The sequence below is a fragment of the Actinopolymorpha rutila genome (genome assembly GCF_013407855.1).
Classification (GTDB): Bacteria; Actinomycetota; Actinomycetes; order Propionibacteriales; family Actinopolymorphaceae; genus Actinopolymorpha; species Actinopolymorpha rutila.
Window position 1 is genome coordinate 1890884 of record NZ_JACBZH010000001.1, and the last position, 115343, is coordinate 2006226.

Consider the following 115343-nt stretch of genomic DNA (forward strand, 5'->3'; position numbering starts at 1 on the left):
TGGTGTCCGCGTTCATTCGGCTCACACGTCTCCCTCCTGGTGGTCGTACGCCGCGACTTTCGCGACGATGCGACTCACCATGTTGGTCGCCGTCTTCTCGTAAGGTGCCTGCATGACGGAACTCATTAGTCGCACGGTGGCTGTCGTCGGTTCCGGATTGATGGGATCCGGGATTGCGCAAGTGGCGGCCAAGGCCGGTTGGCAGGTCATCCTGCGCGACGTCACCGACGACGCGCTCGAACGTGGGACGGCCGGCATCCGGCGGTCGCTGGAGACGTTCGCGCGCAAGGGCAAGCTCCCCGAGGACGCTGTCGAGGCGACCCTGGAGCGGATCACCACGACCACCGACCTGGACGCGGTCGCCAAGGCCGGCATCGTGGTGGAGGCGGTGTTCGAACGCCTCGACGTCAAGCGCGAGGTGTTCGCCGAGCTGGACCGGATCTGCCCCGACGGCACGGTCCTGGCCACCAACACCTCCGCGATCCCGATCACCCGCATCGCCTCCGCCACCAACCGCCCGGAGTCGGTGGTGGGCACGCACTTCTTCTCGCCGGTGCCGATGATGCGGCTGTGTGAGCTGGTACGCGGCCACCGCACCTCCGACGCGACCCTGGAGCGCGCGCGGGAGTTCGCCGAGTCGGTCGGCAAGACCTGCGTCGTGGTCAACCGCGACATCGCGGGCTTCGTGACCACCCGGCTGATCTCCGCCCTGGTGATGGAGGCGGTCCGCCTGGTGGAGGACGGCGTCGCGACCGCCGAGGACATCGACACCGCCTGCAAGCTGGGGTTCGGGCACGCGATGGGTCCGCTGGCCACCACCGACCTGACCGGCGTCGACGTCCTGCGGCACGCGACCCAGAACATCTGGGACGAGACGGCCGACCCGAAGTTCTTCCCCCCGGAGCTGCTGAGCCGGATGGTCGAGGCCGGCGAGCTGGGCCGCAAGTCCGGGCGCGGGTTCTACGACTACGACCAGCCCTGACGCACCGTCGGACTGCGCGTTCGGGGAGGTGGGAAGACCTACGGGTGTCACAGGCCCCGTAGGTCTTCCCACCTCCCCTTGTCCGGAGCCCGTCCGGATTCTTCCGCGGAAGAATCCGCGGAGTGGATGTGGCGAAGGGGCGCGGAAGTGCAGGTCACGGCGGTCCGGGCGGGTTTTGTTCCCCCGGCTAGTCTCGTGACGTGCGCGAGGGCCTGCTCGACGTTGTTCTGTTGCTGGCGGTGGTCGGGCTGGTCTCCGGGCTGGCACGGCGGACCGGCCTGCTCGCCCCCATCCTGCTGGTGGTCGCGGGCGTCGCGTTCTCGTTCATCCCGGTCGGTCCCGAAATCCACCTCGAGCCCGAACTCGTCCTCGAGGGCATCCTGCCGCTGCTGCTCTACATCGCCGCGATCCGCACCTCGCTGCCGGCGTTCCGGAGCAATCTGAGCCCGATCGTGCTGCTGGCGTTCGGGCACGTGTTGTTCATCGCCGCGATCGTCGGGCTGGTCCTGCACGCGGTCGTCCCGTCGATCCCGCTGGCGGCGACGTTCGCGCTGGGGGCGGTGGTGGCGCCGCCGGACGCGGTGGCCGCCACCGCGATCGCCCGCCGGCTGCACCTACCCCGCCAGGTGGTGACGATCCTGGAGGGGGAGAGCCTGGTCAACGACGCCACCGCACTGGTGGCGCTGCGGGTGGCGGTGTCGGCTGCCCTTGGTACGACGGTGACGTGGGCGGGCGCTGTCGGCCAGCTCAGCCTGTCCGTGTTCGGCGGGCTGGCGATCGGTGGCGTGGTCGCCGTACTCGCCCGGTGGCTGCACCAGCGCACCCGGGACGCGCTGCTGGACAACACGATCTCCCTGCTCACGCCGTTCCTGGCGTTCGTACCCGCAAACTTCATCGGCGCCTCCGGCATCGTCGCGGTGGTGACCTGTGGCCTGTACCTCGGGCACCGGCGCGACCGCATGTTCGACCCGGCGGCCAGGGTGCAGATCGACGCGGTGTGGAAGGTGACGCAGTTCCTGCTCGAAGGAACGCTGTTCCTCCTGGTGGGGCTGCAGATGCGGTCGGTGGTGGACGCGCTGTCGTCGGGCTGGCAACTGGTGACCGCGGCGACGGTGGCGGTGGTCGCCACCGTCGTGGTCGGGAGGTTCGTGTGGGTGTTCCCCGGCGCGTACCTGCCACCGATGCTGCGCCTGGACCGGGCACACCACGCCTATCCGCCGCTGCCGAACGTCGTGGTGGTCGCCTGGGCCGGGATGCGCGGCGTGGTGACGCTGGCGGCGGCGCTCAGCCTCCCGCTGGAGTTCCCCGGCCGCGCCCTGCTGGTGTTCATCGCGTTCGTGGTCATCCTGGTGACGCTGGTCGCGCAGGGGCTGACGCTGCCCGCGGTGGTCCGACTGGTGGGTGTCGGCCGGGACGACCCGCGTGAGGACCTGCTGGCCGAGGCGGAAGTACGCCAGGACGCCATGCGCGCGGCCCTGGCCCGGCTGGACGACGACCGCGGCGACGCCCCCGACTACGTGGTCGACCGGCTGCGCGACTCGGCCGAGATCCGCGCCAACCAGGTCTGGGAACGCCTCGGCGACCCCGACCGCGAACCCCCCACCGAGACCATGCGCCGGCTGCGCCTGGGAATGCTGGACGCCGAGCGCGGCGTCTTCGTCCAGGCCCGGGACGAGAAGCGGATCCCGGAGGAGGTGCTGCGCCAGGTGGAGCGGGAGCTGGACCTGGAACAGTTGATGATGGCTCGCGGCCGACAGGAGGACGACGACTCATGACCAGCCCGACCTGTACGCACCTTGCACAGGCGAGCGACGACGTGACCGCGAGGACGCCGCAGGGCTGCGAGGAGTGCCTGGCGCAGGGCACCGACGACTGGGTGCATCTGCGGTTGTGCCTGACCTGCGGCCACGTCGGCTGCTGCGACTCCTCCCAGTGGAAGCACGCGACCGCGCACCACCACGAGACCGGGCACCCGGTGATCCGGTCGTTCGAACGCGGGGAGGCCTGGCGCTGGTGCTACGTGGACCAGCGGATCGGCTGACCTCCACCGGAAAACGGGGAGGACCTCGGCGGTCGTGATCGTTAGGGTGACGGCGTGGCACCCGTACGATCACCCCGGCTCCGGCAGGTCCGGCGATGACCGACCTCGCCGATCTGCTGGCCCGCGCCGAGGCGGCACTGGCAGACGTACCCGCCGACAGCGGCGCCAGCGCCGTGGTGGCCGGCATCGCCTGCGTGAGCTACCCGATCGACCAGCCGTGGGCGACCCAGGCCAAGGCGATGGGGCCGCCGTCGGCGTCCGCGCTGGACCAGGCGATCGAGTGGCTGGACGCGCACGCGGCGGTGCGCGGGCAGTGGGCGGTGACCACCCGGGCGAGGTACGCCGGCCAGCCGGAGTTCACCCGGCGCGGGTTCCGGCCGTGGCTGGAGCTTCCCGTCCTGGTCCTGGGCAGCGTCGCCCGGCTCGCGGCGGCGGCCCCGGTCGCCGGGCTCACCGTCGGTGCGCCGGACAGTGCGGAGGAGTTCCTCGGTGTCTACGGCGCGGAGCTCGCCCCGCTGGTGACGCCCGGGGTGCTCGCCTCGCCCAGCTACCACCTGCTGGTCGGCCGGGTCGACGGTGTGGCCGTCGCCTGTGCGCAGATCCGGGAGGTGGCGGGTACGGCGTACGTCTCGGCGGTCGGTGTGCTGCCCGAGTGGCGTGACCGCGGCATCGGTTCGGCGATCTCGGCGGCCGCGGCGAGGTACGCCCTCGGCCTGCAGCCGCGCGCGGTGTGGCTCAGCGCGCAGTCGCACCGGCACCGGTTGTACGGCCGGATCGGGTTCCGTCCGGTGGACACCCACGTCCTGTTGCGCCCGGAGCAGTAGGCCGGAGCAGTAGGCCGGAGTGGCCGGGCCGGTCAGCCGACGTGCGCGCGGACCAGTCCGACGACCTCGGCCGCGCAGCCCCAGGACACGGTGACGCCGGAGCCGCCGTGGCCGTAGCAGTGCACCACCATCCGGCCGGGCTCACTCGCCTGGGCTTCCACTCGCACGCTCGGCCGGGCCGGCCGCAGCCCGACGCGTTCGCGGAGCACCCGCGCGTGGGCCAGCGCGGGCTCCAGCCGGGCGGCGGCCGCGAGCAGGTCCCGGGTGGTCTCCGGCCGGGGCCGGGTGTCCCAGTCGTCGGGCTCGGCGGTGCCGCCGACGACCACCGAACGGCGCCGGGGTACGACGTACAGCGGGCGCTCGGGCTCGGTGTCGTCGGCCCACCAGCGGGTGACACCCACCTGGTCCAGGACGACGAGCTGGCCGCGGACCGGTGTCACCGAGCGGTCCCGGGCGAGCGCTCGGGCGGCCAGCCCGGTGCAGTTGACCAGGATCGGGGCGTTGTCGGGGAGGGCGGGCAGCGCCTGCCGGGTGAGCGTCCCGCCGAGCGCGCCCAGCCGGGCGACCAGCCAGGGCAGGTAGCTGCCGGTGTCCACCACGGGCGCCTGGAACTCCCAGCCGCCGGCGTACCCGTCGGGCGGGTCGGTCAGCGTTCGCAGGCCGGGCACCGCGGCGGCCCACCAGGGTTCGCCGCCCGGAGTACGGACCAGTTCGGCGCCGGGAACCAGGTCGACGCCGGCCGACTCGTCCTCGCGCGCCAGCCGGGCGAACCTGTCGTAGGACGTGGCAGCCCAGGCCGTCACCCGGTCCTGGGGGAGCGCGCGGTAGGGGAACCACAGCGCGGCGGCCACCGAGGACGTCGTCTCCGGCGGCAGGTCGCGCGCCACGACGTTGACCTCGAACCCGTCCTCGGCCAGCGCCACCGCACAGGTCAGCCCGACCACTCCGGCGCCGACCACCAGCACCCGCCGCCCCTGGGGGCTCGGGGTGGTGGTGGTCGACACCGGCTCGGGCACACGCTCTGTCACCGGCTCGGTCGCCATGTCACCGATGATGCCCGAGCCGAGGCGGGTTGCGAAGTGCCTTGGGTTCTGCCTAGTGCGGACCGGCGGCGTCGGTCTCGGTGCCGCAGGGGCCGCCGCCGAGGTTCTCCGGCAGCTCCACCGGGTCGCCGTCCATGGTGAGCGTGGCGTACCACGGCGAGATCCGCTCGCAGGAGTCCCGCCCGACGTAGTGGCAGATGAACGAACGCCGGAACCGGTCGGTGGTGGTGTTCGGTCCCGAGCCGTGCACCAGGCTGCCGTTGAAGAACAGCACGTCGCCCGGCTGCAGGTCGACCGGCACGGCGGCGAGGCCGGGCGGCGGTGGGACGTACTCCTTGGTGAACGACACCTCGGGGTCGGCGTCCTCGGGGCAGAACACGTCCATCCGGTGCGTGCCGGGTACGACCTCCAGCCCGCCGTTGTCCCGGTCGATCACGTCGCAGGCGACCCACGCCGCCACGCAGGTGCCCGGCTCGACGCGCAGGTAGAAGTTGTCCTGGTGGAGCGCCTGCCCGCGCGCGCCCGGCGGCTTGAAGTAGAACATGCTCTGCGCGGCCAGCGGCTCCTCGTCGAGGAGGTAGCTGAGAATCACCCGGAGCCGGGCGTCGAGGAGGTACTGCCGGGCGACGGCGCTGATCTTGTGGGGGTGCATCACCCGGGGGTACTCGCGCAGCACGTCCACCGGCTCGCCGGGCGAGTTGGGCCGCGGCTCGAAGTGGCCGGGCACCGGGCCCCGCGCGTGCAGCGCCGTGAACTCGTCCTGGAGCTCGGCGATCTCCTCGGGCGAGAACAGCGACCGGATGATGGTGAAGCCGTCCTCGGCGAACTGCCGGGCCGCGGCGGCGACGGGTTCGCCTCCTCGCTCGCGCACGGGCGCGGTGGGAGCGCTGGTGCGGACGTCCGTCATGGTGGAGGGCCTCCTCGGCTCGGTGTCGGCTCGGTGCCGGCTCAGGTCGCACGTGAGTACGGTCGTACCTGATGGAACTGCCTGTGACTCCTGACGGTACGGCGCGACCCGGCGGCTGGGGATGCCCGTGACCGCTGCCGACCTGCCCGATCCTGCTGTCGGTCCTATGGGGGCCGACGACGGCGAGGGGACTCCGGCGCCTCCGGCGGAGCTGGTGGTGGCCGCACGCTTCGACGTCGGCGGCGGGTACGCCGTGCACCGGGCGCGGGGTGCGCCGAGCTGGTTGTTCGCCTGGACCCTGGCCGGCGGCGGGCGGTTCCGGCAGGGCGGGGTGACCGTCCGTGCCGAGCCCGGCGACCTGGTGGCACTCGGTCCGGAACTCGCGCACGACTACGCCGTGGCGCCGGGCGCGCCGGGCTGGTCGTTCTGGTGGGTCCACTGTCCGGCGCGGGCCGGCTGGCACGGCTGGCTGGCGCCGTACCAGGTGGGCGAGCGGCTCTACCGCGTGGCGGAGGTGCCGGAGTTCGTCCGCGGCCGGGTGGAGTCGGCGTTCCGCCGGTTGCACGCCGATGCCCGGTGGTCGGGCGAGGGCCCGCCGCCGGACCCGGTGAGCCCGCGTCGCCGCGACGTCGTACCGGCCGCGGCGACCGGCGTGGCGGCCCGCGAGCTCGCCCTCGGCGGGGTGGAGGAGGTGCTGGTGCTCACCACCGCGGCGGTGGCCGCGACCGGCTCCGGACCTGCGGCCGGACCGAGAGCCGGGGAGAACGTCGACCCGCGGGTACGCCGGGTCGAGGTGCTGCTCGTCGCCGACCCGGCCGCGCCGCACACCGTCGCGTCGCTGGCCGCACGGGTCGCGCTGTCACCGTCCCGGCTGGCGCACCTGTTCTCGGCACAGACCGGGCGTACGCCGATGCGGGCACTGCGGGACGCGCGGATGCGGCACGCGGCCCGGCTGCTGGAGGCGACGGACCTTCCGGTCGGCAGCGTGGCCGCCGCCTCGGGGTTCGTCAGCGCGTTCCACTTCAGCCGGGTGTTCCGGGAGCGGTTCGGGGTGCCGCCGGGTGGTTACCGTCAGAACAGCCGTGCGGTCGGGTCGTCCAGCCCGCGGAGTACGTCGTAGTCGACCGTCACGCACTCGATGCCCCGGTCACCGGCCAGCACCCGCGCCTGCGGCTTGATCTCCTGCGCGGCGAACACTCCGCGGACGGGCGCGAGCAACGGGTCGCGGTTGAGGAGCTCGAGGTAGCGGGTGAGCTGCTCGACGCCGTCGATCTCACCGCGCCGTTTGACCTCGACCGCGATCGCCGCACCGCCCGCGTCACGGCAGAGCAGGTCGACCGGACCGATCGCGGTGGGGTACTCCCGCCGCACCAACGTGAGACCCTCCCCGAGCGTGGCGGGGTGGTCGGCGAGGAGCTCCTGCAGGTGCGCCTCCACGCCGTCCTTGCGCAGCCCGGGATCGGCGCCGAGCTCGTGGTTGGAGTCGTGCAGCACCTCGTCCAGCGTGATCACCAGCTGGCCGCCGTCCTTGCCGGTGACCGTCCACCGGGCCGGGTCGGAGTCGGTCGCCGGCTGCTCGACGAGCTTGCACGGCGGGCTCATCCAGTTGAGCGGTTTGTACGCCCGGTCGTCGTTGTGGATCGACACCGAACCATCGGCCTTCACCAGGATGAGGCGGTTCGCACGGGGCAGGTGGGCGGTGAGCCGGCCGACATAGTCGACCTGGCACGAGGCGATGACGAGGCGCACGACGCCTCACCCTAGGGCATGCCCGGTAGCAGGAATCGGGTCGTGGTCGGGTCGCCGATTGCGGGATGCGTAATGCGAAAGTGCATCTTCGCCCGCCTTGGGTGGAATGCTTCCGGCATCGTCGCACGGTTTGCCGGGTGCGGCGCTGACACGGGGGTGTATCGAATGCGTCGGCAGCGAACGGTTCTGCTTGCCCTGATCACGGTCTTTCTGACAACGCTGGGAACCGCCGGTGCGTGGGGGGCAGCACCGTCAGGGCCTGCCGCGCTCACCGGATCGGACCATCAAGGACGCGCGGAGCGACCCGAGGCCGGGCGAGGCGCCCAGCAGGCGAAGCCCGCCACGGTGAGGCAGGTGACACTGGTCACCGGCGACCGGGTGCGCGTCACCACCAGAAGTGATGGCGTTTCCACCGCCACCCCGATCCCGGGGCCGGGCCGCAGCCGAATGACGTTCGGCATCCGCCGGCACGGGCGCGACCTGAACGTCGTACCGGCCGACGCGGCCCCTCTGGTGGCGAGCGGCCGGCTCGATCCGCGGTTGTTCGAGGTCGCCGGGCTGGTGCGTGCGGGCTACGGCGACGAGCAGACCGACCACCTCCCGCTCGTCGTCGCCCGCCCGACGGGCGCCGCGGCCTCCACTGCCTCCGCAACCACGGCAACCTCCTCGGCACGCTCCTCGGCACGCTCCTGGATCCCGCGTGCCCTGCGACCCGGCAGAGCGGTGCCGAGTCCGCGGGGGCAGGCCGTCACCGAACCCAAGGCCGCTGCCGGGGAGACCTGGCGCTGGCTCGCCGGTACGCCGAGCCACGTCTGGCTGGACACGCCGGCGCGGGCCGGCGTCACCGAGAGAGCCGTGAAGCGCGGCGCCGCGCAGGCGGACCCGGCCACGTACACCCTCACTCTCCGCGTGATCGACCGCGCGGGCAGGCTCGTCACCGACCCGAGCCGCCTGCAGCCCTCGCCGACCGTGGTCGCCGACCTGAACACCGGCGACCTGATCGACCTGACCGGAGCCTCGACCGGCCTGGTGGCGCACCTGGCGCCCGGCACCTACGCGTTCAGCGGGATCGTCTCCACCACCCCGGCCTCCTCGCCGACCAGCTACACGCTGCTGTCGGCCCCGCGGATCAGCGTCGCCGCCAACACCACGGTGACGCTGGACGCCCGGCAGGCACACCGGGTCACCACCAAGGTCGACGCGGCCTCCCCGAGGGCGGTCGTGACGACGTTCGGCCTGGTGGAGACCGTCGCCGGCACCCCGTTCACCACCCTGTTGACCCTGCGGGGCAACGTGCCCAACCACCTCTACGCCCGGGCCACCGGGACCGTCACCGGCCGGACGTACGAGTTCACCGTGTTCCGTTCCCTGGCTGCCGGCGCGGTCACCTACGACCTGCTCCTCGGACAGGAGGGCAGTGTGCCGGCGAACCCGGCGTACGTCGTCCATGACGCGGCCCTGACCCGCTACGACGCGGTGTTCGCGGTCCCGGGGGGCGGGCTGAACCTTGACGGTGTGTGGTCCCGCGAGGCGGAGCTGCCCGGCGACTCCACCATCGGGCTGGGGTGGTTCTACGACGTGCCACTGCCCGCCCGGCGGACACACCTGTTCACCCCGCGGTACGCCGGCCGGTCGCTGGCGTGGTCGGACAAGCTCGACGTACGGAGTACTCCCACCCAGGTCCGGTACAGCGAGGTCCGCGACCCGCTCCGCTACGCACCCGGCCAGCAGGTCCGGCACACGTTCAGCCCCGCGGCGTTCCGGCCACAGGCGGGGGGCTACCGGCAGGGCGACGGCGTGATGAACTTCTCGATGGAGCCGATGTCACCGTCCCTGCGCGACGGGACCCTCATGGTCAACGACTCGACCGGCATCACCGCCACCAGCACGCTGCGCCGCGCGGGCGTCGTGGTGGCCACCTCGACCGACCCGTTCGTCCTGAACGCGGGCGTCCAGCCCAAGCCGCGCGCGTCGTACACCCTGGACCTGCGTGTCGGCCAGCACGTGCCGTGGTCGAGATACGCCACGACGGTGACCGGCCACTGGCAGTTCACCTCCGCCGCGCCGGCGGGCTACATCGCGCCGATCTCGCTGCTGAACACGGTGGCGGTCGGGGCGTTCGACCTGCTCGGGCGGGCGCGCGCGGGCCGGCCGTTCACGCTGGACCTGGTGACGACGAGCCCGGACGTGACCAGCACGGTGACCCGGACGCTGCTGTGGGTGTCGTACGACGACGGGCACACCTGGACGCGCGTGACGACGACGCCCGGCGCACCCGGACACTGGTCGGCGCGGGTCCACCACCCGAACCTGCCCGGCCGCTTCGTCTCGCTCCGGACGCTGGCCGAGGACGACCAGCGCAGTGAGCTGACGATGACTTCGATCCGGGCGTACAGGCTGTACTAGGACCGTCCCCTGAGCGCGGCCCGAACCCGGGTCAGCGGCAACCGCAGGCGCCGCCGCAGCAACCGCCCCCGCTCGGCGGCGCGGCCGCCGGGCCGGTGCCGGCGCGGCCGGCGAGCGCGACGGTGGACAGCAACTTCACCGTGTCCCCGTGTCCCTGGGGGCAGGGGGCGGGCGAGCCCGACTCGCTCATCGGCAGGGCTCGCTCGAACGTGTCGCCGCAGGTGCGGCAGCGGTACTCGTATCGCGGCACGCGACCAGGGTAGGCGACCGGGCGGATCGGCGGCACAGGTGAGCAGGGACAATTGGGCCGTGCCCCGCCGCCGCCCGCGACCCCGCCGCCCCGAGTCCCCGCAGCGGCCGCTGTACGGCGGTCACCAGCAGGTGGAGGAGTGGCCCGACGGCGACTGGGTGGTCCGCAAGCTCACCGGCTCGACGAGCACGAAGCCGTACCGCTGTCCCGGTTGTGACCAGTTGATCCCGCCCGCCACGCCGCACGTGGTGGCGTGGCCGGTGGATCCCGCGTCGTTCGTCGGCACCGGTCTGGACGAACGCCGGCACTGGCACAACGGCTGCTGGCGCGCCCGCGACCGGCGGCGACGCCGCTAGGGGTGTCCCAGCCCCCGGCGGACGGGCGGCACGAGCCCGGAGGCGACAATCGGTGGGTGACCAGCTCCGCCGAAACCCCCGCCGAACGCACCGCCCAGCCGGAGGGCTCCGCCCGGCCGATCCGGGCCAACAGCGTCCTCCCGGCCAGGCGTACCCCCCTCGCCCTGGAGACCGCCGACGGGCTGACCCTGGTCGGTGAGGTCGCGCAGCCGCTGGACCGCGCGCCGGTCGCGACCCTGGTCTGCGTCCACCCACTGCCGACCCACGGCGGAATGATGGACAGTCACATCTACCGCAAGGCCGCCTACCGGCTGCCCGCGCTGGCCGGGATCGCCGTCGTGCGCTTCAACACCCGCGGCACTCGCAGTGTCCAGGGGGTGAGCGAGGGGGAGTTCGACGGAGGGGACGCCGAGCGGTTCGACGTGGCGGCCGCGCTGGAGTACGCCGAGTTCGCCGAGCTGCCCCGGATCTGGCTGGTGGGATGGTCGTTCGGCTCGGACCTGGTGCTGATGCACGGCTGCGACCCGGTGGTGGAGGGCGCGATCCTGCTGTCGCCGTCGCTGCGGTTCTCCCGGCCCGAGCACCTGGCGGTGTGGGCGGAGTCCGGCAAGCCGCTGACCGCGCTCGTACCGGAGTTCGACGACTACCTGCGACCGGCGGGGGCCCGCGAGCGGTTCGCGGCGATCCCGCAGGCGCAAGTGGTCGGCATCGACGGCGGCAAGCACCTGTGGGTCGGGGACGCCGAGCGGATCCTGGACGAGATCGTCGCCCGGGTGGCGCCCGGGGTGGGGCCGTTGCCGACGACCTGGGCAGGGCCGATGGAGTACGCCGACGCCAGCGCCTATGCGGACCGAACCGTGGCTGCCTTCGCCGACGTTCCCGTACCCGGTGACTCCGCGTCGGAGGGCTGAGCAAGGGGTGGACCGCCGAGCGGCGCGTAACTCGAAAATTCGGCGCGGCGGCTCCGCCGTGTCGCCGTACTGACACAGTCGGACCCGATCATGGAGCACAACTCTCGACCCTGCCTGCAGGCTGGCCGGGTTTGGCCAACCTGTCCCCGACTTCGAGCCTTCGGGGCATACAGGTCCACTCCATAAACTGGGCGGCGATGAGCACCAATTCGAATCCGGCGCAGCCTCCGGCCGCCGGGCAGCCCGATCCTTCCCGTCCCCTTCGCGTCGGCGTCGTCGGCCTCGGCTTCGCCGGGCAGGCCGCCCTCAAGGGCTACCTCGCTCTGCCAGACGTCGAGGTCGTCGCCCTCGCCGGGCTCGAGGCCGACCGCCTCGCCGAGCTCGGCAAGGAACACTCCATTCCCTACCTGTACGAGCGCTGGCAGGACCTGATCGCGCGCGACGACATCGACGCGGTGAGCGTGGCCACCCCCACGCACCTGCACGCGCCGATCTCGATCGCCGCCCTCGAGGCCGGCAAGCACGTCCTGTGCGAGAAGCCGCTGGCCCGCTCCGGCGAGGAGGCGCAGACCATCGTCGACGCGGCCACCAAGGCCAACCGCGTCCTCAAGGTGTGCTTCAACCACCGCGAGCGCGGCGACGTCGCGATCCTCAAGCAGCAGCTCGACGCCGGACAGCTCGGCCGCGTCTACTACGCCAAGGCCCACTGGATGCGGCGCAACGGCATCCCCGGCATGGGCAGCTGGTTCACCAACCGGGAGATGGCCGGCGGTGGGCCGCTCATCGACCTCGGTGTGCACATGCTGGACATGGCGCTGTACCTCCTCGGCGAGCCGCGGGTGCTGTCCGCGAGCGCGTCGACGTTCTCCGAGCTGGGCCCGCGCGGGCTGGGCGGTTCGCAGTACGCCGCCAAGCAGACGGTGGGTTCGGCGTACGAGGTGGAGGACCTCGCCACCGCGTTCCTGCGGCTGGAGGGCGGCGGCGTCCTGCAGCTGGAGACCAGCTGGGCGACGTTCCGCAAGCCCGGCGACGACTTCGGTGTGTCGCTGTACGGCACCGACGGCGGCGCCGAGATCGGCGTGGAGAACTACGCCTCCGAGGACACGCTCCGGATCTACACCGACGTGGCCGGGGCGCCCGCCGAGGTCCGTCCGCGGGTCGTCCGCGGCGAGGGCCACCGGGCGGTCGTACGCGACTTCGTCGGTGTCGTCCGCAACGGCGACTGGTCGGCGCACGCCGGCCGCGACGGCCTGGCGCGGGCGCGCATCATCGACGCCTGCTACCTGTCGTCGCTGGAGGGCCGCGAGGTCCCGGTGGTGGAGTCCTGAGCGACGGGTCCGTCCCGTTCGCCGGCGTCACACCAGGGCCGCCGCCACCTCAGCGCCTGGCCCGTACAGAGCTTTCCGAACCGACTCAACCAGGGAGTTACACATGAGCTTGTCCCCGATCCGGGTGACAGTCTGGGGCGAGAACGTCCACGAGCAGCGGGACGCCTCGGTCAAGGAGATCTACCCCGACGGCATGCACGGCGCGATCGCCGACGGTATCGCCAAGCACCTCGGTGAGGACGTCGTCGTTCGCACCGCCACCCTGCAGGAGCCCGAGCACGGGCTGAGCGCAGAGGTGCTCGCGCAGACCGACGTGCTGACCTGGTGGGGCCACGCCGCCCACGGCGAGGTCTCCGACGAGGTCGTCGACCGGGTGCACGAGGCGGTGCTCGGCGGTATGGGCATCCTGGTCCTGCACTCGGGCCACTTCTCCAAGATCTTCCGCAAGCTGATGGGCACCACCTGCTCGCTGGACTGGCGCAGCGAGAACGACCGGGAGATGGTCTGGACGGTCGCGCCCGACCACCCGATCGCGGCAGGCGTGCCGAACCCCATCCTGATCCTGGCGCAGGAGATGTACGGCGAGTACTTCGACATCCCGCAGCCGGACGAGCTGGTGTTCATCAGCTCGTTCTCCGGCGGCGAGGTGTTCCGCAGCGGCTGTGCGTACCGCCGCGGCCGTGGCCGGGTGTTCTACTTCAGCCCCGGCGATCAGGAGTACCCCGTCTATCACCACCCGGACATCCAGCGGGTGCTGGCCAACGCGGTCGGCTGGGCGGCCCCGACCGGTACCGAGCGGATCACTCCGTTCGTGTCCCGTCGCCCTACCGGCTGGTTCGAGTCCGGCGAGACCCTGCCGACGGCGGACCCGCGCCTCGCGCAGTCCTGACCGGGCTGGGGGATCCTGGCGCAGGGATTCTGACTGCGTAGGGACGTTCCCCGCGTAGGGATGTTTTCGGGAGTAGGAAGGTCCCGACGTCGGAAGCTTGCCGGCGTCGGGACCTTTCCTGTCGGTGGAAGGTCCTCGGCGTAGGAAGGTTCCCGGCGCTGGGACGTTACGGGCGTACGTCCCTCCTTCGCCGTCGGGAAGGTCCCGGCGTCGAAAGGTTCTCGGCGTCGGGAGGTTCTTGGCGTCGGGAGGTTCTTGGCGTGGAAGCACCGAACGGCGAAGCTCCCCGGCTCGAACGAGATGCCGGGGAGCTTCGCCGTCTCGGGTCTTAGGGCAGGCCCTAGGCCTCCTCGAGGCGGGGGTGGAGCACCTCGCGGATGAGCAACAGGATCGCGGCCGCGGTGGGCACGGCGAGCAGGGCGCCGACGATGCCCAGCAGCGACCCGCCGGCCAGGGCCGCGACCACGATCACCGTGCCGGGCACCTTCACCGAGCGCTGCATGATCCGGGGGTAGATCAGGTAGTTCTCGATCTGCTGGTAGATGACGTAGTAGATGATGCAGGCGATCCCGATCTTCACGTCGGTGAGCAGCCCGACCGAGGTGGCGACCACCGCCGAGACGGCGCCGCCGATCAGCGGGATCAGGCCGAGGATGGCCACCACGATCGCCAGCGCGAGGGCGTACTCGCTCAGCCCCACGATCAGGAAGAAGACGAACGACGCGGACGCCGCGATCGCCGCGACCGCCAACTGCCCGCCGACGTAGCTGCCGACCCGGGCGAGGATCTCGTCGCCCAGCATGGTCACGCGGTCCCGGCGCGAGCGGGGGACCAGCTTGTAGAGAGCGGTCTTCGTGGTCGGCAGTGAGCCGAGGAAGTACAACGTGAGCACCAGGATCGTGAACGCGCCGAACAACGTGCTGGCCACGATCCGGCTGGCACCCACCACGCCGCCGAACAACCGCTCGGCCAGTCCGCCGCTGGTGATGTAGTCCTGGACCTTCTTGGTGACCTGGTACTGGTCGTCCAGCGACTGGAGGTTGGGGTTGTTGCGCAACGTGGTGAACCAGTCGGGCACCTGGTTGATCAACAGTGTGACCTGCTTGGTCACCACCGGCACGATCGCCAGGCCGATCAGGGCGAAGACCACCACCAGGCAGAGGAAGACCAGGGCGACCGCGACGCCCCGGCTGATCCGCCGGCGGACGAACCACTCGACCGCGGGATTGAGCCCGACGGCGAGATACAGGGACACCACCAGCAGCACGAGCACACTGCTGGCCGAGGCCAGCAGGTTGAACAGCTGCCAGGCCAGCAGGGCGCCGAGGGCGCCGAAGAAGCCGAGGTAGAACGGTGAACGCCGGCTGATCCGTGGCCCCGGGCGTCCGAACCTCGGACCGTCGTCGCCGTCGCCGTCGCCGTCGCTGTCCACGGCCGAGGCGTCCGGCCCGAGCCCGCCCTGGCGTCGTTCGGAGGCGCCGCTGCCGGACCGCGCCCCTAGGTCGGACCTCTCCGCCGAGCCTGCTTCGGCACCCGGACCAGCGGACAGGGTGGCGGTCGACGCGGAGCTACCGGGGTCTCGGCCCGCCTCCGAGGTCGAGCCGGGCGCCGAGGTCGAGCCGCCGTTCGGTGCCGACCCGCCGTTCGTCGCCGAGCCGCCGTTCGGTGCGGGGCGGTCGCGCCCCGCCGAGCCCGGCGACCCGGACGCCTGGCCTCCGTCGCCGGCTCCGGGCCGGGACCCGCCCGGCGCGTTCTGCTCACCCATGTCGCCTCCGACCGTGCCGGGGGCTCTACGTGTGTCCTTCCCGGCGTACGCCAGTGCAGGTTCTCACGACCGTCCCGGCTTTGCACCTGCCGCGCCGCGCCCGGTCGGCGCGGGCTCCCCGGCGTCCGGCCGCCGAGCCGGGGCGAACCGCCGAAACGTCAGGACCGGAACCTCAGGACTCGGTCGACGCCCCGCTGTTGCCGGGCCGGTTGCTGTCAGGCGTGCTTGCCCCTGCCTGCGAGGCCGTCCCGCTGGCGGCGCCGACCGGAGGCTGCCGCTGCTGGTCGGGGACGTTGGCGCCGGAGATCACGTGGACGTTGTCCTTGAGCCGGGTGAGGCTCTCGATCAGCTCGTCGCGCTGGCGGTGGAGGTTGGCGATCTGGCGCTCGGCCGCCGTGGTCTCCTCCTGCACCCGGGCCTGCGCGTCCCGCACGGTGCGTTCGGACTCGCCGCGCGCCTCCCTGCGGATCTGCTCGGCCTCGCGGCGGGAGCGGGCCAGCACCTGGGCCACCCGGTCGTTCGCGGCGCGCAGGCGTTCCTCGGTGCGCTGGTCGCTGTCCTGCGCGCGCTTCTCGGCGTCCCGCAGCACCTGCTCGGCGTGGCTGGTGTTGCGCTGGGCCTCCGCGGTGGCGGCGGTGTGCACCGCCGCTGCCTCGCGCTGGGCCTGCTCCAGGACCCCGGCGACGGCGTTGCGGCGTTCGGCGACCTCGCGTTCGGCGGTCGCACGCTTCTCGGCCACCTCCCGGTCGGCGGTCGAGCGGAGCTCGGCGACCTCCTGCTCCGCGGTGGTGCGCAGCTCGGTCGTCTCCCGCTCGGCGGTGGCCCGCAGCTCGGTCGTCTCCCGCTCGGCGGTGGCCCGCAGCTCCGCCACTTCCTGCTCCGCGGTGGTGCGCAGCTCGGTGACCTCCCGCTCGGCGGTCGTGCGCAGCTCGGTGACCTCCCGCTCGGCAGTGGCCCGCAGCGCGGCGACCTCCCGCCTGGCGGTGGTGCGGAGTTCCTTCGTCTCCCGCTCTGCGGTCGACCGGAGCTCGGTCACCTCCTGGTCGGCGCGGCCACGCAGCTCGGTGACCTCCCGCTCGGCGGTGGCGAGCATGGCGGCCACCTCGTGCTCGGTGCCCTGCCGACGGGTCTTGAGCTGGTGGTCGAGGTCACGCAACTGGCGGTTGGCGTTGTCGGTGGCGTGCCGGAGGATCTCCTCGCGCCGCTTCTGTGCGGCCTTGATGATGCGCTCGGCCTCTTCGTCGGAGGCGTTGCGGATCTTCTCCGTCTCCTCCGCCACCCGCCGGCGCAGCTCCGAGGCCGCCCGCTCGGCGTCGTCGGTGAGCCGCCGCGCCTCCGCCTGCGCATCGGCCCGGATGTCTTCTGCGGCGTCGTCGGCGCGGTTCTCCACGTCGAGGGCCTGCTCCTCGGACAGCCGCAGAATCTCCTGCGCCCGCCGCCCGAGCTTGGCCCAGGTGGGCTCACCGGCGTCCTCGAGGGCACGTCTGGTCAGCGCGAGATCTCGTTGGAGGTCACCGACGGTCCGGTCGCGTTCGTCCAGGGCGGAGTCGAGCTGCTCGACCACCTGGTCGACTTCCTGCCGGTCGTAACCGAGGAGGACGGTGGTGAACGTGCCGACCTTGCGACCATTCTCCAGCAGGGAAAGGCCTTCGTCCGGCTCAGACATCTGCGCTCCTCACAGCGTCGGTGGAACTCCCCCTATGGTGCCCGGCCCGGCAGACACCCGCTACGACGTGACCACCGACCGGTGCCGGTCGGTGCGGCGACGAACCTTAGCCGGGTGACCCAGGGTGCCAGCCACCGGGGACAGGCCATCACAACGCACGACACGATCCGCGCCACGACCTCCGTTCGGCCCCGTCCAGCCCTGTCCGGTCCAGCCCCGATCAGCAGCTCCGCCCGGTGAACCCCTCGACCGCGCCATGGGCGCCGCGAGCAGGGCACCTCCACAACCTTGGCACGCGACCGTGCCCCCGTGGATGCCTGTCCCCAGGATTCTCAGATTTCTCCGGAACTGTTAAGGATTCGGTCGCGCCACCACGCCGCGGAGCCCGGGATCCCTTATGGACCGACCCCTGCCCGGCTCCGGGTTGCCTACCGGTCCGGTTGCCGGCCGGACTCCTGGTCCCGCTCCCGGGCCGGCTCCTGGGCCCGCTCATGGGCCGACTCGGAATCGCCGTAGGCACTGTCCGGTGCCGCCTGGACGAGCTCGACGAGGAAGCCGCCGGCCGCCTTCGGATGGATGAAGTTGACCCGCGTCCCCGCGGTGCCCCGCCGCGGCTCGTCGTACAGAAGCTCCACTCCGCGTGACCGCAGTGTCGCTGCGGCCTCCGCCACGTCGTCCACGGCGTAGGCCACCTGGTGGAGGCCCTCGCCGCGGGAGGCGAGGAAGCGGCCCACGGGGGAGTCGTCGCTCAGGGGAGCGATCAGCTGGAGCTGGGGGCCGGAAGTGCCCACGTCGAGCATCGCCTCGCGTACGCCTTGTTCCTCGTTGGTCTCGATGTGCACCAGCCGCATTCCGAACGTCTGTTCGTACCACGAGATCGCCGCGTCCAGGTCGCGGACGGCGACGCCCACGTGGTCGATCGAGCCGAACAGCGGGGGGACCGGCGGGGAAGCCGGCCGCGGAGCGGAGGTCTCGTCGGGCATGTGTCCCATCCTCCGCCATCGAGGGTCCGGCCGGTCCCAGGCCCGCCGACGAACCGGGACGAGCAGACCTCGCCCGCGTAGGGTGGGGTCGTGGAAACCGTCATCGTCAGCGGCGCGCGCACCCCGATGGGGCGCCTGCTCGGCTCGCTCAGGGACTTCTCCGCCGTCGACCTCGGCGGGATCGCGATCAAGGCGGCTCTCGACCGGTCCGGCGTGTCACCGGACCAGGTGCAGTACGTCGTGATGGGCCACGTGCTGCAGGCCGGCGGCGGTCAGCTGACCGCCCGCCAGGCCGCAGTGAAGGCCGGCGTCCCGATGACCGTCCCGGCGATCACGGTCAACAAGGTGTGCCTGTCCGGGCTGGACGCGATCGCGCTCGCCGACCAGCTCATCCGGCTCGGCGAGTTCGACATCGTGGTGGCCGGCGGCATGGAGTCGATGACGAACGCTCCCCACGTGCTGCCGCGCTCACGTACCGGAGTGAAGTACGGCAACGCCCAGCTCCTCGACTCGATGGAGCACGACGGGTTGTGGGACGTCTACACCGAGGCACCCATGGGCGTCCTGACCGACCGGCGCAACGCCGAGCTGGGGCTGACGCGGGAGGAGCAGGACGCGTTCGCTGCGCGCTCCCACCAGCGGGCCGCGGCCGCCGCGAAGGACGGCATCTTCGAAGCGGAGATCGCCCCGATCGAGGTGCCCCAGCGCAGGGGCGAGCCGCTGGTGGTCACCGCCGACGAGGGCATCCGCCCGGACACCACGGCCGACCGGCTGGCCGGGCTCTCCCCGGCGTTCACCCCCGAGGGGTCGATCACGGCCGGTTCCTCCTCCCCGATCTCCGACGGTGCCTGCGCGGTCGTCGTGGCCAGCAAGGCGGTGGCCGAGCGCCTGGGACTCAGCTGGATCGCCGAGATCGGTGCGCACGGCACCGTGGCCGGGCCGGACTCCTCGCTGCACTCCCAGCCCGCCGCGGCGATCCGGTCCGCGTGCGCCAAGGAGGGAATCACTCCCGCCGACCTGGACCTGATCGAGATCAACGAGGCGTTCGCGGCGGTCGCGGTGCACTCGGTGCGCGAGCTCGGGGTCGACGAGGAACGCGTCAACGTGCACGGCGGGGCGATCGCGCTCGGCCACCCGCTCGGCATGTCGGGCGCCCGGCTCGTCCTGCACCTCGCGCTGGAGCTCGACCGCCGTGGCGGCGGTGTCGGCGCGGCCGCCCTGTGCGGCGGCGGTGGTCAGGGTGACGCGCTGGTCGTCCGGGCCGGCGGCGGACCCCGGTGAGCGAGCCCGCCCCGAAGGCCGAGGCCGGCGGGGCAGCCGGGCACCGTGCGACCGGCCGGCGCCGGCGTTCGGTCCCAGATCTGGTCGAGGGCGCACGGGCAGGTGACCCGCGGGCGGTCGGCCGGCTGATCTCCCTGGTGGAGGACGCCTCGCCCGCACTGCGCGAGGTGGCGGCCACGCTCGCGCCGTACGCCGGGCAGGCCCGGGTCGTCGGCATCACCGGCGCGCCGGGGGTCGGCAAGTCGACCTGCACCTCCGCCCTCGTGGCCGCCTACCGCCGGCAGGGTCTGCGCGTGGGTGTCCTGGCAGTCGATCCGACGTCGCCGTTCTCCGGGGGAGCGCTGCTGGGCGACCGGGTCCGGATGCAGGACCACGCTACCGACCCCGAGGTCTTCATCCGTTCGATGGCCACCCGAGGACACCTCGGCGGACTGGCCTGGGCCACACCGCAGGCGGTTCGCGTCCTCGACGCGGCCGGTTGCGCGGTGATCCTGGTGGAGACGGTGGGGGTGGGCCAGTCCGAGGTCGAGGTCGCCGGGCTCGCCGACACCACGCTCGTCCTCCTCTCGCCCGGCATGGGCGACGCCGTGCAGGTGGCCAAGGCAGGACTGCTGGAGGTCGGTGACGTCTACGTCGTCAACAAGGCAGACCGGGAGGGCGCCGACCGCGTTCGCCGCGACCTGCGCAACATGCTCGCGCTGGGATCCTGGCCCGACGGTGCTTGGAGGCCGCCGATCGTGTTGAGCGTCGCGACGACCGGCGAGGGGGTGGACGCCGTGGTGGAGGCGGTCGACCGGCACCACGCGTACGGCGTGGACACCGGCGAACTCGCCCGCCGCCGGGTCCGGCGGGCCCGCGCGGAGGTCGAGGCGCTGGCGCTGGTCGACCTGCGTACCCGCCTTGACCGGCTGCCCCGCGACCACCGCCTGGACGCCGTGGCCGCCCGCGTCGCCGAAGGCGATCTCGATCCGTACCGAGCGGCCGACGAGCTGGTCGGCCAGATGCTCGGTGACCAGCCGTCCAAGATCGGTGACCCCAACGGGGGTGCCACGGCGGCAAGATCTCGCTAGCATCGTCCGCGATGCCCGTTTGGTCAGACCTTTTGGCCGTCTGAGCCCGCGGTGTGGACGAGTGTGCCGTGCCCCATTTGCCTTCCGGTCGAAACCACTTAGAGTTCATGCTGGGCTACAACACGCGAAGGCCGCAGGGGAGCCCCCACGAGGGAGGAGTACGGTCGTGACAGCCGGTACTAAGAAAGTGGTCACCTGGCTTGTGATCGCCTTTGCCGCGTTCTATCTGGTCACCAGGCCGGAGAACGCCGCCGGCGCCGTCCGCGGGGCGGGCGCCTTGATTGGACAGGGCTTCCAGGCCCTCATCCAGTTCCTCAGTTCCGTGTTCGCGTGACCGGACCCGTTCGATGGGTCAGGCGCAGCTTTGCTGACCCGAAGATCGTGCGGCACCTTCTCGCCGACGAGGGCGAGGTGGTCGTCGATGAGGTACGCCACCACTGGGTGGTCTTCATCATTCCGGTACTCGAGTGTGTCGGCGCGTTGCTGTTGCTGGGGGCCATGATCAACCTCCCCGTCAACCTGGCATGGGTGCCGTTCATCGCTGCGCTCGTCCTGCTCGCTCACGCGGGCGCTCGGGCGTTGATCGAACACATGGACAGATTCGTCATCACCAACATGCGGGTGTTCCGGGTGAGCGGGGTCATGACCAAGAAGATCGCCACGACTCCCATCATGCGGATCCTCGACATCACCGTGGACAAGCCGTTCGTCGGCCGAATCCTCGGTTACGGGCACTTCATCTTCGAGAACGCCGCGCAGGAGCAGGGCCTGCGCATCATCAAGTTCGTCGGCAAACCCGACCAGCGAGACCTCACGATCCAGCGGCTGCTGCAGCGTTCCGGTCTGCGAGCCACGGCCAAGGACGACGAGGGCGACGGATCGAGCTCGACGATCGTGAAGGCACCGGCTGGCGCCCGGCCCCGCGCCAACCATCCGCGCCGTCCCGGCCCGCCCACCGCGCGCCGGTTCCCGCGCTGAGGGCCGCGCCGGCGTTCCGCCGACCGAACGCCGCGCCGGCTCCCGTCGGCCCTCCGACCCTCCTCGGGCGCCGTCTCTGGCCCCGCTCCGGCTTCGTTCCGGATCTCGTTTCGGACTTCGTTCGTCTTCGTTCCGGACTTCGTTCCGGCTGCTGAAATCCTCCGGTGTGGCCGCTCATGCGCCCTCCGTTCCCGAGCTCACCAGTCCGGCCACTCCCAGCTGTTGTGGGTATGCTCGCGAGGTCATCGCGACGGGTGGATGAATGATGAGATAACGCTCAGTGGTCAACACTCGCGGCGGAACCACCATCCGTCACCACTCGTCTATCGTCAGGGTTGACTGACTGGGTGCCACATGGCACTTGGGTATCGGCACGTCACCACCAGTTCCCGCCGATATCCACCCGCACCGAGAGGAGCCGGCTGGTCAATGCATGGCCGAGTCTCCGAGCCGCACCGAGACGAGACCCGCCGCGACGTGCAGAGTCGCGAGGAGTCTCCGGACGCCGAGCTCACCACCACCCCGTCCCACACCGACGAGACCGCCCGCCCGGTTCTGCGTTTTCCGGTGCTGGCGGCACTGCTGCTCGTCGGCGTCGTGGCCATCCTGCTCGACCTTGCGAGCGGCGGGCCCCTGCTCCGGCTGGACGAGGTCATCGCCCACATCTGGAAGTTCAAGGGACCGTACGAGTACGGCTACGCCGATGCGGTCGACCGGATCGGCCAGCGGCTCATCTGTCTGCCGCTGTTGTTCGGCGTCGCGTACTACCTCAGTCGCCGCATCCGCAGCATCCGCCCGCTGGTCATCGCTGTGGGTGCCACCCTCGGGCTGAACTTCACGATCGGCGTCATCAAGCTCGCCAGCGGCCGGGAGAGTCCGCGTACCGGCGGGCCGGCGTTGTTCACCGGTGACAACGTGCTCTTTCCGTCCGGCCACACCGCCAACGTGATCTTCGTCTACGGGCTGGTCGTGGCGCTGCTCGTGCGGTACGGCAACGTCAGTACGCGCCGGCGATGGCTGCTGATCGGCCTGGTCGCGGCGGCAGAGGTGCTGATGACGGTGATCTCGGTCTACCGGCACACGCACTGGTTCAGCGACCTGATCGCCGGCACGATGGTCGGCGGCGCGGTGCTGCAGGTGTCGTTGCTGGCCGACCTGCACTGGAACGAAGTGCGTCGATGGCTACGCCGGCTGGCAGGCCCGACCTGGGTGGCCGTCGAGTGGGCGGTCGGGCTGATCCGGCCGCGGGTCGTCCCTCCCGCGAAGGCGGTCGCACAGCGGGTGCATGCCGGCAGCACCGATCCGCGCCTGTCCGATGGCCGGCCTGCTGCGCGGCCGGATGCCCGCCGTGACCCCCGAGCTGGTGCGCGACCCGATGCCCGCGCCGGTGTGCGAACGGACGCCCGGCCGGATGTTCGACCCGGCGAGCGCACCGACCCCGCAGAAGCCGGGACCTCCAGTACGGCCCGGCCCGACTAGGGCGTGGATCCGAGCAACTGGGCTGGCCCGCCCCCGGAGCGTGCCCGATCGGTGGCTCAGGTCCGGACCGGTTCCTGGGCACCTCCGCCTCGCCTGTTACGTTCCTTTTCATGGCGAAGAGGCGGCCCCTACCGTTCGACCCCGTCCAGGAGGCGGCACGCCAGTGGGCACACCACTTCGGAGCGGACGCGGCTGTCGAGCCGATGCGGGCGGTCACCTCCCTGATGCGGGTGCAGCAGATCGTGCTCTCCCGGCTGGACGAGATCCTGAGGCGCTACGACCTGACCTTCGCGAGGTATGAGGCGTTGGTGCTGCTGACCTTCACCCGTACCGGCGCCCTGCCGCTGGGGAAGATGGGCGAACGACTCCAGGTGCACCCCACCTCGGTGACCTCGATCGTGCGGCGGCTCGAACGTGACGGACTGGTCCGGCGTACGCCTCACCCGGAGGACGGCCGCGGCGTGCTGGCCGAGGTGACCGACGAGGGGCGCGACGTGGTCAAGGCGACCACCAAGGACCTGGTGGGGATGAGGTTCGGGTTCGACGCGCTCGACGACGACAGCCTCGCCACCGTGCACGAACTGCTCACGCGGGTGCGCCGCGAGGCCGGCGACTTCCTCACCTGACCCCTCGAACGGGTCCTGGGAAAGGCCCCGCCTGAGGGGACGAAACCTTCCGAACCCCCTACCGGCTGCGGATAGTTGGACATCCTACTATCGTGGCAGTGGCGCCTCACGAGGGCGGCCACGTCAGTCGGGAGGACCTATGCGGGCCGAAGACATCGAGGCGGGCCGGCGCCGCTGGCAGCAGCGTTACGACGCAGCGGCCGGGCAGGCCAAACCGGGCGAGGGCAAGCCGGGCGAGGGCGGCGAAACGCGCGACCGGCAGGACCGGGCACGCCGTACGACAGTGTCCGGGATGGAGGTGGACCCGGTCTACGGCCCGCCGCCGGACACGGACGAGCCGCGGTTCGAGCGGATCGGCTGGCCTGGTGAGTACCCCTTCACCCGCGGCCTGTATGCCACCGGCTACCGCGGGCGCACCTGGACCATCCGGCAGTTCGCCGGCTTCGGCAACGCCAGGCAGACCAACGAGCGCTACCGCATGATCCTCGCCGCCGGAGGTGGGGGACTGTCCGTGGCGTTCGACATGCCGACGCTGATGGGCCGCGACTCCGACGAACCGCGCTCGCTCGGCGAGGTAGGGCACTGCGGCGTGGCGATCGACTCCGCCGCCGACATGGACGTGCTGTTCGAGGGCATTCCGCTGGGCGAGGTCACCACGTCGATGACCATCTCCGGCCCGGCCATCCCGATCTTCTGCATGTACCTCGTCGCCGCCGAGCGACAGGGCGTGGACATCTCCACCCTCAACGGCACGCTGCAGACCGACATCTTCAAGGAGTACATCGCGCAGAAGGAGTGGCTGTTCGCGCCGCAGCCACACCTGCGGCTGATCGGCGACCTGATGGAGTTCTGCTCCAAGGAGATTCCGGCGTACAAGCCCCTGTCGGTGTCCGGCTACCACATCCGTGAGGCCGGTTCGACCGCCGCGCAGGAGCTGGCGTACACCCTGGCGGACGGGTTCGCCTACGTCGAGCTGGGCCTGTCGCGGGGGCTGGACGTCGACGTGTTCGCGCCCGGTCTGTCGTTCTTCTTCGACAGCCACGTGGACTTCTTCGAGGAGATCGCGAAGTTCCGCGCGGCCCGGCGGATCTGGGCGCGGTGGATGCGGGAGGTGTACGGCGCGAAGACCGACCGGGCGGCGTGGTTGCGGTTCCACACCCAGACCGCCGGTGTCTCGCTCACCGCCCAGCAGCCGTACAACAACGTCGTCCGGACCGCGGTGGAGGCACTCGCGGCCGTGCTCGGCGGGACGAACTCCCTGCACACGAACGCGTTCGACGAGACGCTCGCGCTGCCGTCGGAGCAGTCCGCGGAGGTGGCGCTGCGCACTCAGCAGGTGCTGCTGGAGGAGACCGGCGTGGCCAACGTCGCCGACCCGTTGGGCGGTTCGTGGTACGTCGAGGCGCTGACGGACCGGATGGAGGCCGAGGCGGAGGAGGTGTTCGCCCGGATCAGGGAGCTGAGCGACGACGGCACCATCACGGCGGGGCTGCTGCGCGGCATCGACGACGGGTACTTCACCGGGGAGATCGCCGAGGCGGCGTTCGACTACCAACAGGCGCTGGAGCGCGGTGAGAAGAAGATCGTCGGGGTCAACGCGCACACCAGCACGGTCAGCGGACCTGTGGAGATTCTCCGGGTGAGCCACGAGGTCGAGGCCGAACAGTGTCGCGTGCTCGGCGAACGCAGGCGCTCCCGTTCGCAAGCCGAGGTTGACGCCGCGCTGCGGAAGCTGGCCGAGGTTGCCCGTACCGAACAGAACATGGTGCCGGTGATCCTGGCCGCCGCCCGGGCGGAGGCGACGCTGGGCGAGATCTGCGGCGTACTCAAGGACGAGTGGGGCGACTACCGCGAGCCGGCGCGGTTCTGACCGACCGGGCCGGCCGCGGACGGTCGTGTCGATGACCGGCCGCGACGAGCCTGGTCGGGTTTGACGGGGCACCCGCGCGTCGGTGTGATGGAGCCATGACCGATCTCGGTGGTAGCCCGCGCGAGCCGGTGTGGCTCGGCGTCGACCTCGGTACCCAGGGCGTTCGGGTGGTGGCCACGACGGCCACCGGGTCGGTGGTGGCGAAGGCGACCGCGCCGCTGCGCAGCACCCGCGACGGCGTGCGTCACGAACAGGACCCGCAGGAGTGGTGGTCGGCGTTCGTGCGTGCCGCGGGCGAGGTGACCGGGCAGCTCGCCGGCAGGCCGGTGGAGGGCCTGGCGGTGTGCAGTACGTCCGGGACGGTGCTGTTCGTCGAGGACGTGCCCGGCGAGCCCGCCCGCCCGGTGACTCCCGCGCTGATGTACGACGACGGGCGAGCCGCTGAGCAGGCCGCCCGGCTCGCCGCCGACCCGGCCCCGGGATGGGCAGCGGCGGGTGCGCGTCCGCAGGCGTCGTGGGGGCTGGCGAAGGCGCTGTGGTTGCTGGCGGAGTACGACGTGCCGGAGTCCGCACGACTGGCCCACCAGGCCGACGTGGTGACCGCCCGGCTGGCCGGTACGGCCGCTGCCACCGACTGGAGCCACGCACTGAAGAGCGGCGTCGACCTGGTGCGTACCGACTGGCCGCACGACGTGCTCGACCGGCACGGGCTGCCCGCCAAGCGGCTTCCCGCTGTGGTGGCGCCCGGAGCGCCGATCGGCGAGGTGGGCGCGCGGGCGGCCGAACTCACCGGCATCCCCGCGGGAACGCTGATCCTCGCCGGCCTCACCGACGGGTGCGCGGCCCAGGTCGCGTCGGGTGCGCTGTACCCGGGTGCGTGGAACTTCGTGCTGGGTACGACGCTGGTCCTCAAGGGTACGACCACCGAGCCGGTGCACGACCCGAGCGGCGCGGTCTACTCCCATCGCAGCCCGGACGGCGGCTGGTGGCCGGGTGGTGCGTCCAGTGCCGGCGCGGGAGTGCTGGCGCGGGAGTTTCCCGACGCCGACCTCGAGGCGCTGGACGCCGCCGCGGAGGCGTTCGAGCCGGCGAGCGCGCTGGCGTATCCCCTGGTGGGCAAGGGAGAACGCTTCCCGATCACCCGGCCGGACGCGATCGGTTTCCTGACCGGCGATCCGTCGGGTCCGGCGGAACGCCACGCGGCCTACCTGCAGGGCGTGGCGTTCGTGGAGCGGCTGTGCCTGGAACACGTGCAGCGGCTGGGTGCGTCGGTCGGCCCGGTGGTGACGCTGACCGGCGGCGGCGCGCGGAGTTCGTACTGGCCGAGATTGCACGCGGACGTTCTCGACCGGGAGATCGTGGTGCCGGAGGTGACCGACGGCGCGTTCGGGATGGCAGTCGTCGCGGCCTCGCCGGCGCACGGCTCGCTTGCCGACGCGGCCGCGGCGATGGTGCGCGAACGCGTGCGCCATGCACCCCGGCCGCAGGCGGTCGGACGGTTCGACGAGGCGTACGGCCGCTGGCTGGACGAACTCAGGTCCCGCCGCTGGAGATAGGGCGGGTTGGTCAGCGAAGGCCCTGGTGCGCGGCCCACATCGCACCGGCGCGGTGGGCGGCCTCAGCGACCAGCTTCGCCAGCTCCGGCCGGTCAGGGACGGAGAACGACACGTAGTTGCCCCGGCCACCGGCGGTGGGGCGACCGTAGGCCTTCGCGGCGAGGTGCCCGCTGGGGAGGAGCCGCACGTTGAGAGTGGTCAGCGTGAACTCCTCACCGCGTCGGGTGTCCGTCCAGCGCAGTGCTTCCGGGACGGTGACGTTGATCGCCAGAGCACTCACCTCGATGTCGAGGTCCCTGTCGAGGTCCATGTCGAGGTCCCTGTCGGCGACCCTGTCCATGTCCTTGTTGACGTCACCGCTCATGGAGGCATGTTCGCACGGGTGCGACGCCTCGCGTGGGGCCTGACCGGGGGTTCAGCTCACGCAGAGGCAGAACGGGTGCCCGGCCGGGTCGAGGAACACCCGGAAGGTCGTGCCGGGCTGGTGGTCGTGCTTGGTGGCGCCGAGACCGAGGACGGCTGTCTCGGCGGAGTCGAGGTCGTCGACGATCACGTCGAGGTGCATCTGCTGGGGCACCTCCTGCGCGGGCCACACCGGCGGGGTGTATGCCTCGACCTGCTGGAACGAGATGCACTGGCCGTAGTCGGCGCGGATCTCGGCCCAGTCGGCCGAGATGTCGACCTTCCAGTCCAGCAGCTTGCCGTAGAAGGTGGCGAGGGCGCTCGGGTCGGGGCAGTCGATGACGAAGCTTGGGAAACGTGCGATAGCCATGGCCTGGATGGTACGGACCGTTCCGGACGATTCGCGTCCTGATTCTGGTGATTACGGAGTGGCGATTCTTCACCGCCGGCTTGGTTTTCACCGTGGGCTCGCGGCGCGCGGGTCCGGCTTCTCCAGGTCGGCCATCGTGACGGTGGCGGCGTCGAACATGCTTCGCAGCCTAGTGTGGTCGGACGGGCCGCCTGCTGGCCGTTGGTGCGCAGGCTCTCGCGGATGAGGTTGACGTCACCACAACGACGGCGGGGGCGTGCCTCCTCCCATGGGGCCGGGGGGAAACGGCGGCTGTCCCTGGTCGTCCCGGTCGCGGTAATCCCCGGGCTCTGTTCCGTATCGCCGGCGCTTGTATCGCATGTAGAAGACGATGGCCGCCACGGCGAGAACGACCGCGACGAACAGCACCAAACTGATGATCGTGTCGGTGTCGAACTCGCCCATAGCCCACAAGGTGACAGCGGCCGACCCTGCCGTCAATGAGGCATGCAGTCGCGGTGGGGCCGGTCCTTCCACTGGAGCAGGTTCAGCACGATGACGGCCAGGCCCATCCCGAAGAACGTGACGCCCTCATACGGCTGTCACGCTTTTGGTCCAGGGGCCGTTCGTCGGGGTCGGGGCGGGTGTCGGAGGCGATCAGCGCCTCGATCATCTTCCGCAGGGTCTCCATCTCCACCACCGGCAGTTTGATCACCACGGTTTCGGAGCCGGGGATCCCGTTGGCCAGGTAGCGCAGGGACCGTTTGCGTTCGGCGGCGCGTTCGGCGTCGCCGAGCTCCTTGCCGAGGCGCCGTTCCCACTCTTCGGGTGCGAGGTACTGCAGCAACGCCCGCCCCAGCAGGCGTACGTCGTCGGGGTTACGCCGCTTGGACCAGGTGATCAGGTATTCCTCGGCCTTCACCCGTTGTTCGGGGCCGATCCAGGTGGGCAGGTCCTTGACCGCGAATGCGATCACCTGCGCGTGCTTGAACGACAGTTCACCCCGCGCCAGGGCGGCGGCGGTCAAGGTGACCGTACGGTCCAGGTCCCGGGCCAGGCCGACGGTGGCGGAGGCCTCGGTCTTCGACATCCGCTGCGCGCTGCGCAACCACCCGCCGCGGTCGCCGCACCCGTGGTCTTGCCGATGTCGCCGGCTTCGGCCTGACGGACCCAGGCCAGGGTGAGCGCGTCGGTCCGTGCCTTCTCCGCCTCCAGTTCACCGATCAGCGCCCCGAGCTCACCCACCTCCACCCACGTGGTCGGCGTCGCCAAAGCCTCCTCCACCCCGGCGCGGATCGTGGCCAGCGCAGCCCTCAACCGGCCGACGGCGCCACTGCCACCTGCGCCGGGAAGGTCCTGCGTCGTCGAATGCATGTTCGAAGTCTAGAGGCCACCGCCGACCCGAAGATCGTTGTCCACAAGGAGACCCGAGGCCCAACCGATCCGCCACCTGTGGACAAAAACCTGGCATCGGGATCGCAGGTCGGGGGTGCCTCGCAAGGCGTCGACTCGCCATGATCCGCCGGCCCGGACCCCGGTGCGCGCACCGGATCCGTCCTCATACCGCCTCAGCGGGCTCCATCCCAGCTCCCCGGCCGTCGCACCCTCGTCTATCGTCGAGCCCGTGACCCAAGATCGCCTCACGGTTCTCGGCACCGGCCCGATCACGGTGTTCTTCGTACGGCATGGTGAAACGCCCATGCATGCGGAGAACCGCTACGTCGGCCGGACCGACGCGCCGCTGACCGAGCGCGGCCAAGCGCAGGCGGCCGATCTGGGGGAGTGGGCGGCAACGGCGCGGCTCACGGCAGTGGCATCCTCGACACTTCGCCGGGCAAGGGAAACCGCCGAGCCGGCTGCGCGCAAGGCTGGGTTGACACAGCTCCTGGACGAGCGGTTGGTCGAGCTCGACTTCGGCGCCGCCGAGGGAATGTCCGCTGCCGAGATGCGGCAGCGGTTTCCGCGTGAGCGCGCAGCGTTCGAGGCCGATCCGTACGAGAATCCCCTGCCGGGCGGGGAGTCTCCGGCGGCGGCGCTCGCCCGTGGCCGGGCCGCGCTGGACGATCTCGCCGACGGCTCCCACGGCGACCGCGTGCTCGTGGTCGCACACGGCACGTTTCTGCGCATCGTGGTGTGTGACCTGCTCGGCATCCATCCGCGCACGTACCGCACCGCGCTGCCGGTCATCCGTAACGCCAGCGGCGCCGTACTCCGCCGGGACCAGGCGGGGCACTGGGGTTTGGTCGCCTGGAACCCGCCCCTGGCTGCCGGCACCGACTCCTGGTGAGGCGGGGACCAGGCCGAACCGGACCAGGCCCGACCAGCCCGGACCAGGTCCGGCCGGACCCGGCCGGGCCTGGTCTGGCACCGCCGCAGGCGGCCGAAGATGGTCGCACCCGGTAACTGGCCGAAGGCGGTCGGTGTGGCTTGGCTGCTTGACCCGCCTGACACCGAGGTCACAAGGTGAAGCGACCTGATCACGCCGCGAGGTGATCTCGGCGTGCGCCGAACCTGCACTGGGGGCTGCCATGACCGAGCCGACCGGCCCGACCCGTCGGGGGCACGGCACCAGAGGACCGCACGCCACGCAGGCGCCGTTCGCGGCGCGGGCGGCGCGTCCCAGTCGCCGTGACGTACTCCGGCTCGCGGGAGCGGGCGTCGGCGCCGGCGTGCTCGGCTCGGCCGGCCTGGCCGGATGCGGCTTCGGCTCACCGGCGAACAACGGCGGCGACGACTCGGCGGCGAAGAAGGTCTCCGGCGGCTTCGACTGGAAGAAGCACAAGGGGACCACCCTGCGGCTGCTGATGAACAAGCATCCCTACACCGACGCGCTGAAGGCGCACCGCGGGGAGTTCCAGGACAAGACCGGCATCAAGCTCGCCATCGACGAGTTCCCCGAGTCCAACTACTTCGACAAGGTGACCCTGGAACTCAAGTCCAGGCAGGGAAACTACGACGCGTTCATGCTGGGTGCCTACATGGTCTGGCAGTACGGTCCGCCCGGTTACCTCGAGGACCTCGGCCCCTGGATGCACAACTCCTCCGCCACCCACGCGGAGTTCGAGCCCGGCGACTTCTTCCCCAACCTGATCAAGGCCGGGCAGTGGAACTTCGTCAACGGCGCGCCGCTCGGTGGCAAGCAGCAGTGGATGCTGCCCTGGGGCTTCGAGACCAACACGATCTGCTACCGCAGCGACGTCTTCGCCAAGCTCGGGCTCAAGCCCGCCGAGAGTTTCGACGACCTCATCGAACTCGCCAGGACGCTGAAGGCCAAGGCCCCCGGGGCGGGGTTCGACGGGATGTACGGCATCGCCGTGCGGGGCTCGCGGGAGTGGGCGACGATCCACCCCGGCTTCATGACGATGTACTCCCGCGAAGGCCTGAAGGACTTCAGGGTCGAGGGCAAGAAGCTCGTCCCCACCATGAACACTCCCGACGCGGCGGACTTCACCAGCAGGTGGGCGAAGATGGTGCGGGACGCCGGGCCGTCAGGGTGGACGTCGTACACGTGGTACCAGGCGTCCAGCGATCTCGGCGCCGGCAAGGCCGCGATGCTGTTCGACGCCGACACCGCGTCGTACTTCCAGAACACCGACACCCCGGCCGCGGGCAAGCTGGCCTGGCATCCTGGCCCGAAGGGCAAGGACGGTTCGCTGGCCACCAACATGTGGATCTGGTCGCTGGCGATGAACTCCTCCTCGAAGAAGAAGCCGGCCGCGTGGTGGTTCCTGCAGTGGGCCACCTCCAAGGAACACCTGTTGTGGGCGGCCACGAAGCAACAACACATTGACGCGGTACGCCAGTCGGTGGCCGACGACCCGGCGTACAAGGATCGGCTGAAGGCGGTGCCGGGCTTCCTGGACACGTTCCAGGCGGTCATCGACCAGACGAAGATCCAGTTCACCCCGCAGCGGAACTTCTTCGACGCCACCACCTCGTGGGCCGCCGCCCTGCAGGAGATCTACGGCGGAGCCGACGCGAAGGTGACTCTGGACAAGCTGGCCAAGGATCTCGAACCCCGGGTCAACGGCTGATGGACACGACCGGGGCGGAGGCCGTCCCCACCGCGACGGTGACCCCGAGGTGGCGGCGCCGGCTGCGGCCCTACCTGCTCGCCACCCCTGCGGTTCTGTTGTGCGTGGGGATTCTGTATCCGTTCTTCGTCGGCGTCGCGTACACCGTGTACAACTTCTCCGACGCCAACCGCGAACCCAGCTTCGTGGGACTGACCAACTTCGCCGACATCCTCGGCAGCGACACGTTGTGGCACTCGGCTCGGGTGACGGTGGCGTTCGCGGTTGCGGCAACGACCGTTGAGACGGTGCTCGGCGTGGGAGTGGCGCTGCTGCTGCACCGATCCAGCCTGCTGGGCCGGTTGCTGGAACGCCTGCTCATCGTGCCGCTGATGGTGGCCCCGATCATCGCCGCCATCATGTGGAAGCTGATCCTGCTGCCGGAGGTGGGCTGGGTCCGGCCGATCCTGGCGGCGGTGGGGGTGCACGGCTACCGCGGCACCGACGGCGCGGGGGCGGCGTTCTTCTGGTCGGTGGTCGTGGACGCCTGGCTGTACACGCCGTTCGTCGCGATCCTGGCGCTGGCCGGGCTGCGCTCGCTGCCGAACTCGCCGTTCGAGGCGGCGGCGGTGGACGGTGCCAACTGGTGGTTGACATTTCGCCGGCTCACCCTGCCGATGCTGTGGCCGTACGTCCTGGTCGCGGTCATCTTCCGCTTCATGGACTGCCTGAAGGTCTTCGACATCATCTACGGGCTCACCGCCGGCGGCCCCGGTGACGCGACCACGACGCTGCAGATCAACGCGTACCTGGAGGCGATCACCTACGCCCGCTACAGCCGGGGCATGACGTTCATGCTGATCCTGTGGGTGGTCGTGTACGCGATCTCGTTCGTCCTCGTGCGCTACCTCGGCCGGGTGCAGAACCGCGCGGCCGGGGTGTCGATCGGAACGCCGGCGGCCGCACCGGCAGGAGCGACGGCGAGCACCGCGACCGGGGTGGAGGCAGGGTGACGATGGCGACGTCGGGCAACTCCACCAGGACGGCCGGCGGGCTCCTCGCCGACGCCGCACTCCTGCTCTACTTCGCGTTCTCGCTCGCCCCGGTCGTCTTCATCGTGGCCCTGAGCCTGAAGTCGAACGCCGACCAGACGTCGACCTACCTGCGGTTCGCACCCACTTTCGCCAACTACCGCACGGTCCTCGGCATCGGTGCCGGGGACTCGCCGTACCTGCGGTTCTTCGTCGCCAGCCTGATCTGCGCGGTCGGTGCCGTGCTGGTCTCCCTGGTGATCGGGATCCCGGCGGCGTACGCGGCGGCGCGCTACCGCTTCCGGGGCAGCGAGAGCCTGTTGTTCACCCTGCTGTCGTTCAGGTTCGCCCCGGAGCTGGTGGTGATCATCCCGCTGGGTGTGCTCTACCAGCAGCTCGGGCTGTACGACAGCTACGTCGGGATGATCTGGGTGCTGCAGTTGGTGACGATGCCACTCGTGGTGTGGATCCTGCGGTCGTTCTTCACCGACCTGCCGCCGGAGCTGGAACAGGCCGCGCTGCTGGACGGCTACTCCCGCCGGCAGGCGTTCGTACGGATCGTCCTGCCGCTGGTGCGCCCCGGTGTCGCGGCGGTCTGCCTGCTGGCGTTCATCTTCGCCTGGAACAACTTCATCTTCCCGTTCACGTTGACGTCCAGCCACGCCCAGACAGTGACGGTGAGCTCGCTGGCCTTCCTCGGCGGGAACCAGGTGCGGTTCAACCTGGTCGCCGCCGGCGCGGTGATGGCAGTGCTTCCGCCGCTGGTGCTGGCGTTGTTCATCCAGCGCTATCTCGTGCGTGGCCTGTCGTTCGGTGCGGTGAAGAGCTGATGGGTGGGCAGGGCTGATGGCGGGGCTGGCGCTCGCGGGGATCCGCAAGGACTACGGTCGGCTGCGCGCGCTCGACGAGGTGTCGCTGGAGGTCGCCGACGGGGAGTTCTGCTGCCTGCTCGGCCCGTCCGGTGCCGGGAAGACCACCACGCTGAAAGTCGTGGCCGGCCTGGAGGAGCCGACGGCGGGCACGGTCCGGATCGGCGGTGCCGACGTGACCGACGTGGAGCCGACGCACCGCAACCTCGCGATGTGCTTCGAGAGTTATGCGCTCTACCCACAGCAGGACGTCTTCACCAACCTGGTCTCGCCGTTGCGCTCACCGCGTCACCGCCTGCCCGAGGCGGCTGCCCGGCGCCGGGTCGAGGAGGTCGCCGAACTGCTGGGCATCGACGCGCTGCTGGAGCGTTCGGTGACGCAGCTGTCGAACGGCCAGCGCCAGCGGGTCGCGCTCGGCCGGGTGCTGGTCCGGCCGGCCGCGGCGTACCTCCTGGACGAACCCCTGTCCCACCTGGACGCCAAGCTGCGCGCCACCATGCGGGCGGAGCTGAAGGCGATCAGTCGCGAGCGCGGCACGACCACCCTGTACGTCACCCACGACTACGTGGAGGCGCTGTCGCTGGCCGAGCGCGTGGGCGTGCTCGACGCCGGCCGGATCCGCCAGGTGGGCACACCCCGTCAGGTGTGGGAGGAGCCGGCCGACATCGTGGTGGCCCGGTCGTTCGGGCGCCCGGCGATCAACGTCGTGTCCGGGGTGGTCGCCGACGTGTCCGGGCCGCGGTTCCTCGCCGACGACGGCGCGCTGGACCTGCCGCTGCCGGGGCGGCGGGTACGACCGGGCACGCACGTACAGCTCGGGATCCGTCCCCGCGACCTGGCCCTGCACCGCGGCGCCGGTGACGTGCCCGCGTCGGCGGTGCGGGTCGAGGGCACCGTCTACGTACTCGAACACCTCGGCCGGCAGGCGGAACTCACCGTCCGCGTGGGCTCGTGCCTGCTGGCACTGGTGGTTCCCCGCACCCAGGTGGCCGGGCTCGGGACCGACGACCGGGTGGTGGTGACGGTGAACCCACAGCGGGTGCACGTCTTCCTCGCCGACGACAGCGGCCGGCGGGTGGAGACGCCCCAGGTCACCGAGGCGGCCGGATGAGCGACCTGGTGCTGGACGGAGTACGCAAGGTCTTCACCACCCGGGGCCGCCCGCCGGTGGAGGCGGTGGCCCACTTCGACCTGGACGTACGCAGCGGCGAGCTCGTCGGCCTGCTCGGCCCGTCCGGATGCGGCAAGTCGACCACGCTGCGGATGATCGCCGGTCTGGAGGACGTCACCGGCGGCGACATCCGGGTGGGCGGCAGGTCCGTGCTCGGCCTGCGGCCGCAGCGGCGCAACATCGGGGTGGCGTTCGAGAACTACGCGCTCTATCCGCCGCTGTCGGTGGCCGACAACATCTCCTTCGGCCTGCGCGCGCGAGGCGGCCTGTCCGCGCGGGCGTGCCGGGAACGCGTGCAGGACCTCGCCGAGCGCATCGGGCTGCGCGACATCCTCGACGCGAGGCCGGTGAACCTCTCGTCCGGCCAGAAGCAGCGGGTCGCGCTGGCCCGCGCGATCGCCCGCGAGCCTGACGTCCTGCTGCTGGACGAGCCGCTGTCCCACCTGGACGCAGCGCAACGCGACCTGACCCGGCGCGAGCTGCGGCGGCTGCAACGCGACCTCGGCTACACCACCGTCCTGGTCACCCACGACCAGGAGGAGGCGCTCAGCCTCGCCGACCGGGTGGTGGTGATGGAGGGCGGCCGGGTCCGCCAGGTCGGTACGCCGGACGAGGTGTACGACGACCCGGCCGACCTGTTCGTGGCGGAGTTCGTGGGGGAGCCGGCGATGAACCTCCTCACCGGGCCGGCCGGCCCGGACCGGATCGTGGGGGTGCGCCCCGAGGACGTGGCGGTGGTCGACTTCGAGGCCGGCGGCGGGGGCGGCGGCAAGCGCGGCGGCGAGGGCGACGTCGCGGGTGAGGTGGTCGTCGTGGAGGATTTCTGCGAGTACGGCCTGCTGACGGTCGAACTCGCCGCGACGCGGCAACGGCTCGTCGTCCAGACTGGACCGGGTCCGGCGCAGGTGCCCGGGCAGGCCGTGGGCCTGGCCTTCCAGCGGGACCGGACGTACATGTTCGACACGACCACAGGAGGCCGGGTCAGATGAGCAGAGCGCGGATCCTCGCCGCGGGAGACGAGTTCGTACGCACCGACCTGCTGACGCGGGCGCTGGACGCCGAGCTCGAGCGGGCCGGGCGGTCCCGCCACCGGGTGTCCGTGCGTACCCTCGACCTCGGCTGGCCGACGAAGCCGTGGGGCAAGGTCGGCGAGGTCGTCGAGGCGGCCGGCAACGAGGACACGATGATCGCCGCCCTCGACGGTGTGGACGCCGCGGTCACCCATCTCGCGCCGTTCACCCGCCGGGTCTTCGAGCACGCGCCCGACCTGCGCCTGGTCGTGGTCTCCCGCGGCGGCCCTGTCAACGTCAACTTGACAGCGGCCACCCGCGCCGGCGTGGTCGTCTGTTACGCACCCGGCCGTAACGCCAACGCGGCCGCGGAGTTCACCCTCGGCCTGATGCTGGCCACCTGCCGCAACATCGCCGCCGGGCACGCCGAACTCGCCTCCCGCACCTGGCCGGGGCACTACTTCCGCTACGAGTCGGCCGGTTTCGAACTCCGGGACGCCACCGTGGGCCTGGTCGGCTACGGCGCGATCGGGCAACTCGTCGCGAGGTTGCTGGCCGCTTTCGGCGCGCGGGTGCTGGCGTACGACCCGATGGCCCCGGCGGAGGCGTTCGGCGCGGAGGTGGAACGCGTCGAGGAGCTGAACGACCTGCTCGCCGCCTCGCAGGTGGTGAGCCTGCACGCGCGGCAGACCGAGGAGAACCGCCACCTGATCGGGGCGGCGGAGCTCGCCCGGATGCCGGCCGGCTCGGTCCTGGTCAACACCGCACGCGGCGGGCTCGTCGACTACGACGCCATGTGCGACGCCCTCGACCGCGGTCACCTCGCGGCCGCCGGGATCGACGTCTTCCCGGCCGAGCCGCTGCCGGCCGACTCGCGGTTGTTCACCACGCCACGGCTGGTGATGGCCCCCCACATCGCCGGGTGCAGCCGCGAGGTGGCCGAACGCGCGGCGGCGATCTGCGCCGGTGAGGTACGCCGCTGGCTGGACGGCGAACCACCCGCACACTGCGCCAACCCGGAGGTACTGTCCGGATCTGCGGGTTCAGGCAGGTCGGCACGGTCGGCCGGGTCGGCGCGGCCGAACCGGCGCTGAGGAGGCTGCTCGATGAACGCTGGCAGGGCGGTCGGGCCCACGTACGTCGGGGTGGACATCGGTACGTCGGTCATCAAGGCCGCGCTGTTCGACCAGAACGGCGAACAGCGGGCGCTGCGGTCCGCTCCGGCCCGGGTGGTCAACCCCCGCGAGGGCTGGTTCGAGCAGGACATGGACGAGGTCGTCGTCGCGGTCGGTGAGGTCGTACGAGCGCTGGTGGACGACGAAGGCGCGGGTGACCCGCCGGCCCTGCTCGCGCTGACCGGCCAGGGCGACGGCGTGTGGCTGCTCGACGGTGAGGGGCGCGCGGTCCGCCCGGCGGTGTCGTGGCTGGACGCCCGGGCGGCCGGTATGGCCGACAGCTGGCGCGCGGACGGGACCACCGAGGCGGTCTTCCGGCGGACCGGCGGGGCGATGTTCCCCGGCTGCCCGGCGCCGGTGCTGGCGTGGTTCGACCGGCACGAGCCGGAGGTGCTCGACCGGTCGGTCACCGCGGCGTACTGCAAGGACATGGTGATGCAGCGGCTCACCGGCGTACGCGCCACCGACACCTCCGACGCCTCGCTGCCGTTTCTCGACCCGGTGACCCGCGACTACGCACCCGACGTCCTGGAACGGTGTGGTCTCGGGCACCGTGCCGACCTGCTCGCCCCCGTCGCCGAGCCGCTGCCGACCGGCACGCTGACCGCCGAGGGTGCCGCCCTGGTGGGGCTTCCCGCGGGTACGCCGGTGTCGGCCGGTCCGTTCGACCTGCCGGCGTGCGCGCTGGGTTCGGGCCTGGCTGCCACACCGGGGGACGGCCACCTGATCGTCGGTACGACCCTCGCCTGCCAGGTCGCGGTCGCCGAGCTGCAGCCCGGTGGCGAGCCAGCCGGTCTGACGATCCCGCTGGGCCCGGACCGCTGGCTGCGGTCGATGCCGGCCATGGTGGGCACCGCCGCGCTGGACTGGACGCTGAAACTGGTCGGCCGTACGCACGACGACGTCGACCCGCTGCTGGCCACCGGCGAGCCGGGCGCACACGGCGTGCGGTGCCTGCCCTACTTCTCGCCGGCCGGTGAACGCGCGCCGTTCGTGGAGTCCGGCGCCCGGGCACGCCTGGACGGGCTCACCGTGCAGACCAGCACCGCCGACGTGGTGCGTGCGGTCTGCGAGGGCATCGCGTTCGCGGCGCGGCACTGCTTCGAGGCGACCGGCCTGGAAGGAGAGGTCGCGGTGTGCGGCGGCGGGATCCGCAGTCGGGAGTGGCTGCGGCTGTTCGCCGACGCCCTCGGCCGGCCGGTCCGGGTCTCGGCCTGCCCGGAGGTCGGTGCGTACGGCGCGGTGCTGGCCGGGATCGCCGCCACGGACCTGCCGGTGGACACCGCGGCCTGGGCACGTGACCGGGCCGCCGACACCACGGTGGTCAACCCCGGTGAGGGGCCCGCCAAGCGGTACGCGGAAGAGTACGAGCGTTACCGCGCGGCGGTGGACCGCGCGCGCACCGAGTGGAAGGAGCGTCAGGTATGAGGTTGGCGAACGAACGCGCCGAGCTGGTCCGCTTCGCCCAGCGGCTCCGCCCGGAAGGACTCGTGGTGGGTACGTCGGGAAATCTGAGCGTGCGCGTCGGGGACCTGGTGGCCGCCACGCCGAGTGGCCTGGACTACGACGTGCTCACCCCCGAGCTCATCTGCGTCACCGACCTCGACGGCAGGCAGCTGGAGGGCGAGCTGGACCCGACCAGCGAGATGCCGCTGCACCTGTCCGTCTACAACACCACCGACCACACCTCGGTCGTGCACACCCACGCCACCGCCGCCGCGGTCGCCTCCACGCTGGTGGACGAGCTCCCGGTGGTGCACTACCTCACGGCGTTGTTCGGCGGCCCGGTCCGGGTGGCGCCGTACGCGACGTACGGCACACCCGAGCTGGCCGCGTCGGTCACCGGGGCGCTGAAGGGGCGTTCGGGCTGCCTGATGTCCAACCACGGCACGGTCACCGTCGGCGACTCGCTGGCGAAGGCGTACCAGCTCAACCAGTACCTCGAGTGGCTGTGCGAGGTGTGGCTGCGCGCCGTCGGCGCCGGTGCCGCGCTCGGCGTCTCCCCGCGCGAGCTGCCGGCCGACGAGCTGGACCGGGTGATCGAGAAGTTCGGCAGCTACGGCCAGGTGCCGCCGCCGGGCGCGGACGCCCCGAATGCCGACGGAAACGACGGCGGAAACGACGGCGGAAGCGAGGGTTCGGGCGGGGCCGGGCGGTGAAGGTGAACGCGAACGGCCACGACCGCACCGCGCTGTCGGCCGACCGCCGGCGCGGCGACCTGGCCGGTGCCGCCGGCCGCGACTTCGACGTGGTGGTGGTCGGCGGCGGCGTCACCGGCGCCGGTGTGGCGCTGGACGCGACGGCCCGGGGCCTGTCGGTGCTGCTGCTGGAGGCCGACGACCTGGCCAGCGGTACGTCCTCCCGGTCGGGCAAGGTCTTCCACGGCGGGCTGCGCTACCTCGAGCAACTCAACTTCGCGCTGGTCCGCGAGGCGCTGCTGGAACGCGACCTCATGGTGGAGCGGCTGTGCCCGCACCTGGTCGAGTCCGAGCCGTTCCTCTTCCCGTTCACCAAACGCTGGCAGCGGCCCTACATCGGTGCCGGCGTGGCGATGTACGACCTGTTCCGGCTCACCGGCCCGCGCAGCGTCCCCGGCCACCGGCATCTGACCCGGCGGGCGGCACTGGCCGAGATGCCCGGCCTGCGACCGGACGACATCACCGGCGCGGTGCAGTACCACGACGTACGCGTGGACGACGCCCGGCACACGATGACGCTGGCGCGTACCGCCGCGGGTCTCGGCGCCACCGTCCTCACCCGGACCCGGGTCGTCGGCATGCTGCGCGACGGTCAGCGCGTGACCGGCGTACGCGTGCACGACCTCGAGGACGGCGGCCACGTCGACGTACTCGCCGGCGTGGTGGTCAACGCGGCCGGGGTGTGGGCGGACGAGGTGCAGTCCCTGGGCGGGTCGCCGAGCATCGCGGTCCGCCCGGCGAAGGGCGTCCACCTCGTCGTCCCGGCCGACCGGATCGACTCGCGCACCGGTCTGATCGCGCGTACAAGCGACAGCGTCTTCATCATCCGCAAATGGTTCGACCACTGGCTGATGGGCACCACCGACACCCCGTGGGACCACGACCGCGGCCACCCGGTGGCCTCCCGCGAGGACGTCGACTACCTGCTCGGCCAGGCCAACCGCTGGCTGAAGCACCCTCTCGGCGACGCCGACGTGGTGGGCGTGTACGCCGGGCTGCGTCCGCTGCTGGCCGGTGTGCCCGTACGCACCCGCGGCGGGTCGGACGGATCGGCCGACAGTGCGACGACCGCGGCGCTGCGCCGCGACCACACCGTCGTCGAACAGCCCGCCGGCCTGGTGACCGTGGTCGGCGGGAAGTACACGACGTACCGGCTGATGGCCCGCGACGCGGTGGACGCGACGGGACGTTCGCTGGGCCGGACGATCCCGGCGTCGAGCACCGACAAGCTGCCGCTGCTCGGCGCCACCGGCTACGTCGCGGTACGCCACCAGCGGGACCGGCTGGCCCGTGAGGCCGGGCTGGAACCCGAACAGGTCGAGCACCTGCTCGGCCGCTACGGCGCGCTCACCCCGGAAGTGCTCGACCTGCTGGCCGACCGGCCCGAGCTCGCCCGGCCGCTGCCCGGCGCGTCGCACTACCTCGCCGCCGAGGTCGCCTACGCCGCCCGCAGCGAGGGCGCCCTGCACCTGATGGACGCGCTCGCCCGCCGGACCCGGGTCTTCATGGAGACCGCGGACCGCGGCGTGGCGGCCGCTCCCGAGGCGGCCAGGGTGATGGCGTCGGTCCTCGGCTGGGACGAGGAACGCCGTGCCGCCGAGGTCGCGGCGTACACCACGGCCGTGGAGGCCGAGCGGCACGCCGCGACCATGCCGACGGACGACCAGGCGGTGCAGGCCTGGCAGACCGTCGCCGGCGCCGCGGCTCGGTAGGTCCGACGCTGGTGGCAGCCGCCGGCCCCTCAGTGGCAATGGTGGTGGCTGCCGGCGTGTCCGGTGGCGCCCAGGTCGTCGTCGCGTCCAGCAGCGAGGCGTGACCACTGCGAGGTGGGCCGTCCGTCGAGCCGGAACTGGTCGCCGTCGGTCCGGAACCGCTGAGGCCAGCCGTGCGGCGAGTCCTCCCACTGCTCCTGCCGACCATGAACGGTCATGTCGAGCAGGCCGTACGACGGCGCCATCGGCTCGACGCCCCGGCCGGTGGTCCAGTAGGTCTCGAACACCCGGTTGCCCTGGCGCAGGTAGCAGGCCTTCATCCCGAACGCGCGCCCGGCGACGAGTGCGTCGAGCGAGTCCCCCGGCACCGAGTACCAGGGCGCCGGCCAGCCCATGAAGTCGCGGTAACGCGACGACTCCTCGTACGGCCCTTGGCAGAAGACCGCGAACGTGACGTCGCGCGAGTGCAGGTAGGACAGCTCGAGCACCTGGCCGGTGAAGAACGTGCAGCCTTCGCACTGCTCGGCGGCCGGCCCGCCCGTGTGCCACATGTGGTACGACGCGAACAGTTGTGTCCTCCCCTCGAACACGTCGAGCAGGGGCACCGGGCCGCCGGCACCGACCAGATGGGTGGACGGGTCGACCTCGACCATCGGCAGCCGCCGGCGCGCCGCGGCGATGGCGTCGCCCTCACGCGTGTGCGCCTTCTCGCGGATCCGGAGCTCGTCGAGCTGTTTCTGCCAGGTCGGGCGGTCGGTGAGCGGGGGCGCCGGTGGCGTGCTCATGGGTCCTCCTCATGTCGAAGCTATGAGGCTAATAGTGGCTGCTATGGTTTAGCAAGTACGAAAGAGAGGGGTGCTCGGTGCCGACTCAGCGGGGTTATCGGCAGGCATGCGGCGTCGCGCGCGGTCTCGACATCGTGGGGGAGCGTTGGGCGCTGCTCGTGGTTCGCGAGCTGCTGCTCGGACCGAAACGGTTCACCGACCTCCAGGCGGCGCTCCCGACCGCCAGCCCGAACGCACTGTCCGACCGGCTGCGCGAGCTGGCCAACGCAGGCGTCCTACGCCGACAGCAGCTGCCTCGGCCAGGTAATGCGTGGGTCTACGAGCTGACGGCGTGGGGTCGCGGCCTGGAACCGATCGTGATCGCGCTCGGCACCTGGGCGCTGGCCGCCCCGCCGACCACGGAACAGCTCTTCGTGAGCGCGGACAGCGCCATGCTGAGCATCCGCACCTACTTCGAGCCGACGCCGGAGCAGCCCGAGGAGACGCTCAGGATCGAACTACGCGACCACGGCCCGGCCGGCGTGTTCGGTGTCCGCATCACGCCGGCCGGTGCCGAAGTCGCCCACAAGCCGCCCGAAGAGCCGGACGCCACCTTGAGCACCACGACGGATGCCCTCGTCGCCGCCTTCGGCAGCGACGACCTGGCCGGGCTCGCGGCGGCCGGCGCCGTCATCGTCGGTGATCTCGAGGTCGTACGCCGTCTCGTCACGGGCACGCGCCCCGGGTACGACGAAAGTCGTGCCGCCCCGACCTGGCCCACCCACCATCGTCTGGTCCCGCCCCGAAGATCTGGCCCCCGGTGACGGCGGTCGCCTACCGTTGCGGGGTGAGTGAACGCGCGACCGCCGGCCCGGACTGTGGCCGGACGCTCCTTCCGGCCTGGTTGGTGCCGTGGATGGGGCGGTGGCTGCCGCCGGTGCGCCGGGACGTCCTCCTCGCGCTCGTGTTCGTGGTGGGCGACACCCTGCTCACGCTCTCGCATGGTTCGTGGTGGCCGCAGCGGCCGGGCACGGTGGCGTGGTTCCTGCTCGGCCTGCAGGTGCTCGTGGACGCTGGTCTGGTCCTGCGACGGAGGGCGCCGCTGGCCGTACTGGGCGCGGTGACCGCGTACACCGTCCTCGTCACCGTGCTCGTGTCCACCGGCTCCACCGGCGGGCAGCCCGGCCCGTGGACGGTCTGGGCCCCGATGGCGGCAGTGCTGGTCGCCTACCTGCCGGTGGCCTACCCCGCGGTGCGCCGCCCCGGCTGGGTGCTGGTCGGCCTGCTCACCCTCGTCTCCGCCCGGGTCTGGGAGCCCTCGGCCGCGGTCGTCACCATCGCCGTCCTGCGCACCACACTCGGCCCACTGCTCGCGCTGTACTTCGGCGCCCGGCACCGGCTGGTGTCCGTGCTGCGCGAACGCGCCGAGCGCGCCGAACGCGAGAAGTACCTCCTGGCCGCGCAGGCCCGCGCCGACGAACGTGCCCGGATCGCCGCGGAGATGCACGACGTGGTGACCCACCGGCTGTCGCTGATGGTGCTGTCCGCCGGCGCGCTGCGGGTCCGCGCCCGGGACGAGGAGACCCGGCGGTCGGCCGAGGAGCTGCGGGCGGCCGGCTGCCAGGCCCTGGACGAGTTACGGGACCTGGTGGGGATCCTGCGGATGACCGAGGACGCAGAACGCCCGGCCGTCGGCGACCTCGCCACGCTGGTGGCCGAGTCGGAGTCGGTGGGCATCCGTACCGAACTCGCCCAGGTCGGCGACCCGGGCCGGGCCTCGCCGGTGGTCGGGCGGACGGCGTACCGCGTCGTGCAGGAGGCGCTGACGAACGTCCGCAAGCACGCTCCCGGCGCCTCGGTCCGGGTGGAAGTGCGGTACGACACCGACCGGGTGCGGGTGCGCGTCGCCAACACGGCACCGGCCGGGCCGCCCGACCCCGCGCTGGCCGGTTCGGGTTCGGGGACCGGCCTTGCCGGGCTGCGGCAGCGCATCGAGCTGGTCCGGGGAACGCTGACCGCGCGGCCCGGTGCCGACGGCGGGTTCGAGGTGGTGGCCGACCTGCCGGCGTACGTACCCACGGCCGAGCCAGGCGCCGAGCCGACAGGGAAGACCGGCTCCAAGCTGGGGACCACGCCGGAGACCACGGAGGCGCTGCGATGATCTCGGTCCTGCTGGTCGACGACGAGCCGATGGTGTGCGCCCACCTGCGGACGATCCTGGGCGCGGCCGACGACATCGAGGTGGTGGCCGAGGCACACGACGGCGCGGCCGCGGTGGAGGCGGTGATCCGGCACCGTCCGGACGTCGTACTCATGGACCTGCGGATGCCCGGCGTCGACGGGCTGGCCGCGATCGAACGCATCAACACCTTCGCCGAGCGGCCCGCGGTGGTCGCGCTGACCACGTTCGACGCCGACCACTACGTGATGCGGGCGCTGCGCGCGGGCGCCTCGGGCTTCCTGGTGAAGTCCACGCCGCCGGAGGACCTGGTGGGCCTGGTCCGGGTCGCCGCGGACGGGCACACCGTCCTCTCACCGGACGCCGCCCGCCGCCTGGTCGGCGCGTCCGCCGGCGCGCACGCCGCCCGCGACCGGGCCAAGGACCTGATCTCCCGGCTGACCGAGCGCGAGGTCGAGGTGCTGACCTGCCTCGGTGAAGGTATGTCCAACGCGGGCATCGGGCGCCGGCTGCACCTGTCGGAGGCGACCGTGAAGGGGTACGTCTCGCGGATGCTGGACAAGCTGGACTGCGAGAACCGCACCCAGGTCGGGCTGCTCGCGCACGAGGCCGGCCTCACCGGCAGGAGCTCGTCGAACAGCTGACCGCCCGTCCCGCCTCTCGTCCGGCGGCCGGTGCCGGGCACGATCTCCCGTACGACCTCCTCACTCGGCATGCTGACCCGGGGAACGTCGGGGGAAGCCGAGGAGGCGGGCGGATGGCCGGTGTCACCGGGGCCAGCGGTGCCAGTAGTGCCACTGGTGTCAGCGGTGCCAGTGGTGTCGTGGTCGGGGTCGACGTGGGCACCACCGGGGTCAAGGCGGTCGTCGCCGACGCCGGGGGACGCGTGCTGGCCGAGGCCGGCGAGGAGTACCCCACCCGATACGTCCCGCCGCACGGCGCCGAACAGGACCCGGACGACTGGTGGTCGGCGACCGCGCGGTGTGTCGCCGGGGCCCTGCGGTCCGCCGCCGAGGCGACCGGGCTGGGCCCGGCGGACGTGGAGTGCGTCGGGGTGAGCAGCCAGGCGCCCAGCGTCGTCGTACTCGACCGCTCCGGCGCGCCCGTCGGCCCGGCGCTGCTGTGGCTGGACCGGCGCGGTCAGGGCGAGTGCCGGGCCAGGGCGGAGGTCGCCGCGGACGTCGTGGCCGCCACCGGCAACCGGACGGACGCCTACTTCGCTGCGCCGAAGCTCGCCTGGCTGCTGGCCGAGCGGCCGGAGGTACGCCGCGCCGGTGCGGCGGTGGTGATGGCCAACGGGTACGTCGTACACCGGCTCACCGGCGTACCCACCTGCGACACCGGACACCAGGGCCTCACCCTGCTCGCCGACCTGGACACCGGCCGGTGGTCCGACGCGCTGGTCGACCTGTGGGGGATCCCGCGCGGATGGCTGCCCGAGGCGGTGCACCCGAGCACGGTGGTCGGCCGGGTCGGCGCGGAGGCGAGCCGGGTGACCGGGCTGCTCGCCGGTACGCCGGTGGTGGCCGGCGCGGTCGACGGCGCCGCCGCGGCGCTGGAGGCAGGCCTCGCCCGGCACGGCGACGTGTGCGAGATGACCGGCCAGTCGACCGTGGTGAACGCCGCGGTCGAGGCGGGCCGGCTGCGCCGGGACGCGCTGGGGACGATGAGCGTGCTGCCGTACCCGCTGCCGGGCCACCACCTCGTCTACGGGTCGATGGTGGCCACCGGGGGGATCCTGCGGTGGTTCCGGGACGAGTTCGGTGACCGGGAGGTGCGCGCGGCGGCGGGCTCGGCCGAGTCGGCCGGCTCGATGGGCGAGTCCGGCTCGGTGTTCGCGGCCCTGGACGCGCTGGCTGCCACGGCACCGGTGGGCAGCGGTGGGCTGGTGTTGTTGCCGTACTTCCTCGGTGAGCGGTCACCGGTGTGGAACGCCGACGCGCGCGGCGCGCTGGTGGGGTTGTCGATGGCCAGCCGGCGGGCCGAGGTGGTCCGGGCGATCTTCGAAGGTACGGCGTACGGCCTGGCACACAACCTGGACGAGCTGGCCCGGCTCGGCCTGCGCCCCGCGGTGCTGCGCAGCGTGGGCGGCGGATCGCGCGGTCGTACCTGGACCCAGATCAAGGCCGACGTCACGGGGCTTCCGGTCGAGGTGCCCCCGAACACCCGGGGCGCTCCGGTCGGGGTCGCGCTGGTCGCCGCCGCCGGGGTGGGCCTGGTCGCCGACCTGGCCCAGGCTGTCGCCGTGCGGTCGCGTCCGGTGGACGGCGACCCCCAGGAGGGCCGGCCCGCCCAGGAGGTACCGCCCGCCGACCGGGTGACGCGTTACTGTCCGGACCCCGCCCGGCACGAGGCGTACCAGCGCTACTACGCGGTCTACCGCGAGCTGTACCCCGCGCTGCGGCGCAGCTACGACCTGCTCGCGGAAGCCCGCGCCGCCGGCACGTAGCCCTGATCCGCGGGTTCCCGCGGCCACAACTGGCCGGACACCCCGAGGGCCTGTGTGGCGGCGCGGCCCCGGTCGGGGACAATCGGAGCCATGACCGGAAACTTCTCCCGCTACGGCGCTGTCGACCTGTCCGGACTCGCGAACCGGGCCAACCAGCCGGCCGGCGCACCGGGCGGCCGCCCCGGTCCGGCAGGCGCCGCGGGCGCTCCCGGCACGGCCGGGGCCGCGGGCGCTGCCGGAGCCCCGGGCGGCGCCGGCGGCGGATTCGTCATCGACGTCACCGAGGCCACGTTCCAGGCCGAGGTCGTCAACCGGTCCGCGAGCGTGCCGGTCGTGATCGACTTCTGGGCCACCTGGTGCCAGCCGTGCAAGCAGCTCAGCCCGGTGCTGGAGAAGCTGGCGGCGGAGTACGCCGGGAAGTTCGTCCTCGCCAAGATCGACGTCGACGCCAACCCCCGGCTCGCCCAGGCAGCCGGCATCCAGAGCATCCCGCTGGTGGTGGCCGTGGTCGGCGGCCAGCTGGTGCCGCTGTTCCAGGGCGCGGTGCCCGAGTCGCAGGCACGCCAGTTCCTCGACGAACTGCTCCGGCTCGCGGCCGGGCAGGGCGTCACCGGCACCGCACAGCCTGCCGGAGGCGGCGAGGCGCCCTCATCGGAGGAGGCCCCCGAGGAGGACGCCGGCGACCCGAGGTTCGCCGAGGTCGACGAGGCCCTGGCCCGGGACGACCTCGACGGCGCGGCCGCGGCGTACGAGAAGATCCTGGCCCAGACGCCGGCCGACGAGGAGGCCAAGAGCGGGCTCGCCCAGGTCCAGCTCGTTCGCCGGGTGCGCACCCTCGACCCCACCGCCGTGCGGTCCGACGCGGCCGCCCGCCCCGACGACGCCCAGGCGCAGTGTCTCGCCGCCGACGTCGACGTGGCCGACGGTGACCCGCGCGCCGCGTTCGACCGGCTGATCGACGCCGTCCGGCGGTCCGCCGGAGCCGAGCGCGACACTCTGCGGGTGCACCTGCTGGAGCTGTTCGAGGTGGTCGGCGGCGACGACGAGCTCGTACGCACGGCTCGCCGGCAGCTCAGCGCCGCGCTCTTCTAGGGGCCACAGCTCCTCGGCTCGACTCGTCCACAAGCAGGCGGCCGGGGGCGCCGACAAACGGCGGGGCTTCGTTACGCTAGCGGGCCTGGGGGCGCATCGAAGCCGTACGCCGGTCCGGTCAGCGGCTGGTCCGCGTGACCGGCGGGAGCGCCACTTCGAGATCCGCCCCCATGGGTGGTGCCAACGGTTCGCGGGGGTCGACGGGTGAGCATGCGCGTCTTTCGGGTGGTGACAGGTGTCCTTGCCGGACTCCTGGGACTTCTCGCTGCCGTCGCGGGCGGTGTCGCGGCGTTCGGTCTGATCGGCCCCGACGACGTGCTGACCGCCGGCACTCACCGCCTCACCACCAAAGGCGTGGCCATCGCCACGACGCCGGACCTCATCGGCTACTACGACGCCCGGCTGGTGGTCACCGCCGAGCCGGCGCGGCGAGGGCAGCAGGTGTTCGTCGGCGTCGGGAACGACGTCGACGTCCGCAGCTACCTCGCGGGGTCGGCGGGTGCCCGGGTGGTGGATTTCGGCTTCCCGTCGACCATGCGCACCCGCCCGGTAGCCGGTTCCGCCGACCGCCGCGTACCCCCTGACCGGTTGGGCTGGTGGGTCGCCGAGGAGTCCGGGTCCGGTGCCCGCACGTTGTCGTGGCGTCTGGCCGACGGACCGTACGACGTCGTGGTGATGAACGCCGACGGCCGGCCCGGTGTGGACGTCCGCGTCACCGCCGGAGTGGAGTTCCCCGGCGCGTTCCGGTTCGCGGTCGTGGTGTTCGCCGTGGGGTTGGTCCTGCTCGCCGTGGCGGCGGTCGTGCTGGTGTGGGGCCGGCGGCCCCGCGCGCGAGGCCGTGACCGTTACCGGGACCGTGACCGTAAGCGGGGCCGTGACCGTGAGCGGGCCAGGCCGCGCCGCCGGCGGCGGAGTGAGGACGACGACGAACTGCTCTGGGAGGGCCGGGGGGCCTGGGAGGAGAACGAGTACTGGGCCTCCGGGACGTCGGCCGAACGCTGGACCGAGGAACGGCCGGGCTGGCTCGACTCGCCCGCGACCCAGCCGGACGACGGCGCCGAGCCGCCTCCCGGTGAGGTGCCGGCCGGCGAGCCGGGACCGGACCGGGTGCGGACCGGCCAGGCTCCGGCCGGAGAACGCGGAGGCGAGGACCCCGGAGGTGAGGACCCCGGAGGCCGCGTACCGGCGGGACCGTCGCAGGGTCCGGCCGCCCCGCGCCGTACCCGACCCGGATGGGAGTCATCCGGCAACGGCGGCGCGGCCGGCCCCGCCTCGCCCGCACTTCCCTGGCGGCCAGGCAGCACCCGCCGGCCCACCCCGCCGAACTCACCGAACTCTGCGGGCACCGCGAGCCGGCCGGACCGCCTGCACGACGGCCGGCCCGGCCGACCGGACACCGCGGGTCCGGATCCCCAGAACGAGAACAGCCGTGACATCAGGGACACCCGCCACTGGCGTGACACCGGTGACAGCCATGACAGCACCGACAGCCGCGACATCGGAGACGGCGATGACCAGCGCCCGTAGTGGCCGGCCGCGCCGGCGGCGCCGGACGGTGCTCGCGCTCGCGGCACTGGTGACCGTGGTCGCCGCCACCGCGTCCGGCTGCGTGACGATGCCGAAGCAGAAGACCGGAGCCGCACCCGCGTGGGCCCCGATCAGCGCGGAGGACACCGTGGCGGTCGTACGCCAGTACGACCGGCTCCAGTCGAAGGCCGTCCGCACCCGCGACGCCGACCTGCTCAGGTCGGTGGAGTCCGGGCCGCTGCTGCGGGCCGGTCAGGGCGCTATGCGGGTCGCTCTCGGGCTCGACCCCGAAGGCAGGTCGGCGCTCATGTCGCCCAAGAGGTCCGGGACGTTGGCCCACCTGCCGAGGTTCTCCGGCTATCCGGTGTGGTTCCTCGCCGTCTCCGCCACCGAGCAACCTCCGGGGCAGGCGACCGGTCAGGGGTCGGGCAAGGGAACCGGCAAGGGTGACCGGAAGGTGGTCGACCTGATGACCCGGCCGAGGGCCGGGTCGACGTGGAAGGCCGCACAGTCGGTGGTCCTGGACGAGGGCGCGCGGCTGCCCGCCCTCGCCGAGCGCGGAGGTGCGCCGGTGGCGCTTCCCGCGGCAGACGCCGGCACCCTGATCCGGCCGGCGGACAAGACGGCGAGCGCCTACGCCCTGCTGCTGACCGGTGGGCCGAAGTCGCCGCAGGCCTGGGCGTTCGCTCCCCATCCGCAGACCGACCGGGCACAGCAGTCGGCCGCGCAGAAGGTCAGGTCCACGGCGTTCGTCTACCGCCACAGGTACGAGGTGACGTCGGTCCGCGCGCTGGCCACCGCCGACGGCGGCGCGCTGGTGCTGTTCACCCTGAACGAGATCGAGAACTTCCAGGCAAAGGGGTCGGCCCCCCTGGAGTTCGACAGGACTGACCCGGTGGCCGCCTACACCGGGTACCGGACCGGGCAGACCCTCGTCCGGGCGACGTGGGTGTGGCAGGTCGTCGCGCGCGTCCCCGCCAAGGGCAAGGGCGACGGGAAGGTGCATCTGCTCGGTGTCGACCGCGGACTGGCATCGGTGCAGGCGAAGTAGCCCGCGGTTTCCTCAGACCAGGGGTTCGGGGGAGCCGGGGGTGGCGCCGCGTTCGAGGTAGAGCACCGCGCCCTCCGGCGCACCCAGCACGGCCGCCAGCCGGCGGTAAGCCCCGGGCAGACACCGCTCGCGCACCTGGTCGAGGGTGCAGAACTCCACCTGCCTGATCTCGTGCGGCGCCAGCTTGAACGTCGAGAGCAGCGAATCCGGCTCGTGCACCCCGCCGTCGAAGAGCAGCTCCACCGCGTCGTCCCACCCCCGCCACGGCGGCAGCCAGTCGACGCTGAGGAGCTTCCCGATCGGCAGCTCGATGCCGAGTTCCTCCCACGTCTCCCGGGCGGCACCCTCGCGTGGGGACTCGAACGGCTCGACCACGCCGCCGGGCAGCTCCCAGTCCGGCTTGTACGTCACCTGGGCGAGCAGGACCCGCTGCTGTGGGTCGCGGATCACCACGTGCGCGATCAGCCGGGTTCGCGGCAAGCTGGAGTTGACGAGGCCGATGAACCCTTCCTGGGTCTCGGGTTCTGGGTCGCCGGTCAGCCGGGCCAGCACCACGACGTCGTGGCGTTCGCCCTCCGCCGTGCGGTGCGCGCGCAGCAGCCCCTCCCGGCGCAGGCCGGCCCGGGCGGCGATCCGCAGCGACGCGCGGTCGTGTGCCGGGACCTCGGCCTGGACCCGGTGCAGGCCGAGGGTCCGCAGGGCGTGGACGGTGGCCAGCCGGACCGCCCGGGTGGCGTACCCCTGCCGTCGGTGAGTCTCCTCGATGCCCCAGGTGAGTTCGCCCACCCCGCCGCCGAGGTCCTCGATCTCGACGTGGCCGACCTGCCGGTCCTGGGTGAGGACGACGAAGTGGTACGGATCGCCCGCCGTGGCGGACCGCAGGGTCACCAGGCCGTCGGTGAGCGAGCCGGCGGGCTCGTCGGGGTCGGGCGTGGGTGCTGAGGAGGTCACTCTGGGCAGGCTACCGCGCGCTCGCCTTGTCGCTCGTCGCCAGCGCGCTGCCGTAGTCGGCCAGGTCCCGGGTCGGCCAGGTCCCGGGTGGGCCAGGCATGGCGTTCGCCGTGCGACCGGTGCAAGGCGCGGTTGACAGTAACGCGCAGAAAACCCTTCGACGCGGTCCGGATGCTGTGGAAGCCTTGTCGGGCAACACCAAGGGTGGCCACGAGCCGGCCGACGCACACCTACTAAGCTTGGGTCGCAAGACCGGGCCGCGGGTGTGGCGACGACCACATCTAGGCCGCTCGGGAATGCCCCGCCGGACCCCGGCGTTGGAGCACATGTGAGTCGAGAGGTGCATTCGGCAAGAGAGTGCACCCAGTCGAAGCATCGGGGAAACCTCTGCGCCACATTGCCCTGTCACCATCGAGGTGGTGACCAGGTGAGCGTGCGCTGAGCAACGTCGGTGGTCGCCATCGGGGGAGTCAACGAGGACGCCTGCGAGCCCGACACGACTGGTCGTGGGGGGACACCTCATCTCGGCCAACCGCAAGCAAACTGCTTTGGAGACAAGAACAAGATGTGGCCTGCCATTGGTAATTACGCCGATGACTACAACGAGCAGCTCGCTCGGCGGACCCGGGTTTCGGCCTCGGTCGCTGCGCCGAAGAACCGCTGGGTAGTCCGGTCGCTTCGCGGCACCGGCGTTCGGCTCGGTCGGCTTGCCGACCGGCTCGACGCGCCGCGTCCCGGCGCCGAGATCTGCTGACCGGCAAGCGCCCCTCCGGCTCAGCGTCGGCGACAGCATCGAAGCCCGCCGGAGCTGAACTGAGCGTCCTGTAGTCCCAAGACCTACGTCGCGCGGATCCCGCGGCACAACGAAAACCGGCCCCCGGCGGCAACTTCCGCCGGGGGCCGGTTCGCGTGCTGTCCGGGGCTTGTTCGTCCCGCGTCAGGCGTTCACCAACTGTTCGCCGGACGTTCCTCCGACGGCTGCACTGCCTCCGGGTCGAACCGAAGCCACAGTGTGCCCAGCGGCGGCAGGGTCAGCGTCGCCGACGCGGGCTGTCCGTGCCAGGTGACCGGGAGTGCCTCCACCGCACCGAGGTTGCCGACGCCGGATCCGGTGTAGCTGTGCGCGTCGGTGTTGACGATCTCCCGCCACCTGCCGGCGGCCGGCAGACCGAGGCGGTAGTTGTGGTGGGGTACGCCGGCGAAGTTGGCGACGCAGGCCAGCACACTGCCCTTCGGGCCGTACCGCAGGAAGCTGAACACGTTGTTGCCCGCGTCGTTGGCGTCGATCCAGGCGAACGCCTCGGGCAGGTGGTCGGTGGCCCACAGCTCCGGCGCGTCGGCGTACACCGCGTTCAGGTCGCGGACCAGCGACCGCACCCCCTTGTGCTCGGGGAAGTCCAGCAGCCACCAGTCCAGCTCACGTGACTCCGCCCATTCCTGCGGCTGCGCGAGCTCCCCGCCCATGAACAGCAGCTGCTTGCCCGGGTGCGCCCACATAAACGCCAGGTAGGCCCGCAGGTTTGCCAGCTGCTGCCAGCGGTCGCCCGGCATCTTGGTGAGCAGGGAGCCCTTGCCGTGCACCACCTCGTCGTGCGAGAGCGGCAGGACGAAGTTCTCCGAGTGGGAGTAGACGAGGGAGAACGTCATCTGGTGGTGGTGGAAGGAGCGGTAGATCGGCTCGCGGGAGAGGTAGTCCAGCGAGTCGTGCATCCAGCCCATGTTCCACTTGAAGCCGAAGCCCAGGCCGCCGAGGTGGACCGGGCGGGTGACCCCGGGCCACGACGTCGACTCCTCCGCGATCGTGGTGATCCCCGGAACCCGGCGGTAGCAGGCCGAGTTGACCTCCTGCAGGAAGCTCACCGCCTCGAGGTTCTCCCGGCCGCCGTACTCGTTGGGAGTCCACTGGCCCTCGGCGCGGGAGTAGTCGAGATAGAGCATCGAGGCGACCGCGTCCACGCGCAGGCCGTCGACGTGGAACTCCTCCAGCCAGTACAGCGCGTTCGCCACCAGGAAGTTGCGGACCTCCCGCCGGCCGAAGTCGAAGATCAGCGTTCCCCAGTCGGGGTGCTCGCCCCGGCGGGGGTCGGCGTGCTCGTAGAGCGGGGTGCCGTCGAAGCGGGCCAGCGCCCAGTCGTCCTTCGGGAAGTGCGCCGGAACCCAGTCCAGGATGACGCCGATGCCGGCCTGGTGCAGCGCGTCGACCAGGGCGCGGAAGCCGTCGGGGTCGCCGAGCCGGGCGGTCGGCGCGAAGTACGAGGAGACCTGGTAGCCCCACGACCCGCCGAAGGGGTGCTCCATCACCGGCAGCAGCTCGACGTGGGTGAAGCCCATCTCCACGACGTAGGCGACCAGCTCGTCGGCCAGCTCGTGGTAGCTGCGGCCACGCCGCCACGACCCCAGGTGCACCTCGTAGGTGCTCATCGGCGCGGCGTACTGCTCGGTGGCCGCCCGCCGGGCCAGCCACTCCTCGTCACCCCAGGTGTACTGCGAGGTGTGCACCACCGAGGCGTTCGCCGGCGGCACCTCGGTACGGAAGGCCATCGGGTCGGACTTCTGCCGGCGCACGCCGTCGCGGCCGAGGATCTCGTAACGGTAGATGGTGCCGTCGCCGACGTCGGGGACGAACAGCTCCCACACGCCGCTGCTGCCGAGCGAGCGCATCGGGTGCGGCCGGCCGTCCCAGCCGTTGAAGTCGCCGACGACGCGCACGCCGCGGGCGTTGGGCGCCCACACCGCGAACGACGTGCCGGTGACCGTCCCGCTCGGGGTCTCGTAGCTGCGCACGTGCGCGCCGAGCACCTGCCAGAGGTTCTCGTGCCGGCCCTCGCCGATGAGGTGGAGGTCGACCTCGCCCAACGTGGGCAGGAAGCGGTACGGGTCGTCGGCGGGAACCGTCACCCCGTGTGGATAACCGACCTCCAGCCGGTAGTCGGTCACCTCCGAGCCGGGCAGGGTGCCCACCCACACGCCGTTGTGCTCGTGCTCCAGCTCGATCCGCTGGTCACCGACGCGGGCGACCACCTGCTCGGCCATCGGGCGCAGCACGCGCAGGGTCACCTCGCCCTGGTGCACGTGCGGCCCGAGGATCGTGTGCGGTGCGTGGTGGTCGCCGTCGACCAGCCGGTCGATCTCGGCCGGGTCGACCTTCGGGCGGCCGCCGCCGTTCGGCGTGTCCCGGCCGAGCGTCCTGCCGGTGCTCGGCTGACCGGTGCTCGGCTGGCTCGGCTGACCGGAACTCGGCTGGCTCGGCCGACCGGCGCTCGGCTGAGCCGCGCCGGTCTGCTGGGTCTGTTCCGCGTCTCCGGACCGGTGGCGGGTGCTCACGCCCTTCGACCGCTTCGGCGCGGAACCGTTCGACGGTTCGGGAGTGGTGCGGTGGTCGGACATCCGGGGACACCTTCTTCGTCTGGCTTCGTGGTGGGTGTTCCGCTCGCGTGCGGGTCGTACCCGGGACCTGCGCCTCGAACCGGCCGGTCAGCCGGCGAGACGCTGGATCGCGGTCAGCGGAATCCCCACCCAGTCGGGGCGGCTCCGCGTCTCGTAGACGACCTCGTACACCGCCTTGTCGGTTTCGTACGCACGCAACAGCACGGCCTGTTCCCGCGGGTTGGTGCCGGCAACCTCGCCGTACCCCTCGCAGAACGCGGACCGGTTGCGCTCGGCCCACTCCGCCGCGCGGTAGGTCAGCTGGTGCTCGGAGGGCCGGCTGTGGTCGGCGAGCAGGTGCTGCGCGGCGTAGTCGAACGAGCGCAACATGCCGGCGACGTCGCGGACGGCGGAGTCCAGCAGGTTGCGTTCCTCCCACGGCCGGTTGGGCTCGCCCTCGAAGTCGATGACCCGCCAGCCGGCTACGGTCCGCATCACCTGGCCGAGGTGCAGGTCGCCGTGGACCTGCTGGACGGACACCGGCGCCTCGGTGCGGGCCAGGTCGTCGTAGGCGCCGCGCAGCCGGTCGGCGTACTCGGCCAGTGCGGGCACGATCTCCACCGCGTCGTCCAGCCGGGCCCGCATCGCCGCCGCCAGGTACGCCAGCTCCTCCCGGCCCCACTCGCCGGTGGGGAGGTAGCGGGCCAGGTCGGCGTGGACCTGCGCGACGGTGGCGCCCAGTCTGTGCGACTCGCCGGCGAAGTCGCCGCCCACCTCGTCGGCGTGCAGGTCGGCCTCGGCGTAGAGGTCGCGCACGCTGGCGATGGCGAGCTCCCAGCCGTCGGTGGCAGTACGGAAGAACGCACTGAACATGCCCAGGTCGCCGCGGCCTGTCTTGCCGTCGGCGTCGGGCCACTCCGCGTCCAGCCACCCGAACAGCCGGGCGACGTTGTCGCAGTTGTTGCGGGCGAACGCCTCGTGCACCTCGATGTCGGCGTTGCGGCCGTGGTGCACGCGGCGGAAGAGCTTGAGGAGGACGTCCTCGCCGTACACCAGCGACGTGTTGCTCTGCTCACCGGTCAGCACCAGCGAGGGTTCGTCGGCGGACACCTCGAGCTCGCCGATGCGGTGGAACGCGAGGTCGGTACGCGCCACCTCGCCCAGCAGCCCACCCAGGAGCAGCGACATAGCCGCCTTGTCGTGCGGCGCGTCATACACCCAGACCGGGTCGGGCGACAGCTCGTCCTCGGTCCACTCCGACACCGCCGCGTGGCCGAGGTGGTCGGCGGGCTCGGGGTAGTAGCTGAGCGGGACCTGGTAGACGTCGGGAGCGGCACTGTCGGCGTCGGCGTACCGCACGGACACCAGCACCACCCGAACCGCGGGCCAGGCGCCGCGCTCGGACAGCCAACTCAGCGGGTGGACGGACTCGACCGTGAACTCTCTGCCCTTGCCCGCGAACCACCGCTGCCGTTCCAGGAAGTCGTGCAGGCCGGTGGTCTGAGTGGCTTTCACCATCATCGCCTTTCGTTCGCTATGTGGCCGGGCTCGCGTGGAACGCACACCCCCGCGAGCCCGTGCCGCGCTGACCGCACTGACGGACCGGCTTTCCCGGACGACTGGTTCACCCCGTGATCTCCTCCCCACCCGGGTGCGGGGGAAGGAGGAACCAGTAGAACCCGTGGCCGCCGAGAGTGAGGAGGTACGGCAGCTCGCCGATCTTCGGGAACCGCACCCCGCCCAGCAGCTCGATCGGCTCGGCACCCTCCCACCGGCGCAGGTCGAGCTCGACCGGCTGGGGGAACCTGGACAGGTTGTTGACGCAGAGTACGACGTCGTCGCCGAACTCGCGGACGAACGACAGCACGCTGGGGTTGCTGCCGCCGAGGTCGGTGAAGGTGCCCGAGCCGAACGCGGGGTTCTGCTTGCGGACGTGGATCATCCTGCGCACCCAGTGCAGCAGGGACGAGGCGTTGGACAGCTGGGACTCGACGTTGACCGCCTGGAACCCGTAGATCGAGTCCATGATCACCGGCAGCGCCAGCCGGCCCGGATCGCAGTTGGAGAAGCCGGCGTTGCGGTCCGGCGTCCACTGCATCGGGGTGCGTACGCCGTCGCGGTCACCGAGCCAGATGTTGTCGCCCATGCCGATCTCGTCGCCGTAGTAGATGATCGGCGAGCCGGGCAGGGACAGCAGGAGCGCGGTGAACAGCTCCATCTGGTTGGTGTCGTTCTCCAGCAGCGGGGCCAGCCGCCGGCGGATGCCGATGTTGGCCTTCATGCGGGGATCCTTGGCGTACTCGCCCCACATGTAGTCGCGGTCCTCGTCGGTGACCATCTCCAGCGTCAACTCGTCGTGGTTGCGCAGGAAGATGCCCCACTGGCAGCCGTCGGGGATCTTCGGCGTCTGCGCCATGATCTCCGAGATCGGGTAGCGCGACTCCCGCCGCACCGCCATGAAGATGCGTGGCATCACCGGGAAGTGGAACGCCATGTGGCACTCGTCCCCGCCGCTGCCGAGGTCGCCGAAGTATTCCACCACGTCCGCCGGCCACTGGTTGGCCTCGCACAGCAGCACCCGGTCGGGGTAGTCGGCGTCGACCTCCTTGCGGATGCGCTTGAGGAACTCGTGGGTGCGGGGGAGGTTCTCGCAGTTGGTGCCCTCCTCCTCGAACAGGTAGGGCACCGCGTCCAGCCGGAACCCGTCGATGCCGAGGTCCAGCCAGAAGCGCAACGCGTCGACGATCGCTTCCTGGACGGCGGGGTTCTCGAAGTTCAGGTCGGGCTGGTGGGAGAAGAACCGGTGCCAGAAGTACTGCTTGCGCACCGGGTCGAACGTCCAGTTGCTGGTCTCGGTGTCGACGAAGATGATCCGCGCGTCGGAGTAGCCCTCGTCGGCGTCGGCCCAGACGTAGAAGTCGCCGTAGGGGCCGTCCGGGTCCGAGCGGGACGCCTGGAACCACGGGTGCTGGTCGGAGGTGTGGTTCATCACGAAGTCGACGATCACCCGGATGCCGCGCTGGTGAGCCGCCTCGATGAACTCGACGAAGTCCTCGTGCGCCCCGACGTCGGGGGAGATCGCGGTGTAGTCGGCCACGTCGTACCCGCCGTCGCGCAGCGGGGAGACGTAGAACGGCGGCAGCCACAGCGCGTCGATGCCGAGCCACTCGAGGTAGTCGAGCTTCTCCTTCAGGCCCTTGAAGTCGCCCACGCCGTCGCCGGAGGAGTCGTGGAAGGACCGGATGAGGACTTCGTAGAAGACGGCTCGCTTGTACCACTCCGGCTCGGAGCTGAGGCCGCCCTCGTTCAGTAGTTGGGTCTGGGTCATGCAGCACCCCGATGAAGCGTGAGGATGTGGGCAGGGTGGTAGGCCGGGTCGAGCCGGACGTAGTTGTGTTGGCCCCATCGCCAACTGTCCCCGGTGAACTCGTCCTGGACGACGAACGAGTCGTGCCACTCCAGGCCGAGCGAGGGCATGTCGAGGGTGATCACGGACTCGTGCGGTGCGTACGGGTCGATGTTGATCACCACGATCACCGTGTCGTCGCGCCCGTCGGGGAGGACGTCCCGCTTGGAGAAGACCAGCAGGTTGGGCTCGGGCACGTGGTGCAGCGCGAGGTTGCGCAGCCGCTGCAGGGCAGGGTGGCGGCGGCGGATCTCGTTCAGTTGCCGGAGGTACGGCGCGATCGACTCACCCGCGCGCGCCGCACCCGGCTCGTACGCCGCCCAGTCACGGGGGCGGAACTGGTACTTCTCGGAGTTGAGGTACTCCTCGCTGCCTGGGCGCAGGGCGACGTGCTCGCCCAGCTCGAACCCGGAGTAGACGCCCCAGGTCGGCGAGCCGGTGGCGGCCAGCGCCGCGCGGATCCGGAACGCCGGCAGCCCGCCGGTCTGGAGGAAGGCGGTGAGGATGTCCTGGGTGTTGACGAAGAAGTTCGGCCGCAGGAAGTCCGACGACTCGTGGCTGAGCTCGGTGAAGTAGGACTCCAGCTCCGGCTTGGTGTTGCGCCAGGTGAAGTAGGTGTACGACTGGTGGAACCCGACCTTGGCCAGGGTCTGCAGCATCGGCGGCCGGGTGAACGCCTCGGACAGGAAGAGCACGTCGGGGTCGGTACGCCGGACCTCGGCGAGCAGCCACTCCCAGAACCGCACCGGCTTGGTGTGCGGGTTGTCCACCCGGAAGATCCGGACGCCGTGGCTCATCCAGTGCCGGACGACGCGGAGCACCTCGGCGTAGATCCCGGCCGGGTCGTTGTCGAAGTTGATCGGGTAGATGTCCTGGTACTTCTTCGGCGGGTTCTCGGCGTAGGCGATCGTCCCGTCGGACAGCGTGGTGAACCACTCCGGGTGTTCCTTCACCCAGGGGTGGTCCGGCGCCGCCTGCAGGGCGAGGTCGAGGGCGATCTCCAGGCCCAGCTCGTTGGCCCGGGCCACGAACTCGTCGAAGTCCTCCAGCGTGCCGAGGTCGGGGTGCACGGCGTCGTGCCCGCCCTCGTCGCTGCCGATCGCCCACGGGGAGCCGGGGTCGCCGGGTGCGGGGTCGAGGGTGTTGTTCGGGCCCTTGCGGTTGACCCTCCCGATCGGGTGGATCGGGGGGAGGTAGACCACGTCGAAGCCGAGGTCGGCGATCGCGGGCAGCCGGTCGGCGGCGGCCTTGAAGGTGCCCGACACCCAGCGGCCCTGGTGCTCGTCGTAGTAGGCGCCCTCGGACCGGGGGAAGAACTCGTACCAGCTGCCGTAGAGCGCGCGTTCGCGCTCCACCCGCAGCGGGAACTCCTCCGAGGTCGTCACCATGTCGCGCAGCGGGTGGGCGGCGAGGATCTCCTCGACGTCCGGCGCGGTCGCGGCGTAGAGGCGGGCCTGGGCCGGGCGTGACTCGTCGCGCAGCGCCCGAACCGCCGCCAGGAGCAGCTCACGGCCCTGGGCCTGCTCCTCGGGGAGGTTGGCGGCGGCGCGCTCGAGGACGATCGCGCCCTCGGCCAGCATCAGCTCGACGTCGACGCCGGCGGCGATCTTGACCTCGGCGGCGTGCCGCCAGGTCTGCACCGGGTGGCTCCACGCCTCCACGGCGTACGTCCAGTCGCCCTCGGCGTCCGGCCGGATCTGCGCCGACCATCGGTCGGTGCCCGGCTCGTCGCAGCGCATCGGCACCCAGCCGAGCGTGCGGCCGTCGGGTCCGCGGGTCACGACGTTGGCCCCGAGGGCGTCGTGGCCCTCGCGGAACACCGTCGCCTCGACCGTGAGCGGCTCGCCGGCGACGGCCTTGGCGGGTAGCCGCCCACCGGCGCGTACGTCGGGAGAGACGTTGATGATCGGGATCCGGCCGACGACCGTGTCGAAGACCGCGGGACTGGCCGTGGGACTGGTCGGGGTGCCGGAGCCGCCGCCGTCGGTGGCCGCGGTCACCTGACTCGCGGTCGCGGCGGTCTCGGTCGTGGTCCTGGGCTGCTCGTTCTTGGCAGGCATCGGATTCCGAGTGGGGAGTCGGCGGGTTTTCTGTCGGCGCGCAGGCACAGCGGTGAACCTACCTACCCCAGTATCAGGGTTTGTGGCCGGGCGTCCACCTCGTCGATCTTCCGGGCGGTCCGGCCCGCTCCTGGGGGCATGCGATCCGGGGGTGCTCATAACGGAGTGGTTCCCCCTGGAACGTTGCAAAACCTTGCTCTTCCTGCAACAGGAAGGCATGCCAACGGCGTGTCGGACCCTTCTCTGGGTTAGCCTCTGCCCTCGTGCGTGCCATCCGTCGATTCACTGTCCGACCGGTCCTGCCCGAGCCGCTCGCGCCGCTCGGCGACCTTGCCATGAACCTCCGCTGGTCCTGGCACCCGCCGACCCAGGACCTGTTCGCCGCCGTCGACCCCAGGCTGTGGGCGTCGACCGGGCACGACCCGATGCGGCTCCTCAGCGAGGTCGCCTCCGACCGGCTCGCCGAGCTCGGCTCGGACGAGACGTTCCTGTCCGACCTGCGCTCGGTCGCCGCCGACCTGGACGCCTACGTGCACCAGGACCGGTGGTACCAGTCGCTGGGGTCGGACGTACCCCGCCAGATCGCCTACTTCTCGCCGGAGTTCGGGCTGACCGCCGTCCTCCCGCAGTACTCCGGTGGCCTCGGCATCCTCGCCGGCGACCACCTCAAGGCGGCCAGCGATCTCGGCGCCCCGCTGATCGGCGTGGGCCTGCTCTACCGCGCCGGCTACTTCAAGCAGTCACTGTCGGGCGATGGCTGGCAGCAGGAGCGCTACCCGATCGTCGACCCCCAGGCGATGCCGCTCAGCCTGCTGCGCGAGGCCGACGGCACCGCCGCCCGGATCCACGTGGGCCTGCCGGGCGGCCGCCGCCTGGTCGCCCAGGTCTGGGTCGCGCACGTCGGCCGGGTGCCGCTGCTGCTGCTCGACTCGGGGATCGAGGACAACGAGCCCGCCGAGCGCGACGTCACCGACCGCCTCTACGGCGGCGGCACCGAGCACCGGCTGCTGCAGGAGATGCTGCTCGGCGTGGGCGGCGTGCGCGCGCTGCGCGCCTACTGCCGGATCACCGGCGCCGCCGCCCCCGAGGTCTTCCACACCAACGAGGGCCATGCCGGCTTCCTCGGGCTGGAACGCATCCGGGAGTACGTCGAGGACCGCGGGCTGGACTTCGACGCCGCGCTGGAGGTCACCCGCGCCGGCACTGTGTTCACCACCCACACTCCCGTTCCGGCCGGTATCGACCGGTTCGCCCGGGATCTGGTGGAGCAGCACTTCGGCAGCGACAACGAGGCCGCCGGCGTCCCGGTCGACCGCATCCTGGCGCTCGGCGCCGAGGACTACGAGGGCGGTGACCCCGGGCTGTTCAACATGGCCGTGATGGGCTTCCGCCTCGGCCAGCGCGCCAACGGCGTGAGCGCCCTGCACGGCGTGGTGAGCCGCGGGATGTTCGCCGGCCTGTGGCCGGGCTTCGACGAGACCGAGGTACCGATCGCGTCGATCACCAACGGCGTGCACGCGGGGACCTGGGTGGCCCGGGAGATGGCCGAGCTGGTGTCCCGCCCCGAGGTGGACGCCACCGCCCGCGACGGCGCGGAGGACTGGGCCGGCGTCGACCAGGTTCCGGAGTCGGCGATCTGGAAGACCAAGGCCGCCATGCGGGCGCGGCTGGTCGACTACGCCCGCACCCGGCTGCGGGAGTCCTGGCTGGCCCGCGGCGCCTCCGAGGCCGAGCTGGGCTGGGTGGACGACGCGCTCGACCCGGACGTGCTCACCATCGGGTTCGCCCGCCGGGTGCCGTCGTACAAGCGGCTCACCCTCATGCTGTCGGACCGGGAACGCCTCAAGCGGATGCTGCTCGACCCGGAGCGGCCGATCCAGCTGGTCATCGCGGGCAAGTCGCACCCGGCCGACGACGGCGGCAAGCGGCTGATCCAGGAGATCGTCTGGTTCGCCGACGACCCCGAGGTCCGGCACCGGATCGTGTTCCTGCCCGACTACGACATGGGCCTGGCATACCCGCTGGTCACCGGCTGCGACGTGTGGCTCAACAACCCGCTGCGGCCGTACGAAGCGTGCGGCACGTCCGGCATGAAGGCGGCCCTCAACGGCGGGCTCAACGTCTCCATCCGCGACGGCTGGTGGGACGAGTGGTACGACGGCCAGAACGGCTGGGCGATCCCGTCCGCCGACGGGGTGAACGACCCCGACCGGCGCGACGACCTCGAGGCACACGCGCTCTACGACCTGCTCGAGCACCAGGTGGCGGCGCGGTTCTACGACCGCGACGAGCACGGGCTGCCGCGCCGGTGGCTGGAGATGGTCCGGCACACGCTGAAGTCGCTCGGGCCGAAGGTGCTGGCCACCCGGATGTTCGACGACTACGTGACCAAGCTCTACGCCCCGGCGGCGCTGAGCTCGCGGGCGATGAACTCCTCGTTCGAGGGCGCCCGGCAGCTCGCCGCGTGGAAGCGGCGGGTCCGGGAGGGCTGGGGCGGCGTGCACGTCGACCACGTGGAGTCGGTCGGCACCGGCGAGGGCGCCGAGGTCGGCGGTTCCGCGCAGTTGCGGGTGTTCGTCAGCCTGGGCGGGCTCTCGCCCGACGACGTGGACATCCAGGTCCTGCACGGACGGGTCGACGAGGCCGACCGGTTGCAGAGCCCGAGCGCCGTGTCGCTGGAGCGGGCCGAGGACTACGAGGCGGGCCGCTACCGCTATGAGGGACAGGTGCGGTTCGACCGGACCGGCCCGGTGGGCTACACCGTGCGGATCCTGCCGAAGCACCCCGACCTCAGCTCCCCGGCCGAGCTCGGCCTGGTTGCCTGGCCGCCGGCGGCGTCGCCGATGGTCAACGGCGACCTGCGCTGACCTCGGGCCGGTTCCGACCCGGACCGAAGGCGACCGGCGCGACTGATCGACCGGCACGAATGGGGGGAGCGGTGCCGACCTGGCTCGACGACGCGGTGCTGTGGCACGTGTATCCGTTGGGCTTCGTCGGTGCCGCCACCTCCTCCGGTGACGGTGCGGACCGGCCGGTTAAGGCGGACCAGCGGGTTCGGCGGGTCCAGCACCGGCTGAGCCGGCTGGAGGCGTGGCTGGACTACGCCGCCGACCTCGGCTGTTCCGGTCTGCTGCTCGGCCCGGTCTTCGCCTCCGGCACGCACGGCTACGACACCGAGGACCACTTCCGGATCGACCCCCGGCTGGGTGACGAGGCCGACTTCGACCGGTTGGTGGCCGCCGCCCGGGCGCGTGGGTTGCGGGTCGTCCTGGACGGGGTTTTCAACCACGTCGGCCGGTCGTTCCCGGTGTTCGCCGAGGCGCTGCGCTCGGGCCCGGACTCACCGGCCGGCCGGTGGTTCCGGCGTACGGGCGACGGGCCGGACGACTACGCGACCTTCGAGGGCCACCACCAGTTGGTCGCCCTCGACCACGCCGAGCCCGCGGTCGCCGACCACGTGACCCGGGTGCTGACGTACTGGCTGGACCGGGGGATCTCCGGCTGGCGGCTGGACGCGGCCTATGCCGTGCCACCTGAGTTCTGGCGTACGGTGCTCGCGCCCGCCCGCGCCGCCCATCCGGACGCGTGGTTCCTGGCCGAGGTGATCCACGGCGACTACGCGGAGTTCGCCCGGGAGAGCACGGTCGACTCGGTCACGCAGTACGAACTGTGGAAGGCGATCTGGAGCAGCCTGAACGACCGCAACCTGTTCGAGCTGGAGTGGGCGCTGCGCCGGCACGGTGAGTTCGTGGCCGCTGAGCTGCCGCAGACCTTCACCGGCAACCACGACGTCACCCGGCTCGCCACCCGGCTGGACGACCAGCGGCACCTCGGGCACGCGCTGGCCGTGCTGATGTGCGTGGCGGGGGTGCCCAGCATCTACGCCGGTGACGAGCAGGCGTTCCGCGGCAGTAAGGAGGAGCGCGAGGGCGGCGACGACGCGATCCGGCCGGCGTTCCCGGCAACTCCGGCGGACCTCGCGCCGTCGGGATGGCCGTTGTACCGCCTGCACCAGCGGCTGCTCGCGTTCCGCCGCCGCAACCCGTGGTTGACGCACGCCCGGGCCACCACCGAGCACGTCGTCAACCGCGGGTTGGCGCTACGGTCGAGCCCGGCCGAAGGTGCCTCGGGCCCGGAAACCCTGCTCCTGTTAAATCTTGACGACGAGTCGTACGACTTCCCGATCGACGCCACCGGTTTCCACCGCGCCGAGACCGGCCAGGGCACGGATTCCGATCCAGACGCTGCGGCCGGCCGGGGCGAGGACACGCCGGTCACGACGGTCCCCGCCCACGGCTGGTCGATCCTGCTCAGCCGTTGACGTTCAGCCGCCGACCTCCACCGACAACCCGTCCGCGGCGGGGTCGGGACGCAGGTCGAGGGTGCGGATCCGGCCGGCGGCGGCGAGGTCGTCGCGGGCCGACGCCAGCAGGTCGAGGTCGGCGGCCGGGCCGCGCATCTCCACCCGTTCGAGCTCCGTTCGCATGGACAGTTTGCGGGCCGACTTCTCCCCACGCACCGCCGACAGTGCCGAACCCACCAGGGTCAGCAGCCGCGCGTCCGCACCGCCTTCCGGGAGTTCCTCGGCGCGCGGCCAGGGCTGCCGGTGGATCGATCCGTCCCGCCACCACGACCACACCTCCTCGGTGACGAACGGCATGATCGGCGCGAACAGCCGCAGCTGCACCGACAGGGCCAGTGCCAAGGCCGCCTTGACGGACGGGTCGCCGCGGTAGGCACGGTCCTTCACCAGCTCCAGGTAGTCGTCGCAGAACGTCCAGAAGAACCGCTCGGTGACCTCCAGGGCGGTGGTGTAGTCGTACGCCTCGAACGCTCTGGTGGCCCGCTCGACCACCCCGGCGAGCGCGGCCAGCATCGCCTGGTCGAGCGGCTGCGTCACCGCACCCGTGCCGTCGCCGGTGCCGGTCGCGCCCAGCCCGAGCACGAACTTGCTGGCGTTAAGGATCTTGATCGCCAGCCGCCGGCCGACCTTCATCTGGGTCTCGTCGAACGGTGAGTCCAGCCCCGGCCGGGCCATCGCCGCGCGCCAGCGCACCGCGTCCGCGCCGAAGGTGTCGATGATCTGCTCGGGCACCACCGCGTTCCCCTTGGACTTGCTCATCTTCTTGCGGTCGGGGTCGACGATGAAGCCGGAGATCAGCGCGTGCGTCCACGGCACGGTCTGGTGCTCGTGGTGGGCGCGCACCATTCGGGAGAACAGCCAGGTGCGGATGATGTCGTGCGCGTGCGTGCACAGGTCCATCGGGAAGACCCGGGCGAACAGTTCCGGGTCACGCTCCCAGCCGCCCGCGATCTGCGGGGACAGCGACGAGGTGGCCCAGGTGTCCATCACGTCCGGGTCGCCGGCGAAGCCGTTCGGCCGGCCGCGCCGCGACTCGTCGTACCCCCGTGGCGGCTGCGCGGACGGGTCGACCGGGAGCTCGGCCTCGCTCGGCAGCAACGGGTGGTCGAAGTCCGGCTCGCCGTCGCCGTCGAGGAGATACCACACCGGGAACGGCACGCCGAAGAACCGCTGCCGGGAGATCAGCCAGTCGCCGTTCAGGCCGCCGACCCAGTTGTCGTACCGGTGCCGCATGTGGGTGGGCACCCAGGTGATCCGCGCGCCGTCCTCCAGCAGCTCGGCCCGCAGGTCGTCGTCGCGGCCGCCGTTGCGGATGTACCACTGCCGGGTGGAGACGATCTCCAGCGGCTTGTCGCCCTTCTCGTAGAAGTTCGTCATCCGCATGGTGGGCGCGGGCTCGCCGTCGAGGTCGCCGGACTCGCGCAGCAGGGCCACCATCGCCTGGCGGGCGCTGTGGGTGGTCTTCCCGGCGAGTTCGGTGTACACGGAGGCGGCGGGCTCGTGCGTCAGCCATTCCGGCGTCTCCCGCAGCAGCCGGCCGTCGCGGCCGATGACCGTACGCACCGGCAGCCGCAGCTCGCGCCACCACTGAACGTCGGTCAGGTCGCCGAACGTGCAGCACATCGCGATGCCCGAACCCTTGTCCGGCTCGGCGGCCTGGTGTGCCAGCACCGGGATCTCCACCCCTAACACCGGTGAGGTGACCGTGGTGCCGAACAGCGGGGCGTACCGCTCGTCGTCGGGGTGTGCGACCAGGGCGACGACGGCCGGCAGGAGCTCGGGCCGGGTGGTCTCGACGTACACCGGTCCGTTCGGGCCGTGGAACGCGATCCGGTGATAGTGGCCGGCGTACTCCCGGGACTCGAGCTCGGCCTGCGCGACCGCGGTCTGGAACGTCACGTCCCACAGCGTCGGCGCCTCCTGGAGGTACGCTTCGCCGCGGGCGAAGTTACGCAGGAACGCCCGCTGGGAGGCGGTCCGGGCCACCGGCCCGATGGTGGTGTAGGACTGCTCCCAGTCCACTGACAAGCCGAGCTTGCGCCACAGGTTGGCGAACGCCTCCTCGTCCTGTTCGACGAGCCGCTCGCACAGCTCCACGAAGTTCGGCCGGCTCACCGGCACCTGGCGCTTCGGGTCCGGCTTGGCCGGCGGTGTGAAGCCGGGGTCGTAGGGGAGTGAGGGGTCGCAGCGGACGCCGAAGTAGTTCTGCACCCGGCGCTCGGTGGGCAGGCCGTTGTCGTCCCACCCCATCGGGTAGAAGACCTCCTTGCCGCGCATCCGCTGGAAGCGGGCGATGAGGTCGGTGTGGGTGTAGGAGAACACGTGCCCGACGTGCAGGCTGCCGGACACGGTGGGCGGGGGAGTGTCGATCGCGTAGATCGCCGAACGCTCGGCGGAGCGGTCGAAACGGTAGGTGCCCTGCTCGCGCCAGCGCAGCGCCCAGCGCTGGTGCAGGCCGTCCAGGGTCGGCTTGTCCGGGATGGCGGAGGTGGATCCGGTCGCGTCGGCCGGTTTGGTGGCGTCGGCCGGGGTGGTCGCGTCGGGCGCGGTGGTGGCGCGGGTGGATGTGGTCGTCGCGTGGGTTGTCACGATGGCTCACCTTGGGGTCGCGGCGCCGCTCATGAGGATGGTGGCGTACGCCGGATGCGAGTGCGGTCGGCGAAGGCGCGCCGCGAGGGATGCGCGAGAAAGAGAACTGCTACGCGCCCTGGCGGCGCACGGCTACTCGCGCCAGGGCGTCGTGGACGCGGCAGCGGGCGCGGGGGAGGAACGAGCCGTTCGTAGCCATCGCCGCCGATGATACGCGACCGATGCTCGGTCCCGCCGTGACATTCGTACTACCAGGCGTAGGACATGTCCCACCCTGTTCGTAGACTGGCCGGCGGACCGGCCCGGGAAGTGGCCGGCGGATAACGGCGATCGACCAGACGGAGGAGCAGCGGTGATCGGCCCCCTGGCGGTCGTGGTGATGGTCGTGGCACTGGCGTACGCCGTGCTGGCTCTGGTGAGCGCGGTGCTCAACCGCCTGCCGGGCACCCTGCAGGTCGGCGGCGCCGCGCTGGTCGAGATCCTCGCCCTGGTCCAACTGGTGGCCGCGGTCGTCCAGCTCGTCAGAGGTGAGCGGCCGGCGGAGTTCGGGACGTTCCTCGCCTACCTCGTGGTGTCGGTGCTGGTGATGCCCGTCGCCGTGCTGTGGGCGGCCTCCGAACGCAACCGCTGGAGCAGCGTCGTGCTCGGCGTGGGCGCCCTGGTGGTCGTCGTGCTCGTCCTGCGGATGCAGCAGGTGTGGGCCGGTGCCTGACGAGCGGCCGGTGCCGGCGAGCACCCGGTCCGGCCCGGGCCGGGTGCTGGTCGCGGTGTACGCGGTGTTCGCCGTGGCCGCGACGTCGCGGGCCACGGTGCAGATGCTCACGAAGTTCGCCGAGGCCCCGCTGGCGTACGTCCTGTCGGCGTTCTCGGCGGTGGTCTACGTCGTGGCCACCGTGGCGCTCGCCCGTGGCGGCCCGACCGCTCGCAAGGTGGCCTGGTGCGCGTGCGGCGTCGAACTCGCCGGGGTGCTGACGATCGGGTTCTTCAGCCTGTTCGACCCGGTGGCCTTCCCGGACGCCACGGTGTGGTCGGTGTTCGGGCGGGGGTATCTGTTCGTGCCGCTGGTGCTGCCGATCCTCGGGTTGCTCTGGCTCCGGCACACCGGCCGTGCCGCGGCCGAACCTGACTGATCCCTGCCGGATCCCGGCCTGATCTCGTCTGCTCCCGCTTGCGGCCTCAGATCTTCCGGACCATGGTGTCGGCGTTCTCGTCGCCGCCCACGACCTCGAACCCCTCGGCCGCGTAGAGCGCGGCCGCGTGGTTGGCGCGTTCGACGCTCAGGCTGAGCCGTGGCACCCCGGCCGCCCGCGCCTGGTCGACGACCGCCCGGATCAGCGCCCGGCCCAGCCCGCGTCCGCGCCAGTCCGGCGCCACCGCGATGCTCACCTCGGGCACGTCCTCGGCGACGAAGCCGTACCCGGGTTTGTCGGCGGGAAAGTAGCGCCACCACGCCGCGCCGACCGGCCGGCCCGCCGGGTCGTCGCTCTCGGATTCTTTCCCGGATTCGGCCCTGGCGACTGCGACCACGCCCTGCTCACCAGGCGCCGGCCAGCCCTCGACGTACTTCCGCAGCGCCGGGTCCGCCCAGAACTGCTCGAGAGTGAACGCCGGCCGGTCCGGTGACCAGTTGAACGCTTCGAGGGTCATCTCGGCGATGAAAGCAGCGTCGTCGGCGGTGGCGGCACGCAGCGCGTAGGCGGGACGGCCGGCGCCGGTTTCGGGGGAGTTCGCGGGGTGCACCCGGGCAGTGTGCCCGGGTTCGACGCCCATCGCCAGCCGAATTTCCGTACGGTCGAACCGCCGGCTCATCGGCCGCTGCCGCTCCGCTCGTCGGCGATCTGCCCGCACAACTCGACGCAGCCCGCGCAGATCGCGGTGTCCGGCCCGGCGACCAGCTGCTCTACCTCGGCGCCCGGCTTGCCGCAGAACCCGCAGGTGGCCACCTCCCGATCGCTGTCACTGGCGACCAGTGCGAGCCGGTCGGCCGTCTCGGGAGAGTCCGGCTCCTCGCCGGCCAGCAGCCGCGCCGCGTCGTCGACACACTCGCGGCAGACGAAGACGCCCGGTCCGGCGATCAGCCGGTCGGTCCGCAGCCCGTCGCGGCCACAGAACGAGCAGCGCAGCCCGGCCCGGCCCAGTCGCCGGCGTACGTCGTCGTAGCGGCCGAAGTCCGCCTCGGCCAGGATCTGCGCCGCGACGCCCTTGCCCTCCCGCAGCAGGGCCAGCAGCAGGTGCTCGCCGCGGGCGAGGTCGGCGCGGTCGTGTCTGGCCTCGCGCAGCGCCAGCTCCACGACCTTCGCTGCCCGCGGCGTCATCGGGACCAGCTCCGCGTCCGTGGATTCGGCGCCGCGGCCGATGATGCGTTCGACACCCGCCCGGGCGGTTTCGAGGTCGACGCCGGCGGCGTCGAGCAGCCGGCCGGCGTTGCCCTGGTTGGCCCGGATCAGGCCCAGCAGCAGGGATTCGGTGCCGATGTAGTTGTGCCCGAACCCGACCGCCTCATCCCGCGCGAGGTCGAGGACGTGCCGGGTGTCGGCGAACAACTGGTCGTACCCGGGTACGCCGGGCGGACCGGACTGTTCAGCGCCGCCCGACTGCTCGGGGCGATTCCGGCGTTCGGTACGGCGGGCCTGCCGTTGCTCGGCCCGCTCCCGGCGGGCCTCTGCCTGGGCCTTGCGCCGCTCGGCGCGCTCGGCACGCTGCCGGTCGCGTTCGGCCCCGTCCCGGTCGCGTTCGGCCCGGTCGCGGTCGCCCTCGGCGCGGGTCCGGTCGCGTTCGGCGCGGTCCCGGTCGCGGTCGGCACGCTCGGCGGACCTGCGCCCCGCCGCGGGATCGCCCGCGTCGACCACCTGGTGGACCCGTTGGTGGCTGAGGTCGAGTGCGTCGGCGATCTCCCGCATGGAGCCGCCGCCGGCGTGGAGTACCCGGATCGCGTAGTGGTAGTCGGCCTGGGCGATCTCCGCGTCGTGCTGGAGGGAGACGAGCCGCTCCCGGGCGGTACGCGCCTTGGCGAGGAGTTCTTCGTCCAATGTCATTCGTCCACTGTGCTAGACAGCTGCTCCACCGTCAACCGTGATAGACACTCTGTCTATCGGGCTGGACGCCATGCCGGCGCGACGCGCCGTTCCCGCGTGATCGGAGGCTGGGAGCCGGTCCCTAAACTTCACCGCATGAGTGCGCCGCAGCGGCCCGAGTCCGCGCCCGAGCTTCCGCAGACGTTCGTTCCGGCCGAGGTGGAAGGCACGCTCTACGAGCGGTGGGTCGAGCGCGGCTACTTCACTCCGAGCGGCAAGCCCGACGCCACGCCGTACTCAATCGTCATCCCGCCGCCGAACGTCACCGGCTCCCTGCACGTGGGGCACGCGCTCGACCACACGATCCAGGACGTCCTGGTCCGCCGGCGCCGCATGCAGGGCTTCGACGCGCTGTGGCTGCCGGGCATGGACCACGCCGGCATCGCGACCCAGAACGTCGTCGAACGCGAGCTCGCCAAGGAAGGTCTGTCCCGCCACGACCTCGGCCGGGAGGCGTTCGTGGAGCGGGTGTGGCGCTGGAAGGCCGAGTCCGGGGGCAAGATCCTCGGCCAGATGCGCCGGCTCGGCGACTCCGTCGACTGGACCCGCGAGCGGTTCACCATGGACGAGGGGCTGTCGCGGGCCGTCGGCACGATGTTCAAGCAGCTGTACGAGGACGGGCTGATCTACCGCGCCGAGCGGATCATCAACTGGTGCCCGCGCTGTCTCACCGCGCTCTCCGACATCGAGGTGGAGCACTCTGACGACGACGGCGAGCTGGTCTCCATCCGCTACGGCGAAGGTGACAACGCTCTCGTGGTCGCCACCACCCGCGCGGAGACGATGCTCGGCGACACCGCCGTGGCGGTGCACCCCGACGACGAGCGCTACACCCACCTCGTCGGCACCGAGGTCGAGCTGCCGTTGACCGGCCGCCGGATCCCGGTGGTCGCCGACGAGCACGTCGACCCGGCGTTCGGCACCGGCGCGGTGAAGGTCACCCCCGCGCACGACCCCAACGACTTCGAGATCGGCCGCCGGCACGACCTGCCCAGCCTGGTGGTCATGGACGAGCACGGCGTGATCACCGCGCACGGGCCGTTCCAGGGGCTGGACCGGTTCGAGGCGCGGCCCGCCGTGGTCGCGGCGCTGCGGGCCGACGGACGGATCGAACGCGAGGTCCGGCCGTACCGTCACGCCGTCGGCCACTGCCAGCGCTGCGACACGGTCGTCGAGCCGCGGGTTTCCCTGCAGTGGTTCGTGAAGGTGGAGCCGCTGGCCAGCGCCGCCAGCGAGGCCGTGCGGTCCGGGCGGATCACGATCCACCCGCCCGAGCTCGCCAAGCGCTACTTCTCCTGGGTCGACAACATGCACGACTGGTGCATCTCACGGCAGCTGTGGTGGGGCCACCGCATCCCGGTCCACTACGGGCCGAACGGCGAGGTGGTGTGCGTCGGGCCGGACGAGCAGCCGCCGAGCGGCCCGGGCTGGACGCAGGACGAGGACGTTCTGGACACGTGGTTCTCGTCCGGGCTGTGGCCGATCTCCACCCTCGGCTGGCCCGCGCAGACACCCGACCTCGCGCGCTACTACCCGACCAGCGTGCTCGTCACCGGCTACGACATCCTGTTCTTCTGGGTCGTGCGGATGGCGATGTTCGGGCTGTACGCCATGAAGGACCGCGGCCCCGCCGACAGCGTGCCGTTCCGCGAGATCGTCCTGCACGGCATGGTCCGCGACGCACACGGCAAGAAGATGTCGAAGTCGTTCGGCAACGTCGTCGACCCGCTGGACTGGATCGACCGATACGGCGCCGACGCCACCCGCTTCACCCTCGCCCGCGGCGCCAACCCCGGCTCCGACGTGCCCATCACCGAGGAGTGGGCACAGGGCTCGCGCAACTTCGCCACCAAGCTGTGGAACGCCTCCCGCTTCGCGCTGATGAACGGCGCGTCCGCCGCGCTGCCGGTGCCGCCGGCGGAGCGGTTGTCCAGCGCCGACCGGTGGATCCTGTCCCGCCTGCACACTGTGATCGCCGAGGTCGACGCGTCCTACGACGGCTACGAGTTCGCCAAGGCGTGTGAGACGATCCAGGCGTTCGCGTGGGGTGAGTTCTGCGACTGGTACGTCGAGCTCGCCAAGACGTCGTTGACAGCGGGTGGCGACGCGGCGCAGGCCACCCGGGCGGTGCTCGGGCACGTCCTGGACCGGCTGCTGCGGTTGCTGCACCCGGTGATGCCGTTCGTCACCGAGGAGCTGTGGCTCGCGCTGACGCAAGGCGGCATTGACGGCGTGGACGGCATAGACGGCGTTGACGTCGAGGCTGCGGCCGGGGCCGAGCGGTCGCTGGTCGTCGCCGCGTGGCCGGCCCCTGAGCAGGCGTACGCCGACCCGGCCGCGGAGGCCGAGATCGCTGCCCTGCAACGGCTGGTGACCGAGGTCCGGCGGTTCCGTTCCGACCAGGGCCTGCGTCCCGGGCAGCGGGTGCCGGCCCGGCTGGTCGGCATCGAGGCCGGCGTCCTCGCCGCGCACGAGCCCGCGATCCGCACCCTGCTGCGGCTGGAGGAGGCGGGCCCCGACTTCACCGCGTCGGCGTCCCTTCCGGTCGGCGACGTCCGCGTGGAGCTCGACACCGCCGGCACGATCGACGTGGCGGCCGAGCGGCGGCGGCTGGAGAAGGACCTCGGCAACGCCCGCAAGGACCGTGACCAGGCGCAGCGCAAGCTCGGCAACGCGGAGTTCCTCGCCAAGGCACCGCAACCGGTGGTTGACAAGGTGAACCGCCAGTACGCCACGGCCGAGGCCGACATCGCCCGGCTGGAGGCGCAGCTCGCCGCCCTGCCCGCCGGCTGACGCCGGTGCGCTCGATCGAGGAAACCCTGCGGTCGCTCACGGACGCCCTGCCGGCGATGGTGGACGACCTGGCGAGGCTGGTGTGCCAGGAGTCGCCGTCGGCGGACCTGGCCGCGGTGGCCGCCAGCGCGGACGTGGTCGCCGAGCTCGGGGAACGCCTGACCGGGCAGGCGCCGGAACGCATCGTCGCGGACGGGCGTACCCACCTGCGGTGGCGCTTCGGCGGCGGGCCGGGTGGGCCGCGGGTGTTGCTGCTCGGGCACCACGACACGGTGTGGCCGGTGGGCTCACTGGCCGAACACCCCTGGCGGGTACGCGACGGGCTGGCGTACGGCCCCGGCTGTTTCGACATGAAGGCCGGGCTGGTGCAGCTGTTCCACGCGTTGTCGGTCCTGCCCAACCGTGACGGAGTGACCGTCCTGGTGACCGGTGACGAGGAGATCGGCGCACCGAGTTCGCGAAGCCTGATCCAGGAGGAGGCCCGCGTCAGTGCCGCGGCGTTCGTCCTCGAGGCCAGCGCTGGGGGAGGCGCGCTGAAGACCGCGCGCCGAGGCGTGTCCCACTACGAGCTGCGGGTGCGCGGCCGGGCGGCGCACGCCGGGCTCGAACCCTGGAACGGCTCCAACGCCGGTGTCGCGCTGGCCCACCTGGTGGTGGCGCTCGCGGAGCTGGACGAGGGGCCGCACGGCCCGACCGTGACCCCGACCGTGCTGGCTGCCGGAACCACGAACAACACCGTGCCGGCCGCCGCGTCGGTCCACGTCGACGTACGGGTGGCCTCGGCGGCCGACCGGGACCGGATCGACGCCGCGATCCGTGGCCTCGACCCGTCGGTCGCCGGCACCGCCGTGGAGGTGCTGGCCGGCTGGGCGCATCCTCCGCTGGAACCGTCGGCCTCGGCGGAGCTGTTCGCACTTGCCCAGCTGGCGGCCGGAGAGCTCGGGCTCGAACCCCTGACCGGCGCGAGCGTCGGCGGCGCCTCCGACGGCAACATCGCCGCGGGTGTGGGCACCCCGACGCTGGACGGGCTGGGCGCGGTCGGCGCGAACGCCCACGCGCCAGGTGAGTACGTCGAGGTCGCGCAGCTGCCCCGCCGCGCGGCGCTGCTGGCCCGCCTGGTGGAGCTCGTCCGCCAGCAGCATCGGTGACCCGGCACGATTTCGGCGTGGTTGATGGTTGTCAGTGGGATTCGACGATCCTTCCCGCCGCGCGGCGCACCGTGGTCGACAGCTCCGGTGGTGCGACGACCACGGCGTCGCCGGCCAGGGCCAGCACGGCTGCGCATGCCTCGTCGACGTTCTCGAGGTCCGCATGGACCAGGGACCAGCCGTCGATGTCAGCCTTCACGGGTGCTGTCGGCCGAAACCGCCGGACGGCGTGGTCTCGCACCCGCACCACGATCGGGTAGGACGGCAAGGTCGCCCGGAACCGTCGCTGCGTCTGAGCCCAGTGCTGCGTGAGGTCGAAGTCGCTTGGCCTGGTGAATGCTTCGTCGGTCAGGGTCGCCGAGGTGATTCTGCTCAGCCGGTAGGTGCGCACCGGATCGTTTCGAGGCCTGTTCGGCTTGGCTGCGACGAGGTACCACGTCCGGTTCTTGGCGACCAGCCCGAGTGACTCGACCCTGAACGGCTCCGTCCGATCCCGGTAGGTGATCGCGATCCGCCGCTCCTCCCAGATCGCCTGCCGGCACAGGTCCAGCCAGCGCGGCGCCTCCCGGCGGTCGTCCCAGCCGGCGTGGTCGACCAGGAGCCGTTGGCGAGCGAACTCGGCCTCGCGTCGTGTCCCCTCGGGTAGTGCCGCGATGAGCTTGGCCGAGGCCTGGTCGCTGGAGGCGTCCAAGCCCAGGTCGGCGAGCACGTGCGCGGTCGAGCCGACGAACACCGACATCACCTCGGCCGGCGTGAGTCCGGTGAGCCGGGTGCGGTAGTCGGGGAGCAGTGCCCAGCCGCCTCCGCGACCGCGCACCGAGTAGACGGGCACACCGGCAAGGCTCAGGGCATCAAGATCGCGCTGGACAGTTCGTGGCGAGACCTCCAGGTGCTGCGCGAGCTGACCCACGGTCGACTGACCGTGGGTCTGCAGACGCAGGAGAAGCCGGAGCAGTCGTTCGGCACGCATGGTTCGACTATCCCAGGCAAATAGGCCATCCGGTGACGCCATTCCTCCCTACGGTCGTCCGCGTGAATTCTCGCTCGGTGAGAGGGCTTCTTGTGGATGCGGTTGTCGTGGAGAACCTGGGCATGACGTACCGGGCTCCGATTCGTGAGTCCGGCTGGAAGGCGACCGTTGGCTCGGTGTTCCGGCGTCGGCATCGGGAGGTGCCCGCGGTCCAGGACGTGTCGTTCACTCTCGGCCCCGGGGAGGTTGTCGGCTTCATCGGCCCCAACGGCGCCGGCAAGACGACGACGATGAAGATCCTGTCCGGTCTGCTGCACGCCACGTCCGGGCAGGTTCGGGTGCTGGGTCACTACCCGTGGCAGCGGCGCGCGGACTTCCTCCGCCGGATCGCGTTCATCCGTGGCAGCCAGCCGGTGGGCGGCTCACAGGAGCTGACGGTGCTGGACACCCTGCGGTACCAGCGACTGCTCTACGAGGTTCCCGCGGCGGAGTACGCGCACAACCTCGAGGAACTCACCGACCTGCTCGAGCTCGAGGATCTGCTGCACCGTCAGCTTCGGGCGTTGAGCCTGGGTGAGCGGATGCGCGCCGGCCTGGCGTTGTCGCTGCTGTACCGGCCGGAGGTGATGTTCCTCGACGAGCCCACGCTTGGCCTGGACGTCACGGGCGCGACCGCGATTCGTCGGTTCGTCGCCGAGTACGCCCGCCAGACTGGCGCGACCGTGCTGCTGACCAGTCACTACATGGCCGATGTCGCCTCGCTCTGCCCGCGGCTGGTGCTGATCGACGAGGGGAAGCTGCGCTACGACGGGAAGCTCGACGAGCTGGCGGCCAGGCTCTCGCCGTACAAGCTCATCCGCCTGACCGCGCCGAACGTCGATCCGGAACGTCTGCGGGCGGCGGGTGAACTCGTCGAGTCGTCGAACGGGACCTGCGTCCTGCGGGTGCCGCGCGAGGAGGTCGCCCGGACCACCGCCCGGCTGCTCACCGAGCTGGACGTCGCCGATCTTGCCGTCGAAGAGGCGCCCCTCGAGGTCGTCATCGACAGGGCGTACCGGGAAGGGGTTCGATGAGCGCGCCCACCCTGCGCCCGCCTGCCGGAAGCGGGCCCGACCTGCGTCCCACACGGCTGCTGCGCCTGATCGCCTGGCGGGTCCGCGTGGAGGTGCTCGAATGGTCCGGCACCTGGTGGTTCCTCCTCACCCTCGTCGTCCAGGCGGTGCTCGGTCCGCTCATCGGGATGTTCGTCTGGTCGGCGGTGTATCCACACGATCCCTACGTCGCGACCTACTACGTGGCGCTGATCCTGGTCACCGTGATGACGGAGTCGTTCGAGCAGTTCACCTTCTCCGAGAAGCTCTACGACGGAACGATCAGCCACGACCTGTTGAGGCCGCAACCCGTGGTGGTCAACGTCATCGGCACGAACATCGCCATCCGTGCCTGGCTGACGGTGATGGGAGTTCCCCTTGTCCTGCTGACCGGGTTCGCCTTCGGCGTCGCCCTGACCTGGACCTCGATCCTCGAAGCCGTTCCGGTCTTCGTCCTCGGCGCCGCGCTCAGCTTCTCGTGGACCTTCCTGCTGTCCCTCACCGCCTTCTGGACCGAACGGGTCCATTCGATCGTGGGCTTCGGGTGGACCCTGAACTCTCTGCTCGGCGGCACCGTCGCACCACTGGCCTTCCTCCCCGAGCCCTGGCGCGGAATCGGTGAGGTCCTGCCGTTCTACGGCATGCTCGGCCTGCCTGCCGACGTCGCCTCGGGACGGGTGCACGGCCTGGCCCCACTGCTCACCGGACTCGGCTATCAGGCCGTGTGGATCGTGGTGATCATCACCGCCGTCGTTGTGCTGTGGCGTGCCGGAATCCGTCGATACACGGTGGTGGGCGCATGAAATTACTCAGCCTGTTCGGCGCCGGATTCGCCATGTCGATGCAGCGCACTGTCACCTTCCGCATCAACCTGCTGTTCGACATCGTCGTGTCGATCATCGGCCTCGGCTCCACGCTCGCCACGGTGTTCATCGTGTTCGCCCGAACCGACTCACTGGCCGGCTGGTCGGAAGCGCAGGCGTACGTACTGATCGGCACCTACCAACTGCTCAGCAGCCTCAAGAGCGCCTTCATCGACCCCAATCTCTCCTGGTTCCCCGAGAACGGCATCCGCCAGGGCAAGCTCGACACCTACCTGCTTCAGCCGGCGCCGACCCTCTTCCTGGCCAGCCTCGCCAGGTCGACCCCTCTGGCGCTGCTCCAGTTCGTGCTCGGACTCGGCGTCCTAGCACTCGGACTCGACAGGCACGGTCAGCTACCTGGTCACGTCGCGATCGCGGCCTGGCTGATCACCCTTGCGGCCGGACTGGCGGTGACCTGGGCGATGGGAGTCCTGCTGGCATGCCTGGCCTTCTGGGCGCCACGCCTGCAGCTCGACGTCTTCTACAGCTCAGCCTGGCAGCTCGCCCGCTTTCCCACCGACATCTACCGTCGCCCCCTACGGCTGGTCCTCACCTACCTGTTCCCGCTCACGTTGATCGCCACCATCCCGACCACCACACTCCTGTCCGGGCCACGCCTACCAGTCCTCGCCGCAACCGTTGCCGGAGCCGCACTCGCGTGCGCACTCGCCGTCGGATGCTGGCGGCTCGGCCTGCGCCGCTACACAGGAGCTACATCGTGACGGTCGAACGATCTCGATACCGCGGTCGTCGACCGGAAGCGCGTTCCCGGGTGAGCCGAGGAGCCCGTCGCTCGACGCCGCCCCGGATGTCGACCTGGGACCCCTTGCGGCGGCCCGGCGCCCGTGCGCGAAACAATGCCCGGGTGACTACACGAGCAGGAGTTGGTCGCCATGGCGCGCGGTGACGCCGGCCGGGCCGGCAGGGCCGCCAGGGCGGGTGGGGCTGCCAGTGCCGACAGAGCCGCTCAGGAGGCCTACGCCGAGGTGGAGCGGGCGCTGCTGCGCCGGCTGCCCGAGCACAAGTCGGTCGAAGGCCCCACCCTCGAGCGGATCCGGCTGCTGTGCGAGCTGCTGGGTGAGCCGCAGCACGCCGCGCCGGTGATCCACCTGACCGGCACCAACGGCAAGACCTCCACCGCCCGGATGGTGGACTCGCTGCTGGCGGCGTTCGGTGTGCGAGCCGGTCGGCTGACCAGCCCGCACCTGGCCGAGATCCGGGAGCGGATCAGCCTGGCCGGCGAGCCGGTGTCCCCGGAGCGATTCGTGCAGGCCTACCACGAGGTGATGCCGTTCGTGGACCTCGCCGACCCGCGGCTGGACCGGCCGCTGTCGTTCTTCGAGATCGTCACCGCCATCGGGTTCGCCGTCTTCGCCGACGCCCCGGTGGACGCGGCGGTGCTGGAGGTCGGGCTCGGCGGGCGGTTCGACGCCACCAACGTTGCCGACGGCCGGGTCGCGGTGGTGACCCCGGTGGCCGTCGACCACGCGCACTACCTCGGCGACACGCCCGCGGAGATCGCCGGGGAGAAGGCCGGCATCATCAAGCCGGGTGCGGTCGCGGTGATCGCCCAGCAGGAGGTCGAGGTCGCGGAGGTGCTGATGCGCCGGGCCGCGGAGGTCGGCGCGACGTTGGCGCGGGAGGGCCTGGAGTTCGGTGTCGCCAACCGCGACCTCGCGGTCGGCGGGCAGCAACTCACGCTGCAGGGCCTGCACGGGACGTACGACGAGATCTTCCTGCCGCTGCACGGCGTCCACCAGGCACACAACGCCTCGGTGGCGCTGGCGGCGGTCGAGGCGTTCCTTGCCGGCGGGGTCACCGAGGGTGAGGGGCTGGACGCCGACCTGGTACGCGAGGGCTTCGCCAACGTCAGCTCGCCCGGGCGGCTGGAGGTCGTCCGCCGCAGCCCGACGGTGGTGCTGGACGCGGCGCACAACCCGCACGGTGCGACCGCGACCGCGGCGGCGGTCAGCGAGTCGTTCTCGTTCGAGCCGCTGGTCGGCGTGGTCGGGGTGATGGCGGACAAGGACGTCGAGGGTGTGCTCGAGGCGTTCGAGCCGGTGCTCAGCCGGATCGTGTGCACCCAGAACTCCACCGCGCGCGCCATGCCGGCCGCCGAACTCGCCGAGGTCGCGATGGACATCTTCGGCGAGGAACGCGTCGACCTCGCCCCGCGACTGGACGAGGCGCTGGACCTCGGTATGCGCCTGGCGGAGGAGCAGGCCAGCGCGCTCGGCTCGGGCGGCGTCCTGGTCACCGGCTCGGTCATCACCGCCGGCGAGGCCCGGGTCCTGCTCGGAGGACGGTGACGGCGTGCGATCGGTACTCGCGGCGATCCTCGTCTTCGAGGCGATCATCGTCGGCCTGGCCATCCCGGTGGCGGTCTCGATCGAGGATGTCAGCGGCGGCCGGGCCGGTGCGGTCGGCGGCGGGATCGCGGTCGCCTGCCTGGTCACGGCGGGCCTGCTGCGCTATCCCGCCGGGCGGGTGATCGGGTCGGTGCTGCAGGTGGTGGCGATCGCGCTGGGAGTCGTCGTACCGCTGATGTTCTTCCTCGGCGCGATCTTCGCCGTGTTGTGGTTCGTCTGCCTCGTGCTCGACCGGCGCGTCGTCGCGCTCCGGGCCGAGCGGGACGGCACCGAGTGACCGGTTACGCTGCGCATCCTGTCCGTCGTGTCAGTCCTGTCAGCCCTGTCAGATCTGTCCGTCCTGCCGGGCCGGCGTCCCCCTGCGCCGGCCCCTCTCACCGCGAGGAGTACGCGTGTCCGAGCGCACCCTGGTCCTGATCAAGCCCGACGCCGTACGCCGTGGCCTGGTCGGCGAGATCCTGAGCCGCTACGAACGCAAGGGGCTCGCCCCGGTCACGCTCGAACTCCGCACCATCGACGGGGCGATGGCCGACGCCCACTACGCCGAGCACGTGGAGAAGGCCTTCTACCCGCCGCTGCGCGACTTCGTGACGAGTGGCCCGCTGGTCGCGGCCGTGCTGGAGGGTGACCAGGCGGTCGAGGTCGTCCGGCTGCTCAACGGCGCGACCGACGCGCGCAAGGCGGCCGCCGGAACCGTCCGCGGCGACCTCGCGCTGTCCAACCGGGAGAACCTCGTGCACGGCTCGGACTCCCCGGAGTCGGCGGCCCGCGAGATCGCCCTCTGGTTCCCGAAGCTCGGCTGACGGCAGGTCCGGGGGCGGACCGCGCCGGCGCGTGCGGTCAGCCGGCCCCGGTGACGGTGAGCGCCACCAGCCCGAGGTTCAGCGCGGTCACCACGGTGGCGACGACCCCCGCGGCCGCCGTGGTGACCGGGTGGTTGGTGGCCTCGCCCATCAGGCTCCGCCGGGCCGTGAGGAGCACCAGCGGCACCACCGCGAACGGCACCCCGAACGACAGCACCACCTGCGACAGCACCAGCGCCCGGGTGGGGTCGACACCGCCCCCGAGCAGCAGCAGGGCCGGCACCAGCGTCACCAGCCGCCGCACCAGCAGCGGGATCCGCCGGCGCAGCAGCCCGGCCATGATCATCGCGCCCGCGTAGCAGCCGACCGAGGTGGAGGCCAGCCCGGAGGCGAGCAGCCCCACCGCGAAGATCACCGCCAGCCCGCCGCCGAGCTGGTCCGCGATCGCGACGTACGCACCTTCCAGCCGGTCCGTGCCCGGAATCCCTCGCAGTGCCGTGGCGGCGGCCAGCAGCAGGCCGAGGTTGACGGTGCCGGCCAGCACCATCGCCACCAGCACGTCGACCCGGGTGACGGCGAGATAGCGCCGGACCACCCGGCCCGCTCGGCGGCGCACCCGAGCAGCAGTGGCGTCCGTTCCGGCAGAGCGCCGTCCCGCGGAGGCCCAGGCGGCCAGCCGTCGCGCGGTCGGCCCGTCGGCGGCCAGGCCGGAGTGCAGGTAGACCGCGTGTGGCATCAGCGTCGCGCCGAGCATCGCGGTCGCGAGAAGCACGCTGTCCAGACCGGCGAACCCCGGGACCAGCCCGGCGGCGACCTTGCCGGGCGCCGGGGGAGCCACCACCAGGCCGGCGAGGAAACCGACCGTCACGACCAGCAGGAACGAGCCGATGACGCGTTCGAACGGACGCCGGCCGAGCCGGTCGTGCACGGCCAGCACCGCCATCGACACCGTGCCGGTGACCAGCCCGCCGACCAGCAGCGGCAGGTCGAACAGCAACGCCAGCGCGATCGCCCCGCCCACCACCTCGGCGAGGTCGGTGGCGATCGCGACCAACTCGGCCTGCAGCCAGTACGCCAGCCGGGCCGGCCGGGACAGCTCGTCCGCGACCAGCGCCGGTAGTGAACGCCCGGTGACCAGCCCCACCTTGGCGGAGAGGTACTGCACCAGACCGGCCATCAGGTTGGCGGCGACGATCACCCAGACCAGCAGGTAGCCGTACTTCGCGCCGGCGGTGACGTTGGTGGCGACGTTGCCGGGGTCGACGTAGGCGACCGCAGCGACCATCGCCGGACCGAGCAGGGCCGCCCCCGAGCGCATCCGTACGCCCGGCCACGGCCCACCGGCCCGGCTGCTCGTGCCTTCCGTGCCCCCCGTACCCCCGATCGTGGTCGTCATCGGGGCGCCGTGGTCCGCCTCGGCCCTACGCCTGGTCGCCGGTCAGCGCGCGCACCCGCCGCAGCACCTCCGGCGCCCCCAGCGCCCGGGCGACCGAGAACAGGTCGGGGCTGCGGGTGGAGCCGGTGAGCGCCACCCGGATCACCTGTGAGGCCTCGCGGATGGAGCCGGGGAACGCGTCCGGGTCGCGCTTGTACTCCTTGGCGTTCTTGGCGAAGCCGTGCCGGGCGGCGAGGTCGCGGATCTGGCCGAACCACTCCTGCGCGTCGTCCAGCTCCTGATACCCGTCGGCGAACTCACCGGCCAGCGTCCGGACGATGGCCGGGTCCAGCCCGCCCAGCCGCTCGTCGCCCGGGTCGGAGACCAGGGCAAACAGCGCCGGGAAGAAGAAGCCGTAGACCGGCCGGAAGTCCGACCACCGGCGCAGGTCCTTGCGGGGGTTGTCCACCCCTTCGCGTTCGACGGCCAGTGCGCGCAGCGCGAGGTCGCGGTCCTGCGCCACGACGTCCACCAGCTCGGGGTCGTACGCCTTCGCCCACGCGGAGAGCTGGTCGAGGATCTCCTCCCCGGACAGGGTGGCGATGTGGTCGGCGCTGATGTCGGACAGCTTCACCACGTCGACCAGAGGACCCGCCACGCCGCAGTCGGCCAGCCGGATCGGTGCCGCCAGCGCCTCCGCCATCGGCAGGTCGGCGAGCCGGCCGTTGGCCAGGCCGCGCAGGTAGTACTGCGTGGCCGGCGCGGGGTAGCCCGCCTCCAGGAAGAAGTCGACCGACGCCTCGGGGTCCTTGCGCTTGGACAGCTTGCGCTTGCTGCCGCCGTCCTGCTTGTTCAGCGGCGCGATGTGGGCGTACTCCGGCACCTCGAAGCCCAGCGCCTCGAACAGCTGCAGGTGCAGCGGCACCGACGAGATCCACTCGTCGGCGCGGATCACCAGGTTGACCCGCATCAGGTGGTCGTCCACGGCGTGCGCGAAGTGGTACGTCGGCAGCCGCGGCTCCTGCGCGGAGGTCTTCAGGATCACCACGTCGTTGCGGTTGGACTCGTGGGAGAGCTCGCCCCGGATGGCGTCGGTGAACCTGGTCCGGGCGCCGGGACGTGCCGGGGCGCGGAAGCGGACGACGTACGGCGCGCCCTCGGCGAGCTTGGCCCGCACGGCGTCGGGCTCGGCGTCCCGCCAGATCGCCCAGCGACCGTAGTAGCCGGTCGGCAGCTTCGTCTTCTGCTGCGTGGCGGTGATCTGCGCCAGCTCTTCCTTGGTGGCGAAGCAGAGGTACGCCTTGTCCTGGCGCAGCAGCTCGCGCACGTAGCTGAGGTAGATGTGCGAACGCCGGGACTGGCGGTACGGGCCGTAGTCGCCGGGCAGGTCCTCGGCCTCGTCCGGCTTCACCGCGAAGTAGGCGAAGGCCCGGTCGAACTGCTCCAGCGCGCCCGGCATCTCACGTGCCTGGTCGGTGTCCTCGATCCGGAAGACGTAGCGGCCGCCGGACTCGTCGGCGACGGACCGGTCGATGATCGCGACGTAGAGAAGACCCAGGTGGGCCGACCCGGTGGGCGACGGACCGACCCGCGTCACCTTCGCGCCCTCGGGCAGCTGCCGGGGCGGGTACTGCTGTTCCCAGTACGCCGGCTCGGGCAGGTCCGCGGGGAAGAGGGCGTCGATTTCGGCGCGGTCGAGCATCGCTGGTGATCTCCGTTGGCGACGACGTTGGGGTGGGATCGTTGCGTCGACCCTATGCGAGCACTGCCACCGGGCGACGACCGGTAGGCCGGTGATCACCCGGGGGGCGGGTCACCGTGACGTGCGGCCAGCCGGGCGCCGTGGTCGCGCACAGCGGCCCGCAACGTCGCGGGCGCCAGGACGTCGACGTCGCAGTCCAGCCCGGCGACGAACGACACCAGCGGGCCCAGCTCGTTGGCGGCCACCCGCAGGATCGTCGACGGCGCCTTGTCCTCGCCCGGCTCGCCGTCGGGTTCCAGCACGCCGACGCTGGGCGGGAACCGCCGGCGGGCCTCCGCCAGGTCGAACGGAACCCGGAGCCGGGCCTGGATCGACCACGGTGCGAGGTTGGTCCCTTCAGACACCATGGCGACCGCGTCCGGAGGGTCGGTGTGCTCGTACCGCCGGCCGGTCAGCACCGGGTCCCGCACCCGGTCGACCCGGAACGTACGCCAGTCGGCGCGGTCCCGGTCGCGGGCCACGAGGTACCACCGGCGGCCGGTGTGCACGATGCGGTACGGCTCGACCGACCGCTCGCTGGCCCGTCCCTGGTGGTCGAGGTAGCCGAACCGCACTCCCTCCGTACGCCGGCACCCGGTGGCCAGGAGGACCAGGACGTCGGCGTCCACCCGGGGGAGTTCCGGCCCGGGCAGCTGCACGGTGCTCGCCCGGACGGCGCTGACGCGTTCCCGCAGCCTGACCGGCAGCACCTGGTCGAGTTTCGCGAGTGCGGCGACCGCGGCGTCGGCCACGCCGGACACGGCGGTGGTCGCGGCGACGCCGAGCCCGACCGCGATGGCCACCGCCTCGTCGTCGTCCAGCAGGAGCGGAGGCAGCCGGCCGGCGGCGCCGAGGCGGTACCCGCCATGCGTACCCAGGTCGGCTCGTACGGGGTAGTCGAGGGAGCGCAGCCGGGTGACGTCGCGACGGACCGTACGCGGAGTCACGCCGAGGCGTTCGGACAGCTCCTCGCCAGGCCAGTGCGGGCGGGCCTGCAGGAGGGAGAGCAGCCGGAGAAGGCGCGCGGCGGTATCCATGACGTCCATGACCTCCATGACCTCCATGACCCGGCGATTCTTCCGCGCGCGCTCGCCGGGGGCCAGACCTCGGCGACGGATCGGCGGCCACCACCGGTTGTCGGTGGGCGGTGGCATGCTCCGCACACCCTCATCCGCGATCCCGCATCCGCCCGGGAGGCCCCCGTGGGACGACCTTCGAACCAACCCGCGAACCACACCGACGAACGTCGCTGCACCGGCTGGCCTGAGGAGGCGTTCGACGTGCTGCTGCGGCTGGACGGCGACCCGACTCTGGCCGAGCGCGAACGACATCGGCGCGACCGTGAGCGGCTGGTCCGCAAGCCGATGATCGAGTTGCTGGGGGAGGTCGCCGATGCCGACGAGGCCTACGACGACTTCCACGTGTGGGGCTTCGCCAAGATGCTGTGGCCGTGGCAGCGGCAGTGCGGCATGGTCCGGGTCGCACCCAACGTCGAGCTGGGGCTGTGGTTCGATCTCGACGGCCTGGCCGTTCAGTGTTCGTGGTGGTACGCACCGGGGGAGCAGATCGAGCGCTACCGGGCCTCGGTCGCCGGGGACGCCGGTGCGGAGCTGGCGGAGATCGTCGACGGACTGGCCGCGGACGGGTACGACATCGCCGGTGACCTGCTCAAGCGGGTGCCCCGCGGCTACGCGCCGGACCATCCCCGGGCGGAGCTGCTGCGCCACCGGACGTTGACCGCCGCCCGTCCGGTCGGTGGCGAGGCATGGCTGCAGACGCCGGAGGTGGTCGACCGGGTGCTCGCGGAGTTCGCCGCGCTGCGTCCGCTGACCTCGTGGTTCGCCGAGAATGCCGGACCGGAACTGTCCGCCACCGGGGCTAGCGTTCGGCCATGACCAGCCCGACGAACCCCCCGACCGGCTCCTGCGCCGACCCCGCGACGAGCAGTTCGATGAGGGCACACCTGCTCGACCTCTCCGACTTCGCCTGGCAGCGACTCCACCGCCGGCTCGGTGGCCTCGCCGACGAGGAATACCTCTGGGAGCCGGTGCCCGATGCCTGGACGGTGAGACCGACCGGAGACGGCGCGTACGCCGCCGACGGGTCGGCCATGCCCACGCAGCCGGCGCCGTTCACCACGCTGGCCTGGCGGATCGCCCACGTGACCGACGTTCTCGGCGCCGAGCGGACCGCCACCTGGCTCGGGCTGCCGGTCGGGCCGGACGAGGAGCCTGACCGGCCGCAAGGCACCGCCGACGCGGGTGTCGCCGCCCTCGAACGCGCGCACGCGATCTGGCGCCGACGGCTCGCCGCGGTGACCGGCGAGGCGCTGTCCCGGCCGATGGGCCAGATCGCGGGCCCCTTCGCCGACTCCGATGGTGCGGCGTTCGCGCTGCACATCCTGGACGAGCTGATCCACCACGGTGCTGAGATCGGGGTCGTCCGCGACCTGTACCAACACCAGCGCCCGCACGACCCGTTCGCCGACGCGTGCCTGCGCGGCGACCAAGCCGAGGCGGAGCGGCTGCGCGCCCAGGATCCGGGCGTGGTCGAACGCCTCGGCGCGGACGACCCCGGCATCGTGTCCCGGGCCGCCTCGCGCCAACGCTGGGACGCCGTGCGCCTCCTCGTCGACCTCGGGTTCGGCGTGGACGCGCCCGAGAGTTCGTCCGCGCCGTCCCCGCTCCACTACGCGGCCGGAGCCGGCGCGCTCGACGTGGTGCGGCTCCTCGTCGAGCACGGCGCCGACCTGGACCGTGCCGACCCGACCTTCGCGGCTACCCCGCTCGGCTGGGCCGAGCACTTCGGGCAGGCGGAGTCGGCGGCCTACCTCACGGCTGCGCGTCGGTGACCCCGTGCGCCCTCGGACCGGCCCCGGACCCGGGCCGCTGGTGCCCGAACCGCACCGGCGTCCACCGGCCGGAGTGTGCGGCGGGGTCGACCCGGCGTTGCGGCCCGGCGGCCGCCTCGGGTGCGGGCACGATCTCGGGTGCGGCCTCACCGGCCGCCACCATCCGGGCGGTCAGCCGTTCCCGCAGTTGGTCCGCGACCTGCCGGTGGGACGTGAGTCCGGCCAGGTTGCGGAGTTCGTACGGGTCGTTGGCCAGGTCGTACAACGCCGTCTCGACATACCGCGTGCCCGCGGATTCGTTCCAGGGGTGGGCGTCCGGGTCGACGACGTAGTACTTCCACCGGGGCGTGCGGATCGCGCGGCCCACCTCCGACTCGCTCACCTGGACGAACACCTCCTCCTGCCACTCGGCGCCGGGATCGCGGACCAGCGGCAGGAACGACCGGCCCTGCATCTGCTTCGGCACGTCCACGCCGGCGGCGTCGAGCAGGGTCGGCGGCAGGTCGATCGTGCTCACCGGCCTGTTCAGCGCGCCACCGGCGTCGAAGCCCGGGCCGCGCAGGGCGAGCGGCACCCGGATCGAGGCGTCGTGGCAGGAGCGCTTGTACTCCCCGTTGCGGGTCTTGAAGTGGCTGCCGTGGTCGGAGGTGAACGCGAGGACCGTGTCGTCGAGCAGGTCCAGGCTGCGCAGCGCGTCGACCAGCCGCCCGAGTCCCTCGTCGACCCGGCGGATCTGCCCGCAGTAACCACCGAGGTGCTGGTGTGCCGTGCCGCCCTGTGCCGACAGTGTGGCAAGGTCCGGCGGGAGCCAGCGGCCCTGGTAGCGCTCGGCGTAGCCCTCGGGTGCCGGATAGGTGTCCACCTCGTTCTGGTGGTGGGGCTCGATCAGCGACACGAAGAGAAAGAACGGCTGCCGGGTCCCGGACCCGTCCGGGCCGGTCTGGTCGGCGACGAACCGGATCGCCGCGTCGAACACCGCGTCCGACCGGTAGCCCGGCAACATCACCGGCTCGCCGTCGTCGTCGAACATCACCGTGCGGTAGGCGTCGGAGACGAACTCCAGCACGTTCGCCCCGAGCCAGCTCTGGTAGCCGCCGCGCTTGCCCGGCGGCACCGGCTCCTCGTCGGCGAGGTGCCACTTGCCGATGTATCCCGTGGAGTAGCCCGCGTCCGCGAAGCAGCTGGCCAGCGTGGGCACGTCGGCGGGGAGGGTACGGCCGTTGCGGAACACGCCGGTGGTGGTGGGGTATGCGCCGGTCTGGATCGCCGCCCGTGCCGGTGCGCACACCGGTTGCGGCGTACACGCCTGGACCACGTGTGTCCCGGTGCGCGCCATCGCGTCGAAGTTCGGGGTGAGGTCCAGCGGGTTGCCGTGCACCCCGGTGGTGTCCCAGCGCTGCTGGTCGGTGAAGACGACCACCACGTTGGGCCTGGCGGCAGACGTGCTGTGGGGGCTGGCGTCGGGGCTGGCGTCGGGCATGGTGGGACCTTCCTGTCGGTGAACGGAACCGGCAGGTCTGAACTATCACCACCGTCGGGGCAAGAGGAATCCACTGCACACGAACGTGAACAGCGCGAGCACGGCGGGGGCAGGTCGCACCCGCGGCAGGGGATCCGTGCGGAGGCGCGCAGCTCGGACGTCCGTCGGACGCCGGGGAGGTCAGGACGTCGGGTAGGTCAGGACGCCGGGTAGGTCAGGACGCCGGGTAGGTCAGGACGCCGGGTAGGTCAGGACGCGGGGTAGGTCAGGCGTCGGGGAGGACCGTGCGGCTGACGTTGACGGGGACGCTCAGCGTCAGGGGCTCGCCGCCGTCGGCCAGCGGGGGCTCGCCGACCACCACCTCGGCGTCGTCGGCCGCGCCGAGCGCGCGGGCACGAGACGCCCAGTCTTCGATGTCGGCGAGAGTGAGTCCCGATCCGGTCGGGAGACACAAGAACGCGGCCATGCCGCACATCCTCCCATCAGACCCTGGCACCTCCTACCCGGACCAGGCGTGGCGGGCCTGGAGGACGTCGAGCTACCCGCCCCGGCGGCCGCGCCGGGCATCCCGCCGGGCCTGGCGGGCATCGCGCAGTGCGTCCCGGCGTTCGGCCCGGGCACCGGCGAGCGCGGACCTGCGCTGGGCCCGGGCCTCGCCGAGCGCCGCGCCACGCTGGGCCCGGGCGTCGGCGAGGGCCTCGCGTCTGCCCTCCCGGGCGGCGCGGAACCTGTCGTAGGGCCGGGAGCTCGCCACCCGCAGACCTCCGAGCAGGGAGAACGCGCGAACCCGCAGCGTCGGCGCGTCGTCGCCGGCCACCTCGTCGACGTCGATCCGGCGGCCACCGAGCAGGCTGAACCCCTCGGTCACCACCGAGACCCCGGGCGGGACGGTGAGGCTGACGCCCCCGATGAGCGACACCGAGGTCAGGGTGACCTCCGGCGCGTCCAGCTGGGCCTCCCGCAGGTCGAGGTCGACACCGCCGATCAGCGTCACCGACACCAGGTGGTCGCGCATCCGCCAGCGGCCACCCCGGCGCAGCCCGCCCAGAGGCGTCACGTGCCAGTCGGTGCGACCGCGACCCGCGGAGGGGCGTACGGCGGCCTCGGCGGCCTCCTCGGCGCCGACCGGCAGATCGCGGAGGAGGGGTTCGAGTTCGCCGCGGGTGCGTGCGGTGTAGGAGCGTTCCAGCCGGTCGCTGAACTCCTCCAACGTCAGCCGGCCCTCGCCGCACGCGGAGTTCAGCCGGGTGACGACCGCCTCCCGCTCGGCGTCGGAGGCCAGGATGTCGGCGCCGCCTGCTGCCGAGTGGGCGGGTCCCGGCTGCTCGGACGGGTGGGGTTCGGGTTGCTGGTCGTTCATGGCCGCCTTCCCCGTGCTGTGTCGGGTGGTGGGCCCATCCGTGCGAAGGACCGGGGTGCGTGTCCCGGTCCCGCCCACCGCGCGGACATTATCCCGCCGCACCGACAGGATCCCGGCGTACCAACAGAATCCCGGCCTGCTCGGCCCGCGCTCCACACCATGCACACCGCGGCCGGGTGAGCAGGCGGTAGGAGAGCGCGGCGACGCCGAGGCCCCCACCCCACAGGAGGTACGCGGACATGGCCACCCCCATGAACCAGAGCGGAAACCCGTCGGTCTGCGCCGCACCGGCCGGCTGGGAGAGGAGCTGGACCAGGCCGGTTCCGAAGTACGCCGTCATCCCGACCGAGACGGCCAGTCCCGGGCCGAGGACCAGCCACCGCGGCACCCGGCGACCGGCGAGGCCGAGCACCCAGCGCGGCCAGACCCGTCCGAAGCGGTGGACCTGCGCCAGCGGCAGCAGAGTGCCGGCGAGCGCGAGGGCCACCACGAACGCGAGGCCCGCCACCCTGCCCGCGGCAGTGGTCGCGGGGGCCGCCACGTGGCTGAACCCGACCATGGCCTGGGCGCCGAACCGGATCACGCACCCGAGAACCGCCGCGTAACCGGCCGCGAACGCCCACGACGGCGCCCGCACCCCGCTTTCGGTCCCGGACGTCCCGGCGGTCCCGGTGGGCCCGGACGACCCAGCTGGATCGCCGCGCGCCGGCCGGCCACAGCCCGGACAGCCGTCCCGCAGCCGCCGACCGGCGGCCAGCGCGGTCGCACCCACCAGCACCGCGCCCGCCATGCAGCCGGCCCGGCTGAGCAGCGCACCCGCGCCGAACGGTACGACTTTGCCCACGAACAGCAGCCCCACCACGTCGAGCAGGAGGAGGCAGGCGGCGGAGGTGATCGCCGCGCTCACGGCCCAGGCGACCGCCACAACGGCCCAGCCCGCGACCGCTCGAGCTCCGGTGACCCTCGGCCCGGTCGGTCGGTCGTGCCCGGAGACCACACCGAGTGGGCCGACGAGCAGGCGGACGGCCAGTGCCACCGCGGCCGCCGCCGCGCACAGAACCACCACCCCCCAGCCGGAGAAGGCGAGCAGATCGGGGCCGATCGGCGGGAACCACGGCCGGTGACCGAGTGCCCAGTACGTCCGAAGTGCGCCGTACGCGAGGGCCCATCCGATCACGACCTCTGGCAACCACGCCGACCAGTGGACACCGGGGCGGGGCGAGCGGGAGGCGGCTTCCGGTCTCCGCCCGAGGTCGGGATCCCGTCGCGGGTGGCCGTCCAAGTCGTCCAGGCCGTCCAGGGCATCCAGCTTGTCGAAGCCGTCCGCGTCGCGGCGGATTCGCATACCGTCAGGAGTTCGCATGTCTTCACGCTGGCCGGGGCGGCCCCGGTCCAGCCTCCCTCCCGCGGGGGAACGGCGTCACCCGCCCGGCCGACCTCGCGGCGGGCGGCCCCCGCCGGGCACCTCGAACCCGCGCGGCGGACCTGCGGCCCGGCCCGGCACCCGCCCGGCGGTTACCCTGGATGCTTTGGCCGACGAGACCCCGATCGAAGGTGTGCTGACAACCATGGCCGTGGAGTCGCTGTTCCCCCGGCTGGAGCCCCTGCTACCGGCGGTGCAGAAGCCGATCCAGTACGTCGGCGGTGAGCTGAACTCGACCGTCAAGGACTGGGACTCCACCGAGGTCCGATGGGCGCTGATGTACCCCGACGCCTACGAGGTGGGCCTGCCCAACCAGGGCGTGCAGATCCTCTACGAGGTGCTCAACGAGCGTGACTGGATCCTGGCCGAGCGCACATATTCCGTGTGGCCGGACATGGAGAAGGTGCTGCGGGACAATGCCATCCCGCAGTTCACCGTCGACGGGCACCGCCCGGTCGGGGCGTTCGACGTCCTCGGTGTGTCGTTCGCCACCGAGCTGGGCTACACCAACCTGCTCACCGCGCTCGACCTGGCCGGCATCCCGCTGGAGGCCCGCGAGCGCACCGACGAGCACCCGATCGTGCTGGCCGGCGGCCACTCCGCGTTCAACCCCGAGCCGATCGCCGACTTCCTCGACGCCGCCGTCCTCGGTGACGGGGAGGAGGTCGTCCTCGCGATCAGCGAGGTGATCCGGGAGTGGAAGGCCGAGGGCAGCCCGGGCGGGCGGGACGAGCTGCTGTTCCGGCTGGCCGTCTCCGGCGGGGTCTACGTACCCAAGTTCTACGACGTCGACTACCTCCCCGACGGCCGGATCAAGCGCGTTGCCCCCAATCGCAGCGGCGTTCCGTGGCAGGTCGTCAAGCACACGCTGATGGACCTCGACAAGTGGCCCTACCCCAAGCAGCCGCTGGTCCCGCTGGCGGAGACCGTGCACGAACGCTTCTCGGTGGAGATCTTCCGCGGCTGCACCCGCGGCTGCCGGTTCTGCCAGGCGGGGATGATCACCCGGCCGGTACGTGAGCGCAACATCTCCACCATCGGCGAGATGGTGCAGAAGGGCGTGGAGGCGTCCGGCTTCGAGGAGGTCGGCCTGCTGTCGCTGTCCAGCGCCGACCACTCCGAGATCGGTGACGTGGCGAAGGGTCTCGCCGACAGGTACGACGGGAGCAACGTCTCCTTGTCACTGCCGTCGACGCGGGTCGACGCGTTCAATGTCACCTTGGCGAACGAGCTTTCCCGCAACGGCCGCAGGTCCGGGTTGACGTTCGCGCCCGAGGGCGGCAGCGAGCGGATGCGCAAGGTCATCAACAAGATGGTCAGCGAGGACGACCTCATCCGCACAGTCGCCACCGCCTACGCCAACGGCTGGCGGCAGGTGAAGCTCTACTTCATGTGCGGGCTGCCGACCGAGACCGACGAGGACGTACTCGCCATCGCCGACCTGGCGCAGCGGGTGATCGCCACCGGTCGCGAGGTGTCCGGTCGCAACGACATCCGGTGCACGGTGTCCATCGGCGGGTTCGTGCCCAAGCCGCACACGCCGTTCCAGTGGGCCGCCCAGGAGTCCTGGGAGAACGTCGACGCCCGGCTGTCCAAGCTGCGGGCCGCGATCCGGAGCGACCGGAAGTACGGCAAGGCGATCGGGCTGCGCTACCACGACGGACAGCCCTCGGTGGTCGAGGGACTGCTGTCCCGCGGTGACCGCCGCGTCGGCCGGGTGATCCGGGCGGTGTGGGCCGACGGCGGCCGGTTCGACGGCTGGAGCGAGCACTTCTCCTACGACCGGTGGGTGAAGGCGTGCGAGGAGGCGCTGGCCGGCGAGCCGGTCGACCTCGACTGGTACACCACCCGCGAACGCGGCGAGGCCGAGGTGCTCCCGTGGGACCACCTCGACGCCGGCCTGGACCGGGAGTGGCTGTGGGAGGACTGGCAGGACTCGCTGGACGAGGTGGAGGTCGAGGACTGCCGCTGGACGCCGTGCTTCGACTGCGGTGTCTGCCCGCAGATGGGTACGGAGATCCAGGTCGGCCCGACCGGGCAGAAGATGCTGCCCATCGTGGGTGTCTCGCAGGCCAGGCAGGCCGACCTCCTCGCCCCGGCCGGCAGCCGCGACTCCGGCTGACCGACCGGCCGGTCGGCTGAGCCAGGCTGACCGGCCGCCACGGGCTGACCGATAGGGTCTGCGGCGAGATGAGCCGGACACCGAAGCCACCCGACCGAAACACCCCGCCGACCGTGCAGCGGTTGCGCTTCCGGTACGCCAAGCGGGGGCGGCTGCGGTTCACCAGCCACCGCGACTTCCAGCGAGCGCTGGAACGTGCCGTCCGCCGGGCGGGCGTACCCATCGCATACTCCGCCGGCTTCAGTCCGCATCCGAAGATCTCCTACGCGGGCGCCGCGCCGACCGGGGCCGCCAGTGAGGCGGAGTACGCCGAACTCGGTGTCGCTGTGCGTTGCGACCCGCAGGCGCTGCGTACCGGTCTGGATGCCGCGCTGCCCGACGGGCTGGACGTACTGGAGGTCGTGGAGGCAGGCCCGGGCGCGCTGGCGGACCGCCTGCAGGCGTCGTTCTGGGAGATCGCCTGCCCGCTGGAGGCGGCCGACGACCTGGCCGCGGCGGTCGAGGCGTTCCTCGCCCGCGACGTGGTGGAGGTGGAACGCCTCACCAAGAACGGACTTCGCGTATTCGACATTCGGGACGCCGTCCGGCGACTCGACCTGGCTCGGCCGGAACCGGCCGGGGGCGCACCGTCCGGCGGAGCGACCGACCTCTCGATTCCTTGTGCGATACTGCAGGTGGTCGTGCGGCACGGAACGCCCGCTGTGCGACCCGACGACGTCCTCGCTGGGCTCCGCCTGGCGTCAGGGCTCGAGCTTCCGCCACCACATCGCATGACCCGGCGGAGCCAGGGCCCGTGGGACGAGGAGTCCGGCACCGTGGGCGACCCGCTGGCCCCCGACCGCGACGCTTCCGTCACCTCGTGAGTGACAGGAGCCGTTGACGCGGTTGGGACGCCGACCCGGGAGCGGCGCCGTGGCGAAGGCGCCGTCGCGGTTCCGATGCGAAGCCACGGCTCGCGGTCGGGACTGACAAGCGACTTACGTCGGAGCCGCCTGCGGGTGGCCCCGGCGACCGACACGGGCCTCCGCGCGGCTCACCAGCCCGGGGGCTGACAGGAGACAGACTTGCTCGAAAACGAGCCCGGCGCCGAAACGGGCGCCACACCCGAATACTCCGATCGACCCGCTGCCGACACCGGTGGCTCGCCGCCGCAGGCAGACGGCCCGCCGCAGGAGCCGGAGGCGTCGAGCACCACGCCGCGGCGCACCACCCGTAAGCGCGCGAGCCGGGCGAAGAAGGCCGCCGCGCCGGCCGAGGCCACCGCGGACGCTGAGTCCCCGTCGGGTTCGGCCGAAGGTACGGCTGACGGCGCGCCCGACAGCGCGGCTGACGGTGCGGCCGAGGAGCAGAAGCCGGCGCCGCGCAAGCGAGCCGCCGCCAAGCGCACCCGGGCCAAGAAGGCCGCGGCGCCGAAGAACATCCAGCCGGAGAACGCCCCGCCGGAGGACGTAGCGACGTCCGCCCCGGCCGAGGCGGCGCCGGCCGCGAGCGGCGAGCCGGCGAAGGTCCAGTCCGCGGCCGAGCAGCAGGCCCCGTCCGAGCGGGCAGCACAGGTGTCGGCCGGCTCGACCGAGCCCGCCGAACCCGCCGAACCCGCCGGTCCCCCCGAGCGCGACCGGCCTGCCGAGTCCACCGGATCCACCGGACAGCCGCAGGGCGGCCCCGAGGCTCCGGCCGCAGTGGCCTTCCAGCCGCCGACCGTGCTGTTCCAGCCGCCGGCGATCGAGACTCCGTCGACGGCTCCCGCCGAGAAGACCCCCGCTGGGGAGCCGGCCGAGTCCGGTGAGCAGAAGCCGTCGCGGCGCCGGCGTACCCGCGGCGGAGCGGCCGCGGAGGCTGCCGAGACCAACCAGACCGCCGAGACCGCCAGGACCGATCAGGCGGACACCGACAAGCAGGGCCAGCCGGACCAGGCCGCCGAGGCGGACAGCGCCGGGGCCGACGGCGCCGGCAGGTCCACCCGGGGTCGGCGCGGCCGCAGGGCCGAACCCGTCACCGACGAGGCTGACAGCGACGACTCCGACGACGGCGAGGAGTCCGAGGGCGGCCGCCGTCGCCGCCGCCGTCGCGGCGGACGCCGTAGGAACAAGAACGGCACCGACGACGACTCCACCGCGGACTCCACCTCCGACGAGGCCGCTCAGGCCGGCGCCGACGGAGCGGCGGAGTCTCCGGGCGCGGAGTCGGAGGACTCCGAGGACGACTCCGACGAGGACGGTGCTGGTTCGCGTCGCCGCCGTCGCCGGCGCCGCCGGCGCGGTGAGTCCACCGACGCCTCGCCGGACGACCCCGAGCACACCGTCGTCAAGGTGCGCGAACCCCGCAAGGGTGACGACGAGCCGAGCGCCCTGGAGGGGTCGACCCGGCTGGAGGCCAAGAAGCAGCGCCGTCGCGAGGGCCGCGAAGCCGGCCGTCGCCGGCCGCCGATCCTCACCGAGTCGGAGTTCCTGGCCCGCCGCGAGGCCGTCAAGCGGACGATGGTGATCCGTCAGCAGCGTGACCGGACCCAGATCGCGGTGCTCGAGGACGACGTACTCGTCGAGCACTACGTCACCCGCGAGTCGCAGTCGTCGATGATCGGCAACGTCTACCTCGGGCGGGTTCAGAACGTCCTGCCCAGCATGGAGGCGGCCTTCATCGACATCGGCCGCGGCCGCAACGCGGTGCTCTACGCGGGCGAGGTCGACTGGAACGGCCTGGGCCACGAGAACCAGCCCCGCCGGATCGAGCTCGCGCTCAAGTCCGGGCAGAGCGTGCTGGTCCAGGTGACCAAGGACCCGATCGGCCACAAGGGCGCCCGGCTGACCAGCCAGGTGAGCCTGCCCGGCCGCTACCTGGTCTACGTACCCCACGGCTCGATGAACGGCATCAGCCGCAAGCTTCCCGACACCGAGCGCAGCCGGCTCAAGGCACTGCTGAAGGACATCGTTCCCGACGAGGCCGGTGTGGTCGTACGCACCGCCGCCGAGGGCGCGAGCGAGGAGGAACTCTCCCGCGACGTCGCCCGGCTGAAGGCGCAGTGGGAGGCGATCGAGAAGAAGACCACCAACGGTCAGGCGCCCAACCTGCTCTCCGCCGAGCCCGACCTGCTCATCAAGGTCGTCCGGGACCTGTTCACCGAGGACTTCGCCCGCCTGGTCGTCTCCGGTGACGAGGCCTGGGACATGGTCGAGGGGTACGTCGAGCACGTGGCGCCGCACCTCGCCGACCGGCTGGAACGCTGGTCGAAGTCCGACGACGTGTTCACGTCGTTCCGGGTCGAGGAGCAGATCGTGAAGGCTCTGGACCGGAAGGTGTGGCTGCCCTCCGGCGGTTCGCTGGTGATCGACCGCACCGAGGCGATGACCGTCATCGACGTCAACACCGGGAAGTTCACCGGTGCCGGTGGCAACCTCGAGGAGACCGTCACCCGGAACAACCTCGAGGCCGCCGAGGAGATCGTGCGCCAGCTCCGGCTGCGTGACATCGGCGGGATCATCGTCGTCGACTTCATCGACATGGTGCTCGAGTCCAACCGCGACCTCGTGCTCCGCCGGTTGGTGGAGTGCCTCGGCCGGGACCGCACGAAGCACCAGGTGGCCGAGGTCACCTCGCTGGGCCTGGTCCAGATGACGCGCAAGCGGATCGGCACCGGCCTGCTGGAGTCGTTCAGCGAGCCGTGTGAGGCGTGCTCGGGGCGCGGCGTGAAGGTCCGCCTCGAACCCGTCGAGGCGGCGCCGTCGTCGCCCAACGGCGAGGAGGAGCCCAGCCGGCGCTCCCGCCGCCGGCGCCGTGGCGGCGGTGGTGGCGGCAACGGCGTCGCCGAGCCGGTCGATGCCGAGCCGGTCGACGCGGAGCCCGTCGAGTCCGAGCCGGTCGAGTCCGAGCCGGTCGAGTCCGAGCCGGTCGAGTCCGAGCCGGTCGACGCCGACGCCGAGGGCGAGGCCGAGAAGACCGAGGGTGACCAGCGGCCTGCCGAGCAGCCGGAGGCCCAGCCGGCGGAAGCCGAGCAGCCGCGTGCCGAGCAGGCGGATGCCGCACCGGCCGCTGCCGCACCGGTGGCCAAGTGGGTGGACGTCGGAACACCCCGTTCCGAGGCGGCCGAGAACGCGACTTCCGTGACCGCTGCCGGCACACCCGACACGTCCGGTACGCCCGATGAGTCAGGTACGCCCGAGCCCGCCGGTACGCCCGCGCAGTCCGTCGAGGCCGACCAGCCCACCCAGGTAGCGCAGCCGGCCCAGGAGACAGCCCAGGAAACGACCCAGCCGGCACAGGAGGAGGCGGCCCGCAACGGCGCGGAGCCCACCGGCAGGTCCGAGGAGCCGTCCGGTGCCCCCGAGGAGGAGTCGCCGGAGGACTTCGGTGGTCGTCCAGCACGTCGGCGCAGCCGCCGGCGAGTACCCGCGGAGTAGGCCGGCACGTGCCCGGTCAGAGCAGGAACACCCGGTGCGGGTGCCCGGTGGCTGGTCCACCGGCATCCGCGGGGTGGCCCGGCTTTGATCCAGGCCGAGGGCCTGCGGTAGTCTGATCCGTCGGCGCGGTGTCCGCGCCATCTTCGCGCGTCCGTTCCCCGCGACGCGCTCCCGAACGTCCGAAGAGAGTGAGACCAGCGGTGTACGCGATCGTGCGCAGTGGCGGCCGGCAGCACAAGGTGGCCGTCGGCGACGTCCTCGAGGTCAACCGACTGGCCGAGCAGACGGGTTCGACGGTGCAGCTTCCGGCCGTCCTCGTCGTCGACGGTGAGAGCGTCACGTCCGACGCCGCGGCGCTCGGCAAGGTCTCGGTGACCGCTGAGGTCCTCGGTGCCGCCAAGGGCCCGAAGATCCATATCCTGAAGTACAAGAACAAGACCGGCTACCGCAAGCGCCAGGGTCACCGCCAGGCGCTGACCAAGGTCAAGGTCACCGACATCAAGCAGGGCTAGTTCGGCAGGCACCACCTGCGGACCAACCCACCGAAGAAGACCAAGGGCTGACATCTCATGGCACACAAGAAGGGCGCTTCGTCCTCGCGGAACGGGCGCGACTCCACCTCCAAGCGACTCGGTGTCAAGCGCTACGGCGGCCAGCTCGTCGGCGCCGGTGAGATCATCGTCCGCCAGCGCGGCACCCACTTCCACCCGGGCTTCAACGTCGGGCGGGGCGGCGACGACACGCTGTTCGCGCTGTCGGCCGGCACCGTGGAGTTCGGTAGCCGCCGCGGTCGTCGGACCGTCAGCATCCTCCCGAGCGAGTAAGCACACCCGGACACATGTGGGCGGGGCGGGCCATCTGGGCCCGCCCCGTACCTGTTTGACCAGCGGTCACGCGACTGGCCGCGACGGTCCAGTCGGCGGTTCCAGCAGGGAGGAGGTGCGCCGTGGCGGTCCCCACGTTCATCGACCGGGTGACGCTCCACGTGGCCGGCGGTGACGGCGGTCACGGCTGCACCTCGGTTCACCGGGAGAAGTTCAAGCCCCTCGGCGGCCCGGACGGCGGCAACGGCGGCCGTGGCGGCAGCGTCGTCCTCGAGGTCGCGCCCAACCTCACCACCCTGGCCGACTACTACCACGCACCCCACCGCCGAGCCGCCAACGGCCGTCCCGGTCAGGGCAGCAACCGCGCCGGCGCCGACGGTGACGACCTCGTGCTGCGGGTGCCAGACGGCACGGTCGTCAGGACGACCGACGGTGAGGTGCTGATCGACCTGGTGGGCGCCGGCACCTCCTACGTCGTCGCCGCCGGCGGAAACGGCGGCCTGGGCAACGCCGCGCTGGCCTCGGCCCGCCGCCGCGCTCCGGGATTCGCACTGCTCGGTGAGCCCGGCGACCGTCGCAGCATCGTCCTGGAACTGAAGCTCGTCGCCGACGTGGGACTGGTCGGGTTCCCCAGTGCCGGCAAGTCCAGCCTGATCGCCGCCATGTCCCGAGCCCGGCCGAAGATCGCCGACTACCCGTTCACCACGTTGGTCCCCAACCTCGGCGTCGTGACCGCGGGCGACACGACGTTCACCGTCGCCGACGTCCCCGGCCTGATCGAGGGCGCGAGCGAGGGGAGGGGCCTGGGCCACGAGTTCCTCCGCCACGTCGAACGCTGCAGCGCGCTGTGCCACGTGATCGACTGCGCGACACTGGAGCCGGGCCGCGACCCGCTATCCGACCTGGACGTCATCGAGGGGGAGCTCGCCGCCCACGGCGGGCTGGAGGATCGTCCGCGCATCGTCGTACTCAACAAGGTCGACGTGCCCGACGCCCAGGACCTGGCCGAGCTGGTGAAGCCCGAGCTCGCCGCTCGTGGCCTGCACGTCTTCGAGGTGTCCGCCGCGACACACGCCGGCCTCGTCGAGCTGTCGTACGCCATGGCACGCCTGGTCCAGGGCCGACGTGCTGCGGCCCCGCCGGCCGAGCCCACCCGGATCGTGATCCGTCCCCGGGCCGTCGACGAGTCCGACTTCACCGTCACCCGCGAGGGCGACGTGTGGCGAGTGCGTGGCCGCCGTCCCGAGCGGTGGGTACGCCAGACCGACTTCAGCAACGACGAGGCCGTCGGCTACCTCGCCGACCGGCTCAACCGCCTCGGCGTCGAGGACAAGCTCCGCAAGCTGGGCGCCCAGCGCGGCGACGCGGTGGCGATCGGTGCGGAGGACAACGCCGTGGTGTTCGACTTCGATCCCAGCGTGGAGTCCGGTGCGGAGTTGCTGCAGGGTCCGCGCGGTAGCGATCCCCGCCTGGACGGCCGGTGACCGGCCGGTGACCAAAGGGCTGCGCACCGACGTGACGGCCGCCGAACGGGTGGTCGTCAAGGTCGGGTCGTCCTCGCTCACCACCTCGCGCGGCGGCATCGCCCAGGACCGCATCGACGCGCTCGTCGACGCACTTGCCACCCGCCGTGCCGCCGGCACCGAGATCGTGCTGGTCTCCTCCGGCGCGATCGCCACCGGCTTCGCGCCGCTCGGGTTGCGCACCCGCCCGCGTGACCTGGCCACGCAGCAGGCGGCGGCGAGCGTTGGCCAGGGGCTCCTCGTGGCCCGCTACACCGAGGCGTTCGGCCGGCACGGCTTCCGGGTCGCGCAGGTGCTGCTCACCCTCGACGACGTGACCCGGCGGTCCCACTACCGCAACGCCTACCGCACGATGGCGCGACTGCTGGAGCTCGGCGTGGTGCCGATCGTGAACGAGAACGACTCGGTGGCCACCGAGGAGATCCGGTTCGGCGACAACGACCGGCTGGCCGCACTGGTCGCCCACCTGGTGCACGCCGACCTGCTCGTCCTGCTGTCCGACGTCGACGGCCTCTACGACGGTGACCCGCGCCGGCCCGGCACCGCGCGGGTGGAAGAAGTACGCGGCGACGCCGACCTCGAGCACGTGTCGCTCGGGCGTTCCGGCCGGTCCGGCGTCGGCACCGGCGGCATGGCGACCAAGGTGGAGGCCGCCCGGATCGCGACCGCGGCCGGCGTACCGGTGGTGCTCTCCGACGCCGCTGACGCGGGCCGCGCCCTGGCCGGTGAACGCGTCGGCACCCACTTCCACCGGACCGGCCGGCGTCGCCCCACCCGGTTGCTGTGGCTCGCGCACGCCACCACGCCGCGCGGCCGGCTCCGGCTCGACAACGGCGCGGTGCGCGCGGTCTGCGAGCGCCGCGCGTCCCTGCTCCCGGCTGGGATCGTGGCGGTGGACGGCAGTTTCGAAGTGGGGGATCCGGTCGATCTGGTCGATCCAGAGGGTCGTACTGTCGCCCGCGGGCTGGTCAACTTCGACGCCCGCGAGCTTCCCGACCTGCTCGGCCGGTCCACTCGGGACCTCGCCCGTGAGCTCGGCCCCGCCTACGAACGCGAGGTCGTCCACCGCGACGACCTCGTGCTAATTCCCGAACGCGACCGTACGATCGCGCACACCTGAATCACGCACTAAGGAGGGCGGCGGTGTGAGCTCCGACGAGACGCGGATGTGGCACATCACCGTGACGGTGGCGGGCGACCCCCACGATCCGGACGAAGTACGCGCCGGGCTTGAACGCCTGGTGGAGGAGCGGCCGTTCCTGTTGACCGTGCGCTTCCAGGAGGACCGGGCGGAGGTGCGCTACTGGGAGCAGGCCACCGAGATCCTGGACGCGGCCTCGCTGGCACTGCGGCTGTGGACCGAGCACCGCGACAGCGCCGGCCTGCCCCAGTGGGAGGTCATCGGCCTGGAGGTGCTCGACCGGGACACCTTCACCATGCGCGTGGACGAGGGCACCGCACCGCCGCCGTTCGCGGGCATCGGCAGCGTCCGCCCGTACTGACGCTTCGCGGCCCGCTCAACCTGTCCGTCTGGTCCGAGGGACACGCCATAGGATCGGAAGCGTGACTGCTTCCGTGAACGCCGACGCCGGCACCGCAGGCGCCGACACCGACCGTGAGCGCGCGGCTGTCCTCGACGCCGCGGCCCGTGCCCGGGAGGCCGCCGTGGATCTGGCCGGCCGGTCCCGCGCCGACAAGGACGCCGCCCTGGCCGCGATGGGGGCCGCGCTGCGCGCCCAAGCGGCGAGCATCGTCACCGCCAACGCGGCCGACGTGGAGCGGGCCCGTGCGGCCGGAACGCCGGACGCGATCATCGACCGGCTGCGGCTGGACGAGGGCCGGATCGCGGCGATGGCCGACGGCCTGACCCAGGTCGCCGCGCTGACCGACCCGGTGGGTGAGGTGGTCCGCGGCTTCACGTTGCCGAACGGCCTGGAGCTTCGCCAGGTGCGAGTGCCGTTCGGCGTGGTCGGAATCATCTACGAGGCCCGTCCCAACGTCACCGCGGACGCGGCCGGCCTGTGCCTGAAGAGCGGGAACGCCGCCCTGCTGCGCGGCTCCTCCTCGGCGCGGGAGTCCAACGCCGCGATCGTCGACGTACTCCGGAAGGCACTGGTCGACGCCGGACTGCCCGCCGACGCGGTCCAGCTCGTACCCGGTGACAGCCGCGAGTCGGTCGGGCACCTGATGCGGGCGCGCGGACTGGTCGACGTCCTCATCCCGCGCGGCGGCGCGAGCCTGATCCGCAGCGTCGTCGAGGGTTCCACGGTCCCGGTCATCGAGACCGGGGTCGGCAACTGCCACGTCTACGTCGACGCCGAGGCCGACCTGGACATGGCCCTCTCGATCCTGCTGAACGCGAAGACCCAGCGCCCGAGCGTCTGCAACGCCGCCGAGACGCTGCTCGTGCACGCCGACGCCGCCGAGGCGTTCCTGCCGCGTGCGCTGGCGGCGCTGCGCGACGCGGGGGTGACGGTGCACGGGGACGCACGGGTCGCGGCGTACGACGAGAAGGTCGTCCCGGCCACCGACGCCGACTGGGACACCGAGTACCTCTCCCTCGACCTCGCAGCGGCCGTCGTCGACTCCCTCGAGGACGCCTGCCGGCACATCCGCCGGCACGGCTCGGGCCACACCGAGGCGATCATCACGCGTTCGCAACCGGCAGCCCGCCGGTTCGTCCAGGCGGTCGACTCCGCCGCGGTGCTGGTGAACGCCTCGACCCGGTTCACCGACGGCGGGGAGTTCGGGTTCGGCGCCGAGATCGGCATCTCCACCCAGAAGCTGCACGCCCGTGGGCCGATGGGCCTGCCCGAGCTCACCTCCACCAAGTACGTCGTGGTCGGCGAGGGGCAGATCCGCGGCTGACCCCGGCCGGCTGCCCGGGGCCCTTGCCGGCGGCCGGGCGCCGCGACCGGAGGGCTGCGGGGTAGGCTTTGCGGCCATGGCGTCCCTCGTAGTTCTCGCACAGGAAGGTCCGAAGCTGCCCTTTCCAGGGCCGGTGTTCGGGCTCATCGCCTTCCTGATCCTGGCCACCCTCCTGGCGATCACCCTCGCCTTCGGCAAGGGTCGACCGCACGCCTGAGTCCGACGACGGCAGATGCGTACGCACAGCCCGGCGGTCCGGAGGGCTTGGTGAGCGACCGACGTCCCCGACTGGGCGTGATGGGCGGCACGTTCGACCCCATCCACAACGGCCACCTGGTGGCCGCGAGCGAGGTCCAGGCCGACTTCGACCTCGACGAAGTGATCTTCGTGCCCACGGGCCAGCCCTGGCAGAAGGGCGCCCGGCAGGTCGCGGAGGCCGAGGACCGTTACCTCATGACGGTGATCGCCACCGCGTCCAACCCGAGGTTCTCGGTGAGCCGGGTCGACATCGACCGGCCGGGTCTCACCTATACCGTCGACACGTTGCGTGACCTGCGGGCCGCGCGGGGCCCGGACGCGGAGTTCTTCTTCATCACCGGCGCGGACGCGCTGACCCAGATCCTGACCTGGCGTGACGTCGACGAGCTGTTCCAGATGGCGCACTTCGTCGGATGCACCAGGCCCGGCCACACCTTCGAGATCGACGAGCTTCCCGAGGACGCCGTCACGCTCCTGGAGATCCCGGCGCTGGCCATTTCCTCCACGGAGTGTCGCGAACGCGTCGCGGCGGGTCGCCCCATCTGGTACCTCGTCCCCGATGGCATCGTTCAGTACATCAACAAGAGGCGGATGTACCTCAAGCCGTGAGATCCTGGAGTGGACCTTACGCCGAACAGATACGCCGTTCCGAAACGCTTGCCCCGGAATCGGCGAGAAAGGACCTCGTGCCCGCAACGACCGAAGCCGTCGAGCTGGCACAGCTGGCCGCCCGGGCCGCTTCTGACAAGCTGGCCCGCGACGTCGTCGCATTCGACGTCTCCGAGCGGCTCGCCATCGCCGACGCGTTCCTTCTGTGCTCTGCCACCAACGACCGTCAGGTCGGCGCCATCGTCCGGGAGATCCAGGACCGACTGGCCGCCGCCGGGTTCAAACCGTCCCGCCGCGAGGGCGACCGGGAAAACCGCTGGGTCCTGATGGACTACGGCGATCTCGTCGTTCACGTCCAGCACGTCGAGGAGCGCGCCTTCTACGCGCTCGAACGACTGTGGCGGGACTGCCCCGAGATCAAGCTCCCCGAGGCCGTCACCGTCGGAGCCGGGCCTCGCGACCTGGCCGGAGACATGCCGGGTGACATGCCGGACGACCTGCCCGGCGCGGAGGGACCGCGTCCCACCGGAACCGACGCGTGACCGCCGGCAGGTTGGTGGTCTGGCGGCACGGGCGGACCGAGTGGAACTTCACGGACCGCTTCCAGGGGCAGACCGACATTCCGTTGGACGAGGTGGGGCTGCGGCAGGCCGAGACCGCCGCAGTCCGGCTCGCGGCCCTGCGCCCAGCCGCCATCGTGGCCAGCGACCTGCAACGGGCCGCCCAGACCGCGGCGGCGCTGGCCCGGCTCACAGGGCTGGAGGTGTCGTACGACCCCGACCTGCGGGAGATCCACGTCGGGTCCTGGGCCGGCATGACGAAGGTGGAGTTCGCCGCCAGCCACCCCGACCTCCACGCCCGGATGGAGGCGGGGGAGGACGTCCGGCGCGGCGGCGACGGCGAGACGGTCGCCGAGGTCGCCGAACGCGCGGAGAAGGCGTTCCGGCGGGCCACGGAACTCGTCTCCGATGGCGAGACCATCGTGGTCGCCTCACATGGCCTGGCCACCCGGGTCGGAATCGCCCGACTTGTCGGTCTCGCGCCGGCACACTGGGACGCGTTCGGCGGGCTGAGCAACTGCTCGTGGGTGGTCTGCGAGCAGGGCCGGCGAGGCTGGCGGATCGTGGAGTGGAACGCCGGCACCCTGCCCGAGCCGGTGCTCAGCGACGACCGCTGAGACCCCGGCCGGGCAGATCCGGGTAGATTCGACGTCGGTCCGGGGTGGGTGGCAGACGGTCGGGATCTCCGGGGGTGCCCTGGTTTCGCCTGTGCCGGGCGGACCAGATAGAGTGGGCCGCGCCCACACGGGCGAAGGGGCTGTAGCGCAGTTGGTAGCGCACCTCCATGGCATGGAGGGGGTCAGGGGTTCGAATCCCCTCAGCTCCACACAGTAAGACCGCACGTCAGAGGCCGGTTTCCCACATCGGGACCGGCCTTCTTTCGCGCCGTACAGCAGTTAAGGTCCCAGCCCTCACGACAGCGCCTCCTCCGCTCCGAGGCTGTCGGCCAGCTTCTTGAGCGCGGCACGGTCAGTTCCGATGGAACGTGGGTGTAGATCTCCATCGTCACGTCGATCTTGCTGTGTCTCAGGATCTGCATCGCCACCCGCGGATGTACGTCGAGAGCAGCCAGCAGCGACCCGCACGTGTGCCGAGTGTCATGCAGTCGGATCACCCGCACGCCGGCCGTCGCACAACGGTTGGTGAAGCTGCGGCTGAAGTTCCTCGGCTCGATCGGACTGCCGTAGCGAGTGGTGAACACCAGCCCGTGCGGATCGGGCCGGCTCCAAACCGACGAGCCCAACCCCGGATGACGTCAGCGAGGTAATCGGGGGCAGCGAAGTTAGTGGGGGTCGGCTGGCACAGCGCTCCACTTGGCCAGTCGGAGATTGGCCACATCGAATAACCAGGCCAATCTCCGAATGGCATTTTGTTGTTCACGGCCGTCTCGGCCGGCGCCGCGGCTGGGTCAGCCTGGCTTGACCGCCAGCGTCGCAAAATAGTTCGACATGTATTGGGCGGATGCGTCGGATTGGTGCGGTGCTTCTGCGAAGCCGGTGAGAACGAACCCCGCGGCGAGTTGCCCGCCGATCTGGTCGGTGAGGGTGTGACTATATTCAAGAGGGGCATCCGCGCCGAACTTCGTGGCGCGTTCCTCGGCGGAATACTGCGTGACATCGCTGTACGGCAGCTTGTGCACGACGACCAGTTCGCCGCGCTCGTCGAGGGCCTCGTGGTCGAACAAGTACACATCAGGGTTGAGGAAGCCCACGAGCAGAGTTCCGCCCGGCCGCAGGACGCGGAAGCACTCACGCCACACCGGTGCCAGGCCAGGTACAAACAGGTTCGAGACCGGGTGGAACACAACGTCGAATGCTGCGTTGCCGAAGGCGCTGAGGTCGCGCATGTCACCCAGGACGGTGCGCAGCTCGAGTCCGTCGCGCGCCGCCACCATCTGGTCCTGGCCGAGCTGGCGGGGCGAGTTGTCGAACACGGTGACCCGCGCTCCTGCGGCGGCGAGGATCGGACCCTGCTGGCCACCGCCGGAGGCCAGGCACAACACGTCCTTGCCGGTCAGGTCCGTCGGCAGCCAGGAGCGGTCGACTGGCTCACGCCCGATGAGAACAATCGACCAGTCGCCCATGCGGGCGCGCTCGACATCCTCAGAACTCACCGGCCTCGTCCACTCGTTGCCCTCGTGGACATACTTGTCCCAGGCTGCCCGATTATGGGCACAGGGGTCGACGACAATGTCCTGCACGTTTAACTCCCTGCTACAGCCAAGCGGACACCAGCGGTACTGACAGTTCGGTGCCGCTAGCCAACACGATCACGGGTGGTAATCGTCACCACACCAGACGCCGACTGGCTCGCAGCCTTCACCCACCAACTCGTCGACGAGCGACTGTGTGCCTGCGGATCGCGGCCGAAACCATCCCCGCTCATGAGGCTGACCAACTCCGCGCGATCAGGCGCTATGCCTGGATCAGCGAAGAACACGCCGACGACTTCTGGGACCGGGTACTGCAACTGGTCCGCGAATTCTCCCAGCTACCCAGCGCCGACCAGGGAAAGCTCACGCCTTCATGGCCGCCATCTACCCGACCCAGCACCCACGCCTGCCCGAGCGTCAGGAGTAGGCCGGCCGTAGAACCGATCGGAGCCACCGGCACTCCAAGGTGCGTCAGGCCGGCCAGAGGTATCCGATCACGATCACCCGCTGCTGGCGTGGAGACCGGCGCCGTGCGTACGTACGTCGGCTGGTCGTTCAGGTCCCGGCCAGCTTGTCGACGACCGGGGCGAACGCCTCCAGGCATTCGGGGAACACGCTCAGGTAGCTGATGCCGTGACGTACCCGAGGGCCTGAACCTGCTCGATGATTCCTTCCACGCTTCCGAGCAGGAAGTACGGCGAGGCCAGGACCTGTTCGGCCGACACGCCCCACCGGGACGCCGCCACCTCGGCCGCGGACTCCGGATGGTCGGTCACCATGACGTACCAGATCAGTGCGCCGAGTTCGATGTCGTCGAACCGCTCACCGGCGGCATCACGGAGCCAGCCCACCGACTGGGCGATGCCGGCATCGGTCTCGTCCCCCAGGGCGAGCCCGGTCGTCAGCGAGGGAGCGAGGATGCCCACGACGTCGGCCTCGGACGCCGCCAGCTTCATGATTCTTCGGCCGGCGCCGCCGATGTGGACTGGTGGGCGCGGCCGCTGCAGGGGTTTCGGCCAGCCCTCCATCTCGGTGATCGTGTAGTGCTCGCCGTCGAACGTGAACGGCTCGTCCGCCCACAGTCCCTTCACGATCGCCAGGGCTTCGCGCAGGCTGTCGATGCGTGTACGCCGGTCGGGCAGGGTGATGCCGGTCTGGTCGTACTCGACTTGGTAGTAGCCCGCGCCGATCCCGAACTCCAGCCGTCCCCCGGACAGCACGTCGATAGCCGCCGCTTCCCGGGCGAGCAACGCCGGGTGACGGAAGTTGTTGCAGTAGACGAAGCTCCCGAGCCGAAGCGTCGTGGTCGCGCAGGCGGCGGCGACCAAGCCGGGGCCAACCGGGAACATGTCCTGGTTGAAGTGGTCAGCACTCAGAAAGATGTCGTATCCCAGCGTCTCGACTCGCCGAGCGTTGTCCTGAAACTCCGCCAGGTTCGCTGTCGTGTAGGAGCCCGTTCCGAAGCGGAACCGCCGATTCACAGCCATGCCGCACCCCTCCCGTACCGCAACGCGACTGCCCGTGGTCCTCGACGTCACTATGAGCCGCGGCCACCCCGTGGTCCACCTCACGAGACGGCGCCCGACTGACAGGATCAAGCCATGGCTGGCGGGAGGGAGTACCGAGTCGTAGCGACCGTCCGGCTGCGACCTGGCCGACAGGTTCGGGTTACTCGAGGAACTTCCTGCGCGGCACCAGAACTCCACCGCCGGCTGACGCCGCAACGCCCAACGCGATGGCCCTGGCCACCCTGGAAGGTCAGAGGTCGATCTCCAACTCGGACAGTTCCGTGTTCTACCGCAGCCGGATGACCTGCCGGGCGACCTCCCGCAACTTGACGTTGCGGCTCTGGGAACGCTTCCGCAGCAGGTCGAATGCGTGTTCCTTGTCGAGTTGGTGCCGCTCCATCAGGATCCCGAGCGCCGCGCCGATCTCGGTCCGGCTGGTCAGGGCGTCCCGCAGCCGCGTCGTCCGTCTGCTGAGGGCGAACGCCATGGCGAGCTGGGACGCGTACATGCGACCGGCGTACTCCGAACCAGTGGCGAACGCGTCCCGGCGGTCGGCGTAGAAGTTCAGGGAGCCGGCCATGCCGTCCCAGTCGAACATGTGCGCCGACAGCATGCCGCCGACGCCCAGCGCCACGGCCGCTGGGGCGAACGTCGGCCATCGCGGATCAGCCGCCATGTCGTTGACCAGGTGAACGGGCCCATGGCGCAACGACGCCACGCAGGGTCCCTCGCCGAAGCGGTACTGCACCGCGTCCACTTCCATCACGAAGTCGGCGGTGACCGCGAAACTTTCGAGCGCACCCTTCTGGTCTCGCAGCGTGACACCTGCCGCCACCGCGCCGGGCACCGCCGTCACGGCCGCCCTGGTCAGCCACGCGAGCGATGACTCGGGTGACTCGTGGGTCCACAGGGCGTGGGTCAACCCGTCGAGCGCATCCGCGAGCCGCTGATCGTCTGCCCCGTCCATCAACAAATCCCAACGCTGCTGTCGGATTCTCCTCGCCGTTCCCACCACCGGGAACTCGGTGGCCTCGGTCGAGGTTTCCGGAAGACTAGACCGGGTTCATCCCACTCGCTAACGGGGATTTGACGGCGTCGGTGCACCTTCGAACGGGTGTCCGAACGCAAGCTGATACTCAGGTGAGGCGCGCGGTCGCTGCGCTGAGCCCGATCCGCTGGACCACACGGAGGTCACCGCTCGCCAGCGACGGGGGAGCGCCGGGTGCAGTGATGTGATCCAGCGGATCGGGTGCCCGAACGCTACTCCACCGTGGTCTAACCGCGCACATCGGTATCGATCATGAAGTGGAATGTGGCCCACAACGGCCATTGCACCGTTCGCACGTCGAATTGAGCCGTGACAACGGCGAGTTGACATGACGCCATGCGGTCGATCACAAGCTGACGGTCATCGTCGGTGGGTGGGGATGCGGGCGCGGACGGACCTGGGGAGCTTGGCGACGACCAGTTCGTACGAATGGTCGATCATCCACCGCAGTTCGTCGTCGTCGACGGAGCCGTCCAGTTCGACGGTGTTCCAGTGCCGCTTGTTCTGGTGGTAGCCGGGGCGGACCGACGGGAGGCGTGCTCGCAACTCCAGCGCCAGGTCCGGGTCGCACTTGAGGTTCGTGCTCGGGCTGCCCTCGAGGGGTACGAGGGCGAACATCCGGCCGCCCACCTTGAACACCGCCACGCCCTCGCCGAAGGGATAGTCCTCGACCGCGCCGGGCATCCCGGCGCAGGCGGCGAGTACGTCGTCTCGGGTCACGACGTCTGGGCGTTGGTGTAGACACGGCGGGGTACGACGAGCACGGCGGCCCGCCGCTCCTGTGCCATCACCCGGTCGTAGGTGTCCCAGTCGTCGTGGGTGCCACCCGCGGCAGAGAAGACATCCCGCAACAGCAACCGAAGTGCCTCGCCGTCGACGTCGGGATGCGGGTCGTCGGGACCGATGATGTCGACGTCTCCCTCGACCGCCGCCCACTGCCAGCCGGTTCGGACGACGACCGTGGCCCGAGGATCGGCTCGCAGGTTGCTCAGCTTGCGGGAGCCGCCGATGGCGACGAGCCCGACCACCTGCCCGCCTCGCAGCGGGTGCTCCAGGACCCCGGCGTTGACCACCGAGGACTGGATGCCGCCGTCGCGCCGCAACGTGCTGAGCACGCACAGGCCGTGGTCGACCGGGATCAGCTCCGCGAACGCGGTGAGATCGTTCATGGTTGCGTACGCCCTTCTCCACCGTTGCCCCTGCACACCGGACCGACGTCTGGAGCCTACGAGCGGCCACCGACACCCGGGCGGAGTTACGTCGCGTTTCCGGACACCGATCGCCCGATCGCCGGTTACCGTGACCCTGTGGAGCTGGTCTTCGGGTTGACCATTCCGGCGGTCGTCGTCCTCCTTGTCGTCTTCTGGGCGTACGACAAGGTGCAGCAGCGCCGTGGCAGGAGGCAGGGGACACCGCTGTCGTCGACGTACCTGAACGAGTTCACGGCGCTGTTCCACGCCACCAAGCGGACCGAACTCGAGCACCGGGAGTCGGTCTCGCTGATCCGCGAGGAGGATCCCCAGGGCGCCCCGCCGGGACTCGGCGTCGACCTGGACCGCGGCGTGGTCGTACTCCGGCCGGACAGGTCCCAAACCCGCTCCGGTCCCGACTCCGACAACGGTCCGGCGAGCCGCTCCCAGCGCCCGTAGCGCGGCACGTCCGAGGCACGTCCGAGGCGCGACCGGCGCGAGCTCGCCGCGGTCACCGAGTGGCGCGGTCTCCGGCCGAGGTCGAGGTCCAGGTCGTGAGGTGGTCGTCGATCTCCGCTGTCAAGCGAGCCTTGACATCTTCGGGTGCGAACGACGCGGTGACCGCGTTCTTGGCCAGGGCTGCGATGCCGTGCTCGTCGAGGTCGAGCAGGTCGGCGGCCACGGCGTACTCACGGTTGAGGTCGGTGGCGAACATCGGCGGGTCGTCGGAGTTGACGGTGACCAGGCAGCCGGCGGCGACCATGTCCGCCAGCGGGTGCTCGGCCAGCGTCGCCACTGCACGGGTGGCGATGTTCGACGTGGGGCACACCTCGAGCGGGATCTGCCGCTCGGCGAGGTGGGCGAGCAGGTCGGGGTCGCGGGTGGCGGAGGTGCCGTGACCGATGCGTTCGGCGCCGAGGGAGTTGAGCGCGTCCCAGATCGTCTCCGGCCCCGTCGTCTCACCGGCGTGCGGGACGCTGTGCAGTCCGGTCGCCCGGGCCGCGTCGAAGTGCGGCTTGAACTGCGGCCGCCCCACGCCGATCTCCGGTCCGCCGAGCCCGAAGCTGACCAGGCCCGCGGGCGCCAGCCGGGTGGCCGCGTCCAGAGTGACGTCGGCGGCCGGGATCCCCGACTCACCGGAGATGTCGAAGCACCAGCGCAGGACCAGGCCGAGGTCGCGCTCGGCGGCCAGCCGGGCGTCCTCGATGGCCTCCATGAACGCCTCGCCGGGGATGCCGCGGTGGATGTGTGAGTACGGCGTGACCGTGAGTTCGGCGTACCGGATGCCCTGCGCGTGCATGTTCTCCGCCACGCCGTACGTCAATGTGCGGACATCCTCGGCGTCGCGGATCAGGTCGACCACGCTGAGGTAGACGGTGATGAAGTGCGCGAAGTCGGTGAACGTGAAGTACTCCGCCAGCTTCGCCTCGTCTGCCGGTACGCCTGCCTTCGGGTGCCGGGCGGCGAGCTCCGCCACGATGCGCGGGGACGCCGAGCCGACGTGGTGCACGTGCAGCTCCGCCTTCGGCAGCCCCGCGACGAAGGCCTCGTACCGGTGCGGAACGGCGTCCGGGAGGGCCGTCGTCGCTCTGGCGGGGTTCGGGGCAGCGGCCGGGGCGTCCGTGGAGGAGGCGGCGGAGGGGTGCGGCTCGGGCATCGCGGGCATGGCCGGGAGTCTCGCACAGCCGGCTGAGGCCGGGTCGCGAAGCTGACAGTAGATTGTCAGATACCCCTGCTGGGTCCCGCCTGGGAGGGGTTTATCCGCTCGGAACGCCGGGCCACCCTGTGTAACCTGCCCGCCGGAGGAGGTGCCGACCATGACCGACGAGCTGCGTGCCCTGCCCAAGATCGAGCTGCACAGCCACCTCGACTGCGGCCTGAGCTACGACGCCGTACGCCGGATCGATCCCCGCATCTCCCGCGAGCACTACGACCGGCACTTCGTCGCCCCGCCGGTCTGCGACTCCCTCGGCGACTACCTCACCTACACGTTCAACTACCGCGCCGTGCTGCAGTCCGAGCGCGCGCTGCGGATCGCGGTGGAGGACGCGTTCGCCCAGCTCGCCGCCGACGGTGTGGCGTACGCCGAACTCCGGTTCGCGCCGATGGTGCACGTGGAGGACGGCCTGTCCGCCGACGAAGTGGTCGCGGCCGTCAGCGACGAGACTGCCCGCCAGACCGAGGCGACCGGCATCGACGCCGCACTGATCCTGTGCACGTTGCGCGACTACGACGCCGAGCGGAGCCTGAGTACGGCGCGACTGGCGGTACGCCACGCCCGGATCGGCCCGGTGGCCGCGTTCGACATCGCCGGAGACGAGGCCCGCTACCCGCTCGACACCCACCTGCCGGCGTTCGAGCTCGTCGCCGACGCGGGCCTGGGGGTCACGGTGCACGCGGGCGAGGGCGGCGGTCCGGACAGCGTGACGGAGGCGCTGGACAAGACCACCACCCGGCGCATCGGGCACGGCGTCCGTTCGGTCGAGGACCCCGACCTGCTGGCCCGGCTGGCGGCCGAGCGCGTCCACCTGGAGGTGTGCCCGAGCTGCAACGTCCAGACCGGGGCGGTCGCGAGCTACGCCACGCACCCGGTCGGCGCGCTGCGGGCGGCCGGAGTGCCGGTGAGCGTCAGCACCGACACCAGGGCCGTCACCGACATCGACCTGACCAGGGAGTACGCCAGGCTGACCGAGGTGTTCGGTTGGACCCGGGCCGACTTCGGCGAGGTCAACCGCGCGGCGCTGGCCGCGAGCTTCGCCGATCCCTCCGTACGCCGGCGACTGGCCGGCATTCTCGACGACGCCTACCCGAAGGTTCCGGCATGACCTCGCCCACGACCCGCTCCACGAGCACCGACCCGACCGCGACCCCGAACGCGCCCGTGCCGCCCGGCCAGGTGCTGATCTTCGACGCCGACGACACGCTGTGGGAGATGAACCAGCTGTTCGAGCGGGTCATCGAGGACTACCTCGACTGGCTCGAACACCCCACCCTCGACCGGACGGCGATCCGGCGCATCCTGGACGACATCGAGGCCGCCAACGCCGTCGCGCACGGGTACGGCAGCAAGGTGTTCCTGCGCAGCCTCGGCGAGTGCCTGGAACACCTGCGTGCCCGGCCCGCGACCGCTCGGGAGCGCGCCGAGATCGACGAGCTCGCGGTGGCCCTGATCGAGCACCGGGTCGAGCTGCTGCCCGGCGTCGCGCAGACCCTGGACACCCTCGGCCGGCGCCACCAGCTGCGGCTGCTCACCAAGGGCGACCTCGAGGAGCAGCAACGCAAGATCGACGTGTCCAACCTCGCGCACCACTTCGCCGGCATCCACATCGTCGCGGAGAAGCGGGTGGACACCTACGTCGAGCTCACCGCCACCCACGCCCTGGAGCCCGCCCGCACCTGGATGATCGGCAACTCCCCGAAGTCCGACATCAACCCGGCGCGGCAGGCGGGGATGAACGCGGTCTTCATCCCCAACCAGCACACCTGGGTGCTCGAACACGACGAGGTGGACCCCGCCGACACCGGCGTACTCCGGCTGGACGCGTTCACCGACCTGCTCGACCACTTCTGAGCCCGTACGACCTCTGAAACCCGTACGACCTCTGAAAACCCGTACGACCTCGGAGTCCCCACAACCCGAATCCCGGAGGTGGCGATGCCCGGCCGGCGTGACCGTGCGCTCACCGAACCCGTCGTGTCGTGCGTCTTCGTCTGCCACGACGGCCACGGTCGGGTGCTGCTGGCCCGTCGCGGCGCGGGCGCCCGGGACGAGCCCGGCTCGTGGGACTGCGGCGCAGGGGCGCTCGAACACGGGGAGTCGTTCGAGGCGGCGGTGGCACGCGAGGTGAAGGAGGAGTACGCCACCGACGCACGGACGGTGACGACTCTCGGCGTACGCAACGTCCTGCGCGGTGAGCCGGTCTCGCACTGGGTGGCGGTCGTGTTCGCGGTCGCGGTCGACCCGGACACCGTCTCGATCGGGGAGCCGCACAAGTTCGACGCCCTGGGATGGTTCCCCCTGGAATCGTTGCCCGGACCGCGGCATTCCCAGCTGGACGACACCCTGAAGATGTTCGGTACGTGGCTGGCTACGGAACCAACGGGGTGACCAAGGGCCGAAGCGGTGAGATGATCTCGGGACACGCCCCAGCTCGACACGGCTCGGTGGGCTCGCCTCGGTGAGCTCGTCCCCCACGACCGGTAGGGAGCCTCGTGATCGTTCTCCGCGCTCGCATCACCTCCGCCCGGGTGGCGGCCAGGGTGGTGCCCGTGTGGGGTCCGGTGTGGCTTGCCGCAGTGTGGGTCCGGGCCGCCCAGCAGCTCGCGTTCCACTATCGGCGCGAGGAGGCGGCCGCGGCCGCGCGTTCGGGCGTGCACTGCTGGCGTGCCCTGGACGCCCGCCGGCCCGACCGGCACGGTGCCCCACTGGCCCGGGCCCTGGGCGTGCTCGCCGAACGCCTGGCCGATCTCGGCTCGGTCGGCGAGGCGCTCGTCGTGGCTGAGGAGGCGGTCGCGCTCGCCGAACGACAGGAGAGCGCGGACGTCGTGACGCTCGCCGCCACTCGGTCAGCCCTGTCCGTCGTCTACGCGCACGCCGAGCGGCCCGACGAGTCGCTGCTCGCGGTCGAACGCGCGGTCCACCTGCTGCGGCCGCTGGACGTCGCCCCGAGCCGGACCGCGGTGGCCGTCCTAGCCGCCGGGCTGAGCCGGCTGGGTGGCCTCCTGGCCGCCACCGGGCGCCACGAGGAGGCGCTGGCGGCCTACGGCGAGGCGGTGCTTCGGTACCAGCGGCTGTTCCGGCGGGGATGCTGGCGTTACACCGTCCCCTACCTCGGCGCCCAGGGCGAGCTGGCCCGCCAGCTGGGTGCCCTCGGACGTTATGCCGAGGCGCTCGAGCAGGGCGCCCGGCCGCTGGCGTACTTCCAGCTGATGGCCGGCGCCTATCCGGCCGAGTACCGCTGCGTCCAGGCGGCCCTGCTCACCGAGGTGGCGCGGTGGCGCGGCGCCCTCGGCCAGCACGCGGAGGCGCTGGACGGCGCCGACCTCGCGGTGTCGTTGTTCCGGCACGAGCTCGACGTCCAGCCCGAGCGGGCCGGCGCCGGTCTGGCGTACGCCCTGCGGTGCCTCGCCGTCCAGTTGCACGCCCAGGGCAGGCCCGACGACGCGATCGTCGCGCTGGAGGAGGCGGTCGCCCTCCGCCAACGGCTGGCGACGGGGTCGCCCGCCCAGCTGTGGCCGCTGGCGGTGCTGCTGGTGGAGTTCGCCGACCTCATGTGGGAGCTGGGCCGGCGGGTGCCCGCGATCCGGCTCACCGCCGAACGCGTGGCCGTCGACCGGCGGCTCCTCGCCGCGAACGTCGCCGGGATCGACGTCTCGGGCGCCGACACCGAACACGTCCTGGCCCGCGACCTCTACCTGCTCGGCGTCCGCTGCCGGGCGACCGGCCAGTCGGAGGAGGCGGCCCAGGCGGTCGAGGAAGCCATCGCGGTGCTGCGGTCCCGGGCGGCGAGGTTCGCGGACGACCAGGCGGTGCCGGCGGACGCCGTACTCTCCGACGACTCCCGGCACGCCGACGACGGCGGCGCCCTGCCCGACGACCCACGACGCGACGATCCGCGACGCGAGGACGTACGGCGTGATGACGTCCTGGCCGACGGGGTGCTGGCCGACGACGTCCTCGCCGACGACGCTCTGCTCGAGGACGAGCTGACCGGTGCCCGGCGGCTCCACCTGAGCGAGCGGGCGTGGCAGGACGACCAGGCACTACTGGCCGACGCGCTGGAGGAGATGGCACACCTCTACGACGCGCGCGGCTACCTCGTGGAGGCGTTCGTGGCGATCGACGAGTCCGTGGCGATCCGGGAACACCTGGCGTTCCCGCCGGTCAGGAACTCATCGGCACCTGGTGAGGCCTGAGGTTCTTCTGCAGGAAGCCGGTCACCTGGTCCTCCCAGGCCGCGATCCGGGTCGCGTACGCCTGCAGGCTCGGGGTGTCGGGCAGCTTCCACAAGGTGACCGTGCCCGGGGCGGTGCGCCGGTACAACTGGCCCGCCCGGATCTGTCCGCGCTCGGCGACCAGCAGCACCTTGTGCGGGCGCATCGCCCTGATGTCGTGCCGCAGGCTCCGCGGCGGAAGTGAGCCCCGAAGCACGGCAGCCGTGGCGTACTCGACGTTCTCGGTGACCCGTTGCAGCCAGCCGGTCGGCGTGCCCGGGATACGCAGGGTGTCGGCGGGGGAGCGCCGCCCGACGCCCTCCGC

General features: G+C 71.6%; 105 protein-coding genes, 1 tRNA gene and 1 pseudogene (2 of these 107 running past the window's edge). 69 read left to right on the forward strand and 38 right to left on the reverse strand.

Translation table 11 applies throughout. The features are described 5' to 3' along the window. Window positions 1–16, reverse strand: the start of a protein-coding gene (gene murA / locus F4554_RS08445) for a UDP-N-acetylglucosamine 1-carboxyvinyltransferase (RefSeq protein WP_179791373.1). It extends 1307 nt beyond the left edge of the window; 16 of the gene's 1323 nt are visible here — the first part of the coding sequence; its start codon is at window positions 14–16; the stop codon falls past the left edge of the window. A 96-nt stretch (window positions 17–112) separates the two neighbouring features. Here murA and F4554_RS08450 point away from each other — a divergent pair, with 96 nt between their 5' ends. The 4 genes from F4554_RS08450 (at window position 113) to F4554_RS08465 (ending at window position 3847) form a co-directional block, all read left to right on the forward strand. After that, a complete protein-coding gene (locus tag F4554_RS08450; protein WP_202889208.1) occupies window positions 113–982 on the forward strand; it encodes a 3-hydroxyacyl-CoA dehydrogenase family protein in 870 nt (289 codons plus the stop codon). A gap of 200 nt (window positions 983–1182) precedes the next feature. After that, on the forward strand, window positions 1183–2757 hold the full coding sequence (locus tag F4554_RS08455; RefSeq protein ID WP_179786878.1) for a Na+/H+ antiporter: 1575 nt from the start codon (window positions 1183–1185) through the stop codon (window positions 2755–2757). Continuing rightward, complete coding sequence (locus F4554_RS08460) at window positions 2754–3023, forward strand: UBP-type zinc finger domain-containing protein (protein WP_179786879.1); 270 nt, start codon at window positions 2754–2756, stop codon at window positions 3021–3023. Before F4554_RS08455 ends, F4554_RS08460 begins: the two co-directional genes overlap by 4 nt. A 95-nt stretch (window positions 3024–3118) precedes the next feature. Continuing rightward, window positions 3119–3847, forward strand: a complete 729-nt coding sequence (locus F4554_RS08465) for a GNAT family N-acetyltransferase (RefSeq protein WP_179786880.1) — start codon at window positions 3119–3121, stop codon at window positions 3845–3847. Between the two features lie 32 nt (window positions 3848–3879). On the opposite strand, the gene F4554_RS08470 is transcribed toward F4554_RS08465, so the two are convergent. Together F4554_RS08470 and F4554_RS08475 are read right to left on the reverse strand one after the other, a co-directional pair. Continuing rightward, the gene (locus F4554_RS08470; protein ID WP_179786881.1) at window positions 3880–4890 is read right to left on the reverse strand and encodes an FAD-dependent oxidoreductase; all 1011 of its coding nucleotides are present in this window, start codon (window positions 4888–4890) and stop codon (window positions 3880–3882) included. Window positions 4891–4942: 52 nt separating this feature from the next. Then, complete coding sequence (locus F4554_RS08475; RefSeq protein WP_179786882.1) at window positions 4943–5797, reverse strand: phytanoyl-CoA dioxygenase family protein; 855 nt, start codon at window positions 5795–5797, stop codon at window positions 4943–4945. 127 nt (window positions 5798–5924) lie between these two features. Here F4554_RS08475 and F4554_RS08480 point away from each other — a divergent pair, with 127 nt between their 5' ends. Beyond that, window positions 5925–6917, forward strand: a complete 993-nt coding sequence (locus F4554_RS08480; protein WP_337795929.1) for a helix-turn-helix domain-containing protein — start codon at window positions 5925–5927, stop codon at window positions 6915–6917. Here F4554_RS08480 and nucS read toward each other — a convergent pair. Then, window positions 6869–7546: an endonuclease NucS gene (gene nucS, locus F4554_RS08485; RefSeq protein ID WP_179786884.1), complete on the reverse strand. Its 678-nt coding sequence runs from the start codon at window positions 7544–7546 to the stop codon at window positions 6869–6871. The genes F4554_RS08480 and nucS overlap by 49 nt on opposite strands. Before the next feature lie 354 nt (window positions 7547–7900). Between nucS and F4554_RS08490 the strand changes: the two genes are divergently transcribed. Then, window positions 7901–9952, forward strand: coding sequence for a hypothetical protein (locus F4554_RS08490; RefSeq protein WP_179786885.1), 2052 nt, complete (start codon window positions 7901–7903; stop codon window positions 9950–9952). A 31-nt stretch (window positions 9953–9983) separates the two neighbouring features. Here the strand turns inward: F4554_RS08490 and F4554_RS08495 are convergent, their stop codons facing one another. After that, a complete protein-coding gene (locus F4554_RS08495) occupies window positions 9984–10202 on the reverse strand; it encodes a zinc ribbon domain-containing protein (RefSeq protein ID WP_179786886.1) in 219 nt (72 codons plus the stop codon). A gap of 59 nt (window positions 10203–10261) precedes the next feature. Between F4554_RS08495 and F4554_RS08500 the strand changes: the two genes are divergently transcribed. From F4554_RS08500 to F4554_RS08515, 4 genes are all read left to right on the forward strand, one after another. Further along, window positions 10262–10558, forward strand: coding sequence for a hypothetical protein (locus F4554_RS08500; RefSeq protein ID WP_179786887.1), 297 nt, complete (start codon window positions 10262–10264; stop codon window positions 10556–10558). A gap of 56 nt (window positions 10559–10614) precedes the next feature. Beyond that, window positions 10615–11469 carry an alpha/beta hydrolase gene (locus F4554_RS08505; RefSeq protein WP_202889209.1) on the forward strand — a complete coding sequence of 285 codons (855 nt, stop codon included), beginning with the start codon at window positions 10615–10617 and terminating at the stop codon, window positions 11467–11469. 197 nt (window positions 11470–11666) lie between these two features. Further along, complete coding sequence (locus F4554_RS08510) at window positions 11667–12797, forward strand: Gfo/Idh/MocA family protein (RefSeq protein ID WP_179786888.1); 1131 nt, start codon at window positions 11667–11669, stop codon at window positions 12795–12797. Window positions 12798–12900: 103 nt separating this feature from the next. Beyond that, window positions 12901–13686: a ThuA domain-containing protein gene (locus F4554_RS08515; RefSeq protein WP_179786889.1), complete on the forward strand. Its 786-nt coding sequence runs from the start codon at window positions 12901–12903 to the stop codon at window positions 13684–13686. A 340-nt stretch (window positions 13687–14026) separates the two neighbouring features. Here F4554_RS08515 and F4554_RS08520 read toward each other — a convergent pair whose 3' ends face one another. The 3 genes from F4554_RS08520 to mce all read right to left on the reverse strand — a co-directional run bounded on the left by F4554_RS08520 (window position 14027) and on the right by mce (window position 18100). After that, window positions 14027–15451: an AI-2E family transporter gene (locus F4554_RS08520; RefSeq protein WP_179786890.1), complete on the reverse strand. Its 1425-nt coding sequence runs from the start codon at window positions 15449–15451 to the stop codon at window positions 14027–14029. A gap of 172 nt (window positions 15452–15623) precedes the next feature. Then, window positions 15624–17117, reverse strand: coding sequence for a DivIVA domain-containing protein (locus tag F4554_RS08525; protein WP_179786891.1), 1494 nt, complete (start codon window positions 17115–17117; stop codon window positions 15624–15626). 428 nt (window positions 17118–17545) lie between these two features. After that, window positions 17546–18100, reverse strand: coding sequence for a methylmalonyl-CoA epimerase (gene mce, locus F4554_RS08530; protein ID WP_179786892.1), 555 nt, complete (start codon window positions 18098–18100; stop codon window positions 17546–17548). Between the two features lie 90 nt (window positions 18101–18190). On the opposite strand from mce, the gene F4554_RS08535 reads away from it, so the two are divergent. The 8 genes from F4554_RS08535 to F4554_RS08570 all read left to right on the forward strand — a co-directional run bounded on the left by F4554_RS08535 (window position 18191) and on the right by F4554_RS08570 (window position 26960). Then, the gene (locus F4554_RS08535; protein WP_179786893.1) at window positions 18191–19381 is read left to right on the forward strand and encodes an acetyl-CoA C-acyltransferase; all 1191 of its coding nucleotides are present in this window, start codon (window positions 18191–18193) and stop codon (window positions 19379–19381) included. Next, the gene (gene meaB / locus F4554_RS08540; RefSeq protein WP_179786894.1) at window positions 19378–20451 is read left to right on the forward strand and encodes a methylmalonyl Co-A mutase-associated GTPase MeaB; all 1074 of its coding nucleotides are present in this window, start codon (window positions 19378–19380) and stop codon (window positions 20449–20451) included. The genes F4554_RS08535 and meaB overlap by 4 nt, the downstream gene beginning before the upstream one ends. Window positions 20452–20617: 166 nt before the next feature. Continuing rightward, entirely contained in the window at window positions 20618–20785 is a 168-nt protein-coding gene (locus tag F4554_RS08545; RefSeq protein WP_175542733.1) for a hypothetical protein, read from the forward strand. Next, entirely contained in the window at window positions 20782–21429 is a 648-nt protein-coding gene (locus F4554_RS08550) for a PH domain-containing protein (protein WP_179786895.1), read from the forward strand. Before F4554_RS08545 ends, F4554_RS08550 begins: the two co-directional genes overlap by 4 nt. A 429-nt stretch (window positions 21430–21858) precedes the next feature. Next, window positions 21859–22908 carry a phosphatase PAP2 family protein gene (locus F4554_RS08555; RefSeq protein ID WP_179786896.1) on the forward strand — a complete coding sequence of 350 codons (1050 nt, stop codon included), beginning with the start codon at window positions 21859–21861 and terminating at the stop codon, window positions 22906–22908. A gap of 110 nt (window positions 22909–23018) precedes the next feature. Continuing rightward, window positions 23019–23534 carry a MarR family winged helix-turn-helix transcriptional regulator gene (locus tag F4554_RS08560; RefSeq protein ID WP_179786897.1) on the forward strand — a complete coding sequence of 172 codons (516 nt, stop codon included), beginning with the start codon at window positions 23019–23021 and terminating at the stop codon, window positions 23532–23534. 139 nt (window positions 23535–23673) lie between these two features. Further along, window positions 23674–25404, forward strand: a complete 1731-nt coding sequence (locus tag F4554_RS08565; protein ID WP_179786898.1) for a coenzyme B12-dependent isobutyryl-CoA mutase large subunit — start codon at window positions 23674–23676, stop codon at window positions 25402–25404. Window positions 25405–25499: 95 nt separating this feature from the next. After that, window positions 25500–26960 (forward strand): FGGY-family carbohydrate kinase, encoded by a 1461-nt coding sequence (locus tag F4554_RS08570; protein ID WP_179786899.1) that lies wholly within the window; start codon window positions 25500–25502, stop codon window positions 26958–26960. 10 nt (window positions 26961–26970) lie between these two features. Here the strand turns inward: F4554_RS08570 and F4554_RS08575 are convergent, their stop codons facing one another. The 5 genes from F4554_RS08575 to F4554_RS08595 all read right to left on the reverse strand — a co-directional run bounded on the left by F4554_RS08575 (window position 26971) and on the right by F4554_RS08595 (window position 29085). Next, entirely contained in the window at window positions 26971–27324 is a 354-nt protein-coding gene (locus F4554_RS08575) for a hypothetical protein (protein WP_238341243.1), read from the reverse strand. A 51-nt stretch (window positions 27325–27375) separates the two neighbouring features. After that, complete coding sequence (locus F4554_RS08580) at window positions 27376–27732, reverse strand: VOC family protein (protein WP_179786900.1); 357 nt, start codon at window positions 27730–27732, stop codon at window positions 27376–27378. A 234-nt stretch (window positions 27733–27966) separates the two neighbouring features. Beyond that, window positions 27967–28176, reverse strand: coding sequence for a hypothetical protein (locus F4554_RS08585; protein WP_179786901.1), 210 nt, complete (start codon window positions 28174–28176; stop codon window positions 27967–27969). Between the two features lie 82 nt (window positions 28177–28258). Continuing rightward, a complete protein-coding gene (locus tag F4554_RS08590; protein ID WP_179786902.1) occupies window positions 28259–28801 on the reverse strand; it encodes a DUF222 domain-containing protein in 543 nt (180 codons plus the stop codon). Further along, window positions 28735–29085 (reverse strand): hypothetical protein, encoded by a 351-nt coding sequence (locus F4554_RS08595; RefSeq protein ID WP_179786903.1) that lies wholly within the window; start codon window positions 29083–29085, stop codon window positions 28735–28737. The genes F4554_RS08590 and F4554_RS08595 overlap by 67 nt, the downstream gene beginning before the upstream one ends. 250 nt (window positions 29086–29335) lie before the next feature. Here F4554_RS08595 and F4554_RS08600 point away from each other — a divergent pair, with 250 nt between their 5' ends. The 10 genes from F4554_RS08600 (at window position 29336) to F4554_RS08645 (ending at window position 40890) form a co-directional block, all read left to right on the forward strand. Then, window positions 29336–29998 carry a histidine phosphatase family protein gene (locus F4554_RS08600; protein WP_202889210.1) on the forward strand — a complete coding sequence of 221 codons (663 nt, stop codon included), beginning with the start codon at window positions 29336–29338 and terminating at the stop codon, window positions 29996–29998. 241 nt (window positions 29999–30239) lie between these two features. Then, a complete protein-coding gene (locus F4554_RS08605; RefSeq protein ID WP_179786904.1) occupies window positions 30240–31745 on the forward strand; it encodes an extracellular solute-binding protein in 1506 nt (501 codons plus the stop codon). Further along, entirely contained in the window at window positions 31745–32737 is a 993-nt protein-coding gene (locus tag F4554_RS08610) for a carbohydrate ABC transporter permease (protein ID WP_179786905.1), read from the forward strand. The genes F4554_RS08605 and F4554_RS08610 overlap by 1 nt, the downstream gene beginning before the upstream one ends. 2 nt (window positions 32738–32739) lie before the next feature. Continuing rightward, a complete protein-coding gene (locus tag F4554_RS08615) occupies window positions 32740–33585 on the forward strand; it encodes a carbohydrate ABC transporter permease (RefSeq protein ID WP_179791378.1) in 846 nt (281 codons plus the stop codon). Between the two features lie 16 nt (window positions 33586–33601). Continuing rightward, a complete protein-coding gene (locus F4554_RS08620; RefSeq protein WP_179786906.1) occupies window positions 33602–34735 on the forward strand; it encodes an ABC transporter ATP-binding protein in 1134 nt (377 codons plus the stop codon). Beyond that, a complete protein-coding gene (locus F4554_RS08625; RefSeq protein ID WP_179786907.1) occupies window positions 34732–35784 on the forward strand; it encodes an ABC transporter ATP-binding protein in 1053 nt (350 codons plus the stop codon). The genes F4554_RS08620 and F4554_RS08625 overlap by 4 nt, the downstream gene beginning before the upstream one ends. Further along, the gene (locus F4554_RS08630; RefSeq protein WP_179786908.1) at window positions 35781–36899 is read left to right on the forward strand and encodes a 2-hydroxyacid dehydrogenase; all 1119 of its coding nucleotides are present in this window, start codon (window positions 35781–35783) and stop codon (window positions 36897–36899) included. The genes F4554_RS08625 and F4554_RS08630 overlap by 4 nt, the downstream gene beginning before the upstream one ends. Window positions 36900–36911: 12 nt before the next feature. Continuing rightward, complete coding sequence (locus F4554_RS08635; protein WP_179786909.1) at window positions 36912–38408, forward strand: FGGY-family carbohydrate kinase; 1497 nt, start codon at window positions 36912–36914, stop codon at window positions 38406–38408. Next, the gene (locus F4554_RS08640; RefSeq protein WP_179786910.1) at window positions 38405–39139 is read left to right on the forward strand and encodes a class II aldolase/adducin family protein; all 735 of its coding nucleotides are present in this window, start codon (window positions 38405–38407) and stop codon (window positions 39137–39139) included. The genes F4554_RS08635 and F4554_RS08640 overlap by 4 nt, the downstream gene beginning before the upstream one ends. Next, window positions 39136–40890 (forward strand): glycerol-3-phosphate dehydrogenase/oxidase, encoded by a 1755-nt coding sequence (locus tag F4554_RS08645; RefSeq protein ID WP_337795930.1) that lies wholly within the window; start codon window positions 39136–39138, stop codon window positions 40888–40890. The genes F4554_RS08640 and F4554_RS08645 overlap by 4 nt, the downstream gene beginning before the upstream one ends. A 29-nt stretch (window positions 40891–40919) precedes the next feature. Here F4554_RS08645 and F4554_RS08650 read toward each other — a convergent pair whose 3' ends face one another. Further along, entirely contained in the window at window positions 40920–41675 is a 756-nt protein-coding gene (locus F4554_RS08650; RefSeq protein WP_179786911.1) for a DUF899 family protein, read from the reverse strand. Window positions 41676–41752: 77 nt separating this feature from the next. Between F4554_RS08650 and F4554_RS08655 the strand changes: the two genes are divergently transcribed. The 7 genes from F4554_RS08655 (at window position 41753) to F4554_RS08685 (ending at window position 49952) form a co-directional block, all read left to right on the forward strand. Then, on the forward strand, window positions 41753–42478 hold the full coding sequence (locus tag F4554_RS08655; protein ID WP_179786912.1) for a winged helix-turn-helix transcriptional regulator: 726 nt from the start codon (window positions 41753–41755) through the stop codon (window positions 42476–42478). Window positions 42479–42501: 23 nt separating this feature from the next. After that, window positions 42502–43815, forward strand: a complete 1314-nt coding sequence (locus tag F4554_RS32010; RefSeq protein ID WP_202889211.1) for a histidine kinase — start codon at window positions 42502–42504, stop codon at window positions 43813–43815. After that, entirely contained in the window at window positions 43812–44477 is a 666-nt protein-coding gene (locus F4554_RS08665; RefSeq protein WP_179786913.1) for a response regulator, read from the forward strand. Before F4554_RS32010 ends, F4554_RS08665 begins: the two co-directional genes overlap by 4 nt. A 113-nt stretch (window positions 44478–44590) precedes the next feature. After that, window positions 44591–46282 (forward strand): xylulokinase, encoded by a 1692-nt coding sequence (locus F4554_RS08670; RefSeq protein ID WP_179786914.1) that lies wholly within the window; start codon window positions 44591–44593, stop codon window positions 46280–46282. Window positions 46283–46372: 90 nt separating this feature from the next. Continuing rightward, entirely contained in the window at window positions 46373–47374 is a 1002-nt protein-coding gene (locus tag F4554_RS08675; RefSeq protein ID WP_179786915.1) for a tetratricopeptide repeat protein, read from the forward strand. Window positions 47375–47578: 204 nt separating this feature from the next. Then, window positions 47579–48901, forward strand: a complete 1323-nt coding sequence (locus tag F4554_RS08680) for a hypothetical protein (RefSeq protein WP_179786916.1) — start codon at window positions 47579–47581, stop codon at window positions 48899–48901. After that, window positions 48885–49952, forward strand: coding sequence for a DUF8094 domain-containing protein (locus tag F4554_RS08685; protein WP_179786917.1), 1068 nt, complete (start codon window positions 48885–48887; stop codon window positions 49950–49952). Before F4554_RS08680 ends, F4554_RS08685 begins: the two co-directional genes overlap by 17 nt. A 12-nt stretch (window positions 49953–49964) precedes the next feature. On the opposite strand, the gene F4554_RS08690 is transcribed toward F4554_RS08685, so the two are convergent. After that, on the reverse strand, window positions 49965–50903 hold the full coding sequence (locus F4554_RS08690; protein WP_179786918.1) for a GNAT family N-acetyltransferase: 939 nt from the start codon (window positions 50901–50903) through the stop codon (window positions 49965–49967). 451 nt (window positions 50904–51354) lie between these two features. Here F4554_RS08690 and F4554_RS08695 point away from each other — a divergent pair, with 451 nt between their 5' ends. Next, window positions 51355–51657 carry a hypothetical protein gene (locus tag F4554_RS08695; protein ID WP_179786919.1) on the forward strand — a complete coding sequence of 101 codons (303 nt, stop codon included), beginning with the start codon at window positions 51355–51357 and terminating at the stop codon, window positions 51655–51657. Window positions 51658–51840: 183 nt separating this feature from the next. Here the strand turns inward: F4554_RS08695 and glgB are convergent. From glgB to F4554_RS08715, 4 genes and pseudogenes are all read right to left on the reverse strand, one after another. After that, a pseudogene (gene glgB, locus F4554_RS08700) lies at window positions 51841–54029 on the reverse strand (1,4-alpha-glucan branching protein GlgB); the annotation flags it as partial. A gap of 348 nt (window positions 54030–54377) precedes the next feature. Next, window positions 54378–55790: a maltokinase N-terminal cap-like domain-containing protein gene (locus tag F4554_RS08705; RefSeq protein ID WP_179786920.1), complete on the reverse strand. Its 1413-nt coding sequence runs from the start codon at window positions 55788–55790 to the stop codon at window positions 54378–54380. A 103-nt stretch (window positions 55791–55893) separates the two neighbouring features. Continuing rightward, window positions 55894–57597 carry a maltose alpha-D-glucosyltransferase gene (gene treS / locus F4554_RS08710; RefSeq protein WP_179786921.1) on the reverse strand — a complete coding sequence of 568 codons (1704 nt, stop codon included), beginning with the start codon at window positions 57595–57597 and terminating at the stop codon, window positions 55894–55896. Continuing rightward, window positions 57594–59735 (reverse strand): alpha-1,4-glucan--maltose-1-phosphate maltosyltransferase, encoded by a 2142-nt coding sequence (locus F4554_RS08715; protein WP_179786922.1) that lies wholly within the window; start codon window positions 59733–59735, stop codon window positions 57594–57596. Before F4554_RS08715 ends, treS begins: the two co-directional genes overlap by 4 nt. A gap of 263 nt (window positions 59736–59998) precedes the next feature. On the opposite strand from F4554_RS08715, the gene glgP reads away from it, so the two are divergent. Both glgP and F4554_RS08725 read left to right on the forward strand, forming a co-directional pair. After that, window positions 59999–62602: an alpha-glucan family phosphorylase gene (glgP, locus tag F4554_RS08720; RefSeq protein WP_179786923.1), complete on the forward strand. Its 2604-nt coding sequence runs from the start codon at window positions 59999–60001 to the stop codon at window positions 62600–62602. Between the two features lie 71 nt (window positions 62603–62673). Continuing rightward, window positions 62674–64056 carry an alpha-amylase family glycosyl hydrolase gene (locus tag F4554_RS08725; protein WP_179786924.1) on the forward strand — a complete coding sequence of 461 codons (1383 nt, stop codon included), beginning with the start codon at window positions 62674–62676 and terminating at the stop codon, window positions 64054–64056. A 3-nt stretch (window positions 64057–64059) separates the two neighbouring features. Here the strand turns inward: F4554_RS08725 and valS are convergent, their stop codons facing one another. Then, window positions 64060–66687: a valine--tRNA ligase gene (gene valS / locus F4554_RS08730; RefSeq protein ID WP_420360717.1), complete on the reverse strand. Its 2628-nt coding sequence runs from the start codon at window positions 66685–66687 to the stop codon at window positions 64060–64062. A 352-nt stretch (window positions 66688–67039) separates the two neighbouring features. On the opposite strand from valS, the gene F4554_RS08735 reads away from it, so the two are divergent. Both F4554_RS08735 and F4554_RS08740 read left to right on the forward strand, forming a co-directional pair. Then, window positions 67040–67399: a hypothetical protein gene (locus F4554_RS08735; RefSeq protein ID WP_179786925.1), complete on the forward strand. Its 360-nt coding sequence runs from the start codon at window positions 67040–67042 to the stop codon at window positions 67397–67399. Beyond that, window positions 67392–67817, forward strand: coding sequence for a hypothetical protein (locus tag F4554_RS08740; protein ID WP_179786926.1), 426 nt, complete (start codon window positions 67392–67394; stop codon window positions 67815–67817). The genes F4554_RS08735 and F4554_RS08740 overlap by 8 nt, the downstream gene beginning before the upstream one ends. Before the next feature lie 46 nt (window positions 67818–67863). Here F4554_RS08740 and F4554_RS08745 read toward each other — a convergent pair whose 3' ends face one another. After that, window positions 67864–68496, reverse strand: coding sequence for a GNAT family N-acetyltransferase (locus tag F4554_RS08745; protein WP_238341245.1), 633 nt, complete (start codon window positions 68494–68496; stop codon window positions 67864–67866). Then, a complete protein-coding gene (locus tag F4554_RS08750) occupies window positions 68493–69722 on the reverse strand; it encodes a ClpX C4-type zinc finger protein (RefSeq protein ID WP_179786927.1) in 1230 nt (409 codons plus the stop codon). Before F4554_RS08750 ends, F4554_RS08745 begins: the two co-directional genes overlap by 4 nt. A gap of 135 nt (window positions 69723–69857) precedes the next feature. On the opposite strand from F4554_RS08750, the gene F4554_RS08755 reads away from it, so the two are divergent. Next, complete coding sequence (locus F4554_RS08755) at window positions 69858–72554, forward strand: valine--tRNA ligase (protein WP_179786928.1); 2697 nt, start codon at window positions 69858–69860, stop codon at window positions 72552–72554. Between the two features lie 5 nt (window positions 72555–72559). Further along, window positions 72560–73702, forward strand: a complete 1143-nt coding sequence (locus F4554_RS08760; protein ID WP_337795931.1) for a M20 family metallopeptidase — start codon at window positions 72560–72562, stop codon at window positions 73700–73702. Window positions 73703–73733: 31 nt separating this feature from the next. Here F4554_RS08760 and F4554_RS08765 read toward each other — a convergent pair whose 3' ends face one another. Continuing rightward, a complete protein-coding gene (locus F4554_RS08765) occupies window positions 73734–74672 on the reverse strand; it encodes a helix-turn-helix transcriptional regulator (RefSeq protein WP_179786929.1) in 939 nt (312 codons plus the stop codon). 122 nt (window positions 74673–74794) lie between these two features. Here F4554_RS08765 and F4554_RS08770 point away from each other — a divergent pair, with 122 nt between their 5' ends. From F4554_RS08770 to ndk, 6 genes are all read left to right on the forward strand, one after another. Next, window positions 74795–75745 carry an ABC transporter ATP-binding protein gene (locus F4554_RS08770; protein WP_202889213.1) on the forward strand — a complete coding sequence of 317 codons (951 nt, stop codon included), beginning with the start codon at window positions 74795–74797 and terminating at the stop codon, window positions 75743–75745. Further along, window positions 75742–76566, forward strand: a complete 825-nt coding sequence (locus tag F4554_RS08775; RefSeq protein WP_179786930.1) for an ABC-2 family transporter protein — start codon at window positions 75742–75744, stop codon at window positions 76564–76566. The genes F4554_RS08770 and F4554_RS08775 overlap by 4 nt, the downstream gene beginning before the upstream one ends. Further along, window positions 76563–77348, forward strand: coding sequence for an ABC transporter permease (locus F4554_RS08780; RefSeq protein WP_179786931.1), 786 nt, complete (start codon window positions 76563–76565; stop codon window positions 77346–77348). Before F4554_RS08775 ends, F4554_RS08780 begins: the two co-directional genes overlap by 4 nt. 171 nt (window positions 77349–77519) lie before the next feature. Then, a complete protein-coding gene (locus F4554_RS08785; protein ID WP_179786932.1) occupies window positions 77520–78935 on the forward strand; it encodes a bifunctional folylpolyglutamate synthase/dihydrofolate synthase in 1416 nt (471 codons plus the stop codon). Between the two features lie 4 nt (window positions 78936–78939). Continuing rightward, window positions 78940–79272: a DUF4233 domain-containing protein gene (locus tag F4554_RS08790; RefSeq protein ID WP_179786933.1), complete on the forward strand. Its 333-nt coding sequence runs from the start codon at window positions 78940–78942 to the stop codon at window positions 79270–79272. 115 nt (window positions 79273–79387) lie between these two features. Beyond that, a complete protein-coding gene (ndk, locus tag F4554_RS08795) occupies window positions 79388–79798 on the forward strand; it encodes a nucleoside-diphosphate kinase (RefSeq protein ID WP_179786934.1) in 411 nt (136 codons plus the stop codon). A 37-nt stretch (window positions 79799–79835) separates the two neighbouring features. On the opposite strand, the gene F4554_RS08800 is transcribed toward ndk, so the two are convergent. The 3 genes from F4554_RS08800 to F4554_RS08810 all read right to left on the reverse strand — a co-directional run bounded on the left by F4554_RS08800 (window position 79836) and on the right by F4554_RS08810 (window position 83960). Then, window positions 79836–81116: an Nramp family divalent metal transporter gene (locus F4554_RS08800; protein WP_179791386.1), complete on the reverse strand. Its 1281-nt coding sequence runs from the start codon at window positions 81114–81116 to the stop codon at window positions 79836–79838. A gap of 103 nt (window positions 81117–81219) precedes the next feature. Continuing rightward, complete coding sequence (locus tag F4554_RS08805; RefSeq protein WP_179786935.1) at window positions 81220–82875, reverse strand: glutamate--tRNA ligase; 1656 nt, start codon at window positions 82873–82875, stop codon at window positions 81220–81222. 95 nt (window positions 82876–82970) lie between these two features. Further along, window positions 82971–83960, reverse strand: coding sequence for a helix-turn-helix transcriptional regulator (locus F4554_RS08810; RefSeq protein ID WP_179786936.1), 990 nt, complete (start codon window positions 83958–83960; stop codon window positions 82971–82973). 156 nt (window positions 83961–84116) lie between these two features. On the opposite strand from F4554_RS08810, the gene F4554_RS08815 reads away from it, so the two are divergent. Both F4554_RS08815 and F4554_RS08820 read left to right on the forward strand, forming a co-directional pair. After that, window positions 84117–84809: a DUF2461 family protein gene (locus tag F4554_RS08815; RefSeq protein ID WP_179786937.1), complete on the forward strand. Its 693-nt coding sequence runs from the start codon at window positions 84117–84119 to the stop codon at window positions 84807–84809. Beyond that, the gene (locus F4554_RS08820; RefSeq protein WP_179786938.1) at window positions 84806–85765 is read left to right on the forward strand and encodes an ankyrin repeat domain-containing protein; all 960 of its coding nucleotides are present in this window, start codon (window positions 84806–84808) and stop codon (window positions 85763–85765) included. Before F4554_RS08815 ends, F4554_RS08820 begins: the two co-directional genes overlap by 4 nt. On the opposite strand, the gene F4554_RS08825 is transcribed toward F4554_RS08820, so the two are convergent. The 4 genes from F4554_RS08825 to F4554_RS08840 all read right to left on the reverse strand — a co-directional run bounded on the left by F4554_RS08825 (window position 85746) and on the right by F4554_RS08840 (window position 89968). Beyond that, entirely contained in the window at window positions 85746–87245 is a 1500-nt protein-coding gene (locus tag F4554_RS08825) for a sulfatase family protein (RefSeq protein ID WP_179786939.1), read from the reverse strand. The two genes, F4554_RS08820 and F4554_RS08825, sit on opposite strands and share 20 nt — an antisense overlap. 265 nt (window positions 87246–87510) lie before the next feature. Next, on the reverse strand, window positions 87511–87711 hold the full coding sequence (locus F4554_RS08830) for a hypothetical protein (RefSeq protein WP_179786940.1): 201 nt from the start codon (window positions 87709–87711) through the stop codon (window positions 87511–87513). 72 nt (window positions 87712–87783) lie between these two features. Then, entirely contained in the window at window positions 87784–88605 is an 822-nt protein-coding gene (locus F4554_RS08835; RefSeq protein ID WP_179786941.1) for a DUF1707 SHOCT-like domain-containing protein, read from the reverse strand. 88 nt (window positions 88606–88693) lie between these two features. After that, a complete protein-coding gene (locus F4554_RS08840; RefSeq protein WP_179786942.1) occupies window positions 88694–89968 on the reverse strand; it encodes a hypothetical protein in 1275 nt (424 codons plus the stop codon). 205 nt (window positions 89969–90173) lie between these two features. Between F4554_RS08840 and F4554_RS08845 the strand changes: the two genes are divergently transcribed. The 14 genes from F4554_RS08845 to F4554_RS08910 all read left to right on the forward strand — a co-directional run bounded on the left by F4554_RS08845 (window position 90174) and on the right by F4554_RS08910 (window position 104012). Beyond that, a complete protein-coding gene (locus tag F4554_RS08845; RefSeq protein WP_179791387.1) occupies window positions 90174–92150 on the forward strand; it encodes a TIGR03960 family B12-binding radical SAM protein in 1977 nt (658 codons plus the stop codon). Window positions 92151–92218: 68 nt separating this feature from the next. Continuing rightward, window positions 92219–93013, forward strand: coding sequence for a TIGR03936 family radical SAM-associated protein (locus F4554_RS08850; RefSeq protein ID WP_202889214.1), 795 nt, complete (start codon window positions 92219–92221; stop codon window positions 93011–93013). Window positions 93014–93703: 690 nt separating this feature from the next. Beyond that, complete coding sequence (locus F4554_RS08855) at window positions 93704–96544, forward strand: Rne/Rng family ribonuclease (RefSeq protein ID WP_476495491.1); 2841 nt, start codon at window positions 93704–93706, stop codon at window positions 96542–96544. Between the two features lie 200 nt (window positions 96545–96744). Beyond that, window positions 96745–97056 carry a 50S ribosomal protein L21 gene (rplU, locus tag F4554_RS08860; protein WP_179786944.1) on the forward strand — a complete coding sequence of 104 codons (312 nt, stop codon included), beginning with the start codon at window positions 96745–96747 and terminating at the stop codon, window positions 97054–97056. A gap of 57 nt (window positions 97057–97113) precedes the next feature. Beyond that, on the forward strand, window positions 97114–97368 hold the full coding sequence (rpmA, locus tag F4554_RS08865) for a 50S ribosomal protein L27 (RefSeq protein WP_179786945.1): 255 nt from the start codon (window positions 97114–97116) through the stop codon (window positions 97366–97368). A 122-nt stretch (window positions 97369–97490) separates the two neighbouring features. Continuing rightward, window positions 97491–98852, forward strand: coding sequence for a GTPase ObgE (obgE, locus tag F4554_RS08870; RefSeq protein WP_179786946.1), 1362 nt, complete (start codon window positions 97491–97493; stop codon window positions 98850–98852). 7 nt (window positions 98853–98859) lie between these two features. Beyond that, on the forward strand, window positions 98860–100011 hold the full coding sequence (gene proB / locus F4554_RS08875; RefSeq protein WP_337795932.1) for a glutamate 5-kinase: 1152 nt from the start codon (window positions 98860–98862) through the stop codon (window positions 100009–100011). Window positions 100012–100036: 25 nt separating this feature from the next. Then, window positions 100037–100393 carry a hypothetical protein gene (locus tag F4554_RS08880; protein WP_238342553.1) on the forward strand — a complete coding sequence of 119 codons (357 nt, stop codon included), beginning with the start codon at window positions 100037–100039 and terminating at the stop codon, window positions 100391–100393. 73 nt (window positions 100394–100466) lie between these two features. Next, window positions 100467–101759 (forward strand): glutamate-5-semialdehyde dehydrogenase, encoded by a 1293-nt coding sequence (locus F4554_RS08885; protein ID WP_179791391.1) that lies wholly within the window; start codon window positions 100467–100469, stop codon window positions 101757–101759. A 76-nt stretch (window positions 101760–101835) separates the two neighbouring features. After that, window positions 101836–101976, forward strand: coding sequence for a hypothetical protein (locus F4554_RS08890; protein WP_179786947.1), 141 nt, complete (start codon window positions 101836–101838; stop codon window positions 101974–101976). A gap of 47 nt (window positions 101977–102023) precedes the next feature. After that, window positions 102024–102626 carry a nicotinate-nucleotide adenylyltransferase gene (gene nadD, locus F4554_RS08895; RefSeq protein WP_238341246.1) on the forward strand — a complete coding sequence of 201 codons (603 nt, stop codon included), beginning with the start codon at window positions 102024–102026 and terminating at the stop codon, window positions 102624–102626. 77 nt (window positions 102627–102703) lie between these two features. Further along, complete coding sequence (rsfS, locus tag F4554_RS08900) at window positions 102704–103168, forward strand: ribosome silencing factor (RefSeq protein WP_179786948.1); 465 nt, start codon at window positions 102704–102706, stop codon at window positions 103166–103168. Next, on the forward strand, window positions 103165–103803 hold the full coding sequence (locus F4554_RS08905; RefSeq protein ID WP_179786949.1) for a histidine phosphatase family protein: 639 nt from the start codon (window positions 103165–103167) through the stop codon (window positions 103801–103803). The genes rsfS and F4554_RS08905 overlap by 4 nt, the downstream gene beginning before the upstream one ends. Window positions 103804–103939: 136 nt before the next feature. Then, window positions 103940–104012, forward strand: a tRNA-Ala gene (locus tag F4554_RS08910). Here the strand turns inward: F4554_RS08910 and F4554_RS08915 are convergent. The 6 genes from F4554_RS08915 to F4554_RS08940 all read right to left on the reverse strand — a co-directional run bounded on the left by F4554_RS08915 (window position 104004) and on the right by F4554_RS08940 (window position 109063). After that, the gene (locus F4554_RS08915) at window positions 104004–104429 is read right to left on the reverse strand and encodes a tyrosine-type recombinase/integrase (protein ID WP_202889215.1); all 426 of its coding nucleotides are present in this window, start codon (window positions 104427–104429) and stop codon (window positions 104004–104006) included. The genes F4554_RS08910 and F4554_RS08915 overlap by 9 nt on opposite strands. A 165-nt stretch (window positions 104430–104594) precedes the next feature. After that, window positions 104595–105386, reverse strand: a complete 792-nt coding sequence (locus F4554_RS08920; protein ID WP_179786950.1) for a methyltransferase domain-containing protein — start codon at window positions 105384–105386, stop codon at window positions 104595–104597. Between the two features lie 569 nt (window positions 105387–105955). Next, window positions 105956–106825 carry a TIGR03621 family F420-dependent LLM class oxidoreductase gene (locus F4554_RS08925; protein WP_179786951.1) on the reverse strand — a complete coding sequence of 290 codons (870 nt, stop codon included), beginning with the start codon at window positions 106823–106825 and terminating at the stop codon, window positions 105956–105958. Between the two features lie 307 nt (window positions 106826–107132). Next, complete coding sequence (locus F4554_RS08930) at window positions 107133–107813, reverse strand: GAF and ANTAR domain-containing protein (RefSeq protein WP_179786952.1); 681 nt, start codon at window positions 107811–107813, stop codon at window positions 107133–107135. Window positions 107814–108254: 441 nt separating this feature from the next. Further along, the gene (locus F4554_RS08935) at window positions 108255–108614 is read right to left on the reverse strand and encodes an MmcQ/YjbR family DNA-binding protein (RefSeq protein ID WP_337795935.1); all 360 of its coding nucleotides are present in this window, start codon (window positions 108612–108614) and stop codon (window positions 108255–108257) included. Then, window positions 108611–109063, reverse strand: a complete 453-nt coding sequence (locus F4554_RS08940; RefSeq protein ID WP_179786953.1) for a TIGR03618 family F420-dependent PPOX class oxidoreductase — start codon at window positions 109061–109063, stop codon at window positions 108611–108613. The genes F4554_RS08935 and F4554_RS08940 overlap by 4 nt, the downstream gene beginning before the upstream one ends. A 138-nt stretch (window positions 109064–109201) precedes the next feature. Between F4554_RS08940 and F4554_RS08945 the strand changes: the two genes are divergently transcribed. Beyond that, window positions 109202–109543, forward strand: a complete 342-nt coding sequence (locus tag F4554_RS08945; protein ID WP_179786954.1) for a DUF6191 domain-containing protein — start codon at window positions 109202–109204, stop codon at window positions 109541–109543. A 52-nt stretch (window positions 109544–109595) separates the two neighbouring features. Here the strand turns inward: F4554_RS08945 and F4554_RS08950 are convergent, their stop codons facing one another. Next, complete coding sequence (locus F4554_RS08950) at window positions 109596–110750, reverse strand: adenosine deaminase (RefSeq protein WP_238341247.1); 1155 nt, start codon at window positions 110748–110750, stop codon at window positions 109596–109598. Between the two features lie 151 nt (window positions 110751–110901). Here F4554_RS08950 and add point away from each other — a divergent pair, with 151 nt between their 5' ends. The 4 genes from add to F4554_RS08970 all read left to right on the forward strand — a co-directional run bounded on the left by add (window position 110902) and on the right by F4554_RS08970 (window position 115000). Next, a complete protein-coding gene (gene add, locus F4554_RS08955) occupies window positions 110902–111909 on the forward strand; it encodes an adenosine deaminase (protein ID WP_179786955.1) in 1008 nt (335 codons plus the stop codon). Then, complete coding sequence (locus tag F4554_RS08960; protein WP_179786956.1) at window positions 111906–112655, forward strand: HAD family hydrolase; 750 nt, start codon at window positions 111906–111908, stop codon at window positions 112653–112655. Before add ends, F4554_RS08960 begins: the two co-directional genes overlap by 4 nt. A gap of 84 nt (window positions 112656–112739) precedes the next feature. Next, window positions 112740–113192, forward strand: a complete 453-nt coding sequence (locus F4554_RS08965; RefSeq protein WP_179786957.1) for an NUDIX domain-containing protein — start codon at window positions 112740–112742, stop codon at window positions 113190–113192. Between the two features lie 104 nt (window positions 113193–113296). Continuing rightward, on the forward strand, window positions 113297–115000 hold the full coding sequence (locus tag F4554_RS08970; protein ID WP_179786958.1) for a tetratricopeptide repeat protein: 1704 nt from the start codon (window positions 113297–113299) through the stop codon (window positions 114998–115000). On the opposite strand, the gene F4554_RS33520 is transcribed toward F4554_RS08970, so the two are convergent. Further along, on the reverse strand, window positions 114969–115343 hold the 3' portion of the coding sequence (locus F4554_RS33520; RefSeq protein ID WP_179786959.1) for a CocE/NonD family hydrolase. 1089 nt of this gene lie beyond the right edge of the window; 375 of the gene's 1464 nt are visible here — the last part of the coding sequence; its start codon lies beyond the right edge, outside the window — the gene reads right to left on this strand; it ends in the stop codon at window positions 114969–114971. The two genes, F4554_RS08970 and F4554_RS33520, sit on opposite strands and share 32 nt — an antisense overlap.

Excerpts from the sequence above, each read along its gene's own strand:
- F4554_RS08450 (WP_202889208.1), top strand. The coding sequence starts at position 113 with ATGACGGAACTCATTAGTCGCACGGTGGCTGTCGTCGGTTCCGGATTG.
- F4554_RS08460 (WP_179786879.1), top strand. The coding sequence starts at position 2,754 with ATGACCAGCCCGACCTGTACGCACCTTGCACAGGCGAGCGACGACGTG.
- F4554_RS08465 (WP_179786880.1), top strand. The coding sequence starts at position 3,119 with ATGACCGACCTCGCCGATCTGCTGGCCCGCGCCGAGGCGGCACTGGCA.
- F4554_RS08470 (WP_179786881.1), bottom strand. The coding sequence starts at position 4,890 with ATGGCGACCGAGCCGGTGACAGAGCGTGTGCCCGAGCCGGTGTCGACC.
- F4554_RS08475 (WP_179786882.1), bottom strand. The coding sequence starts at position 5,797 with ATGACGGACGTCCGCACCAGCGCTCCCACCGCGCCCGTGCGCGAGCGA.
- F4554_RS08510 (WP_179786888.1), top strand. The coding sequence starts at position 11,667 with ATGAGCACCAATTCGAATCCGGCGCAGCCTCCGGCCGCCGGGCAGCCC.
- F4554_RS08515 (WP_179786889.1), top strand. The coding sequence starts at position 12,901 with ATGAGCTTGTCCCCGATCCGGGTGACAGTCTGGGGCGAGAACGTCCAC.
- F4554_RS08520 (WP_179786890.1), bottom strand. The coding sequence starts at position 15,451 with ATGGGTGAGCAGAACGCGCCGGGCGGGTCCCGGCCCGGAGCCGGCGAC.
- F4554_RS08525 (WP_179786891.1), bottom strand. The coding sequence starts at position 17,117 with ATGTCTGAGCCGGACGAAGGCCTTTCCCTGCTGGAGAATGGTCGCAAG.
- mce (WP_179786892.1), bottom strand. The coding sequence starts at position 18,100 with ATGCCCGACGAGACCTCCGCTCCGCGGCCGGCTTCCCCGCCGGTCCCC.
- F4554_RS08555 (WP_179786896.1), top strand. The coding sequence starts at position 21,859 with ATGCATGGCCGAGTCTCCGAGCCGCACCGAGACGAGACCCGCCGCGAC.
- F4554_RS08560 (WP_179786897.1), top strand. The coding sequence starts at position 23,019 with ATGGCGAAGAGGCGGCCCCTACCGTTCGACCCCGTCCAGGAGGCGGCA.
- F4554_RS08565 (WP_179786898.1), top strand. The coding sequence starts at position 23,674 with ATGCGGGCCGAAGACATCGAGGCGGGCCGGCGCCGCTGGCAGCAGCGT.
- F4554_RS08570 (WP_179786899.1), top strand. The coding sequence starts at position 25,500 with ATGACCGATCTCGGTGGTAGCCCGCGCGAGCCGGTGTGGCTCGGCGTC.
- F4554_RS08575 (WP_238341243.1), bottom strand. The coding sequence starts at position 27,324 with ATGAGCGGTGACGTCAACAAGGACATGGACAGGGTCGCCGACAGGGAC.
- F4554_RS08580 (WP_179786900.1), bottom strand. The coding sequence starts at position 27,732 with ATGGCTATCGCACGTTTCCCAAGCTTCGTCATCGACTGCCCCGACCCG.
- F4554_RS08585 (WP_179786901.1), bottom strand. The coding sequence starts at position 28,176 with ATGGGCGAGTTCGACACCGACACGATCATCAGTTTGGTGCTGTTCGTC.
- F4554_RS08590 (WP_179786902.1), bottom strand. The coding sequence starts at position 28,801 with ATGTCGAAGACCGAGGCCTCCGCCACCGTCGGCCTGGCCCGGGACCTG.
- F4554_RS08595 (WP_179786903.1), bottom strand. The coding sequence starts at position 29,085 with ATGCATTCGACGACGCAGGACCTTCCCGGCGCAGGTGGCAGTGGCGCC.
- F4554_RS08605 (WP_179786904.1), top strand. The coding sequence starts at position 30,240 with ATGACCGAGCCGACCGGCCCGACCCGTCGGGGGCACGGCACCAGAGGA.
- F4554_RS08610 (WP_179786905.1), top strand. The coding sequence starts at position 31,745 with ATGGACACGACCGGGGCGGAGGCCGTCCCCACCGCGACGGTGACCCCG.
- F4554_RS08615 (WP_179791378.1), top strand. The coding sequence starts at position 32,740 with ATGGCGACGTCGGGCAACTCCACCAGGACGGCCGGCGGGCTCCTCGCC.
- F4554_RS08620 (WP_179786906.1), top strand. The coding sequence starts at position 33,602 with ATGGCGGGGCTGGCGCTCGCGGGGATCCGCAAGGACTACGGTCGGCTG.
- F4554_RS08625 (WP_179786907.1), top strand. The coding sequence starts at position 34,732 with ATGAGCGACCTGGTGCTGGACGGAGTACGCAAGGTCTTCACCACCCGG.
- F4554_RS08630 (WP_179786908.1), top strand. The coding sequence starts at position 35,781 with ATGAGCAGAGCGCGGATCCTCGCCGCGGGAGACGAGTTCGTACGCACC.
- F4554_RS08635 (WP_179786909.1), top strand. The coding sequence starts at position 36,912 with ATGAACGCTGGCAGGGCGGTCGGGCCCACGTACGTCGGGGTGGACATC.
- F4554_RS08640 (WP_179786910.1), top strand. The coding sequence starts at position 38,405 with ATGAGGTTGGCGAACGAACGCGCCGAGCTGGTCCGCTTCGCCCAGCGG.
- F4554_RS08650 (WP_179786911.1), bottom strand. The coding sequence starts at position 41,675 with ATGAGCACGCCACCGGCGCCCCCGCTCACCGACCGCCCGACCTGGCAG.
- F4554_RS08665 (WP_179786913.1), top strand. The coding sequence starts at position 43,812 with ATGATCTCGGTCCTGCTGGTCGACGACGAGCCGATGGTGTGCGCCCAC.
- F4554_RS08670 (WP_179786914.1), top strand. The coding sequence starts at position 44,591 with ATGGCCGGTGTCACCGGGGCCAGCGGTGCCAGTAGTGCCACTGGTGTC.
- F4554_RS08675 (WP_179786915.1), top strand. The coding sequence starts at position 46,373 with ATGACCGGAAACTTCTCCCGCTACGGCGCTGTCGACCTGTCCGGACTC.
- F4554_RS08685 (WP_179786917.1), top strand. The coding sequence starts at position 48,885 with ATGACCAGCGCCCGTAGTGGCCGGCCGCGCCGGCGGCGCCGGACGGTG.
- F4554_RS08705 (WP_179786920.1), bottom strand. The coding sequence starts at position 55,790 with ATGATGGTGAAAGCCACTCAGACCACCGGCCTGCACGACTTCCTGGAA.
- treS (WP_179786921.1), bottom strand. The coding sequence starts at position 57,597 with ATGACCCAGACCCAACTACTGAACGAGGGCGGCCTCAGCTCCGAGCCG.
- F4554_RS08715 (WP_179786922.1), bottom strand. The coding sequence starts at position 59,735 with ATGCCTGCCAAGAACGAGCAGCCCAGGACCACGACCGAGACCGCCGCG.
- F4554_RS08745 (WP_238341245.1), bottom strand. The coding sequence starts at position 68,496 with ATGAGCCGGCGGTTCGACCGTACGGAAATTCGGCTGGCGATGGGCGTC.
- F4554_RS08750 (WP_179786927.1), bottom strand. The coding sequence starts at position 69,722 with ATGACATTGGACGAAGAACTCCTCGCCAAGGCGCGTACCGCCCGGGAG.
- F4554_RS08755 (WP_179786928.1), top strand. The coding sequence starts at position 69,858 with ATGAGTGCGCCGCAGCGGCCCGAGTCCGCGCCCGAGCTTCCGCAGACG.
- F4554_RS08765 (WP_179786929.1), bottom strand. The coding sequence starts at position 74,672 with ATGCGTGCCGAACGACTGCTCCGGCTTCTCCTGCGTCTGCAGACCCAC.
- F4554_RS08770 (WP_202889213.1), top strand. The coding sequence starts at position 74,795 with ATGACGTACCGGGCTCCGATTCGTGAGTCCGGCTGGAAGGCGACCGTT.
- F4554_RS08775 (WP_179786930.1), top strand. The coding sequence starts at position 75,742 with ATGAGCGCGCCCACCCTGCGCCCGCCTGCCGGAAGCGGGCCCGACCTG.
- F4554_RS08780 (WP_179786931.1), top strand. The coding sequence starts at position 76,563 with ATGAAATTACTCAGCCTGTTCGGCGCCGGATTCGCCATGTCGATGCAG.
- F4554_RS08785 (WP_179786932.1), top strand. The coding sequence starts at position 77,520 with ATGGCGCGCGGTGACGCCGGCCGGGCCGGCAGGGCCGCCAGGGCGGGT.
- F4554_RS08800 (WP_179791386.1), bottom strand. The coding sequence starts at position 81,116 with ATGCGCTCGGGGGCGGCCCTGCTCGGTCCGGCGATGGTCGCTGCGGTC.
- F4554_RS08805 (WP_179786935.1), bottom strand. The coding sequence starts at position 82,875 with ATGCTCGACCGCGCCGAAATCGACGCCCTCTTCCCCGCGGACCTGCCC.
- F4554_RS08810 (WP_179786936.1), bottom strand. The coding sequence starts at position 83,960 with ATGGACGTCATGGATACCGCCGCGCGCCTTCTCCGGCTGCTCTCCCTC.
- F4554_RS08820 (WP_179786938.1), top strand. The coding sequence starts at position 84,806 with ATGACCAGCCCGACGAACCCCCCGACCGGCTCCTGCGCCGACCCCGCG.
- F4554_RS08825 (WP_179786939.1), bottom strand. The coding sequence starts at position 87,245 with ATGCCCGACGCCAGCCCCGACGCCAGCCCCCACAGCACGTCTGCCGCC.
- F4554_RS08830 (WP_179786940.1), bottom strand. The coding sequence starts at position 87,711 with ATGGCCGCGTTCTTGTGTCTCCCGACCGGATCGGGACTCACTCTCGCC.
- F4554_RS08835 (WP_179786941.1), bottom strand. The coding sequence starts at position 88,605 with ATGAACGACCAGCAACCCGAACCCCACCCGTCCGAGCAGCCGGGACCC.
- F4554_RS08840 (WP_179786942.1), bottom strand. The coding sequence starts at position 89,968 with ATGCGAACTCCTGACGGTATGCGAATCCGCCGCGACGCGGACGGCTTC.
- F4554_RS08845 (WP_179791387.1), top strand. The coding sequence starts at position 90,174 with ATGGCCGTGGAGTCGCTGTTCCCCCGGCTGGAGCCCCTGCTACCGGCG.
- F4554_RS08850 (WP_202889214.1), top strand. The coding sequence starts at position 92,219 with ATGAGCCGGACACCGAAGCCACCCGACCGAAACACCCCGCCGACCGTG.
- rpmA (WP_179786945.1), top strand. The coding sequence starts at position 97,114 with ATGGCACACAAGAAGGGCGCTTCGTCCTCGCGGAACGGGCGCGACTCC.
- F4554_RS08890 (WP_179786947.1), top strand. The coding sequence starts at position 101,836 with ATGGCGTCCCTCGTAGTTCTCGCACAGGAAGGTCCGAAGCTGCCCTTT.
- F4554_RS08925 (WP_179786951.1), bottom strand. The coding sequence starts at position 106,825 with ATGGCTGTGAATCGGCGGTTCCGCTTCGGAACGGGCTCCTACACGACA.
- F4554_RS08930 (WP_179786952.1), bottom strand. The coding sequence starts at position 107,813 with ATGGACGGGGCAGACGATCAGCGGCTCGCGGATGCGCTCGACGGGTTG.
- F4554_RS08940 (WP_179786953.1), bottom strand. The coding sequence starts at position 109,063 with ATGAACGATCTCACCGCGTTCGCGGAGCTGATCCCGGTCGACCACGGC.
- F4554_RS08950 (WP_238341247.1), bottom strand. The coding sequence starts at position 110,750 with ATGCCCGCGATGCCCGAGCCGCACCCCTCCGCCGCCTCCTCCACGGAC.
- add (WP_179786955.1), top strand. The coding sequence starts at position 110,902 with ATGACCGACGAGCTGCGTGCCCTGCCCAAGATCGAGCTGCACAGCCAC.
- F4554_RS08960 (WP_179786956.1), top strand. The coding sequence starts at position 111,906 with ATGACCTCGCCCACGACCCGCTCCACGAGCACCGACCCGACCGCGACC.
- F4554_RS08965 (WP_179786957.1), top strand. The coding sequence starts at position 112,740 with ATGCCCGGCCGGCGTGACCGTGCGCTCACCGAACCCGTCGTGTCGTGC.